This is a genomic window from Planococcus salinus, assembly GCF_003719725.1.
Taxonomy (GTDB): Bacteria; Bacillota; Bacilli; order Bacillales_A; family Planococcaceae; genus Planococcus; species Planococcus salinus.
In genome coordinates this window covers 346,029-438,867 of the sequence record NZ_RIAX01000002.1, presented here as the reverse complement: position 1 = coordinate 438,867, position 92,839 = coordinate 346,029, and the positions used below count along the sequence as shown (strand labels likewise).

The 92,839-nt window shown below is 45.9% G+C and carries 95 protein-coding genes and 1 other annotated feature (1 of these 96 running past the window's edge); of the genes, 73 read left to right on the top strand and 22 right to left on the bottom strand.

All coding sequences use genetic code 11. The features are described from left to right. Positions 1-101 precede the first annotated feature (101 nt). Genes EEX84_RS04815 through EEX84_RS04780 form a run of 8 tightly spaced genes read left to right on the top strand, consistent with a single transcriptional unit; the run spans position 102 to position 11,827 of the window. Positions 102-2,462: a hypothetical protein gene (locus EEX84_RS04815; protein ID WP_123164450.1), complete on the top strand. Its 2,361-nt coding sequence runs from the start codon at positions 102-104 to the stop codon at positions 2,460-2,462. After that, positions 2,455-3,390, top strand: a complete 936-nt coding sequence (locus EEX84_RS04810) for an ABC transporter ATP-binding protein (RefSeq protein WP_123164449.1) — start codon at positions 2,455-2,457, stop codon at positions 3,388-3,390. The genes EEX84_RS04815 and EEX84_RS04810 overlap by 8 nt, the downstream gene beginning before the upstream one ends. Then, complete coding sequence (locus tag EEX84_RS04805) at positions 3,387-4,229, top strand: ABC transporter permease (protein ID WP_123164448.1); 843 nt, start codon at positions 3,387-3,389, stop codon at positions 4,227-4,229. The genes EEX84_RS04810 and EEX84_RS04805 overlap by 4 nt, the downstream gene beginning before the upstream one ends. Positions 4,230-4,242: 13 nt before the next feature. Continuing rightward, the gene (locus tag EEX84_RS04800; RefSeq protein ID WP_123164447.1) at positions 4,243-5,658 is read left to right on the top strand and encodes a coiled-coil domain-containing protein; all 1,416 of its coding nucleotides are present in this window, start codon (positions 4,243-4,245) and stop codon (positions 5,656-5,658) included. 14 nt (positions 5,659-5,672) lie between these two features. Next, positions 5,673-6,665 carry an AAA family ATPase gene (locus tag EEX84_RS04795; protein WP_123164446.1) on the top strand — a complete coding sequence of 331 codons (993 nt, stop codon included), beginning with the start codon at positions 5,673-5,675 and terminating at the stop codon, positions 6,663-6,665. Next, entirely contained in the window at positions 6,662-7,522 is an 861-nt protein-coding gene (locus tag EEX84_RS04790) for a DUF58 domain-containing protein (protein WP_123164445.1), read from the top strand. Before EEX84_RS04795 ends, EEX84_RS04790 begins: the two co-directional genes overlap by 4 nt. A gap of 11 nt (positions 7,523-7,533) precedes the next feature. Then, complete coding sequence (locus EEX84_RS04785) at positions 7,534-9,267, top strand: vWA domain-containing protein (protein WP_123164444.1); 1,734 nt, start codon at positions 7,534-7,536, stop codon at positions 9,265-9,267. Further along, complete coding sequence (locus tag EEX84_RS04780) at positions 9,248-11,827, top strand: VWA domain-containing protein (protein WP_123164443.1); 2,580 nt, start codon at positions 9,248-9,250, stop codon at positions 11,825-11,827. Before EEX84_RS04785 ends, EEX84_RS04780 begins: the two co-directional genes overlap by 20 nt. Positions 11,828-11,853: 26 nt before the next feature. Here the strand turns inward: EEX84_RS04780 and EEX84_RS04775 are convergent, their stop codons facing one another. The 6 genes from EEX84_RS04775 to EEX84_RS04750 form a co-directional block, all read right to left on the bottom strand. Next, the gene (locus EEX84_RS04775) at positions 11,854-13,044 is read right to left on the bottom strand and encodes an MFS transporter (RefSeq protein ID WP_123164442.1); all 1,191 of its coding nucleotides are present in this window, start codon (positions 13,042-13,044) and stop codon (positions 11,854-11,856) included. 109 nt (positions 13,045-13,153) lie between these two features. After that, entirely contained in the window at positions 13,154-14,233 is a 1,080-nt protein-coding gene (locus tag EEX84_RS04770; RefSeq protein WP_123164441.1) for an ABC transporter substrate-binding protein, read from the bottom strand. Beyond that, the gene (locus EEX84_RS04765) at positions 14,230-15,036 is read right to left on the bottom strand and encodes an ABC transporter permease (protein WP_123164440.1); all 807 of its coding nucleotides are present in this window, start codon (positions 15,034-15,036) and stop codon (positions 14,230-14,232) included. The genes EEX84_RS04770 and EEX84_RS04765 overlap by 4 nt, the downstream gene beginning before the upstream one ends. Then, positions 15,020-15,844 (bottom strand): ABC transporter permease, encoded by an 825-nt coding sequence (locus tag EEX84_RS04760; protein ID WP_123164439.1) that lies wholly within the window; start codon positions 15,842-15,844, stop codon positions 15,020-15,022. Before EEX84_RS04760 ends, EEX84_RS04765 begins: the two co-directional genes overlap by 17 nt. Further along, positions 15,834-16,940, bottom strand: coding sequence for an ABC transporter ATP-binding protein (locus tag EEX84_RS04755; RefSeq protein WP_123164438.1), 1,107 nt, complete (start codon positions 16,938-16,940; stop codon positions 15,834-15,836). Before EEX84_RS04755 ends, EEX84_RS04760 begins: the two co-directional genes overlap by 11 nt. A gap of 17 nt (positions 16,941-16,957) precedes the next feature. Continuing rightward, complete coding sequence (locus tag EEX84_RS04750) at positions 16,958-17,500, bottom strand: helix-turn-helix domain-containing protein (protein ID WP_123164437.1); 543 nt, start codon at positions 17,498-17,500, stop codon at positions 16,958-16,960. Between the two features lie 286 nt (positions 17,501-17,786). On the opposite strand from EEX84_RS04750, the gene EEX84_RS04745 reads away from it, so the two are divergent. Both EEX84_RS04745 and EEX84_RS04740 read left to right on the top strand, forming a co-directional pair. Further along, positions 17,787-18,083: a hypothetical protein gene (locus EEX84_RS04745; protein ID WP_123164436.1), complete on the top strand. Its 297-nt coding sequence runs from the start codon at positions 17,787-17,789 to the stop codon at positions 18,081-18,083. 81 nt (positions 18,084-18,164) lie between these two features. Beyond that, positions 18,165-18,824 (top strand): potassium channel family protein, encoded by a 660-nt coding sequence (locus EEX84_RS04740; RefSeq protein ID WP_123164435.1) that lies wholly within the window; start codon positions 18,165-18,167, stop codon positions 18,822-18,824. 35 nt (positions 18,825-18,859) lie between these two features. On the opposite strand, the gene rnjA is transcribed toward EEX84_RS04740, so the two are convergent. Both rnjA and EEX84_RS04730 read right to left on the bottom strand, forming a co-directional pair. Beyond that, complete coding sequence (rnjA, locus tag EEX84_RS04735) at positions 18,860-20,527, bottom strand: ribonuclease J1 (RefSeq protein WP_123164434.1); 1,668 nt, start codon at positions 20,525-20,527, stop codon at positions 18,860-18,862. Further along, entirely contained in the window at positions 20,524-20,742 is a 219-nt protein-coding gene (locus EEX84_RS04730; protein WP_123164433.1) for a DNA-dependent RNA polymerase subunit epsilon, read from the bottom strand. Before EEX84_RS04730 ends, rnjA begins: the two co-directional genes overlap by 4 nt. Positions 20,743-21,294: 552 nt before the next feature. On the opposite strand from EEX84_RS04730, the gene EEX84_RS04725 reads away from it, so the two are divergent. Continuing rightward, the gene (locus tag EEX84_RS04725) at positions 21,295-22,065 is read left to right on the top strand and encodes a Cof-type HAD-IIB family hydrolase (protein WP_123164432.1); all 771 of its coding nucleotides are present in this window, start codon (positions 21,295-21,297) and stop codon (positions 22,063-22,065) included. 14 nt (positions 22,066-22,079) lie between these two features. On the opposite strand, the gene def is transcribed toward EEX84_RS04725, so the two are convergent. Continuing rightward, positions 22,080-22,646: a peptide deformylase gene (gene def, locus EEX84_RS04720; protein ID WP_123164431.1), complete on the bottom strand. Its 567-nt coding sequence runs from the start codon at positions 22,644-22,646 to the stop codon at positions 22,080-22,082. Positions 22,647-22,791: 145 nt separating this feature from the next. Between def and EEX84_RS04715 the strand changes: the two genes are divergently transcribed. From EEX84_RS04715 to EEX84_RS04690, 6 genes are all read left to right on the top strand, one after another. Beyond that, on the top strand, positions 22,792-23,433 hold the full coding sequence (locus EEX84_RS04715) for a YkyA family protein (protein WP_123164430.1): 642 nt from the start codon (positions 22,792-22,794) through the stop codon (positions 23,431-23,433). Positions 23,434-23,689: 256 nt separating this feature from the next. Further along, on the top strand, positions 23,690-24,802 hold the full coding sequence (gene pdhA, locus EEX84_RS04710; RefSeq protein ID WP_123164429.1) for a pyruvate dehydrogenase (acetyl-transferring) E1 component subunit alpha: 1,113 nt from the start codon (positions 23,690-23,692) through the stop codon (positions 24,800-24,802). 3 nt (positions 24,803-24,805) lie between these two features. Next, the gene (locus EEX84_RS04705; protein ID WP_123164428.1) at positions 24,806-25,783 is read left to right on the top strand and encodes an alpha-ketoacid dehydrogenase subunit beta; all 978 of its coding nucleotides are present in this window, start codon (positions 24,806-24,808) and stop codon (positions 25,781-25,783) included. 28 nt (positions 25,784-25,811) lie between these two features. Next, complete coding sequence (locus EEX84_RS04700; protein WP_123164427.1) at positions 25,812-27,227, top strand: dihydrolipoamide acetyltransferase family protein; 1,416 nt, start codon at positions 25,812-25,814, stop codon at positions 27,225-27,227. A gap of 5 nt (positions 27,228-27,232) precedes the next feature. After that, on the top strand, positions 27,233-28,642 hold the full coding sequence (lpdA, locus tag EEX84_RS04695; protein ID WP_123164426.1) for a dihydrolipoyl dehydrogenase: 1,410 nt from the start codon (positions 27,233-27,235) through the stop codon (positions 28,640-28,642). 101 nt (positions 28,643-28,743) lie between these two features. Then, the gene (locus EEX84_RS04690) at positions 28,744-29,607 is read left to right on the top strand and encodes a polysaccharide deacetylase family protein (protein ID WP_338048366.1); all 864 of its coding nucleotides are present in this window, start codon (positions 28,744-28,746) and stop codon (positions 29,605-29,607) included. A 47-nt stretch (positions 29,608-29,654) separates the two neighbouring features. Here the strand turns inward: EEX84_RS04690 and EEX84_RS04685 are convergent, their stop codons facing one another. After that, positions 29,655-31,124: an aminotransferase class I/II-fold pyridoxal phosphate-dependent enzyme gene (locus EEX84_RS04685; RefSeq protein ID WP_123164425.1), complete on the bottom strand. Its 1,470-nt coding sequence runs from the start codon at positions 31,122-31,124 to the stop codon at positions 29,655-29,657. A gap of 138 nt (positions 31,125-31,262) precedes the next feature. Between EEX84_RS04685 and EEX84_RS04680 the strand changes: the two genes are divergently transcribed. Then, complete coding sequence (locus EEX84_RS04680; RefSeq protein WP_123164424.1) at positions 31,263-32,225, top strand: NAD(P)H-dependent flavin oxidoreductase; 963 nt, start codon at positions 31,263-31,265, stop codon at positions 32,223-32,225. Positions 32,226-32,240: 15 nt separating this feature from the next. Then, entirely contained in the window at positions 32,241-32,519 is a 279-nt protein-coding gene (locus EEX84_RS04675; protein WP_123164423.1) for a UPF0223 family protein, read from the top strand. A 36-nt stretch (positions 32,520-32,555) separates the two neighbouring features. Here EEX84_RS04675 and EEX84_RS04670 read toward each other — a convergent pair whose 3' ends face one another. Then, positions 32,556-33,191 (bottom strand): YktB family protein, encoded by a 636-nt coding sequence (locus EEX84_RS04670; protein ID WP_123164422.1) that lies wholly within the window; start codon positions 33,189-33,191, stop codon positions 32,556-32,558. A gap of 160 nt (positions 33,192-33,351) precedes the next feature. On the opposite strand from EEX84_RS04670, the gene EEX84_RS04665 reads away from it, so the two are divergent. Both EEX84_RS04665 and EEX84_RS04660 read left to right on the top strand, forming a co-directional pair. Further along, on the top strand, positions 33,352-33,546 hold the full coding sequence (locus EEX84_RS04665) for a hypothetical protein (protein WP_123164421.1): 195 nt from the start codon (positions 33,352-33,354) through the stop codon (positions 33,544-33,546). Positions 33,547-33,634: 88 nt separating this feature from the next. Further along, positions 33,635-34,426, top strand: coding sequence for an inositol monophosphatase family protein (locus EEX84_RS04660; protein ID WP_123164420.1), 792 nt, complete (start codon positions 33,635-33,637; stop codon positions 34,424-34,426). 59 nt (positions 34,427-34,485) lie between these two features. On the opposite strand, the gene EEX84_RS04655 is transcribed toward EEX84_RS04660, so the two are convergent. Continuing rightward, entirely contained in the window at positions 34,486-34,671 is a 186-nt protein-coding gene (locus tag EEX84_RS04655) for a YlaF family protein (RefSeq protein ID WP_123164419.1), read from the bottom strand. A 110-nt stretch (positions 34,672-34,781) separates the two neighbouring features. Here EEX84_RS04655 and typA point away from each other — a divergent pair, with 110 nt between their 5' ends. Further along, on the top strand, positions 34,782-36,629 hold the full coding sequence (gene typA, locus EEX84_RS04650) for a translational GTPase TypA (protein WP_123164418.1): 1,848 nt from the start codon (positions 34,782-34,784) through the stop codon (positions 36,627-36,629). Between the two features lie 24 nt (positions 36,630-36,653). Continuing rightward, the gene (locus EEX84_RS04645; protein ID WP_123164417.1) at positions 36,654-36,983 is read left to right on the top strand and encodes a YlaH-like family protein; all 330 of its coding nucleotides are present in this window, start codon (positions 36,654-36,656) and stop codon (positions 36,981-36,983) included. Here EEX84_RS04645 and EEX84_RS04640 read toward each other — a convergent pair. The 3 genes from EEX84_RS04640 to EEX84_RS04630 are packed head-to-tail and all read right to left on the bottom strand — an operon-like array spanning position 36,977 to position 38,148. Further along, positions 36,977-37,426, bottom strand: coding sequence for a hypothetical protein (locus EEX84_RS04640; RefSeq protein WP_123164416.1), 450 nt, complete (start codon positions 37,424-37,426; stop codon positions 36,977-36,979). The two genes, EEX84_RS04645 and EEX84_RS04640, sit on opposite strands and share 7 nt — an antisense overlap. Next, a complete protein-coding gene (locus EEX84_RS04635) occupies positions 37,426-37,629 on the bottom strand; it encodes a YlaI family protein (RefSeq protein ID WP_123164415.1) in 204 nt (67 codons plus the stop codon). The genes EEX84_RS04640 and EEX84_RS04635 overlap by 1 nt, the downstream gene beginning before the upstream one ends. A gap of 12 nt (positions 37,630-37,641) precedes the next feature. After that, complete coding sequence (locus EEX84_RS04630; RefSeq protein ID WP_123164414.1) at positions 37,642-38,148, bottom strand: peptidyl-prolyl cis-trans isomerase; 507 nt, start codon at positions 38,146-38,148, stop codon at positions 37,642-37,644. A gap of 165 nt (positions 38,149-38,313) precedes the next feature. Between EEX84_RS04630 and EEX84_RS04625 the strand changes: the two genes are divergently transcribed. The 3 genes from EEX84_RS04625 (at position 38,314) to pyc (ending at position 43,284) form a co-directional block, all read left to right on the top strand. Continuing rightward, complete coding sequence (locus EEX84_RS04625; protein WP_123164413.1) at positions 38,314-38,595, top strand: Fpa/YlaN family protein; 282 nt, start codon at positions 38,314-38,316, stop codon at positions 38,593-38,595. A 66-nt stretch (positions 38,596-38,661) separates the two neighbouring features. Next, positions 38,662-39,828: an FtsW/RodA/SpoVE family cell cycle protein gene (locus EEX84_RS04620; RefSeq protein WP_123164412.1), complete on the top strand. Its 1,167-nt coding sequence runs from the start codon at positions 38,662-38,664 to the stop codon at positions 39,826-39,828. Positions 39,829-39,843: 15 nt separating this feature from the next. Then, positions 39,844-43,284: a pyruvate carboxylase gene (pyc, locus tag EEX84_RS04615; RefSeq protein ID WP_123164411.1), complete on the top strand. Its 3,441-nt coding sequence runs from the start codon at positions 39,844-39,846 to the stop codon at positions 43,282-43,284. 158 nt (positions 43,285-43,442) lie between these two features. Here the strand turns inward: pyc and EEX84_RS04610 are convergent, their stop codons facing one another. Then, positions 43,443-44,360 carry a COX15/CtaA family protein gene (locus tag EEX84_RS04610; RefSeq protein ID WP_123164410.1) on the bottom strand — a complete coding sequence of 306 codons (918 nt, stop codon included), beginning with the start codon at positions 44,358-44,360 and terminating at the stop codon, positions 43,443-43,445. 348 nt (positions 44,361-44,708) lie between these two features. On the opposite strand from EEX84_RS04610, the gene cyoE reads away from it, so the two are divergent. The 7 genes from cyoE to EEX84_RS04575 all read left to right on the top strand — a co-directional run bounded on the left by cyoE (position 44,709) and on the right by EEX84_RS04575 (position 51,230). Continuing rightward, the gene (cyoE, locus tag EEX84_RS04605) at positions 44,709-45,626 is read left to right on the top strand and encodes a heme o synthase (RefSeq protein WP_123164409.1); all 918 of its coding nucleotides are present in this window, start codon (positions 44,709-44,711) and stop codon (positions 45,624-45,626) included. A gap of 53 nt (positions 45,627-45,679) precedes the next feature. Beyond that, positions 45,680-46,777: a cytochrome c oxidase subunit II gene (coxB, locus tag EEX84_RS04600; protein WP_123164408.1), complete on the top strand. Its 1,098-nt coding sequence runs from the start codon at positions 45,680-45,682 to the stop codon at positions 46,775-46,777. A gap of 33 nt (positions 46,778-46,810) precedes the next feature. Beyond that, positions 46,811-48,697 (top strand): cytochrome c oxidase subunit I, encoded by a 1,887-nt coding sequence (ctaD, locus tag EEX84_RS04595; RefSeq protein WP_123164407.1) that lies wholly within the window; start codon positions 46,811-46,813, stop codon positions 48,695-48,697. Then, positions 48,684-49,310: a cytochrome (ubi)quinol oxidase subunit III gene (locus tag EEX84_RS04590; protein ID WP_123164406.1), complete on the top strand. Its 627-nt coding sequence runs from the start codon at positions 48,684-48,686 to the stop codon at positions 49,308-49,310. The genes ctaD and EEX84_RS04590 overlap by 14 nt, the downstream gene beginning before the upstream one ends. Position 49,311: 1 nt before the next feature. Then, positions 49,312-49,644, top strand: a complete 333-nt coding sequence (ctaF, locus tag EEX84_RS04585) for a cytochrome c oxidase subunit IVB (protein ID WP_123164405.1) — start codon at positions 49,312-49,314, stop codon at positions 49,642-49,644. Positions 49,645-49,820: 176 nt separating this feature from the next. Further along, complete coding sequence (ctaG, locus tag EEX84_RS04580) at positions 49,821-50,747, top strand: cytochrome c oxidase assembly factor CtaG (protein WP_123164404.1); 927 nt, start codon at positions 49,821-49,823, stop codon at positions 50,745-50,747. A gap of 21 nt (positions 50,748-50,768) precedes the next feature. Then, positions 50,769-51,230: a DUF420 domain-containing protein gene (locus tag EEX84_RS04575; protein WP_123164403.1), complete on the top strand. Its 462-nt coding sequence runs from the start codon at positions 50,769-50,771 to the stop codon at positions 51,228-51,230. A 47-nt stretch (positions 51,231-51,277) separates the two neighbouring features. Here EEX84_RS04575 and ytvI read toward each other — a convergent pair whose 3' ends face one another. After that, entirely contained in the window at positions 51,278-52,336 is a 1,059-nt protein-coding gene (ytvI, locus tag EEX84_RS04570) for a sporulation integral membrane protein YtvI (protein WP_123164402.1), read from the bottom strand. Between the two features lie 95 nt (positions 52,337-52,431). Then, a complete protein-coding gene (locus tag EEX84_RS04565; protein WP_123164401.1) occupies positions 52,432-52,797 on the bottom strand; it encodes a YugN family protein in 366 nt (121 codons plus the stop codon). Between the two features lie 142 nt (positions 52,798-52,939). On the opposite strand from EEX84_RS04565, the gene EEX84_RS04560 reads away from it, so the two are divergent. After that, positions 52,940-54,007: a CAP domain-containing protein gene (locus EEX84_RS04560; protein ID WP_123164400.1), complete on the top strand. Its 1,068-nt coding sequence runs from the start codon at positions 52,940-52,942 to the stop codon at positions 54,005-54,007. 2 nt (positions 54,008-54,009) lie between these two features. On the opposite strand, the gene EEX84_RS04555 is transcribed toward EEX84_RS04560, so the two are convergent. Then, positions 54,010-54,495, bottom strand: coding sequence for a PaaI family thioesterase (locus EEX84_RS04555; protein ID WP_240033912.1), 486 nt, complete (start codon positions 54,493-54,495; stop codon positions 54,010-54,012). Positions 54,496-54,569: 74 nt separating this feature from the next. Between EEX84_RS04555 and EEX84_RS04550 the strand changes: the two genes are divergently transcribed. Then, a complete protein-coding gene (locus EEX84_RS04550; RefSeq protein WP_123164398.1) occupies positions 54,570-55,016 on the top strand; it encodes a YlbF/YmcA family competence regulator in 447 nt (148 codons plus the stop codon). Between the two features lie 132 nt (positions 55,017-55,148). On the opposite strand, the gene EEX84_RS04545 is transcribed toward EEX84_RS04550, so the two are convergent. Further along, positions 55,149-56,060: a glycerophosphodiester phosphodiesterase family protein gene (locus EEX84_RS04545; protein WP_123164397.1), complete on the bottom strand. Its 912-nt coding sequence runs from the start codon at positions 56,058-56,060 to the stop codon at positions 55,149-55,151. 191 nt (positions 56,061-56,251) lie between these two features. Between EEX84_RS04545 and EEX84_RS04540 the strand changes: the two genes are divergently transcribed. Continuing rightward, positions 56,252-56,524: a YlbG family protein gene (locus EEX84_RS04540; protein ID WP_123164396.1), complete on the top strand. Its 273-nt coding sequence runs from the start codon at positions 56,252-56,254 to the stop codon at positions 56,522-56,524. On the opposite strand, the gene EEX84_RS04535 is transcribed toward EEX84_RS04540, so the two are convergent. Beyond that, positions 56,525-56,905 carry a DUF7147 family protein gene (locus EEX84_RS04535; RefSeq protein WP_123164395.1) on the bottom strand — a complete coding sequence of 127 codons (381 nt, stop codon included), beginning with the start codon at positions 56,903-56,905 and terminating at the stop codon, positions 56,525-56,527. A gap of 81 nt (positions 56,906-56,986) precedes the next feature. Here EEX84_RS04535 and rsmD point away from each other — a divergent pair, with 81 nt between their 5' ends. Genes rsmD through EEX84_RS04520 form a run of 3 tightly spaced genes read left to right on the top strand, consistent with a single transcriptional unit; the run spans position 56,987 to position 59,117 of the window. Then, positions 56,987-57,562: a 16S rRNA (guanine(966)-N(2))-methyltransferase RsmD gene (rsmD, locus tag EEX84_RS04530; RefSeq protein ID WP_123164394.1), complete on the top strand. Its 576-nt coding sequence runs from the start codon at positions 56,987-56,989 to the stop codon at positions 57,560-57,562. Then, complete coding sequence (gene coaD / locus EEX84_RS04525; protein ID WP_123164393.1) at positions 57,555-58,034, top strand: pantetheine-phosphate adenylyltransferase; 480 nt, start codon at positions 57,555-57,557, stop codon at positions 58,032-58,034. Before rsmD ends, coaD begins: the two co-directional genes overlap by 8 nt. 57 nt (positions 58,035-58,091) lie before the next feature. Further along, positions 58,092-59,117 (top strand): SepM family pheromone-processing serine protease, encoded by a 1,026-nt coding sequence (locus EEX84_RS04520; RefSeq protein WP_123164392.1) that lies wholly within the window; start codon positions 58,092-58,094, stop codon positions 59,115-59,117. Here the strand turns inward: EEX84_RS04520 and EEX84_RS04515 are convergent. Then, on the bottom strand, positions 59,090-60,292 hold the full coding sequence (locus EEX84_RS04515; protein WP_123164391.1) for a nucleotidyltransferase: 1,203 nt from the start codon (positions 60,290-60,292) through the stop codon (positions 59,090-59,092). The two genes, EEX84_RS04520 and EEX84_RS04515, sit on opposite strands and share 28 nt — an antisense overlap. Before the next feature lie 127 nt (positions 60,293-60,419). On the opposite strand from EEX84_RS04515, the gene EEX84_RS04510 reads away from it, so the two are divergent. The 34 genes from EEX84_RS04510 to carB all read left to right on the top strand — a co-directional run. Beyond that, positions 60,420-60,953 (top strand): YceD family protein, encoded by a 534-nt coding sequence (locus EEX84_RS04510; RefSeq protein ID WP_123164390.1) that lies wholly within the window; start codon positions 60,420-60,422, stop codon positions 60,951-60,953. A gap of 24 nt (positions 60,954-60,977) precedes the next feature. Then, positions 60,978-61,151 carry a 50S ribosomal protein L32 gene (rpmF, locus tag EEX84_RS04505; RefSeq protein WP_123164389.1) on the top strand — a complete coding sequence of 58 codons (174 nt, stop codon included), beginning with the start codon at positions 60,978-60,980 and terminating at the stop codon, positions 61,149-61,151. A 79-nt stretch (positions 61,152-61,230) separates the two neighbouring features. After that, on the top strand, positions 61,231-61,983 hold the full coding sequence (locus EEX84_RS04500) for an enoyl-CoA hydratase/isomerase family protein (RefSeq protein WP_123164388.1): 753 nt from the start codon (positions 61,231-61,233) through the stop codon (positions 61,981-61,983). Between the two features lie 153 nt (positions 61,984-62,136). Further along, positions 62,137-63,486 carry an acetyl-CoA carboxylase biotin carboxylase subunit gene (locus EEX84_RS04495; RefSeq protein WP_123164387.1) on the top strand — a complete coding sequence of 450 codons (1,350 nt, stop codon included), beginning with the start codon at positions 62,137-62,139 and terminating at the stop codon, positions 63,484-63,486. Then, on the top strand, positions 63,483-63,698 hold the full coding sequence (locus tag EEX84_RS04490; RefSeq protein ID WP_123164386.1) for a biotin/lipoyl-containing protein: 216 nt from the start codon (positions 63,483-63,485) through the stop codon (positions 63,696-63,698). Before EEX84_RS04495 ends, EEX84_RS04490 begins: the two co-directional genes overlap by 4 nt. Positions 63,699-63,728: 30 nt before the next feature. After that, positions 63,729-65,279 carry an acyl-CoA carboxylase subunit beta gene (locus EEX84_RS04485; RefSeq protein ID WP_123164385.1) on the top strand — a complete coding sequence of 517 codons (1,551 nt, stop codon included), beginning with the start codon at positions 63,729-63,731 and terminating at the stop codon, positions 65,277-65,279. An 87-nt stretch (positions 65,280-65,366) separates the two neighbouring features. Next, a complete protein-coding gene (locus EEX84_RS04480) occupies positions 65,367-66,224 on the top strand; it encodes a ketopantoate reductase family protein (RefSeq protein ID WP_123164384.1) in 858 nt (285 codons plus the stop codon). Between the two features lie 3 nt (positions 66,225-66,227). Then, the gene (locus EEX84_RS04475) at positions 66,228-66,608 is read left to right on the top strand and encodes a DUF3397 family protein (protein WP_123164383.1); all 381 of its coding nucleotides are present in this window, start codon (positions 66,228-66,230) and stop codon (positions 66,606-66,608) included. 248 nt (positions 66,609-66,856) lie between these two features. Continuing rightward, positions 66,857-68,476: a bacillithiol biosynthesis cysteine-adding enzyme BshC gene (gene bshC, locus EEX84_RS04470; protein ID WP_123164382.1), complete on the top strand. Its 1,620-nt coding sequence runs from the start codon at positions 66,857-66,859 to the stop codon at positions 68,474-68,476. Between the two features lie 148 nt (positions 68,477-68,624). After that, the gene (gene mraZ / locus EEX84_RS04465) at positions 68,625-69,056 is read left to right on the top strand and encodes a division/cell wall cluster transcriptional repressor MraZ (RefSeq protein ID WP_123164381.1); all 432 of its coding nucleotides are present in this window, start codon (positions 68,625-68,627) and stop codon (positions 69,054-69,056) included. Between the two features lie 21 nt (positions 69,057-69,077). Next, positions 69,078-70,016: a 16S rRNA (cytosine(1402)-N(4))-methyltransferase RsmH gene (rsmH, locus tag EEX84_RS04460; RefSeq protein ID WP_123164380.1), complete on the top strand. Its 939-nt coding sequence runs from the start codon at positions 69,078-69,080 to the stop codon at positions 70,014-70,016. Positions 70,017-70,028: 12 nt separating this feature from the next. Beyond that, positions 70,029-70,388: a cell division protein FtsL gene (gene ftsL / locus EEX84_RS04455; RefSeq protein WP_123164379.1), complete on the top strand. Its 360-nt coding sequence runs from the start codon at positions 70,029-70,031 to the stop codon at positions 70,386-70,388. After that, entirely contained in the window at positions 70,385-72,643 is a 2,259-nt protein-coding gene (locus tag EEX84_RS04450; RefSeq protein WP_192892915.1) for a penicillin-binding protein, read from the top strand. The genes ftsL and EEX84_RS04450 overlap by 4 nt, the downstream gene beginning before the upstream one ends. A gap of 44 nt (positions 72,644-72,687) precedes the next feature. Continuing rightward, positions 72,688-73,656 (top strand): phospho-N-acetylmuramoyl-pentapeptide-transferase, encoded by a 969-nt coding sequence (mraY, locus tag EEX84_RS04445; protein ID WP_123164378.1) that lies wholly within the window; start codon positions 72,688-72,690, stop codon positions 73,654-73,656. Further along, on the top strand, positions 73,657-75,021 hold the full coding sequence (murD, locus tag EEX84_RS04440; RefSeq protein WP_123164377.1) for a UDP-N-acetylmuramoyl-L-alanine--D-glutamate ligase: 1,365 nt from the start codon (positions 73,657-73,659) through the stop codon (positions 75,019-75,021). A gap of 19 nt (positions 75,022-75,040) precedes the next feature. Next, positions 75,041-75,826 carry a cell division protein FtsQ/DivIB gene (locus tag EEX84_RS04435; protein ID WP_123164376.1) on the top strand — a complete coding sequence of 262 codons (786 nt, stop codon included), beginning with the start codon at positions 75,041-75,043 and terminating at the stop codon, positions 75,824-75,826. After that, on the top strand, positions 75,807-76,529 hold the full coding sequence (locus tag EEX84_RS04430; RefSeq protein ID WP_123164375.1) for a DUF881 domain-containing protein: 723 nt from the start codon (positions 75,807-75,809) through the stop codon (positions 76,527-76,529). The genes EEX84_RS04435 and EEX84_RS04430 overlap by 20 nt, the downstream gene beginning before the upstream one ends. A gap of 16 nt (positions 76,530-76,545) precedes the next feature. Continuing rightward, positions 76,546-77,262 carry a DUF881 domain-containing protein gene (locus EEX84_RS04425; protein ID WP_123164374.1) on the top strand — a complete coding sequence of 239 codons (717 nt, stop codon included), beginning with the start codon at positions 76,546-76,548 and terminating at the stop codon, positions 77,260-77,262. A gap of 2 nt (positions 77,263-77,264) precedes the next feature. Further along, on the top strand, positions 77,265-77,630 hold the full coding sequence (locus tag EEX84_RS04420; RefSeq protein ID WP_123164373.1) for a small basic family protein: 366 nt from the start codon (positions 77,265-77,267) through the stop codon (positions 77,628-77,630). A 101-nt stretch (positions 77,631-77,731) separates the two neighbouring features. Next, positions 77,732-79,024 (top strand): cell division protein FtsA, encoded by a 1,293-nt coding sequence (gene ftsA / locus EEX84_RS04415; RefSeq protein ID WP_123164372.1) that lies wholly within the window; start codon positions 77,732-77,734, stop codon positions 79,022-79,024. Positions 79,025-79,078: 54 nt separating this feature from the next. After that, on the top strand, positions 79,079-80,257 hold the full coding sequence (ftsZ, locus tag EEX84_RS04410) for a cell division protein FtsZ (RefSeq protein WP_123164371.1): 1,179 nt from the start codon (positions 79,079-79,081) through the stop codon (positions 80,255-80,257). A gap of 183 nt (positions 80,258-80,440) precedes the next feature. Beyond that, complete coding sequence (locus EEX84_RS04405; RefSeq protein ID WP_123164370.1) at positions 80,441-81,112, top strand: YggS family pyridoxal phosphate-dependent enzyme; 672 nt, start codon at positions 80,441-80,443, stop codon at positions 81,110-81,112. Next, on the top strand, positions 81,109-81,585 hold the full coding sequence (locus EEX84_RS04400; protein WP_123164369.1) for a cell division protein SepF: 477 nt from the start codon (positions 81,109-81,111) through the stop codon (positions 81,583-81,585). The genes EEX84_RS04405 and EEX84_RS04400 overlap by 4 nt, the downstream gene beginning before the upstream one ends. A gap of 20 nt (positions 81,586-81,605) precedes the next feature. Continuing rightward, entirely contained in the window at positions 81,606-81,869 is a 264-nt protein-coding gene (locus EEX84_RS04395; RefSeq protein ID WP_123164368.1) for a YggT family protein, read from the top strand. 241 nt (positions 81,870-82,110) lie between these two features. Further along, positions 82,111-82,896: a YlmH family RNA-binding protein gene (locus tag EEX84_RS04390; RefSeq protein ID WP_123164367.1), complete on the top strand. Its 786-nt coding sequence runs from the start codon at positions 82,111-82,113 to the stop codon at positions 82,894-82,896. 94 nt (positions 82,897-82,990) lie between these two features. Beyond that, positions 82,991-83,512 (top strand): DivIVA domain-containing protein, encoded by a 522-nt coding sequence (locus EEX84_RS04385; RefSeq protein ID WP_123164366.1) that lies wholly within the window; start codon positions 82,991-82,993, stop codon positions 83,510-83,512. Between the two features lie 123 nt (positions 83,513-83,635). Then, positions 83,636-83,852 (top strand) — a binding site (T-box leader). 43 nt (positions 83,853-83,895) lie between these two features. Further along, the gene (gene ileS / locus EEX84_RS04380) at positions 83,896-86,658 is read left to right on the top strand and encodes an isoleucine--tRNA ligase (RefSeq protein WP_123164365.1); all 2,763 of its coding nucleotides are present in this window, start codon (positions 83,896-83,898) and stop codon (positions 86,656-86,658) included. 110 nt (positions 86,659-86,768) lie between these two features. After that, positions 86,769-87,245 carry a signal peptidase II gene (lspA, locus tag EEX84_RS04375; RefSeq protein WP_123164364.1) on the top strand — a complete coding sequence of 159 codons (477 nt, stop codon included), beginning with the start codon at positions 86,769-86,771 and terminating at the stop codon, positions 87,243-87,245. Further along, positions 87,245-88,156: an RluA family pseudouridine synthase gene (locus EEX84_RS04370; protein ID WP_123164363.1), complete on the top strand. Its 912-nt coding sequence runs from the start codon at positions 87,245-87,247 to the stop codon at positions 88,154-88,156. Before lspA ends, EEX84_RS04370 begins: the two co-directional genes overlap by 1 nt. Before the next feature lie 194 nt (positions 88,157-88,350). Next, entirely contained in the window at positions 88,351-88,887 is a 537-nt protein-coding gene (gene pyrR / locus EEX84_RS04365) for a bifunctional pyr operon transcriptional regulator/uracil phosphoribosyltransferase PyrR (protein ID WP_275669726.1), read from the top strand. 19 nt (positions 88,888-88,906) lie between these two features. Then, positions 88,907-90,193, top strand: coding sequence for a solute carrier family 23 protein (locus EEX84_RS04360; RefSeq protein WP_123164362.1), 1,287 nt, complete (start codon positions 88,907-88,909; stop codon positions 90,191-90,193). Between the two features lie 136 nt (positions 90,194-90,329). Continuing rightward, positions 90,330-91,202 (top strand): aspartate carbamoyltransferase catalytic subunit, encoded by an 873-nt coding sequence (locus EEX84_RS04355; RefSeq protein ID WP_123164474.1) that lies wholly within the window; start codon positions 90,330-90,332, stop codon positions 91,200-91,202. 494 nt (positions 91,203-91,696) lie between these two features. After that, positions 91,697-92,791 (top strand): carbamoyl phosphate synthase small subunit, encoded by a 1,095-nt coding sequence (locus EEX84_RS04345; protein ID WP_123164360.1) that lies wholly within the window; start codon positions 91,697-91,699, stop codon positions 92,789-92,791. Further along, positions 92,784-92,839 carry the 5' portion of a carbamoyl-phosphate synthase large subunit gene (gene carB, locus EEX84_RS04340; RefSeq protein WP_123164359.1) on the top strand. The gene runs 3,133 nt beyond the window's last position, so the window shows 56 of its 3,189 coding nt (coding positions 1-56); it begins with the start codon at positions 92,784-92,786; its stop codon lies beyond the right edge, outside the window. The genes EEX84_RS04345 and carB overlap by 8 nt, the downstream gene beginning before the upstream one ends.

The following is a 92,839-nucleotide window of genomic DNA, read 5'->3' as shown; positions in this document are numbered from 1 at the left end:
GGGCGAAAATAAGTTAGCTTATTTTCCCTCTACTCGATTAACTATGGAACTATTCAGCGGCAGCAGCGTACTAATCAGTAAAGGGAAAAAGGGGGCAGATTATGTGTAGACGCCTGATGGCTTTTGCAGTCAGCATACTAATGGCGGTTTTGTTTTTTGTTCCGCAGCAGGTTCTCGCTGCTCCAGACATTACAGTAGATGCCGAGGCGGGAATAGGCAATAAGGTGAAATCGGGAGAAGGGATGCCGGTTCAAATCACTTTTTCGAATGCCGGATCGGCGTTTTCGGGTGACGTGGTGCTGAGTTATGCGGAAAGTTACCGGCTGGGCACCGGTTTGGCCATCCCCGTGGAATTGGCTGCTGGAGAAAGCAAGACGATTCAATTCGCTTCGAATGGCATATCCGATAATTATTTTCCGGGTGGGCAGTCAAGGCAATCCATATTTTTATATGAAGGTGGATGGGAGAACGGCACATCCATTGATTTCAACGGTACTAAAAATTTCCGGCCTTCTTTTTTTGCACCGGATTCTGTGGTCATTGCTACTTTAACGGCAAACTCAGATCGCCTTCTGCAGCTTGAAGAAATGAATGTTGGCAACAGCGGAACTACGGAAATCTATCATCTCAATCAACAGGAGGAATTTCCGCTGCCTGCCGATCCGTTGGCCTGGGAGATGATTGATTATCTGGTAATTGATGAATATGCTTACAGCGATCTGCCGGATGCACTTCAGCAAACCATCTTGCAATGGGTGCAGCAAGGAGGCAAGGTTATGTTCGGAGCGACCGGCAATGTCGCTGCCGAAGCTGGGAATTTAAATGAGTTTCTCCCTCTGTCGTTAGGAGAATCTGTGGAAGCTGATTTGCCTTCATTGGAAAGTACGGTACCTGCCTATGAAGCGGCAGCAGTTGGAGAAAGTAACATACTTTTGGGGCAAGAAGAAGCCATTCTGGCAGCCAGTCAACCGGTCGGCGCAGGAGCCGTGATACAGACCAGTTTTTCCCTGGGGGATGAGATGGTCACGGCGCAACAAGGTTACACAGAAACAATGGAGAGTTTGTTTCATACTGATGCGGTTGTGCAGAACATGTACCAGGATTTGTCCAGCAAAGAAATGATTGCCGATGAAATGGCGGCTGTCAATGAATTGTTTGAGAGTTTTGCCGTATCTCAGACGCTGATCATCGCGATTATTTTTGTTTATATTTTGTTGGTGGTACCGGTTCTTTATACGGTGCTGAAGAGAAAAGACAAGCGTGAATATGCCTGGATCGCTATTCCGGCAATTGCTGTTTTGACCTCCATCGGCTTATTTGTGATTGGTGCCAAAGACCGCATTACCAATCCACAGATTCAGCAAACCGGTTTTTTTGAAGTAACTGCCGATCAGGGGCTGAACGGCTATTATATGAATTCCCTGTTGTCCAATCGTGGAGGCGATTATGAATTCACGGCTCCTTCCTCGACTACTATGACACATCGGTTTTCGACTGATTTTACGGAAGAATCGCCTCATCAATCAGCGATGTTGGAAAAACAGGCAACACAGACGAACTTGACCATCCGTGACATGAAATACTGGTCGGTATCTTCGGTTCTGGGAGAATCGTTGATTGACCAGGCTGGAAGTTTTGATATTCAACTGGAAGTTACAGACCAGACGCTAACAGGGACGATTCAAAACAACTTTCCTTTTGCGGTGGAAGGAATGGCGGTTTGGACCGGAACACGGCAGTTGGCACTCGGAAGTCTGAATCCAGGGGAGACCATAGAGGTCAGTGAAGCGATTCGCTCAGACGTCCTGGCGCCGCCAGCCTCTGTCGGTCAATCGTTCGGTTTTCAACCAATTGCTGATACCGAAGAATTGGAAGAGGCACGAAAGCAGATGGTACTGTCCGTTTCCTATGAACATTTGGCAGCTAATGGCGCTTCGCCTTACCTGATTGCTTATACAAGAGACGCCATTGTACCAGTTGCCTTGGAAGGCCAAAACGCATCGGTTTCTTCGTTGCATTTGATTACACAAAGTTTCGATCCACCTCTCACTGGCACCGGAGAAGTGACATTGCCAGTCGAGTCATTTGATATGGAATTGACGCCTGAGAACCTGGCCAGCCATTACCAGAATATTTCACAGGATCCATACTATTTTTACCTGGACAACGGAGGTTACCGCCTGACGTATACATTGCCGCAGGTTCTGCAGGAAAAAACTTCAAATTGGGAAGAGTTGACGGTCGCATTGGAACGTTCCAATGCATCGGTGTCCATTTTGAATACAGAAACGGGCGAATTTGAAGAACTATCCGGTACAGGAGCACTTTTTGAGAAACAGGCAGACCAATATGTCTCTTCTGAAGGCGGAATCGAACTTTCCTTGCAGATGAATGCCGGATCCGGTTCTCCGGAAATCGTGTTGCCAAAAGTCGAGCTGAAAGGAGTGATAAGCCATGATTGAAACGATTGGATTGACGAAGAAATACGGCTCTTTTTATGCCCTTCAGGATTTGAATCTGGTAGTGGAAGAAGGACATGTCTTCGGGTTTGTCGGAGCGAACGGTGCAGGGAAGTCGACGACGTTCTCAATTTTGGCTACTCTTCTTCAGCCGACTGCCGGCGATGCATTCATCAATGGAATGAGTGTGACGGAAAAGCCGCATGAAGTACGAGCACAGATCGGCTATATGCCCGATTTTTTCGGAGTCTACGATCAGCTGAAAACAGATGAGTACCTGGATTTCTACGGGGCCAGTTATGGATTAAAGCCGAAAGAGCGTGAACAGCTCATTCCGAAATTATTGGAACTTGTCAATTTGGAACACAAGCGATACGACTATGTCGACTTGCTGTCGCGCGGCATGAAGCAGCGTCTTTGTTTGGCTCGGGCATTGATCCATGATCCGAAAATCCTGATTTTGGATGAGCCTGCTTCAGGGTTGGATCCGCGGGCGCGCGTGGAAATGCGGGACATCTTAAAAGAATTGAAAGCGATGGGCAAGACGATTTTGATTTCTTCCCATATTCTTCCGGAACTTGCGGAAATGTGCGACAGTATCGGCGTCATCGATTCCGGCAAGTTGATCGCTCAAGGATCAGTGCATGAAATACAGGCCCGTTTGCAGCATGAAAAAATAATTAATGTCAAAGTGGCCGGTTCTTTGGAAGCAGCGGTGGCATTTTTTGAAAACGATCCGTTTGTTTCCCGGATTGTGGCAGTGCCGGACAAAGGAATGCTGCACTTTTCATACAAAGGGACAGACGTCCAGCAAATCGAATTGCTGCAAAAAGCAATGGCACAGCAATTGCCGATCCGGTCTTTTGCAGAAGAAGAAACCGATTTGGAAGATGTCTTCATGGCGATTACGAAAGGAGCGGATGTCCGATGAAAACGCTTCTGGCAAATCCGGTTCTGGTGAAAGAGTTGAAGCTGAGGTTCCGGAACATAAAAAGTTTCAGCGGCATATTGTTTTATTTGGTCGCCATGAGTGTGTTTGTTTTCGGCTTTATCTTTTTAACGACTTCACTGACAGGGAGCGGTTTTTTTCGACCGACAGAGAGCTTTCTGCTGTTCAGCATGATGTCATATATTCAACTTGGCCTGATCTTGTTCATCACACCTGGACTGACAGCTGGCACGATCAGTTCGGAGCGTGAAAAGCAGACATTGAATATTCTGCTGACTACTTCCCAGACGTCGTTTCAGATCATTTTCGGTAAAATGACTTCTTCAGTGGCATTTTTGTTATTGATGATTGTAGCAGGCCTGCCGATCTACAGTCTGGTGTTTTTATACGGCGGTGTTTCACCGGGACAGATTGCTGTTATTTTCATGTTTTACCTGCTGACTTTGTTGGCGATTGGAAGCATCGGAGTCCTTTTTTCCACACTGATCCGAAGAACTATCGTTTCGATGATCACTACTTACGGTACGATGATTTTCCTGACCGTGGTGACAGGGTTCTTTCTGCTGATTTCATTGCAGATCTCGCAGTATGGAAATGCCATGCCGAACTTTTCGCCGATGTCCTATTTTTGGGCAAGCATCAATCCTCCTGTCGTCTTGTTAACATTGCTGCAGCCGGCAGTTGCTGATCAAATCCTGAATCTGGCCACAGTGACGTTCCCGTTATGGGCTGGATATTTCATTTTTTACAGTGTGCTGACTGCTGCGGCAATTTTTTTATCGGTTAAAAGGCTGCGGGTCAATATGCATAAATACAAATAAGGAGGGGGAAGAAATGGACAACCGTGAGATCAAGCGCTATATCAGGAAAGCGAATCGTCTTTTGAAACTGGTTCATATAAGCCGTTCTTTGCAGCAAGCAATTTTTTTCGGATTGCTGGCTGCGGTTTCATTGCTCGTAGTGTCACGGTTGTTCGTCTTTCCTTATTATGAATTTTATGCATATATTGCAGGGGCTGCGATGCTGATTGTGTGGCTGTCAGTATCATTCAGGACATTGCCGCAAATCCGCGATGCAGTACAACGTCTTGACCACTTCACGCCCCATAATGAACTGCTGACAGTGTGGAAGATGAATGAAGAGAGTTTTTTGGCAAAGGAACTCACGAAAAAAACAGCGGCGCTCATTCCAATGAGTTATCAACTGTTCAAAAAAGAACCGAAATACTGGGTTCTCGGCAAGTGGCTGATAGGGAGCACGGTTCTATTACTAGCGTTGACCTGGCTCTTGATGTCTCCAAGTTCTCTGCAGCAGGAGGCCCGGCAAATCGAGCGGGACCGTGAGCTGATTGAAGATGTGGTGGAAAAGGCAAAAGAAATAGAAGAGCAGGCGAAGACAGAAAAAGTGAAAGAAGAGATGCAGCAGTTGAAGGAATCGGCAGAACAGGCGGAGACAGCTGAACAAGCTCTGAAAGAACTGGTGAAAAAACAAAAAGAGCTGAAGCTGCAGCAACAGGAGTTGGCGGCAGAAGGCCTGGGAGACGCTCCGGAAGCTACTGACGCAGCGGATGCGGCGGAAAAGCTGGCCGGACAGGCGGGAGAGACGCAGACCGCTCTCAGCAATTCAGGAAACCCGGTATCATTTCCTTTGCAGCAAACCATTGCCAACAGCCAGGAAAGCAGTACTGAAGACGGCTCGGAAATTGAATCCGCCGGCGAAGCAGACGGTTCCTCCGGTTCTCAGGACATAAATGAAGACGGGGAACCGGAAGCAGGCTCAAGTGATTCGAACGGACAGAGTGGAGAAACAAGTTCTGCAGAAGATGGTGCAGGAAGTGAAGACGGGCAAGGTGAAGGACAAGGTTCTGGTCAAGGAGCCGGCGAAGGGCAAGGGTCTGGAAGCGGTTCAGGGCAAGGGGAAGGAAGTGGCTCTGGATCTGAATCAGGTGACGGCCAAGGGCAAGGTGATGGGGCTGGAACAGGCCAGGGCAGCAGAGAGTTTGTGACATTACCTTCGAGACTTGGCGGGGAAGGTGAAGTGGAAGTTGATCGAGGCGAAGTGGGTGACGGTGAAGCGGCTGATGAACAGGAAGGAACCGTCCCTGCCGAACGCGGTACAGCGAGACCTTATGCCGATGTTGCAGGTGATTATTCTGAATCCTATTTCACCAGTGCTGAGCGCATCGGATTGCCTGCTGACTTGCAGAAAGTTGTGGAGCAGTATTTCACATCGATGGAATCCAATGAATAGAAAGCAGGGATACGATGACAAACGCAATTGAACAATTTACTGACATGAGCAAGAGGCTGCAGGATGTCCGTGAAGAAATCGGCCGGTTCATTGTCGGACAGGAAGAAGCGATTGAGTTCTCGCTCTACGCTATTTTGGCAGATGGGCACGCGTTGCTGGAGGGCTTGCCCGGCCTCGGGAAAACGATGCTTATCCGCACGATTTCTGAGGTGCTGGATCTGTCTTTTTCCAGAATCCAATTTACTCCTGACCTGATGCCTTCTGATATTACAGGAACCAGTCTGATTGAACGCGACGGGGACGGCAGGCAGCACTTTACGTTCCGTGAAGGACCGATTTTCCATCAGATGGTGCTGGCAGATGAAATTAACCGGGCAACTCCAAAAACACAGAGTGCCCTGCTTGAAGCAATGGGGGAAAAGACGGTGACCATATTGGGGGATACCAAGCCGATGAAACGGCCGTTTTTTGTGCTGGCGACACAGAATCCGATTGAAATGGAAGGAACCTACCCGTTACCGGAAGCTCAAATGGACCGCTTTCTTTGCAAAATTCTGGTGTCGTATCCGACGCGCTCTGAATTGGCGGAAATCAGCAGACGGACGACAGGATCAGACAACATCGAATTGACGAAAAAAATGGACACGGCTGCTTTACTGGAAGCACAGCGTATGACCAAAGAAGTGTTGATTGCTGATGATATCCTCATGGTGGCGGTAGACCTGATTCAAAACACACATCCCGATCAAACGGAATTTGAAGAAATCCGTCAGTATATTCAATATGGCAGCGGGCCGCGGGGCTTGCAGAGTCTTATTCGCCTGGCAAAAGCGCGCGCTTTGATCGAAGGGCGATACCATGTATCCATCGGCGATTTGAAGCATGTCGCAAAGCCGGTTTTACGGCATCGGCTGTTGCTCAATTATGAAGGGGAAGCGGATGGCAAAGAGGCGGATGAGCTGATTGACGTGGTGATCGGTACAGCCGGGAAGGGGAAAGCAAAATGACTTTTTTGCACCTGCCCGCTGACTGGGTTTCCCGCTTGAGTCGTTACTCCATTGCGACAAAAGCGAAAATCCGGGGTCATCACAAAGGATCCCATCGCTCGGCACGGTTCGGTTCCTCATTGGATTTTTCCGATTTCCGGGAATACCACCCTGGAGATGATGTCCGGCATATTGACTGGAATGTTTATGCCAGAACGGATCGTGTCTACATAAAACGTTTTTTGGATGAACAGGAAATGCGCGTCCACCTGATGATTGACAGCTCGAAGTCGATGGAGAGGAAATGGCTTTTTACGAAACAGCTGGCTTATACGCTCGGTATGATGGTATTGACAAAAGATGATCGCCTTACCGTTTCTGGAGGGCAGGAAAAAACGGTGCCTTTTCGGAAAAAAGGGAAATCCGCCAGGAAATTGTTCGAACATTATATGGCATCGCTTCCTGGTCCCACTCAAAATTCGTTCGCCGGAAATGCAGGTTTTTATGTAGCTAAAGATTCCACGGTACTGTTCATCTTATCGGACGGTTTGGAACCGATTGATGACTGGGTCTTGTTTTTCAAACAAACACCCAGGTTTTCACAGGATGTCCGATTTCTTCAGATCAGTACGGCGGAAGAAAGGAATCCTTCCTTCGACGGGGATATGCGTCTGATTGACAACGAAACTCAGGAGGATGTAAATGTATCGATGACGCAAGGGGCGTTAAAGGCTTATCAGGACAAACGCGAAGCGCATAATAAGGCGTTGGAAGCGGTTTGCAGAAAACAGGGCATCCAGTATATGCATGTGCATGCCGAAGATGGCATTCAGCAGATTGTTTTGCAGCAGCTGGCAAGAAGAAATTGGATTGAGTGAGGTGAAGCGGTATGGGAATTTCAGGATGGGGTTTGATCTGGACGGCAATCATGCCGCTCGCCGTCATTCTGTATTATTTTTTTCGGAAAAAATACAAAGACCAAACGGTTTCTTCCACTTTGCTTTGGCGGGAACTGATGAAAGAAATGCAGGCGTCCCCTTTTTTGAAAAAGCTGCAGCATCAGCTGTTGTTTTATTTGCAACTGGCAGCACTGATACTTTGTGTAGTGGCGCTTCTTGGCCCTTTTATCCATTCTGAAGAACTGGAAGGAAATGAATTCATCTTCATCGTTGATACATCTGCCACGATGCTCGCCGGTACACCGACACGCTTTGAACAGCAGCAGGCAACGATGACAGAACTGGCCGCTCAGACCGGCGGCAAGCCAGTGACCATCATAACGACCGGAGCCAGCCCGGAAGTTGTGCTGCGCCATGAAAGAGAGCCGGCAAAAGTGACAGAAGCCATCGACCGGTTGGCGGTCACTTATGAAAAAGCGGAAATCGAGCAGGCGCTGCTGTTTGCCGAAACACTTGTTGACAACGATTCGACCGTTATTCACGTGTTTACTGATGCACTGGATCGAAGCGTTTTTACCCACAAGGCCGGCTTTGCCTACGAAGTCCATGGGTTCGATAACAGTCTGCAAAACCTTTCGATCCGCCAATTCGGTTTGTCGGAAACAGACAACGGCATGCGGGCCTTTGTCCAGATCGTCAATAACAGTGCGGAAGCAATGGAAGGAATCGTGGAAATCCAGGGCGGTAATACCACTGAATCGGCTCAAGTATCTCTGGAGCCAGATGAAGAGGTGCTGGTGCCATTTGACAGTTTGCCGCAGGAAACGGTATGGCAGGCAACATTAGATGCAGCAGATGAGTATAGGGCGGACAATGATATGGTGTCCTACGCCCAAAATCCGGTCCAGGAAGTTTTTGTTGATTCCAGGTTGCATGAACTGCTGGCCACCGGTTTCGAATCGTTGAATTTGGATGTCAATCTCGTGGCGCCGGATCAATTGCAGAATCTCTCCGGAGCGCCGGTGGTCACCAATCAAACCGCTTTCCTTGAAAGTGAAGAGCCGGTTCTGCTGATTGGGAGAGATGATGAAAGTACCCACCAAGCGGCTGGGCAGGTGGAAGCGGCGAATCATCCTTTGTTTACATATGCGGATCTCGAGGATGTCTATGTTTCTGAGCTGTATCCGCCGTTTGAAGGATTCGAAACCATCGCCACGATCAACGGTGAGCCGTTTATCCAATTGTCACCGACAGGAGACATCATCGTTTTGACAGATGTCCAGCTTACCGACTGGCCACTGCATCCGTCGTTTCCTTTGTTTTTATGGAGTGCCTCGCAGGAATTGTCAGCCACTGAAAACTTCCTGGGATTTTTTCAGCCAAACGAACACCGTTCAGTGCCCCTGATGTCGAGCTCAGGGGAATGGGAGATTTTTAAAGACGGCAGTTATCTGTATTCCTATATGGAAGGACAGGGGCCTTTTATTGCGCCGGAACAGCCGGGGCGTTATGAAGTAAGAGGAGACAGCGGAAAACGGGAACTGGTGGTGCAATTGAGCAGCGAAGAAAAAGAACTGGCTTCAGGTTCCACCTATTCGATTGGGACTGCAGAATCGACAGAAGAAACGGTTCAATTTTCGCTTGTTCCTTGGCTGATCGCAGCTGTGCTGCTGCTTCTTTTTGTGGAATGGGAGGTGTACAGGCGTGGAACTTCGAATCGATGATCCCTGGTGGCTTCTACTGCTGGTGCCTACGGTGGTGTATTTTATCTATCTTGGTTACACCAGTCTGCAAGAAGCAACGAAGCTTTTTAAATTGGTATTCGGGTTGCGGTTGACGGCAGTCATGCTGTTGATCTTTGCTTTGGCTGCACCGTCTATTTACCGCCCGGTTACAGAAGAACAAGTCATTTTCCTGATGGATCGTTCGGCGTCGCTGGAGGGAATGCAAAGCACCATGGCCTCGTGGGTGGAAGGCGCTGTTGAAAATAAGGCGGACCATCAACTGGCAGGTGTTTATACATTTGCTGAAGACTTTCAGTCGCTGGTGCCGGTTTCAGAAGAGTGGGATTCAATGCCGACAGAAATGACAATCGGACAGAACAGCCATACCGATTTGGCGCAGGCGCTTCAGCTTGCCTTAAACAGTGGCGATACCAGTTTGGCGATGCGCCTTGTTTTGATGACCGATGGCAATGAAACCAGGTCTTCTGTCATCGACAGTCTTGACTGGCTGGAATCGGAGCGGCTTCAAGTTGATGTTCTGCCTGTCGAACAGCAAGCCGGAAAAGATGTGGCGATTACCGAATTCACCACACCTTCTTCTGCTTTTCCCGGTGAATCGCTGCCTTTTTCATTGGCGATCGAATCGGACAGGGAAGCTTCAGCAGAACTGATCATCTCGATGAACGATGAAGAAATCGACAGAACTGAAATTATGCTGTCACAAGGCCGTAATCTACTGGCCTACAATTATCCGGCGTCGAAGGAAGGCTTGCTGAAGTTCGAAGCACGACTGGAAATCGCTGATGACGCTTTCCTGGAAAATAATGCGATGTTCAGTATGACGGAAGTGGAAGGAAGTCCCGAAGTGCTGGTGGTCAGTGGCAATGAAACCAGCCCGATTTCCGATTTGCTTGACGGAGAAAAGATTGGAATCACCGAACTGACAGCCTCGCAATTGCCGGAAACTTTATCTTCGGTCCTGGCATATGACTCCATCATTTTTGACAATGTTTCGGGGACCACTGTCGGTGAGCAGCAAATGAACGTCATTGAACAGGCTGTGCAGCAGTTTGGTGTCGGATTTGTTATGGTCGGAGGCGATCAAAGTTTCGGCCTCGGCGGTTACTTCAAGACCCCGATTGAGAGAATCTTGCCGGTGGATATGGAAGTGAAAGGCAAGCATGAACTGCCGTCTCTCGGACTCATCATCGTGATGGACCGTTCCGGCAGCATGGCAGGCATGAAAATGGAGTTGGCCAAAGAAGCGGCGGCGCGCTCGGTGGAATTGCTGCGTGAAGACGATACAGTGGGTGTTATTGCATTCGATGATCGGCCGTGGGAAATTTTGCCGACTGAAAAGCTGGCTGATCCGGAAGATGCCATTGACAAAATATTGTCGATCGGACCCGGAGGCGGTACGGAAATCTTCAGCTCACTGGAAGAAGCGTACGGACAATTGGAGGAATTGGAATTACAGCGGAAACACATCATTTTGCTGACAGACGGCCAATCGGCGACTGCGGGCGATTATACTTCGCTGATTGAAGACGGCAAAGAACACAATGTCACACTGTCCACGGTTGCCATCGGCCAGGATGCTGATCAGATTTTGCTGGAAACATTGGCCGACGCGGGTGCCGGCCGTTTTTATGATGTCAGCGATGCCAGCACCATTCCAGCGATCCTGTCCCGGGAAACGATGATGATGTCCAGAACCTATATCGTCGATGATCCGTTTCAACCGATCGTATATGAAAGCGATTGGAGTTCTCTTTTCGTGGACGGAGTCCCGGAGATGAACGCCTACATTGCGACCACTCCAAAGCCGGCCGCTTCTGTTGCTGCTGAAAGTACGGAAGAAGATCCGGTGTTGGCTTCATGGAATTACGGATTGGGCAAAACCATTGCCTATACCTCGGACAGCGGCTCGTGGAGCGGTGGATTCCAAGCATGGCAAAACTGGCCGGCTTTCTGGAACCGGACGGTAGCAGAGTCCTTTCCGGCGTTCGAAGAGATTCCATTCACTGTGGCGAAAAAAGAGCAAGGCGTTTATACAGTGGAAGATCCGACGCAGTCATCAGCTATCTTGAATGTCACAGTGGTCGATGAACAAGGAAACGAATTGCCGTCAGAAACAGAACCCGTAGCTCCGGGGAAAGTGGAGGTTACACTGGATGCTGACCCGGGTCTGGTGTTCTTCAGCATCGCCAACGAAACCGGCGCCGCTTTCAAGACCGGATTGACGATTCCCTATGGAGATGAATACAGAATCAGTGAACCGAATATGTCTCTGCTTCGGGCAGTCGCAGAGCGGACGGGGGGAGAAGTAGTGGAATCACTGGACGAGTCGTTTCGGGACATTCCCTACAGCAGTGGAACGTTGCAGCCGATCCAACGAAGTTTGGTGCTGCTTGGGATGATGTTGTTTTTCCTTGATATCACGCTCAGGCGTTTTGGGTTGAAAATGCCATCGAAAGAAGCTTTCATCAAAACTGAAACAAAAACGGACGCACAATCCAACACCATCGAACAATTAATAAAAGCGAAAAAGAGAAATTAATCTCTTTTTCGCTTTTATTTTGTCTATTAACTTCTGCTGGTCGCGAGCAGTTGCTGTTTCTTCATGGACCAGATATTGGCGATGAAGAAGCAGGTGATCAAAATGGCTGTTCCTGCCATATAAGGATAACTCATATTGATATCGAACAGGATGCCGGCCATCGCTGGACCGATCATGTTGCCCAGGCTCATATAGGCATTGTTCATGCCTGCAGCGAATCCCTGCTGGTCTCCGGCTAGTTTCGAAATGAGCGTATTGATTGCCGGCCGCAGAAGGGAAGCGGCTGTGAAAAAGACGGCGGCAACCAGCAGGATGGTCCAAAACGTGCTGACAAGCAACACGCCGATCATTGCGGCAGCGGCGACCAATAAGTTGACCAGAATGACTTTCATTTCTCCGTAAAGCTTAAACAGGCGATTGATGACAAACGTCTGGACGATGACTCCCACGAAGCCGCCGGTAGTGATTAAAACAGCAATTTCCTTTGGAGTGAAATTGTATTTTTTGTCGACGTACAACGAGATGGTCGATTGGAAGTTGGCCAAACCGAAGGCGAAAATGAGCATAACCAGCAACAGGACGAAATATGGCGTATACACCGAGCGTTTCATCTGCTGCAGGATGTTTTCATTCTTGTTGGATGCGGCTTCAATCGTCGGGGCCACATTCGGCAAGGCCATAAAGGATAAAAACGCAGCTACGAGTGCGACCGATGCAGCGACATAAAAAGGGAATTGCAGACTGACTTCAGCTAAAAAACCACCAAAACCGGGCCCGATCATAAAACCAAGTGACATCGAAGCACCCAGCAGTCCCATTCCTCTGCCGCGTTCTTCGTAAGTTGTAATATCGGCCACAAACGCCATCATCGGCGGAATCAGGAACGCTGCTCCGAGACCGCTGAAAAACCGGGCGACATATAAAAGCCACAAGTTAGGCGCTAATCCGAATGCCAGCTGCGACAGACCGAAAACCACCAAACCGAAAATGATTAAATTTTTCCGGCCGTATTTATCCGATAATTGACCGGATAAAGGAGAAAACAGGAATTGGGCGAAAGCGAACGTGGCAATGAGTGTTCCAAGCGCTTGTCCTGCAACTCCAAATGTATCTAAATAAGCGGGCATGATCGGAATGATCAAACCGATGCCGCTCATGGCGATGAACATATTGAACATGAGGATATATAATGCGAAATTCGAGGTTTTTCCCGCCATGCTGGAACCTTCTTTCTTATTTGTTTCGTGACTCTAAATTTCAGTGTTGCAACATTAACTACTATACCCTATTTTCGCTCAAGAAAAAACAGGCAGAATTGTCTGCCTGTTAATTTTCCATATCCATTTTAAACTCCAGAAAGAATTCATTGTAGACGCCGAGCATTTCAAGGCCAAGGTTTTCATAAACTTCGAGCCGCCCCCTCAGTTCTTCGGGTGGATAAAATCGCTCATCTTCGATGACTTCAGGGTCCATCAACTCGGTTGCCGCTTCGTTCGGTGTGGAATAGCCGACATAATCAGCATTTTGCGCTGCCACTTCCGCATCAAGCATAAAATTGATAAACGCGTGGGCGCCTTCGACGTTCGTGGCAGTAGCTGGAATGATCATATTATCGAACCAGAGATTTGATCCTTCCTGAGGGACTGAAAAGTCAATGTCTTCATTGATCCACATCATGTCCGCTGCCTGGCCGGACCAGGTAAGAGCTACAGCCGCTTCTTCGCGGCGCATCATTTCAACGATTTCATCCCCAATGATGGCTTTCACATTGGGTCCGAGTGTCTTTAACTTTTCAGTGGCTTCACGGAGCTTGTCCATATCAGTCGAATTGAGAGAATAGCCGAGACTGTTCAAGCCCATGCCGATGACTTCCCGTGCGCTGTCGACCAGGACAACTTCCTGTGACAAGGCGGGATCCCATAAATCGTCCCAGCTTTCGAATGTCTGGCCGTCTTCGAGCAACGTCGGATTAAAAGCGATGCCGACAGTACCCCAGAAATAAGGAATGGAGTATTCGTTGCCCGGATCGAACGGCAAATCCAGGAAGTAGGGATCGATATTTTCAAGATTCGGGATCTTACTGTGATCAATTGGCAACAGCATGTCACTTTCTTTCATCTTTTCAATGGCATACTCGGAAGGCATGGCCACATCATACGAAGTGCCGCCTTGTTCGATCTTTGTCATCATGGCTTCGTTTGAAGCAAACGTTTCATAGACCACTTGGATATTCGTCTCTTCTTCAAACTGCTCGATCAATTCAGGATCAATGTATTCCCCCCAGTTAAAAACGGAGATGGTCCCGCTTCCGGTTGTGGCAGAGCTGCGTTCAAGCAGCGAGACAGCATACAGCAGCAAGCCGCTGACTGCCAGCAGCACGATGCTGATTCGGATGATGTCTTTCATGATTGTCCACCTCTCGTTTCGGCAATTTGACGCGAACGCTGATTAAAGACATAATAGCCGACGACCAGCGCCAGCGTAATGATGAAAATAAGCGCAGACAAGGCATTGATCGTCAAGGTGATCCCGGTACGTGCCATGGAATAGATTTCCACAGATAATGTTGCAAATCCGTTGCCTGTCACAAAAAACGTCACAGCAAAATCGTCGAGTGAATAGGTCAATGCCAGGAAAAAGCCGGCGAATATGCCGGGTTTGATGTAAGGGATGATGACGCGTGTCAGAATATCCCGTTTGGACGCCCCCAAGTCGCTGGCAGCATCGATCAGCGACGAACTCAGCTCCATCAATTTCGGCAATACCATAATGACGACAATGGGAATACTGAAAGCGATGTGGGAAATCAGAACAGAAGCAAATCCGAGTTTGACACCGACCAAGGTGAATAATATTAAAAATGATGCACCTATGATCACATCAGGGCTGACGATTAATATATTATTGAGCGACAACACCGCGCTCCGAGTTTTGCGGTTGCGTAAAAACACGATGCCAATAGCACCCAGAACACCGATGACAGTTGAAATAAAAGACGACAGCAACGCAATAATGACTGTATTCAGCAAAATGATGATCAGCCGTGTATCGTTAAACACTGCAGCATAATGCTCAAGTGTAAAATCTTCAAAACCGGACATCGTACCGCCGCTGTTGAATGAATAAAAGATCAAATAAAAAATAGGGGCATATAAAACGATAAAGACGAACGCCAAATAGATTTTAGAAGGATTATTTAGTTTTGACATTTGTCGTTCCTCCTTTGTCCCGCTGCCCGGTAAGCATCATAATGATAAACATGAACAAAATCAGAAATACGGCAATGGTCGATCCCATCCCCCAGTTCTGGGTCACCAGGAATTGCTGCTCGATGGCAGTCCCGAGCGTGATGACTTTGTTTCCCGCTATGAGACGTGTAATCATAAACAGCGACAAGGCGGGGATAAATACCGCTTGTACGCCGGATTTCACACCGCCAATGGCGAGAGGGAAAATGATTCTTCTGAATGTGGTCCAGGAAGAAGCCCCCAAATCCCGTGACGCATCGATCAACGCCGGGTTGAGTTTATCAAGCGAATTGAAAATCGGTAAAATCATGAACGGGATAAAAATATAAACCGATACAAAAACGAAACTGAAGTCCGTGAACAAAATCTGCTGCTGGCCGATTCCGAGAAACTCGAGAAACTGATTGGCGGGGCCATACAGACCGAAAATCCCAATAAACGCATAAGTCTTCAGCAAAAGATTAATCCATGAAGGAATGATGATCAACAACAGCCATAACTGCTTGTGCTTCGTTTTCGTCAGCAAATAAGCTGTCGGATACGCGATCAGAATGGAAAATAAAGTGATCAGAAAAGCGTACCAAAAAGAGCTGAGAGTCATCCGCAAATAAACGGAAGTGAAAAAGTTTCGGTAATTTTCCAGGGTCAGGTTGCCGGATAAGTCGAAAAAAGAGAAATAGGCAACGAGTGCAATCGGTGTGATGACAAACAAGGCGATCCATAAATAATAAGGGAGCAGGTAAATAGGGCGTTTTGAGCTATTTTCCATAAGACGTTTCTCCGTACGATTCCAACCTTGCGTCGAATGCTTCTTCTGATTCGTTCAAACGCATGACATGGATTGCTTCCGGGTCGAAATCCAGGCCGATTTTCGAACCGACTTCCGCTTTGCGGGTGGAATGGACGAGCCACTCATTTCCTGCTTCATCGATGGTCGAAATCTCAAAATGGACGCCGCGGAACAATTGCGTGTCAACGGTAACTGTCATTTTGCCTTGATCAGCCTGCGTAATTTCCAAGTCTTCCGGACGGATGACCACTTCCACTTTTTCGTCCGGATTCAATCCTCTGTCGACACACTCGAATTCCTTATTGGCAAAACGGACGCGATAATCAGAAGTCATGAAGCCCTCCACAATATTGGATTCGCCGATAAAGTCAGCGACAAACCGATTGATTGGTTCATCATAGATATCCATGGGTGTGCCACTTTGCTGGATTTCCCCAGCTTTCATGACAAAAATCTCGTCTGACATGGCCAGTGCTTCTTCCTGGTCATGGGTAACGAAAACAAAAGTTTTGCCGAGGCGCTGCTGCAGTTCTCTCAACTCGTATTGCATTTCCGTGCGAAGTTTGAGGTCGAGCGCCGACAACGGCTCATCCAGTAAAATCACTTCCGGGTCATTGACGATGGCACGGGCTATCGCAACACGCTGCCGCTGGCCACCGGACATTTCTGAAATCTCCCGGTTGTCATAGCCGACAAGGTTGACAAACTCCAGTGCTTCTTTCACGCGGCGCTTGACTTCGGATTTTTTCACTTTTTTAATGCGCAATCCAAATGCCACGTTCTCATAGACATTCAAATGGGGAAACAAAGCGTAATCCTGAAAGACAGTGTTGACTTTGCGTTCATTCGCCGGTACCTTGTTGACCAGGTTTTCTTCTATATAGACATTTCCATTGGTGGGAGCAATGAACCCGGCGATCAATCGCAGAATAGTGGTTTTGCCACAGCCGGAAGGACCGAGAAGTGTATAGAATTTTCCGCGCTCCAATTCGAAATTTACGTTATTTAACACGGCACCGGTTTCTTCGTACGTTTGAGTGACGTTTTCAAACCTGATAATCGGTTTTTCAGCCATTTAAATTTCCTCCTAATCTATAAATACGATTGTGTTGCTACAATGATCATCTCCGAAATCCCCTGATGGATGTTGGTGAGGCGATGATGATCTGAAGCTTCGTAGTAAAGCGAATCCCCTGTTTCTGCGATATATTCCTGTTGTCCTAGTGTAAGACGGATTTTTCCTTCGATCACGTAAATGAAAGTTTCGGCAAGGGAAGGTTCAAACCGTTTAAATTGCCCGTTTTCTTTCAGTGTTAAATACACCGGCTCCATTTCTTTTTCATTGGAAGAAGAGACCAGCCAGTCGATTTCATAGCCTGCGTCTTTGTCGACATGGATTGTATGGTCTTTTGGTGTATAGACAACTTTGAGGTTTTTTATATCGTCATCGAAGAATTCTTTTGGGCTGGTTCCAAGCACTTCCAACAAAGAAAACAGTGTTTCGATGGAAGGGGAGTTCATATCTCTTTCAAGTTGAGAAATATACCCTTTGCTTAAATCTGTCCGTGCGCCCAACTCTTCCTGGGTCAACCCGTTTTTCAAGCGAAGGCGTTTAATTTTGCTGCCGATTAACATCGGAATTCTCCTCGTTTCTTTTCATAAAAATAGGGATATGGAAAAGTTTACTTTTAGTATACTTTTAGTTTACAATCAGCATCTTTTATTGTACAAAATAAGGACAAGAAATCAAGGAAAAAAGATTTTTTCGTGAAATCGTTTCTTTTTATTGCTTTTTACACAACAGATTTACTATCATAAAGAATGTTAATTTGATTTGATGTTTGTTATGATGAAGATATGCGTTATGTAAATTTTGTTAAGTTTTTTAAGTAGCACAACCTACTTTCCGGGAGTGAAAAAAATGAATGGAAAAATGAATTTTTTCCTTGATCCGAAGAACCGCGTCGTCCACAAGCCTTCGATTATGAATTATAAGAGCGAGCAACAGGGACTTTATTTATTGGCCAACAAGCAGTTTATCAATTGGATGGATGTTCATACGTATTGCCATACCTGTTTGACGGCATTGACGTTTGATGATGAGTTTGATGCGAGTTATTGTGCAGATTGCAACGAGTGGCGTGAAGAGGCGTGCAGTGATATAGAATGTGAGTATTGCGAAAACCGGCCGAAAAGGCCATTGGATCCCCGCCGATGAGCGGGGTTTTTCATGCAGATTTTTTACTGGGATCTTTATGCATATGGTAAGCTAAGTACATAGCAGAAGTGAGGGATGGGGATGAAGAAGGAATTTGTAGTGATCGGGCTGGGCCGTTTTGGCGGCAGTATCGTCCGGGAGCTGATTGAGCAGGACGCGGATGTTATGGCGATCGATAAAGACACAGAGCGGGTCGATGAATTCGCTTCGATTGCCACCCAGGCAGTAGTGGCGGATACAACAGATGAAGCGGTATTAAAGTCGCTTGGTATCCGCAATTTTGAACATGTTATTGTGGCGATCGGTGAAAATATACAGGCCAGTATTTTGACGACATTGATGCTGAAAGAAATCGGTGTAAAGAAAATATCGGTCAAGGCCCAAAACGATTACCATGAGAAGGTTTTGCGGAAAATCGGCGCTGATCAAGTGGTGCATCCGGAGCGTGATATGGGAATACGGATTGCCCATAATATGTTATCCAATAACGTCCTGGACTATTTGGAACTGTCGGATGAACATTCCATCATGGAAATCCGGGCAAACGAAAAATTGGCTGGATTTACGCTCATCGGTTTGGACATCCGAGCCAAATATGGCATTAACATTGTAGCCATCAAAAGAGAAGAGGATATCATCGTTTCTCCTCAAGCGGATATGATGATCGAGATGGGAGACGTCTTAATCATCATCGGTTCTGATGCGGACATTAACCGTTTTGAAAAGAAAGTCATGAACTGAAAAAAGGAAGTCCCGGTTAAGGGACTTCCTTTTTTTTACACTTCCATGATGACTGGTAAAATCATCGGACGGCGTTTGGTTTTTTCATACAGATATGGTCCCAGAACATCCGAGATTTCACTTTTCAGCTCGGACCATTCGGTGTTTTTGCCGTGAATTTTTTTGTTCAGGTGACGATTCAGCATCTGCTGTGCTTCGTAAATCATCGTTCCGGATTCGCGCATGTATACAAAGCCACGGGAAATGATGTCCGGCCCTGATACCATTTTGTTTTTCTTCATATCTATGCTGGCCACCACAATGACCAATCCTTCTTCAGAAAGGACACGACGGTCGCGGAGAACGATATTTCCGATATCCCCGATGCCGCTGCCGTCAATGTACACATCTCCCGAAGGAATGCGTCCGGCTACAGAAGCTTCATCCTGTCCTAAGGCAAGAACATCGCCATTTTCCATGATGAATGTGTTTTCTCTTGGCACATCGCAATCCACCGCCAGTTCAGCGTGTTGGGCCTGCATGCGGTATTCACCATGGATCGGCATGAAGAATTTCGGATTGATCAAACGGAGCATCAATTTGTTTTCTTCCTGCGATCCGTGTCCGGAAGTATGGATGTTATTCAATGATCCATGAATTACATCTGCACCTGCACGGAACAACAGGTTGATGGTACGGTTAACGCTGCTTGTATTGCCGGGTATCGGTGAAGAAGAAAAGACAACTGTATCGTTCGGCTGAATCTGAATCTGACGATGCGTCCCGTTGGCGATTCTGGAAAGAGCCGCCATAGGCTCTCCTTGTGATCCCGTACATAAAATCAACACTTCATTGGCAGGCAGGCGATTCAACGTCTGCGTATCAATAAATGCATCTTCAGGAGCTGTGATGTATCCAAGCTCCCGGCCAATGGTGATGGCGTTATCCATACTGCGTCCAAAGACGGCTATTTTACGGCCTTGTGCCACTGCTTCATCCGTTACTTGCTGCAATCTGTAAATATTTGATGCAAAAGTCGCGAATATTAAACGGCCGTCAACTTTTCTCATGATGTCTTTGATCGTTTCGCCGACTTTTCGTTCAGACATGGTAAAGTTAGGGATTTCAGCATTGGTGCTGTCCGATAGAAGGCAAAGAACGCCTTCACTTCCGATTTGAGCCATTTTCAGCAAGTTGGCAGGCTCTCCCACCGGTGTGAAATCGAATTTGAAATCTCCGGTATGGACGATATTGCCTGGAGGCGTCTTCACGACGATTCCAAATGAATCAGGGATGCTGTGGGTGGTGCGGAAAAAGCTGACTGATGTTTTACGGAATTTGATGACATCATCTTCTTCAATTTCCACCATTTTTGTCTGACGCAGCAACCCGTGTTCTTCCAGTTTTTTGCGGAGCAGGCCAAGAGCCAGTTTGCCGCCATAAACAGGAATATTGATTTTTTTCAATAGGTAAGGAATACCGCCAATATGGTCTTCGTGACCGTGTGTGACAAACAGCCCTTTGATCTTATCGATGTTTTTTACAAGATAGGTATAATCCGGAATTACATAATCGATCCCGAGCAGATCGTCTTCCGGAAATTTGATGCCGGCGTCAATCAGGATGATTTCATCCTGGAACTGTACGCCATACGTGTTTTTGCCGATTTCGCCTAGTCCGCCAAGTGCGAAAACAGCCGTTTGGTCATTCTTTACAAACTTCATTGCCCGTTCAGTCTTTCTACTTCAAAATCCTGGCTGGCTTGTTCATATTCAAGATGCTTGTCTTCAAGAAGCTGAACAAATTCAATGTTGTAGTTGCGGTCTTTTAAATGATGTCGAACTTCCCGCTCGGAAGATGCTTCGACATAGAGGCTTTTTGTGTTTTCGCGGACGGGTACCTCAGACCGGTTTTCCTGGTAAAATACTTTAAAAATCATAGTTTGCTCTCCTTTTTACACGTTCAAAATAAATTCACTTTCTTTATATTATCACGACATTGCCTTAAAATAAAGAATAGCCCTTCTTATTTAGTAAGAAGGGCTGTCGAAGTTATGCAATTTTCTTTTTGTTCATAATACCGTTCAGCTGTTTGCGCAATTTTCTTCTTAAACGCTTCAGCATAACGAATCACTCCTTATGGATATTATATTGTATTTTCTGATAATTGTAAAGGTGGCTGGACGTGATAAGCTTTTCACAGCAACGGGTTTTTGGGGCTTCGGGTTGGGTGTTCTGAAAACCAGCCGGGCTTTCACTGGCGAAGGCAGAACTGTCTTGTCTTCTGTTGTGAGAAAGATCTTGGGTCTGTCTATACGAGGAGATAATTGATGGAGTCGAGACATGTTTGTGTTTTGAAGTTCATACAGCGAGGTAGAAATAGAGACAAGAACAAACCGTCCTTTCCGCTGGTTTGCTCGACATCCACAAAACAAGTACAATCAACAAATGTGTATAAATATCGTTAAAACGCAAAGAATGGAGAATGCCCGATGACAAAATTATTGCTGTTGGATATTGATGGGACTTTATTGAATTCCAAAAAGGAACTGCCTGCTTCAGCAAAAGACGCTGTGCAACAGGCAAGGCAAAATGGCCATCAATTGGCAATTGCCACCGGCAGAGCGCCGTTCATGATCAGGAACCTGCTGGAGGAATTGGATATTGATACATATATCACGTTTAATGGTCAATACATTGTACAGCGCAACGAAGCGATTCATAAGGAAGCGTTGGATGCTGAAACACTTTCCAAAATAGTGGAATATGCAGAACGCCGTGATCATCCTGTCGTTTTTATGAATGATCAACGAATGGTCTCTACCATCGATTATCATCCGGACATTGATGAAAGCATCAAAAGCTTGAAATTTCCTCATCCCAAGAAGGTGGAAAATTTTCATTTGGAAAATGATATTTACCAAGCGCTTGTTTTTTGTGAAAAAGAAGAAGAACAGCAATATCATGATGCTTTTCCAAGTATTCAGTTTGTACGATGGCATCGTGTGTCCTGTGATATTCTGCCGAAGGGAAGATCAAAATCGACCGGCATCGAGCAGCTCATCAAAAAAACCGGCCATTCGATCGAAGAGACCATCGCTTTTGGTGACGGGCTGAACGACCTTCAAATGATGGAGACCGCAGGCTTCAGTGTAGCAATGGACAACGGCCATCCAAAAACAAAGGAAAAAGCTTCCTATATCACCGATCATGTGGACGATGACGGCTTAGCAAAAGCTTTTCATCACCTTGGATTAATCTAAAAAAGACTTGGGCTTCATTCGCCCAAGTCTTGTTTTATAGGTGTTGCATTTTCAATTTCTGCAAAAGGGTTTTGTGAATTGATGTGGTCAAAAAACATAATGCCGTTCAGGTGATCCAGCTCATGCTGGAAAGCGATGGCCGGCAATCCTTTTAATCTCATTTTGAATTCCTCGCCCTCCAGGTTGAATGCTTTGACGGTGACCCGGGCATAACGTGGGACATAGCCGGGAATGGAGCGGTCAACCGACAGACACCCTTCACCGGAAGTCAAATAAGCTTTTTCCACTGAATGGCTGACGATTTTCGGATTGACGGCAATCATGCTTAGATTCTCTCCTGTGCTTTCGTCGAAATGCAAAGCAAATATTCTTTTGGGAACATTGATTTGAGGAGCGGCAATCCCGACTCCCGGGCGCAAATCATATTTCTGCGCCATTTCCTCGTCCTGGCTGTTGATGACGTATTCCAAAAGGTCTTCACCAAGTTTGCGATCTTCTTGTGAGAGCGGAAATTGCACTTCTTCGGATCGTTTTCTAAGCGTAGGATGACCTTCGCGGATTATATCTTTCATGCGTATCAAGTTTTTTCATCCTTTCCTAATTGTTGCACTGCCTTTTAGTATACCGAAATGAAAGCTTTCGGAAAAGGAAAAAGCCGCATTTGTAAGTTGTGTTTTATTTTTTGAGCGTCTATAGTTAATTGTATGTACACAAGGAGGGTTTTGCGTGAAGAAAGCAATAATGGCCACAGTTTTTTCGAGTGTGTTGCTTCTAAGTGCATGTTCAGGGTCCACGCCCGGTGAACAGCTGGATACTGTACTGAAGGATACATTTGAAGCGGAACAGGAATATCGGGATGTCCAAAGCGAGCTGGAAGAGTTGGAACAGACCGAACAGGCGACTTTTGAATCTATTATGGGATTGACACAAGAACAGCAGGAAGAAGTAGATGCGCAGGCTGAAGAAGCGATTGCATCTGTGGAAGAACGGCTGGCTTTATTGGAGACCGAAAAAGAATCGATGAGTTCGGCAAAAGAAGAATTTCAGGAAATTGATACCGTAATCGAAGAGGCGGAAGAGGAAGATGTAAAAGCGGACCTCGAAGCTCTAAAAGCAAAAATGCAGGAACGCTTTACCGCTCATTCAGATTTCGTGGTTGAATACGAAGAGCTGGCAAGGCTTCAAAAAGAATTGTATGAGATGTTGAAAGATGAAGAAACCAACCTGCAGACCCTGCAGGAAAAGACGGTGGAAGTGAACGAACAAAACACTGCCGTTCAAGATGCTGTGACAGTCTTCAATGAAAAGACTGAACAGTTTAATGAGATGAAGAACAACTTGATTGAAAAACTTCAGCAAGACGAGTAAAAAGCGGCCCCAAAGGCCGCTTTTTTCTGTGCTATAAAAGATGAAGAAAATCTATTCTGTTTTATAATACAGTGCCGTAAAAAAACTAATACAGTTAATAATAATAGAATTTTCTATAATTTTAGGCACCTCAAAAGATATAGATGGACATTGATTGACCGAGCTATTTATCTAAAGTATACTGAGAAAGAATATGGAGTTGTATCACTAAAAAGATCGATAAATTTTAATACAGATAAAAAGGAGAGTTGCTTTTATGGCTGCAAAAAAATCACAGCAGTTTGATCCAGTGGAAACGCTGAATGCAATCGAAGAAAAGTTTGAAATGTTCCAGATCCTGAACGAAGAAGGCGAAATCGTCAACAAAGAGGCAGATCCGAAGTTATCGGATGAAGATCTTCAGGAATTGATGCGTCGCATGGTGTACACGCGCATCCTGGATCAGCGGTCCATTTCGCTGAACCGTCAGGGCCGTTTAGGGTTTTACGCACCGACAGCAGGACAGGAAGCGTCCCAATTGGCATCGCATTTTGCGTTGGAGAAAGGCGATTTCATCCTGCCTGGTTATCGCGATGTTCCTCAATTGATCTGGCATGGCTGGCCGCTTCACCAGGCATTCCTTTTTTCCCGCGGACATTTTGCAGGCAACCAAATGCCGGAAGGTTTGAATATTTTGCCTCCTCAAATCATCATCGGTGCGCAATACATTCAGGCGGCCGGAGTGGCACTTGGGCTACAGAAGCGGAAAAAAGACTCTGTCGCAATCACTTACACTGGTGAAGGCGGATCTTCGCAAGGTGATTTCTACGAAGGCATCAACTTTGCAGGAGCTTTCCGTGCACCTGCCATTTTCATCGTGCAAAATAACCAGTATGCCATTTCCACACCGCGCGAAGTGCAGACAGCTGCAAAAACAGTTGCACAAAAAGCAGTGGCAGCCGGAATTCCAGGAATCTTTGTCGATGGCATGGATCCGTTGGCTGTATATGTTGCCACGCGTGACGCCCGTGAACGTGCCGTAAAAGGGGAAGGCCCATCACTTATTGAAACGTTCTGTTATCGATACGGCCCGCATACAATGGCAGGCGACGATCCGACACGTTACCGCACTTCCGATATCGACAGTGAATGGGAAAAGAAAGACCCACTCGTCCGTTTCCGTAAATACATGGAAGAAAAAGGATTATGGAACGAAGAGCAGGAAAACGAAGTAATTGAAAAAGCAAAAGAAGAAATCAAGGCTGCCATCAAGAAAGCGGACGGTACACCAAAACAGAAAGTAACTGATCTGTTGGGCATTATGTATGAGGAAGTTCCGTTCCATATACAGGAACAGCTGGATATTTATAAAGCAAAGGAGTCGAAGTAAGCCATGGCACAATTAACGATGATCCAAGCGATTACGGAAGCTCTGAAAACAGAGCTGAAAAATGATGAAAATGTTTTAGTTTTTGGAGAAGATGTCGGTAACAACGGCGGTGTTTTCCGTGCGACAGAAGGTTTGCAGAAAGAATTCGGTGAAGACCGTGTATTTGATACACCTTTGGCGGAATCCGGCATCGGCGGATTGGCCATCGGCTTGTCGCTGCAAGGTTACCGTCCGGTTCCTGAAATCCAATTTTTCGGCTTTGTCTTTGAAGTAATGGATTCCATCAGCGGGCAAATGGCCCGTATGCGTTACCGCAGCGGCGGCAGCCTGAATGCTCCTGTAACCATTCGTTCACCTTTTGGCGGCGGTGTTCATACACCCGAAATGCACGCTGATTCTCTTGAAGGGCTGATGGCTGCATCACCGGGACTGAAAGTGGTTATTCCATCAACGCCATATGATGCAAAGGGATTGCTGATTTCTGCCATCCGCGACAACGATCCGGTTATTTTTCTGGAACACATGAAGCTTTATCGTTCATTCCGCCAGGAAGTTCCTGAAGAGGAATACACAATTCCGTTGGGCAAGGCTGAAGTGAAGCGTGAAGGAAAAGATTTGACGATTGTTACTTATGGCGCAATGGTCCAAGAAAGCATCAAAGCGGCAGAGCAGCTGGAAAAAGAAGATTATTCAGTTGAAGTAATCGATTTGCGGACTATTCAGCCACTCGATATTGAAACGATTATTGCTTCTGTAGAAAAAACAGGGCGTGCAATGGTTGTGCAGGAAGCGCAAAAGCAAGCGGGAATCGCTGCCAATGTCGTAGCGGAAATCACCGACCGGGCGATTTTAAGCCTGGATGCACCAGTCTTGCGTGTGGCGGCACCGGATACGGTGTTCCCGTTCTCGCAAGCGGAGGAAGTTTGGCTTCCGAATGCTAAGGATATAGTAGAAACAGCGAAAAAAGTTCTAACGTTTTAAGTAGCACAGAGAAGGAAGGGTGAAGCAAATGGCTTTTGAATTTCGTATGCCGGATATCGGAGAAGGTATTCACGAAGGTGAAATCGTAAAATGGTTCGTCAAAGCGGGAGATACGGTCGAAGAAGACGATATCCTGATGGAAGTGCAGAACGACAAAGCGGTCGTTGAAATTCCATCACCGGTTTCAGGGACGATCGAAGAAGTTCTTGTGGAAGAAGGAACGGTTGCAGTAGTAGGAGATGTATTGATTCGCATTGATTCACCGGATGCTGAAGATTCTGAAGCGGAAGATGCAGATTTTAAAGGGGAACACAGCGGAGAAACCGGTTCAGATGAAAGTGAAGCTGGAGAAGAAGGTCAGAAGCGCACAGAAGAACTTGCTCAATCTGGAAGCTCTGAAAGTGGTAAGGATATCGATAAGGAACGGGATGAAGATTTGACTGAGCCGTCTGGTTCAGATGGCGAAACAGGTGCCGGCAAACAGCCGCAAGCAGCTGAATCGGATTCGGATGTACGTGTCATCGCCATGCCTTCTGTGCGCAAATTTGCCCGCGACCAGGACGTCGACATCAAGCAAGTGACGGGTTCTGGAAAGAATGGCCGCATTTTGAAAGAAGATGTGGAAGCCTACATGAACGGTGATCAAACTGAAGCCGCTTCTTCAGCTGAACCGGCAGCAGAAACTCAGGAAGCTGCGAAAACCGAAGCGGCACCAAAAGAAGCTCCTGTTTCTGAAGGTGAATTTCCGGAAACGCGGGAAAAAATGTCCGGAATGCGAAGAGCGATTGCCAAAGCGATGGTTAATTCAAAACACACCGCTCCGCATGTAACCTTGATGGATGAAGTGGATGTGACAGAACTGGTGGCTCATCGCAGAAAGTTCAAAGATATTGCGGCTGAAAAAGAGATCAAGCTCACTTATCTTCCTTACGTTGTAAAAGCACTGGTCAGCACATTGCGCGAGTTCCCGGCATTAAACACATCTTTTGATGATGACACCGAGGAAGTCATCCAGAAACATTATTACAATATCGGTATTGCAGCCGACACAGAAAAAGGCCTGCTCGTGCCAGTCATCAAGCATGCTGAACGCAAATCCGTGTTTGCAATTTCAGACGAGATCAATAACTTGGCAACCAAAGCCCGTGAAGGAAAACTATCCGCTGCTGAGATGAAAGGCGCTTCCTGCTCCATCACAAATATCGGTTCTGCCGGCGGCCAATGGTTCACTCCAGTGATCAATCATCCGGAAGTGGCGATTCTGGGAATCGGACGTATTGCCGAAAAACCGGTAATTAAAAATGGTGAAATTGTAGGAGCACCTGTGTTAGCATTATCTTTGAGCTTTGATCACCGGATGATCGATGGTGCAACTGCACAACACGCAATGAACCACATCAAACGTTTATTAAGCGAACCAGAATTATTATTAATGGAGGCGTAGAACTTATGGTAGTAGGAGATTTTCCAATTGAAACAGATACACTCGTCATCGGCTCAGGCCCCGGCGGTTATGTAGCGGCAATCCGCGCTGCTCAAACCGGCCAAAAAGTGACAATCGTGGAGAAGGAATACATTGGCGGTGTTTGCTTGAATGTCGGTTGTATTCCGTCAAAAGCCATGATTTCAGTAGGCCATCGTTTTGAAGAAGCCCAGCATTCAGACGAGATGGGGATTGTAGCCAAAGAAGTTTCCCTTAACTTTGAAAAAGCACAGGCATTCAAAGACGGCGTCGTGAAAAAATTGACCGGTGGCGTGGAATCGTTGCTGAAAGGCAATAAAGTGGAAATCTTGCGCGGCGAAGCTTATTTCGTCGACGAGAATACAGTCCGTGTCATTCAGGAAGATTCGGCGCAGACCTATAAATTCAAAAACGCCATTATTGCGACAGGCTCCCGTCCAGTGGAAATTCCAACATTTAAATTTTCGAAGCGTGTCATTAACTCGACAGGCGCTTTAGCACTTCAGGAAGTGCCGAAAAAACTGGTCGTAATTGGTGGAGGCTACATTGGTACTGAATTGGGTACCGCTTATGCAAATATGGGATCGGAAGTAACGATTCTTGAAGGTGCACCGGATATCTTGGCAGGTTTTGAAAAACAAATGACATCCATCGTTAAAAAAGGCCTGAAGAAAAAAGGTGTGGAAGTGATTACAAAAGCTTCTGCTAAAGGCGTGGAAGAAACTGATTCAGGCGTAACGGTATCTTACGAAGCAGGCGGGGAAGAAAAGACTGTGGAAGCGGATTATGTCCTTGTCACTGTTGGACGCCGTCCGAATACAGACGAAATGGGTCTGGAAGATATCGGCCTTAAAATGAGCGACCGCGGTTTAATCGAAGTCGACAAACAATGCCGCACTAACTTCTCAAACATTTATGCAATCGGTGATGTGGTAGCAGGACTTCAGTTGGCACATAAAGCTTCTTACGAAGGTAAAATCGCTGCAGAAGCAATTGCAGGAGAGAAATCCGAAGTGGATTACCTTGCAATTCCAGCTGTCTGCTTTACCGATCCGGAGCTTGCCAGCGTCGGTTTGACAGAAGACCAGGCAAAAGAAGAAGGCTTTGAAATCACAGCAGCCAAATTCCCATTCGGGGCAAATGGCCGTGCTCTTTCCTTGAATGCTTCTGACGGATTCGTCAAGCTGGTGTCACGCAAAGAAGACGGTTTGCTATTGGGAGCCCAGATTGTTGGTGCAGGCGCTTCAGATATGATCGCTGAACTTGGCCTTGCAATCGAAGCGGGTATGACTGTGGAAGATATTGCAATGACCATTCATGCGCATCCGACACTTTCAGAAATTTCCATGGAAGCTGCGGAAGTAGCTCTTGGAACACCAATTCATATCATTAAGTAACAGTAAGAAAAGCCGCATTTAAATGCGGCTTTTTTTGCGATTTGATTTTGAAATTTCTTACAGGTCTATGGTAAGATGTGGGCAATACAGGAACGGGAGTGATGATGGTGATACATATGAAATGGATCATTTTGGGGACTTCTTTGGCTTTGCTGACTGCGTGCGGCAATGACAATTCCCAAGCCGCTGAAGAACCGGAGGCAGCTCCGGAAACGCAGCAACTTGAGGAAAGCACTGCTTCAAATTCGGAAGAAGTGACGGAAGAATCGGTGGAAAAACCTGAAGAAACAGAAGAGATTGACACAGTGGAAGAGATTGAGCAGAAAGAACCGCAATATCGTGTGAATCCTGCCACGTGGGGGGTAGAACCGATTGCCGATGCGCCAGCAGAAGCAGTGTTGATCACAATCGACGACGCGCCTGACAAGCACGCGGTAAAAATGGCGGAGACTCTGCAACAATTGGATATTCCAGCCATTTTCTTTGTTAATGGGCATTTCCTGGATACCGATGAAGAAAAAGAGCAGCTGCGGAAAATTCATGACATGGGGTTTGCGATTGGCAACCATACCAATTCTCATCCCAATCTGAAGAATCTTACAGAAGAGCAACAGCGTGAGGAAATTATTACTTTATCGGAGACAGTGGAAAGCATAATTGGCGAAAAGCCGGCGTTTTTCAGAGCACCGCATGGTTCCAATACCGATTTCAGCAAAGCGTTGGTGGAACAGGAAGGCATGGTATTGATGAATTGGTCATACGGTTATGACTGGGAACAGCAGTATATGGATGCAGGTGCTCTGGCGGATATTATGGTCCACACCGAATTTTTACGAAATGGCGCGAACTTGCTGATGCACGACCGCGAATGGACGGCAGAAGCGCTTCCGGCAATTGCAGAAGGGCTCAAACAAAAAGGCTACACATTTGTCGATCCTGACGAAATCGAAGGCGTTAATCCATAAAAAAGCTTGGAAGCAGCAGCTTCCAAGCTTTTTCCTTTAGCTATTAATCACCGGATAGCCAGTTGTTCTTTGATGACGCGCAAGTTCTGCAAAGTGTCATCTTCCGGTCCCTGCACGGGCAGTCCGGCAGCGACGTTCATGTGGATATATTCGATGTTCTCCTGCGTGATGATTTCCCCCGGAATGAAAATCGGAATCCCCGGCGGGTACACCATGATGAATTCTGCAGAAATACGGCCGACTGCTTCTTCGATTGAAACCACTTCGGTCGTTGCATAAAAAGCATCGCGCGGACTCATCGCCAGTCGGGGAATATCGGGCAAAAGAACGACGGGTTCGACGACGGCAGCATCGCTTTCAAATGTACGGACCATTCGCTGCAGGGCATTGACCAGTAAATTCAATTCTTTCCTTGTGTCACCGATGGTCACCAGGCACAAAATATTGTACAAGTCCGACAGTTCCACTTCGAGATTGGCATTCTCTCTCAGCCACTCTTCAGCTTGGTGACCGGTGATCCCGAGGTTTTTTACGCTGATCAACAATTTGGTCGGGTCCATGTCAAACGTTGCCGACGAGTTCAATACCTCTGTCCCCACACAATAGAGATGGGGAATTTTGTTGATGCGCTTTCGCGTATCGCGTGACAATCGGATGGCCTGGTCGATCAAATCGTGGCCATGGACAGCCAACTGTCTCCGAGCTGTATCCAAAGAAGCCAGAATTGGATAAGATGTGGACGTAGTCGTCAGCATTGAAAGAGTGGCCTGCACCCGCTTGGCGGACACGAGTCCGTCCCGGACATTCAGTACAGAACTTTGTGTCATGGAACCTCCAAGTTTATGTACAGATGTCGCCGCCATATCTGCTCCTGCTGCCATCGCAGATACCGGCAAGGCCTCATGGAAGTGAATATGGACGCCATGCGCTTCATCCACCAATACCGGGATCTCCCGTTGATGGGAAATGTCAACAATGCGCTTTAAATCAGCGGCAATACCGAAGTAAGTGGGGTTGATTACCAAAACGGCTTTGGCGTCCGGGTATTCATTCAAGGCTTTTTCTACAGCTTCCGCTGAAATGCCGTGCGAGATGCCCAGGTCAGGGTCCACTTCAGGGTGGATGAAAATCGGAATGGCACCGGCAAAGACAATAGCGGACATGATGGATTTGTGAACGTTTCGGGGAACGAGAATTTTGTCGTTTGGCCCACAGACACTCAAAATCATGGTCATGATGGCGCCGCTGGTTCCCTGTACAGAGAAAAATGTATGATCAGCACCAAATGCCTGTGCTGCCAGTTCCTGTGCTTCTTTGATAGCTCCTTTTGGAGAATGGAGATCGTCCAAGGGAGCAATATTGATCAAATCGATGGAGAGAATGTTATCGCCGACAAATTCGCGGAAAGCCGGGTCGACGCCCTGTCCTTTTTTATGGCCGGGTATATGAAATTGAATTGGATGCCGATTCCGATGTTTCAGAAGAACATCAAATAACGGTGTTTCTAATTGAGACAATGGAAAACCACCTCGTTTCTAAAATGAAAAACAAAAAGAATTATAGCATGACGGAACAAACGTTACTACAGAAATAGAAGGATTTCGGCTTATTGCATCGAAATACATATAGGGAAAAGGGAAAGGGGAGAATACATAATGCAATTTAAAACTAGGGTAACAGAACTGCTGGGCACACGCTATCCGATCATACAAGGGGGCCTTGCGCATCTCGCTTATGCAGAATTGGCCGCAGCTGTTTCAAATGCCGGAGGGCTTGGCCAGATTACTGCTATGAGCTTGAACTCACCTGAGGAATTACGGAAAGAGATACAAAAAGTAAGGCAGTTGACGGATCAGCCATTTGGCGTCAATTTTGCCATCGGGGAACGCGGCCGTCCATTTTCTCATATGCTGGAAGTGGCAATAGAAGAAAAAGTGGATGTCGTATCGATGACAGGCGGCAACCCAACACCGATTTTCGATCAATTGGAAGGGACGCCGATTAAGAAACTGGTGCTTGTGGCTGCAAGAAGGCAGGCGGAAAAAGCAGAACAGTTGGGAGCAGACGCAGTCATGGTGGTCGGTCATGAAGGAGGCGGGCATCTGGGCAGAGATGACATCGGAACCATGGTTCTAATTCCGCAAGTGGTGGATGCTGTCTCAATCCCTGTCATCGCTTCCGGAGGCATAGGCGACGGCCGTGGCTGGATGGCTGCGCATGCGCTTGGAGCTGAAGGGATTGAAATGGGTACCCGTTTTATTGCTACAAAAGAATGTGTTCATGCATCAGAGGAATATAAAAATGCACTTATCCAAAGTGCAGAAAGCGATACGGTCATCATCAAGAAAACAATCGGAGCACCGGCACGGACTTTGCGGAATGACTGGACTGATACAATCCTGCAGATTGAAAAAGAGAATCCAAGTTACGAGGCGATCAAAGATTATATCAGCGGCACTGTCAACAAAAAATATATCGCTGGCAATCTTGATGAAGGGTTCGGCTGGGCAGGCCAAGTGACCGGGTTGATCAAAGATGTGCCGACTGTCCAGGAGTTGATGGACCGGATGGTTAAAGATGCCATCGATATCCGTCGCAGATGGGCTATTACAGAATGAAAGCAGGGGATAGACATGGAATATTCTTACCCGTTCTCAACAGAATGGACGACAGACGAAATTGTGGATGTAGTCCAGTTTTTTGAAGGAATCGAACAAGCCTATGAAAAAGGCATCAAACGACAGGAATTGCTGAGCAGGTACCGCCGGTTTAAGGAAGTCGTCCCTGCCATTTCGGAAGAAAAGACTTTGTTCAGGGAATTTGAAGAAGAAAGTGGCTACGCCAGTTTTCCAATCGTCAAAGAAATGAAAGCCGGGAGCGGCGATGAAATGATTAAAGGAAAAAGAATATAAAAAATTCCGCAGTTCCGTTTGAACTGCGGAATTTTTTTATTTATAAACCAGTGATTTGTTTACGAGAACATTGTAGACAGGCAGCAGTTCTTCAAAAGTCGTTTCAGCAAGTTGGTGGAAATCTTCCCGACTCATGGAAGTCGCAAGGTCCCGGGATATGTGGCGTCCAATGACAAACTCACCTTTTTTCACATCCCGCAAACGGATAAGAAGGGCGGTTAAATCCTCTTCATCCATTTCATCCAATGATGTAGCCTGCGGCTTCATATGATCCCCTGAGACCACAAAGCCATCCGGCAATGTGTTCAGTACTTCAGATTGCAGCAGCTGCTCTGCCATGGCGGATTTGCCGGGTGCTTCGTAAATGACTGCCAAAATGATAAAGATATGGCTTTCCCATAATCCGATCTGGAAATGGGGGATGGCCTTGTAGCCGCGCTTATACGGTGCAAAAGCCACCCAGCTGTCATTTGGTGGGTTCACTTTGCGGCGCATGTGTTTGGCAACATGCGGAAAAAACTCATTTCCGGTCTTAGCCGAGAAAAAAGAGGCATACTCTTTTCCCAACTCTTCAAATTTGGGGCGGACACGCGAAGCGAGCAAAGCCATGCGTTGTTCCAGTCCCGGTGTTTCGAAAACTTCAAAGTCCTGCTCATTCCAAAATGATGTCAATTTAATTTCCTCCTTAATTATTGAACATAGGTTTTATTTTAACGAAGATTGGGAACAAATAATATAAATTAAGTTTTCAAGTTTCCGGATCCGGGTAAAGGTAAGTAACAACATCTTAAATTCAGAATTATAGAAAAAAGAACGGAAAGGGGTGCTCGTGATGAAACAGATGATTCATATAATCCGTAAAGCTGATGTTGAGAAGGAATACATCCATGTGTTGAAGCTGGAATTAGATTATGAACTAGCTTCTTTGTTTGACGCCATGCAACAGCAAGACGACGGCGAGATGAAAAAGAGCAAGAAGCGGCTTCATGAGATTCATGTGGAACTGGAGGCACTTCATGCGTTCTAATAAAATGATCTTTATAAGTTAGGCGCCTGCTGACAGAAAGACGGTAGGCGCCTTTTTCGTTATACTGGAAACATAAGGGGGTTGAATAATGGAAATCGGTTCAATGGACAGGTACATAAAATCGCTTATTAAGGAAGCGGGGCATCGGATCCGCAATTCTTTTCTCACCGATATTGTGGTGCAGTCAAAGGCGGATGCCAATGACCTGGTGACGAATATTGACAAAGATATCGAACAGTTTTTCATTTCACGTATCCGAAAAGACTTTCCGGGCCATCGCGTCTTTGGAGAAGAAGGATTTGGAGATACCATCGAAGACCTGGAGGGCATCGTTTGGTTGCTGGACCCAATTGATGGAACCATGAATTTCGTCCATCAAAAACGCAATTTCGCCATTTCGCTCGGTGTTTATCAGGATGGAGTCGGTAAGCTGGGATACATATACGATGTCATGAATGATGATCTGTATCATGCTATCCACCAAGGCGGGGCCTACTACAATGATGAACAGCTGAACCCGCTGCCTGAAACGGATATTGCCACTTCGATTATCGCTATGAATGCGACATGGGCGGGTCCCAACAGGTATGTCGATCATGAAGGAACCATTCGATTGATCAGAGACGTCCGGGGGGTACGCTCCTATGGGTCTGCGGCATTGGAATTGGCTTATCTGGCAAGTGGCCGTGTGGATGCCTATATTTCAATGAGACTTTCTCCGTGGGATATCGCAGGGGGGATGGTCCTGGTCAAAGAAGTGGGCGGTTTGGCGACGAATTTCTCCGGCCAGGACGCCAACTTGCTGGAACAGGATACATTTGTTGCGGCAAACTCGTCCATCCACCAGAAGCTTCTTACGGATTACCTGCGTAAAAAATAACAAACAGGATAAAGTGAAATTAAAAAAAGGACGCGAATTTCGCGTCCTTTTTCAACTTGTTATAAGATGCCGGCTTCCCGCATCTCTTTTTTCTTTTTGAAACCCATACCCATGATTAAGCAGAGCAGCAAGACGGCGGAAAGTATGCCCAAGCCGCTGCGCAGTCCGACAGCCACTCCGATTCCAGCCATGGATAAAAGCGCCAAAATCGAATATAATACAAATATCCATTTTATGTTTTTCAATCGTTTTTCCTCCTGCTGTAAAAGACTGAATTAAAATCTTAGGGTTTTCATCCTATATGTGCTATACTATCACAGTTATGGACTTGAAAAAAGAATATTGGAGTGAAAGTATGACGAACTTACGTAACGATTTAAGAAATATTGCTATTATTGCCCACGTTGACCACGGTAAAACAACTTTAGTGGATCAACTTCTTCAGCAATCCGGGATTTTCCGTTCCAATGAACACGTAGATGAACGTGCCATGGACTCAAACGATATCGAAAGAGAACGCGGAATTACAATTCTTGCGAAAAACACTGCGATTCAGTATAAAGATGCTAAAATCAACATTTTGGATACGCCGGGACACGCCGATTTTGGTGGCGAAGTGGAACGTATCATGAAAATGGTTGATGGAGTTTTGCTGGTGGTGGATGCATATGAAGGTTGTATGCCACAAACCCGTTTTGTATTAAAAAAAGCTCTTGAACAAAACTTGAAGCCAATCGTTGTTGTGAACAAAATTGACCGCGATTTTGCACGTCCTGAAGAAGTGGTTGACGAAGTCATCGAACTGTTCATCGAACTTGAGGCGAATGACGACCAATTGGAATTTCCAGTTATCTTTGCATCCGGCATGAACGGAACAGCCAGCTTGTCTTCTGATCCTTCTGATCAAGAAGAAAATATGCAAGTTATTTATGACGCCATCATGGATCATGTGCCAGCGCCAGTCGATAACAGAGATGAGCCACTTCAATTCCAGGTAGCTCTTCTTGACTACAATGACTATGTCGGACGTATTGGGATCGGTCGTGTCTTCCGTGGAACGATTGAAGTGGGACAGTCTGTCTCTCTGATGAAACTCGATGGTTCCGTGAAGAATTTCCGAGTAACGAAAATTCATGGTTTCATGGGGCTTAAACGCGTCGAAATCCAAAAAGCTGAAGCCGGTGACTTGATTGCCATTTCAGGCATGGAAGATATCAACGTCGGGGAAACTGTCTGCCCTCACGACCATCAGGAAGCATTGCCGATTTTGCGCATTGATGAACCGACTCTTCAGATGACGTTCCTGGTCAATAACAGCCCGTTTGCAGGTAAAGAAGGGAAATTCATCACATCAAGAAAAATTCAGGAACGTCTGGATGCTCAACTGGAAACTGATGTTTCCTTGCGTGTAGATCCGACAGATTCACCTGATGCATGGGTTGTATCCGGACGCGGTGAATTGCATTTATCGATCCTGATCGAGAATATGCGCCGTGAAGGATTCGAGATTCAAGTATCGAAACCGGAAGTTATTGTCCGTATGATAGACGGCGTTCGCTGTGAACCTATCGAACGTGTTCAGGTGGACGTACCTGAAGAATATACTGGCTCAATCATCGAATCTCTTGGAGAACGCAAAGGTGAAATGCTGGATATGGTCAATAACGGGAACGGACAAGTCCGTTTGGTGTTTAATGTGCCAGCCCGTGGACTGATCGGCTACACTACTGAGTTCCTAACGCAAACGCGCGGATATGGCATCATCAACCACACATTCGACAGCTACCAGCCAGTCGCTTCAGGGCGTGTCGGTGGCCGCAGACAAGGTGTACTGGTATCCATGGAACGCGGAAAAGCTTCGACTTATGGCCTGATGGGCATTGAAGACAGAGGAACATCGTTTGTTGAAGTGGGAACTGAGATCTACGAAGGAATGATTGTCGGGGAACATAACCGCGACAATGATCTAACGGTCAACATTGTGAAGATCAAAGCCGCTACAAACATCCGTTCAGCAAACAAAGACCAAACAACGACGATGAAAAAACCACGTCTTATGAGTCTGGAAGAAGCACTTGAGTATTTGAATGACGATGAGTATTGCGAAATTACGCCAGAGTCAATTCGTCTGCGCAAGAAGATTCTTGACAAAAACGAACGTGAACGCATGGCGAAGAAAAAGAAAGTGGCCATCGAAGAATAAAGCATGGGAAGGATGTATAAATAAGTGGACGAACAAGCTTTTGTCTATGATAGTATGTATCCCGTAGCTCGAATCCTATATGAAAATCTGCCGAATTATACAATGGCGGGATATGCGCTTTTTGCGGTAATCTTTCTGTTGTCGGCCTTTGTTTACAAATTAGGGTTTGCCCGGAAGTTGCCAGTGGGCAAAAATATCGTAATCGCTGGCTTTCTTCTTGTCGGCGGGTTGGGCCTAACATTTTTGGCCTTTTTCCTGCCGGTGGTGGAAGGATTAGTCATCGCGGCATTAATTTTAATCCTGTATAAAATTCGCTTATGGCGCGAAAAACGAGAAAACGCTGCATCTCATTGAGATGCAGCGTTTTTGCGTTCAAAGGTTTTATAAAGAACCGGCAAGGCCAGCGCAAAGGTCAAATGAGCAAAAACCCAATACAGATATGCGCTGACATTCGTCATTTGCGGAATGTCATCCCGGATTGCCAGTGCTGACAATGGAAAATACAGCAGAAAAAGAGGGAAGCAAAACCCCAGGCTGAGCAGTACTAAATGGCCGAAAGCATAATTTCGCCTTTTGGCGATGTATACATAAGCGATTCCAATGGCCAAGGAAATAATCAGATGAAAAGCAAAAGCTACAGGTTCTGACCAATCGACGGCCCCGATGAAAGGGATGAAATCCACATTCAATAACAAAGTATACACCCGTTCGCCTGTCATGTATTCAATCCATTTAAGCAAAATCCCAAGAAGCATTCCGCTCCAGAAACCAATCCAAATCCCTTTGAGCAGCTTCATCAAAAATCATCCTCGATGGTACGTGAACTGCGATAAAAACGGAAAGAGCCTGTTGCCAGTCGTTGTTTTGTCCTTTCCGTAATCCGGTCATGGCAGGTTTTGCACATATGGGTATGGATTGGCCGGTTCCGCAGACGTTTGGCCTGCAGAGAATCGTCGACCAGTTCTTCAATAACATCGCACATTACACATTTTACGCGCATGACTCTTCACTCCTATTCGACTCGAATTGCGGTCACGTCCGTAATGGGATTGTCCCGGTTTGACCCGTCAGGCAAAAGAATATGGACAGGCCCGTCTTCTCTTAAGGGCTTTCCATTTTCGCTGAACTTAAAAATCAGTTCTTTCGATTTTTCAATCGGAAAAGCCTGTTCTCCATGTGCCGTTTCAAAAACAACCGTTGTGGCCTGCTCGGAAGGCTCGGCATTCTCGAGGAACGGCTTGAACTCCATGCCAAACGTTTTTGTCAGCATGTCCTGTTTTTCCTGTCGTTTGAATTTCTTTTCGGAATTCAGTGTAGGCGGCACTGTAGCCCCCTCCATGATTTCTCTGGACCAATGTTCGCCCATGCCACGCTTGTATTCTTCAAGCTCGTCTCGTTTGACGGCACCTTCGATGAAGAATGTGTCCAAATCGATTTTACGGTCATCAAAGATCCAGACAGTGGGATCCAATGTAAGTTTAAATTTTACTTCACCTTTAAACGGTATGATAAATTCCATTGCTTAACCCTCCAAAATAATCACTCTCTCATCAAGTATACCTTTTCTTGTCAAATTCCCAAAGGGATTAATTCTAATCCAGATAGAGGCTTGCAATTTCATTGGTTAAAAGATACACTTTAAAGGAGTTCACATGGTGAAATATCAATAAATGGGGGAGTCCTCATGGAACATACTCAGGAACAGACATATCAACTGAAAGCGTTAGAACTCCTCAAGGCAGATGCAGAAAAAATCGAACAATTGATCAAAGTCCAAATGGATCATTTGACTTTGCCTTCTTGTCCTTTATATGAAGAAGTACTTGACACTCAGATGTTTGGTCTGTCACGGGAAATCGACTTTGCAGTAAAGCTCGGGTTAATTGAACGTGAAGTCGGCAAAAATTTAATGGATACGCTTGAGAAGAAGCTTTCAATTCTGCATGAAGCGTATACAAATAAATGACTAAAAACTCAAACGAACTTTGTTTGAGTTTTTTTACTAAACAAATAATGCAAATGAGGTTGAACAATGAAACCATACATCAAGAGATACGCAAAAAATTTTGATTACCCGTTGTTTTTTACATACATCGCCTTGGTCCTGTTCGGTCTGGTGATGATTTACAGTGCCAGTATGGCCTGGTCTGTCAATAGATATGGTTACGAAGCTGACTATTTTTACGAAAACCAGAAATTGAACCTGCTTTTGGCAATACCGGCGTTTCTTGTCGCTTCCATATTCCCTTATAAGCATTTCAGTAAAAAACGAATGATGATGACAGTGCTGCTTGTCATGTTTACAGGCTTGGTGCTGGTCCACTTTCTTGGCTATGAAGGGGGAGGGGCGCAAAGCTGGATTAATTTGGGGTTTGCCAGCATACAGCCATCTGAAATCGCAAAAGTCGGCATCATTTTTTACCTGGCAGGTGTTTTTTCCAATAAGTATAAAAACGGCACACTCAATAAATTGAACGAATCCATCATTCCGCCGGTTACCATCTTGGCTCTGGTCCTTTTTTCCGTCTTCCGGGAACCGGATTTGGGATCTATGGCCATCATTGGAGCCGTTGGGCTATGTGTCATGGCGGCCAGTGGGATTTACATGAAGACGTTTTTCAAACTGTCCGGTCTTGTCATTGTGGCAGTTTCCGTTTTTATCGTCCCTTTCATCATCTTTGCCCAGGATTCCATTTTCACAGAAAAGCGGCTGGGCCGTCTGGAAGCCTTTTTCAATCCATTCAGTGATGAGCTTGGATTTGGTCTGCAGATCGTCAATGGGTATCTGGCCATCGGCTCTGGCGGCTTGAGCGGTCTCGGTCTCGGACAGTCTATCCAGAAACTGGGGTACGTACCGGAACCCCATACTGACTTCATCATGGCGATCATTGCAGAGGAGCTTGGGGTCCTTGGTGTGATTTTTGTCATTGGCGGTCTGGCCTTTATCGTGCTGCGTGCACTCGGCATTGCGATGACCACGAAAGAACCTTTGGCCAGGATGCTGGCGGCTGGCATAGCCAGCATGATCGGCATTCAATCTTTCGTAAACTTGGGCGGCTTGACGGGGCTTATTCCGTTAACAGGTGTCACGCTCCCTTTTATTAGCTATGGCGGAACTTCGGTTATTTTGTTATCGTTAGCTATGGGAGTGTTGATGAATGTTTCCATGTTCCATAAGCTGGAAAAAACAAAAAAATAAGGGGTGTGTTTCAGGTTGAAAACGATTAAGAAAATCTTAGTAGCCAACCGCGGAGAAATTGCCATACGGATTTTCCGCGCCTGTACTGAACTGAATCTTCGGACAGTTGCGATTTATTCGCAGGAAGACAGTGGATCTTTTCATCGTTACAAAGCAGACGAGGCATATTTGGTCGGCAAAGGAAAAAAGCCGATTGATGCTTATCTGGACATTGAAGACATTATCCGAATTGCGAAAGATTCAGATGTGGACGCCATTCATCCAGGATACGGATTTCTTTCTGAAAACGTGAATTTTGCCCGTCGCTGCGAAGAAGAAGGATTGATCTTCATCGGACCGACTTCTAAACACTTGGATATGTTCGGTGACAAAGTAAAAGCGAGGGAACAAGCGATTGCAGCTGGAATACCGGTCATTCCTGGTACGGACGGACCTGTGGATTCGCTTCAGGAAGTGGAAGAATTCAGTAAAACAGCCGGTTTCCCGTTGATGATCAAAGCTTCACTTGGCGGTGGCGGACGCGGAATGCGCATCGTCAAAACGGAGGAAGAACTCGCTTCTGCCTACGAACGCGCCAAATCGGAAGCAAAAGCGGCTTTCGGATCTGATGAAATGTATGTCGAGAAATTCGTCGATAAGCCGAAACACATCGAAGTACAAATTCTGGGTGACACGGACGGCAATATCATTCACTTATATGAAAGAGATTGTTCAATTCAACGCCGTCACCAGAAAGTAGTCGAAATAGCCCCGTCTAACTCAATCAGTCCACAACTGCGCAATGAAATCTGTAATGCCGCAGTCAAACTTATGAAAAATATCAAGTACATAAATGCCGGCACCGTTGAATTTCTGGTGGCGGGCGATGAGTTTTACTTCATCGAAGTCAACCCAAGAATCCAGGTAGAGCATACCATCACCGAGATGGTCACCGGAATCGACATTGTTCATGCCCAGATAAACATTGCACGCGGTCATCAGCTCCACAGCGAGCAAATCGGTATTCCGGCACAGCAAGACATTCCGCTTTTCGGTTTTGCCATTCAATCCCGTGTGACAACAGAAGATCCATTGAACGACTTTATGCCGGATGCAGGAAAGTTGATGGTATATCGTTCAGGCGGTGGTTTCGGAGTACGTCTAGATGCCGGAAACGGCTTCCAGGGAGCAGTCATTTCTCCGTATTATGACTCTTTGCTTGTTAAATTGTCGACATGGGCAGTGACTTTCAAGGAAGCGGCTGCAAAAATGGACCGCAATCTCCAGGAATTCCGGATCCGGGGTATAAAAACCAATATTCCGTTTCTTGAAAACGTTGTCAAACACCCCAATTTCTTAAAGGGGGATTTTGATACCAGCTTTATCGATTCAACTCCCCAGCTGTTTATTTTTCCTGTACGGAAAGACCGGGGAACCAAATTGCTCAGTTATATCGGCAATGTTACGGTCAATGGGTTTCCTGGCATTGAAAAGAAAAAGAAGCCGATCCATTCATTTCCGAGAAAGCCGTCAGTCGATTTTACACAAAGCATTCCTGCCGGCACCAAGCAGATATTGGATGAACAAGGCCCGGAAGGCTTGACGAAATGGATTCATGAACAAAAAGAGGTATTGCTGACGGATACCACGTTCCGTGATGCTCACCAATCACTGCTGGCTACTCGCCTGCGCTCTTATGACATGTTTGAAATCGCTAAAGAGACGGCCCATCTCCAGCACGACTTGTTTTCAATGGAAATGTGGGGAGGAGCGACGTTCGATGTATCGTACCGGTTCCTCAAAGAAGACCCATGGCAGCGCCTGATCAAGCTGCGTGAACAAGTACCCAATGTCCTGTTCCAGATGCTGTTCCGTGGTGCCAATGCAGTCGGTTATAAAAATTATCCTGACAATGTCATCCGGGAATTCGTACGCAAATCTGCCGAAGCCGGCATCGATGTGTTCCGAATATTCGATAGTTTGAATTGGATCAAAGGAATGGAAGTGGCGATTGATGAAGTCCGCCAGTCCGGAAAAGTAGCCGAAGCGGCAATTTGTTACGCAGGGGATCTGCTGGATCCAAGCCGGGACAAATACACGGTGGATTATTATAAGAAAATGGCGAAGGAATTAGAAGCGTCAGGCGCCCATATTTTAGCGATAAAGGACATGGCAGGCTTATTAAAGCCGGAAGCGGCGTATCGCCTGATTTCAGAATTGAAGGATACCGTGTCATTGCCGATTCATCTTCATACGCATGATACCAGCGGCAACGGGATTTACCTGTATTCCAAAGCGATTGAAGCAGGGGTCGATATTGTTGATACCGCTCTTGGAACGATGTCTGGATTGACCTCACAGCCAAGTGCCAATTCGCTTCATTATGCAATGAAAGGCGGCAGCAGGGAAGTCAGAGGCGACATCAAGTCATATGAAAAGTTGTCGCATTATTGGGAAGATGTGCGCAAATACTACGCCGATTTCGAAAGCGGCATGAACAGCCCGCATTCCGAAATCTACGAACACGAAATGCCGGGCGGCCAATACAGCAATCTCCAGCAGCAGGCAAAAGCCGTCGGGCTTGGCACGCGCTGGGAAGAAGTAAAATCAATGTACTCCCGTGTTAACTTATTATTCGGCGATGTGGTAAAAGTTACACCATCTTCGAAAGTCGTCGGTGACATGGCTTTGTTCATGGTCCAGAACGGCTTGGATGAAACGACGGTGTTGACAAAAGGCGAAAAAATCGATTTTCCGGAATCGGTCATCGAGTTTTTTGAAGGGTATATCGGACAACCATATGGCGGATTCCCGAAAGAACTGCAAAAAGTGATTTTAAAAGGAAGAGAGCCGATTACTGTGCGTCCGGGAGAATTGCTCGAGCCAGCCAATTTCGATGCCATTAAGACATCTCTCTACGATATGCTGGAACGTCCGATCACCAGCCATGAAGTACTGGCTTATGCCCTGTATCCAAAAGTCTTCGAAGAATACTCGAAAACGAATATGCAATTCGGTGATGTGTCTGTACTGGATACACTGACATTCCTTTACGGCATGAGGCTGGATGAAGAAATTGAAGTCGAAATCGAAAAAGGGAAAACGCTGATGGTCAAACTGGTTTCCATCGGAGAACCTCAAAAAGATGGCACCCGGATCATTTATTTTGAACTGAACGGTCAGCCGAGAGAAGTCCACATTCAGGATATGACAGTGGAAACAGACAGTGCCGTCAAACCAAAAGCGGACATGACCAACGAATCCCATATTGCGGCCACTATGCCGGGGACTGTGTTGAAAGTGCTGACGGAGAATGGCGCGAAAGTGCAGCGTGGTGATCATTTGCTCGTAACAGAAGCGATGAAGATGGAAACGACGGTGCAAGCTCCGTTCAACGGTGTTGTCAAAGCAATCCACGTAGGTGCCAATGAAGGCATTTCAACAGGGGATCTGTTGATTGAAATGGATAGAGAGTAAACGTACGTTTCAGTAACTCGATATTCCGCAGGACAGTCCCGTTGAGACCTTGTGCTTTTGTCTCTGCTGAAAGTGTCCGGCTGGAACGGGAAAAGCTGACAGGATTATGGTTATTGACAGCCAAAAAAACAGACGGTGCAGATTCTGCACCGTCTGTTTTAATTTTTCGCTTTTGAACGGCTTCTCGAAACGAGGAGCACCATGTAACATAGAAGACCGAACAATAAAGAAATCAGCAATGAATGAAGCAAGGCTACGGCCAGGTTCAATTTTGTCAAAACGACCAGCATCCCGGTGGTCGCTTGTAAAAGAACAATGATGAATGCAATAATCCATCCCCAATAGATTGCCCGCTGCTCTTTGTACTGTGTAAAGGCGTGCCAAGCGATATAACCGAGCCATATGACAATCAGTGCAGCGGCGAAACGATGTCCCATCTGTACCCATTCATACATATTGTTCGGCAAAGCGAAGCTGTCATTGCGGCACAAAGGCCAATCGGAACAAATCAAACTGGATTCTGTATGGCGCACGAGAGCACCGGTATAAACCACGATATACGAATACAAAGTGACGCCGATTGTGTGAAATTTCAACTTGGGACCGATTCGCAAATGGTCAGCGTCAAACTTCCGGTCAACTTCAAAGATCAACAACGTCAACAATAAAACGGAAGCAAACGATATAAGTGATATTCCAAAATGAAGAGCAAGGATGAAGTCTCCCTGGCCCCACAATACTTGTGCGGCACCGATCAATGCCTGTAAAATCAAAAAGAACACAGCCATTGCTGCTAAAAATTTCGTTTCTCGAATATGGCCGAATTTTTTCCAGGACCATACGGCTAAAATGACAATCAAAATTCCAACCGTTCCCGTCACAAGACGGTGAGAAAATTCAATCAGAACTTCCACGGTGATTTCATCCGGAATCAGTTGGCCATTACAGCCGGGCCAGTGTCGGCCACAGCCCATTCCGCTTTCGGTTTTTGTAACAAGTGCCCCACCAAGAAGGATTAAAAGCATTCCTATGGTAGCTGCTACGGCAAACCACTTGATATATTTATTTTGCTGCAAGTATGCCACCCACTTTTTTATCTTAAAACTATCTGTTTTCCTGTTGCCTGCATACTCGATAATATCGAAAGTTTTTGTAAAACACAACGGAAAACGAGGAATAGCGGAAACTTTCGATATTTGGACATAATCCGGCAGTGCTTCACAAACTGTTCAAAAACATTTGGTTTTCTATGTTAAAATAATTCACCTTCTCATGTATGATGAGAGGAGCATATTTCTGAGGCAAATTACATGAAAGTCATGGCTTTTATCGGGAAATTTCGGTTAGTTGTAGAAAAGGAACCGAAATTTAGATATAGTTATGATTAGCGGAATATGCTTACAACTTTGAAAGGAGGGGGTAGTATGTCAAACGGCCGCTCTTTGTCTGCGGAAGTCGCACAAACGCCGGAAACTTCCACATTCATAAAAGATTTTCTGGCACTGATCAAAATCGGTATTGTGAACTCGAACTTGATCACTGTGTTTACAGGATTGTGGTTGGCTTTTCAGTTTTCGGATCGCCATTTTCTGCAGGAATTGGATATCCTGGTTTATACGATTGTCGGTGCAGCGCTGATTATTGCGGGTTCTGCTGCAATGAACAACTACATTGACACTGATATTGATCCATTGATGTCCAGCAAAAAGTCGCGCCCGACAGTGACAGGGAGATTTAAGCCTTCTGCTGTATTGGCACTCGCTTTGTCTTTCATTGTTATAGGCGAAATATTTCTGTTTTCTGCATCTGTATCAGCCGGCATTTTAGGAATCGCAGGAATTTTAGCTTATGTCGTCCTCTATTCCATGTGGTCGAAAAGAAAGCATGTCAGCAATACAATAGTGGGGAGCATTTCCGGAGCAATACCGCCGCTTATTGGATGGGCTGCTGTAGAGCCAGCGCTTGGTACAGGGGCATGGGCTCTGTTTTTGATCATGTTCATCTGGCAGCCACCGCATTTCTATGCACTGGCTATGAAGCGTACTGAAGAATACCGCGCTGCAAACATCCCGATGCTTCCGGTGATCAAAGGATTTCACCGGACAAAAAAATCCATGCTTGCATGGGTAATTGCGCTGTTCCCTCTGCCATTTCTATTAATGGAGCTTGGAATCGGCTTCATCATCTTGGCGACACTATTGAATATTGGCTGGCTGGTGCTTGCACTGCGTGGATTCAAAGTGGAAGATGATTTGAAATGGGCGAAGACGATGTTTGTCTATTCATTGAACTATATGACGATCCTATTCGTTTCGATGATCATTTTTGCCGTCTTCGTTTAATTTTCATCATGACAGAACAAAAATATTTAAATGGAAGAGGGGTTTGAAAAACTATGGTAAATGGGCTTAAAAAGTGGCGCCTGTTCGCATTGTTGTCAGCATTGCTGGTCTTTCTGGCAGGATGCGGGCAGAAAGAAATCTCCACATTAATACCGGCCGGTGAAGTGGCTGCCGATCAGTTTAACCTACTGATTTTGTCATCTGCAGTCATGCTGTTTGTAATTGTAGTTGTAGTAATCATTTATGTTTTGGCACTTGTGAAATTCCGCCGTTCCAAATTGGGGGATGAGTTGATTCCTGAACAAGTTGAAGGAAGTTCCAGATTGGAATTTATCTGGACAGCTGTGCCGATCGTATTGCTTTTGATCTTAGCTGTTCCTACCGTGTATTCGACGTTTGACTTAGCGGACATTTCCACAATGGACGTTGAAGCGGAAGAAGGCGACGGCATGACAAACTTGACAGTCAACGTCACAGGCAAGCTGTATTGGTGGGAGTTCGAATATCCTGAATACGGGATTGTAACTGCACAGGAGTTGGTAGTACCAACAGATGAGCGTGTCTACTTTAACTTAATCGCAGCTGATGTAAAACACTCATTCTGGATTCCGTCTATTGGCGGTAAACTGGACGTTAACCCTGAAAACGTCAACACATTCTACCTGACATTTGATCAGGAATCATCTGAATTGGATGATGGTGTTTTCTACGGAAAATGTGCTGAGCTATGTGGTCCTTCCCACGCATTGATGGACTTTAAGGTGAAAACAATGAATGCCGAAGACTTCGACCAATGGGTTGCTGCTATGCAGGAAGAAGAACCAGCTCCTGTCGAAGGAGATCTTGCTCAGCAGGGTGAGGAACTCTTCGGAGCTGACGGTGCAGGCTGTATCGCATGCCACGCTACTTCAGGCACAGGCACGAGCGGCGCTGTTGGACCAAACTTAGCGACATTCGGTGATCGAAACCGTGTTGCAGGTTACCTTGAGCACGATGAAGAGAACCTGAAAAACTGGATTTCTGATCCACAAGAGTACAAACCCGGTAACTTGATGCCGGACGATGAAACCTTAAACGGTGGAGAACCTTTCTCTGATCAAGAACTGGATGCTCTTGCAGCTTATCTGATGGGCTTGACCGTTGAAGAATAAAAGAATCGAAGCTTAAAAAGGGAGGTATACATTGTGAGTTCTATTGCTCAAAAAAAGGGCTTCGGTGCTACGATATGGGACTACATGACAACAGTAGACCATAAAAAAATCGCCATCCTCTATCTGATCTCGGGCGGATTTTTCTTCCTGGTAGGTGGATTGGAAGCGATGTTAATCCGAATCCAATTAATGAAAGCAGGAAATGACTTCTTGAGTGCTGGTACATATAACGAAGTAATGACCATGCACGGAACCACCATGATTTTCCTGGCTGCCATGCCTTTGTTATTGGCATTTATGAACGCTGTCATGCCTTTGCAAATCGGTGCACGTGACGTAGCGTTTCCATTTTTGAATTCACTTGGTTTTTGGCTGTTCCTGTTTGGTGGTATTTTCTTGAACCTTTCCTGGTTCATGGGAGGCGCACCGGATGCAGGATGGACAAACTATGCGTCTTTGGCCATTGCATCTGAAGGTCATGGTATCGACTTCTATGCACTTGGTTTGACGATTTCAGGTTTTGGTACGTTGATTGCTGGTATCAACTTTGTAGTTACCATCATCAATATGCGTGCCCCTGGGATGACGTACATGAGAATGCCGCTCTTTACATGGACGACATTCGTAGCGTCTGTATTGATCATTTTTGCTTTCCCACCACTTACTGTCGGTATTTTCTTCATGGTATTTGACCGTATGTTCGGGGCGAACTTCTTTGATGTAACAATGGGCGGTAACACGATTATCTGGGAGCACTTATTCTGGATCTTTGGTCACCCTGAAGTATATATCCTGGTATTGCCTGCTTTCGGTATTTTCTCCGAAATCTTTGCGATTTTCTCACGCAAACGTCTTTTCGGATATACAGCTTTGGTGTTTGCGACAATCCTGATCGGTTTCTACGGTTTCATGGTTTGGGCTCACCACATGTTTACCGTTGGGCTGGGACCTACTGCAAACGCAGTCTTCGCTTTGGCGACGATGGCTATCGCTGTACCAACAGGTATTAAAATCTTTAACTGGCTTTTGACAATCTGGGGAGGAAGCATTACCTTCACAACGCCGATGATTTATGCCATCGCCTTTATCCCATCATTTGTTGCTGGTGGTGTAACAGGGGTTATGCAGGCAATCGCGCCGTTGGATTATCAATTGCACGATTCTTATTTCATCGTTGCTCACTTCCACTATGTAATCGTTGGTGGGGTAGTACTGGCAATTTTGGCAGGTACTCACTTATACTGGCCGAAAATGTTCGGTACGATGCTTAACGAAAAACTTGGGAAATGGACGTTCTGGTTCTTCTTTATCGGATTCCACCTGACGTTCTTTATCCAGCATTTCCTTGGTCTTATGGGAATGCCAAGACGTGTTTACACGTTCGTCGGCGACCAGGGCTGGGATTTGTATAACGCCATCAGTTCTGTCGGCGCATTGTTCATGGCGATCGGTGTCATCATCATGCTGGTCAACGTCATTATGACTACTGTTAAAAACGAACGCGTGGGCAATGACCCATGGGGCGACGGACGGACACTCGAATGGGCTATTCCATCGCCACCGCCATTCTATAACTTTGCACAGACTCCACTGGTTCGTGGATTGGACTCTTACTGGATCGAGAAAATGGAAGGGAACAAGAAAGGCATGACGTTCGCTGAGCCTCTTGGCGATATTCATATGCCGAATAACTCTTTTATTCCAGTCGTGATTTCACTCGGGTTGTTCATCGCATCATTCGGTGCTCTCTATCACCTTGATGGCGATAAGCCTTGGGCGCTTCCAGTACTGATTATTGGATTGGCCATCACATTCATTTCAATGCTTGTTCGTTCGTTGAAAGACGATCTAGGGTTCCATATTACAAAAGCAGAATTGCTTGAAGATCAAAAAAGGGGGGAAACCGATGGATCTAAATAAACAATACACCCCGCGTACGTGGCCGGATCATCCTGAGACGGCTACGATGGAAGGTAAAAATAAGTTTGTCGGTTTCTGGTTGTTACTTGCTGCCGAAACAGTTACGTTCGCGTCGCTTTTTGCCACTTATCTTGCATTAAAAGACAAAGGGCCGAGCGGCATGGAACTTTCTGCTTCCCAGCTTTTTGAACTGCCTTTGGTATTTGCGATGACAATGATTCTATTGACGTCGTCTTTAACAAGTGTTTATGCCATGTACCACATGAAAAACCATAATTTCAAAGCGATGCAGGCATGGCTTGGAATCACGGTTTTACTGGGTGCGACATTCCTTGGTCTGGAGATTTATGAATTTAACCACTATGTCCATCTTGGATTCGGCTATACGCACAGTGCTTTCAGTGCTGCCTTCTATACATTGGTCGGTACTCACGGAGCACACGTATTGTTCGGGCTTTGCTGGTTTATCGCATTGATGCTTCGTAATGCAAAACGGGGATTGAATACGTATAATGCACCAAAATTCTTCCTTGTTTCGCTGTACTGGCACTTTATCGATGTTGTGTGGGTATTCATCTTTACCGTAGTTTATTTGATGGGAGTGATCGGATAATATGGCACATGATGAGCAGACAACTGAAAGATCACAAACGGAATACGAGTTTCTACGCCGTAAAAGAGCAGAGGAAATGCGTGGACAGCTGACATCGTTTGCAATGATGATTTTCCTGACGTTGATTGCATTCACAGCAGTAGCAGCTGATTTCTCGCCATACCTGATCGTACCGATCATTCTTTTGCTGGCAGCAGTGCAAGTGGTATTGCAGCTTTATCACTTTATGCACTTGAAAGAAAAAGGGACAGGCATGATCGCATTCTTCATGTACAGCGGCATGTTCGTTGCCTTTATCACCATCCTGGCATTGGTAACAATCGTTTGGTGGTAAGAAGACAGCTGAATTTGAAAAACCCTCTTATCGATTTATCGATAAGAGGTTTTTTTTCTTTCATGTGTCTGCGCTTTTGCCTGCGTTTTTCTTTTTAATTGTCATAGTTCGTTCATTGATATACGGGAGATGCCACTATATAATGAGGGTACTTATGTTAAAGGAGGTATGTTGGCATGCCGATCAGTATTTTCGGGTTTCAGGCACTGTGGAGTCCGGTATACTTGGGAATCCTCGTTTTCATTACGATTCTATATTTCTTGGTTACTGTTAAATGGAGAGATAAATTCAAAAACAGTGAACCGTTAAAAAGCAAAGAAGCGATTTTCTTTGTGACGGCTATGGTTTTATTGTATGCAATTAAAGGGGCTCCTCTTGATCTGCTTGGACATATTCTGTTTTCAGTCCACATGCTGCAGATGGGACTGCTGCTGCTGTTGATTCCACCATTCTTCATCATGGGAATCCCGACTTGGTTGTGGAGAAAGATTATTGACCTTCCTATCGTCAAACCGTTGTTTACGTTTTTTACCAGACCATTGTTTATATTGATTTTGTTCAGCATCATTTTTTCGTTCTATCATATACCTATGGTATTCGATTTTGTGAAATCGAGCATGGTTCTTCATGCGTTGGTAAATATTATCCTGTTCGTTTCTGCCATATTGTATTGGTGGCCTGTCTCGAACAATTTGGAAGGGACTTTCAAGTTCCATGGGTTGAAGAAAATCGGTTACCTGTTCGGATTGAGTGTATTGATGACACCAGCTTGTGCGCTCATCATTTTCAGTGATACACCTTTCTACGAGACCTATACGAACGGAGAAGCCTGGTTGCAGGCAATGGCTTTGTGTGTGCCGATGGGAACGTTGTCTCAGTTAAATCTGACAGGCCCTGAATTGTTTACGAGCATGTCGACGATTGAAGACCAGCGAACCGGCGGTATTGTCATGAAAGTGCTTCAAGAAGCAATTTTTACCGGCTTTCTGTGGTTTTTCTTTTATGAATGGTTCAAGAATGAGCAAAATAACGCTGACGAGATTACAGCAAAAGCTATTTTGGATAGAAAAGAGATGGCTTATCACAGACATAACCCTCAGTGAACTAAAAGGAGATTAAAGTAGATGAATTTGCCGTTATTGCCGACGATCAGTACTTTCTTTATCGTTTTAAGCGCTATATTAGTAGCGATCGGCTGGAATCTGATACGCCGTCGGAAAATTGAAGCCCATAAAAAAGTGATGTGGGGTGCAGGAGCTGCAGCCTTAACTTTCTTCATCATATATCTATCACGTACCATATTTGTCGGTAATACGTCTTTCGGAGGACCGGATGAATATAAGATCTATTATACGATTTTCTTAATCTTCCATATCACCCTGGCAACCACTGGGGGAGTTATGGGGCTGATCACCATCTGGTGGGGCTGGAAAAACCGTTTGGATAAACACCGGAAAATCGGACCGGTTACAAGTGTTGTCTGGTTTTTCACAGCAATTACCGGAGTGATGGTCTATTTGCTGCTGTATGTTATTTATGAAGGCGGACATACCACTTCTGTATTCAAAGCGATACTGGGAGGATAAAAAAAGAACCTGAGGAGATGGAAATCCATCCTTCAGGTTCTTTTTGGTTAGATTTTAAAATCAAACTTAATCATTCCGGCTTCTTTGGCTGAAGTGAATAAGATGACCAGCAATGGGCCGATGAAAAAGCCCAGAAAGCCGATAAGCTTCAGGCCGATGAACATGGCGATCAAAGTTGCCAACGGAGACAACCCGATTTGGGATCCCATGACTTTCGGCTCGACGGTCCGTCGAATAATCAACAAAACCAATGCCAGAATGGCCAATTGAGTTCCTTGTACCACATCCCCAATGATGAACTGATATATAAACCAGGGAGTCAGGACGATGATGGAACCCAGGATCGGGATGAAATCCACCACCCAAATGACCAGGGACATAACCAAGGCGTATTCCGGGGTGATAAAGTACAGTGCCACCAATGACACAACAAAGATGATGCAGCTTACTAAAAATTGGGCTTTCAAAAATCCGAAGATGACTTTGTTCAGGCGAGCGGCCATAAACCGGACTTTTTCAGCGGTTGTGTCTTTAAAGCGCTTAAAGAGCAACTCTTTCAGGCGCAGTAAATCGAGCATGAACAGGAACAAGGCAATCAGAAAAACGATAAAACTCACAAGAAAAGGAGGAATGCCGGTTAACAGGTTAGTGACGGTATCGTAATTGATGATGGTTAGTATCCAGTCACGGATACCTTCCAGAAAGCCTGCAAATTCCGATTCAAATGACGTGACAACTTCTATGGGCATTTCTTTGGAGGAACGGAAAAAGAAATCTTCTACTTCGTTCCAAATATCGGTCATCCTATTTATATACTCGGGAGCATTTTTTGAAATCTGGATGATCTGTCCGATTACTTGTGTCACTAGCCAATAAAGGATGCCTGAAACAATTAACAAAAATAAAATGAAAACTGTAATGACCGCGGGTTTACGTTGCCATTTGAAGCGTCTTTGGACAAAACCTACAAAAGGTTCGAGAAAAATGGCTGTAATCAACGCAATGATTAAAGGGATGGATATTGGCAGTATGTATATTGCTAATAAGGCAACGATCACCAGTGCCAGCAGGATCGTAAAAACTTTTTTATTCAGCCACTTTGCCACAATTTACCTCCTAAGTTATTCTATCTCCAATAATATCAATACATAATGAAAAATTTTTTGAAAAAACCGCAGTTCAAGGGTGAACTGCGGAAGTTTTATGCTTTGATTTCAAAAGCGGCGATTTCTTTTTGAATGGAATTTAAGATTTCGGCGCAAGTTTTTATCAGGTGTTCCGGAAAATGTTCATCTTCTCCGTATTCAACGCCGAACGGATAGTAATACTTGCCGAGTACCGGTTTCATGACATGAACAACGGCATCGCCGGAATCGATATCACCAGCAACAGCATATGCAAATACCCGTAAGTAATATCTGCCTTCACGGACATCGAATTTCCGATCGAATGTTACTCGTTCGTAATCCCATTGCCCTTCTTTCGTTAATCCATGTTTGCCCATAATATGCTCGAGCAAAGTAAAATCTACGCGAATTTCTTCAAGTCCTGTATTTTCAAAATACATAGGATCTCCTCCTCTATCTCAAAACTGACTGAATGCTCCTTTAATAATAGATCAATTCAGCGGTTGTTGCAATGGCAAGATTGTGTCAGAATGCAGCCGGCTGTTATAATTGCATAAAGCCGACTGAATAGGAGCTGTTCGATTGAAAAACTTATTGCGAATCATGATCATTCTGTCGATCATCCTGGTTGTGTTCTTTTATGTGGATACGTCCATCAACGAGAACGATACATTGGAAGCTCCAAGAACCGTTGATCCACTGCCACTGCCGGAAATAAACGAATCCCCGTTGGATGTTGAAAGGCCAAGTGAGGGACTGTCCACATATATTGGAAAATCAACGGAAAAGTGGTTGGAGGATTACGGTATGCCTGAAAGAATCGAACCTTCCGCTTTTGGCTATGAGTGGTGGGTCTATAATCAGTCGTTCGCCAACTTCATCATGGTGGGCACCACTGAAGGAGAAGTGGTGCAGGTGTATACAGCGGGAACGGCCTCTAATACCGCACCTTACACCATTGGTCAGACACTTGATGAACTTTATCGTTTCACTATCATTGAGAACGAAGTGACGGTCAAATACGGTACCAATACGTACACATTCAATCTGGGTCCAGAAGATGTAAGCAGCCGGATTTTAGTCGGGTTTGAAGATGTCTTTGCGCAGCTGTATGTTGATGAAGAAGATAAGGTTTTGGAAGCTGTCCGATTTACCGATGCTGAAACCCTTATCAGGCACCAACCTTACGACATGATGTATTCGGGTGAATTACTGCCGAAAGTCACTCCATCTTCCAGTCTCCAACAGGCAATAGATGAAGCCAATGCCAGACAGATCATCGACCTGACCAATGTCTACCGTCTGCATCATCAGAGAAAGCCGTTGGCTGTCAACCAGGGAGCCAATGTGTTGGCAAAGGAACATAGTCAATTGATGGCAAGGCAAAATTTCTCTTCTGGTGAAGAGCTGGAAGTGAAAGCTCTGGACCAGCGTCTAACAGATGCTCAAATCAGTTTTGAAGCAGCGGCACAGAACACCGCCACTCAATACTATGATGCTGCAGAAGCGGTGCACGGCTGGATCAATTCTCCCGATCACCGGAAAACCCTGCTGAGCCGTGATTATAACCAAATCGGGGTAGGGGTCTTCGGGAAATATTATACGCAAAGTTTTCTGAAGCAAGAACCGACTGCTGCAGAGCAAAGGTAGAGTCAGCCGAACTTGGGAATGATGAAAAAAGAAGCCGTCGAACTGGCAAGTAATCTACCATCCGGCTCGAGGACATAACCTTCCACAACGATGGTATGTTTTCCTTTTCGCAGGATTTTCGATTCGGCACGCAAAGTTTGTTCTGTTGCCACACTCAAGTAATGGATATTCAAGTTTGTTGTTACAGCGGCGAATCCTTCATCGCATTTGCTGTTTGCCAATGTTCCCATGACCGTATCGAGGAGAGTGGCCAATATTCCGCCATGAGGATTCTTTCCGGTATTATGGATCAGGGGAGTGATTGGCATCTCGATCGTACACCTGTCGTGTTCCAGTTGCCTCTCCATATGCAGAGCGGCCGACAAATACGTCGAGAAGTCGCCTTGCTGCTTTTTCTCCATATTGGCAAGGAAATCCGTAATGACTTGTATATCTTCGTCACTGCCTTTTTGCAGGATGTTCTGCAATAAATTTGTTAAGTGTTCCATCATGCCATTCCTCTCAAAAAGTATTAAAATAAAGTAATATCTGCTATTATTGAACCGTAGAGGAGGAAATCTTTATGATCATGACCTACGAATGGGTTCAAATAACTGACTCTGCAGAAGAGTTAAGCGAAATGATTTTACAATCGGAGCAGGCCGAACAATACAGGGAAGCCTATCGCGCCGTCTATCATGATAAAAATCTTGCAGACGAAATTCAGGCTTTTGCAAGATTGAAAGATCAATACGAAGAAGTCCAAAGGTTCGGCAAATACCATCCGGATTATAAGCGGGTGATGAAGCAGATCCGTGTTGACAAACGCCGGTTGGATTTAAATGAAGCAGTGGCGGCGTTGCGGATTGCTGAAAATGAATTGCAGGATTTGATGGACCAGGTCAGCTTTATTCTTGGACGATCGGTATCTGAATCAGTCAAGATTCCATCGAGCAATCCATTCTTTTCTTCAGACTCGTCCTGCGGAGGAAGCTGTGGTACAGGCGGCAGCTGCTCTTGTTCTGCATAGGAAAAGCGCAGGCGCCTGTATAGCCCCGACAAGCGCTGGAGGACTTGTCAGTGATGGCGTCTTCTGCCATCGCAGACGGCCGTATAAGTCAAAACATAAGAAAATGTGCAAGGTTAATCCCTGCACATTTTTTTATTTGTCTTCAATTTCCGAAACAACTTCAACTGCTATATCCGGGCGATCCGTAATAATCCCTTTTGCGCCTGCAGCAAGCAAGGCACGCATAGCATCGGCTTCGTCAATGGTCCAGTAATGGACAGGAACATTCCGGCTTTCCAAAAACGCTATAAAACGCGGTGAATCGAGACGGAATACAGATGATTTTACCGGTATCTGAAATACGTCAGCCCGTGGCTGATACAGATGACCGAATTGACTCGTAAAGGCTGAGTAGGCTTTTCTCACTTCGTTTTCACCTGCTCCAAGAGCTATGCGATTCTGGGCATACAGGTTAAAACGGTCAATTTGTTCGTCATAGAAACTTGCCACGACGACACGGTCCTGAACTTCCATCGATTCGATCAGACGCCATAATTTTGAGGGAAGCAAACTTCCTTCATACGTTTCCGGAGAATCCTTCATCTCGATATTGACATGCATTTGGGGGAACTTTTCCAACAACTCACGCAATGTTACAATCCGCTCGCCTTTGCCCCGGTATGAATGCTGTCCGTTCAAATCGGTGAAATGATACCCCAGCTCGAAGGACCGCAGTTTCTCAAGTGTCATGTCGGACACTTTCCCCGCTCCATCTGTCGTTCTGTCGAGGTATTCATCATGGAAAACGATGATTTCCTCATCGTTCGTTAAACGAATATCGATTTCAAACCCGTGTACTCCAAGTTCAGCAGATGCAGTAAAGGCAGCCATTGAATTTTCAGGAGCAATGCCAGCGCCTCCCCGGTGTGCCAACACAACCGGCTGATTGTAATTCAGTACTTTTTTAGTCGGCCGGCTCTGCGGGTTCGCTATTGCTTTAGATCCTGCCCATGCAGCAGCTCCCACTGCTACGGCTGTAAGACCTATTTTCGTTTTCTTCCCCATACTGTAAATTGCCCCCTTAAAAAAATTTCTATCGCCATTATAGCGGATTCTGCAGTGGATTGTTAGTCTGCTTTTGAATGGCATTCGCCAGCCGGTTAGAAAAATGGATCTGACGAAACTTGCGCCTATCCCCCAGTTGCGGCTTTTTTCTTTCCTGTGGTATTCTATAAGCTAAGAAAAGAGGGATAATTATGCGTGACCGACAAGGCCTCATTGTTTATGTGCATCATTTAAAACAGGCGAAATCACTTCGCAAATACGGGCATGTTCACTTTATCTCCCGTAAACTGAAGTATGTAGTCCTTTATATGGACCAGGATATGATTGAAAACACAAAAGCAAAGCTCAATAAATTGCCGTATGTCAAGCAAGTGCTGGAATCATACCGTCCATTCATCAAAACCGAATACGAGAATGCCAAGCCGGATAAAGCAAAAGAATACGACTATAAAATCGGGCTGTGATTATTGCATGGGCGGAATATAGTGGTTAAGCCTCAAGATAGCGATTAAGTGATTAAAATATAGAGTTTTGTCTACATAGGCAGAGGAATGTTTGACCGCCATATGAATCGGCAAGTGATCAAGTTCCTTCACAGCCTGTTCAAAAACTTCCAGTCTTTTTGATCCTTCCGGTATGCCTTCACGACAAATATAGATTGGCATGAAATTGCCTTCTTCAGCAGGTTTTAAAGCAGCTGCCAGAGAAAGTACGGTCTTTCCGTCTGCATTTGAAGAAGCAAACACAAAACCGTGCAAAAAACGATGGGAGTTTGTTGAGATCAGTTCACGGAGTTCATAAATATCTCCGTAGCCTTCTCCTATTTCAATGAAACGTTGAATCATTACTTCACGTCCTTTCCACTACTCATTTTAACATCAAGCACTTCCAATGGCATAAGAATTTTAAAAGTAAGAGGCGATAGTATGCGAGTAGTAGCAGGGGCAGCAAAAGGGCTGCCTTTGAAAGCGGTACCGGGCACTACCACAAGGCCGACGACCGATAAAGTAAAAGAATCCATTTTCAATATGATCGGCCCTTTTTTCGATGGCGGCAAGGCCCTTGATTTATTCGCGGGAAGCGGTGGATTGGGGATTGAGGCATTGAGCAGGGGCATCGACACAGTCATCTTTACCGATAAAGACCGAAAAGCAATCGAGACAATCCGGCTTAATCTGGAAAAAACAAAGCTAACCGAGCATGCAGAGGTATACAAAGTAGATGCAGAGCGGGCGATCAGAACCATGAAGAAAAAAGGGATTCGAGCCCGTCTTCTGTTTCTCGATCCCCCTTACCATATGAAGCAGGCTTACGATTTAATGGACAAAGCTGCAGAAAGTGGGATTATGACAGAAGATTCGATTGTCGTGTGCGAGCACGATGCTGAAGTGAAACTTAACGACCGAAGCAGGTTCTACAGCCGTTACAAAAAAGAATCATATGGCAATACAATCATTTCAATTTACCGTTACCAAGGGGAAGAGGGAGAAACCATTGAGTAAAATTGCAGTTGTACCAGGAAGTTTTGACCCGATGACAATCGGACATTTGGATATTGTCAAAAGGGCTTCCAACGTCTTTGACGAAGTAAAAGTGGTAGTGGCGAATAATTCGTCGAAAAAACCGTTGTTTGATGTGCAGGAAAGGATGGCGCTGATCGCAGAGGTGACTCGTGAAATGCCGAACGTGACTGTGGATTCCTTTGGCGGCCTGCTGATTGATTATGCTGTGAAAGTAGAAGCGAATGCCATCATCCGCGGGCTTCGCGCAGTTTCTGACTTTGAATATGAAATGCAAATCACATCAATGAACCGTTTTTTAAATGAAAATATTGAAACCTTGTTCATGGTATCCAACAACCAATACTCGTTTTTAAGTTCCAGCATAGTGAAAGAAGTCGCAAAGTATGGCGGCAATATAAGCGGACTGGTGCCGGAAGCTGTCGAACAGGCGTTAAAGCAGAAATTTCAATAAGCCACGGCATCGTGGCTTTTTGCTTTTAAGCAGGAAAAGGAAAGTGGAGGTGAGGCTATGAAAAACAATAAAGTAATCGTTTTTGTTCTTGTGACCGCATTGGCCATATTTCTGTCGACGTATCAAATGGATGCTTATATATCAAGGCCGGGCGGGGCATATGAGTTGTCACCTTTCGTTGAAGTGCAGGGTGGGGACGAAGACGACGAAGGCACTCTCAGTTTAATGACGATTACCATGATGAATGCCACGCCCAGTCTGTATCTGTTCTCGATGTTCCAGGACGGCTACAAGATACTTCAGCCTGAACAAGTGCGCAGCCCTCACGAAAGTGAGGAAGAATACAATGTGCGTCAATTGAAATTGATGTCTGATTCGCAGGTAAATGCGTTAAAAGTCGCATTTGAGAAGGCCGAAATGCCATATGAACTGAACAATAACGGTGTCTTTGTGCTGAATGTGCTGGAAGGGGGAGCGGCTGAAGATGTGCTTCAGCCTGGAGACCGGGTCGTATCGATCGACCAGCAGGAGTTCAGTGATATGCAGGAATTTGTCAATTATCTTTCTGGCAAAGAAGCGGGCGAGCAAGTGGAAGTCGTGTTTGAACGGGAAGACAGGGAAATCACAGAAACCATCGAGCTTTCCCCACTGCCTTTGGAACCGGAACGAGCAGGTTTGGGCATTTCGTTCGTAGAAGATAAAAACATTACGACAGAACCCGATGTAACCATCAATTCGGAGCAAATTGGCGGTCCTTCTGCAGGCCTGATGTTTACATTGGAAATTCTTAATCAATTGCTGGAGGAAGATATAACAAAAGGATATGATATTGCCGGTACGGGCACCATGGAAAGCAACGGAGAAGTGGGACGCATCGGCGGCATCGACCAGAAAGTGATTGCCGCCGATACGGAAGACATCGAAATTTTCTTTGCCCCTGATGATCTGACAGAAGGGACCACTGAAAGCAATTATGAACTGGCCGTTGAAACCGCAGAGAACATTGATACAGAGATGGAAATTGTGCCTGTCAAAACAATAGATGACGCACTGGATTATTTGGAGTCCCTGTCACCAAAGTAAAAAGGCGGTGTGGTATATTCTTTTTTCAACTGCTCTGTTCCAAGGCCCAGTAAATACATCGTGCTTGCATGAACATCGAGCATTCCCATCGTGTCCGTCAAGTCGGCGGCACGGCTGATAACGGGAAGCCCGATGTTCTTTTTTTGAAGACGCAAATAGTTCCTGCCTGCTCCCGACATGCCGAGGAGCCGCAAATAGGCAGGTGCCTGGTAAGACCGAAGCTGTTCCCAAGTAAAGCCGGTATAGATATGCGTCAGCATCCGCTGCAGGCGTGTACGGGTGTACCGCTTGGATTTGATCAGCCCGATAAAATCGTCAAATGTGGGGGCTTTTTTAGCCGCTTCGTAAAGCAGGTTTTCAATTCCTTCCGTCACTTCTGCGAATTGGCGGATGTTTTCCGGCTGTTCTCTCAAGATAGCGTACCGCAGCAAAGGATAAAATTGTTGCCAGCTGCCGAAAGTACGGCATTGCTGCAGGGCTTTTAAAGATGACGGCGGCATATAAGGCGATAATCCGTCTACAGAGCCGCCTTCAAAAAGAACTTTGCGGATGCCGGTGGCGCTCGCTATCGACACCCCTTGTGTGACAGGATCATGATAATTGGCGCCGATGCGCTGGATGGTCAACGGTTTCATCGTGGAACCGCTTTTTTTAGCAGCCTCTATATAATGGAAGCCCAGGATATTATTTGGCTGCGTCAAATCAGCAAACTCTTCATTTTTCCCTCTCAGTGAAGCGTAGGCCCTATTCAGAGCCTGAGGGTAGCTGATACCGGTTTGAACAGCTTCACGGATCTTTTCCTCATACTCAACGGAATGTTCTTTCAACAACTGATAAGAGCGCAAAAACGGTTCAATCTCTCCTTGCTCACTGCCGAAACAAAAAGATTCACAGCCAATGGCATCGAGCAATGCCATTGCGCCTTTTGCAAAATCGGTGGCTTGGGCTGTAGCATAGACATACGGAAGTTCAATAACAAGGTCGATGCCACCAGCCAGCGCCATTTCCGTTCTCGCCCATTTATCCACAAACGCCGGCTCGCCGCGTTGAAGAAATTGGCCGCTCATGACAGCAATGACCACGTCCGCTCCGGATTTTCTTTTAGCCTCCCTCGCATGGTGAAGATGGCCGTTATGGAATGGATTGTATTCGACGACGATGCCTGTTGCTTTCAATCAGATCACCTCTCTGGTAGAATTAGTTTTCAGTATACAGATACTCGGAACAGTGTGACAAGATTTTATCTTGACATCTTTTTCCTCACATTATATAATCAACTTTGTTGTCTTGAGGTGATTACTTATGAAAATTGCAATCCAACAGCTTCAGAAACATCGCAAAGACGGAATGCCAATTGACGATACCGTGCAATTGGATGCAGTGAAACAACGGAATAGCGATATTCGGGATATTTCACCGATTCACGTCACAGGACATTGTACGATTGGTTCACAACAGTTAACGTGCCAGCTTAATCTCAAAGGCCATCTCATTTTGCCTTGTGCACGAACTTGGGAAGATGTTGAATTTCCGATAAACATCGATTCGGTTGAAATTTTCGACTGGTCTGAAACAGTCCAGGAAGGCATGCATGATAATATTCATCCGGTGACGACTGAAACAATTGATTTTCAGCCGGTTCTGGAAGAGTTGATCTTGCTTGAAATCCCGATGCAGGTATTTAAGGAAGACGCCGATCAAGCCGTTATCAAAGGCGGCAAAGACTGGTCATATTCAACAGATGAGCAAGTGGAAGCTGAGAAAGAAGAAGCACAACCAAAAACGGATCCAAGACTTGCTGATTTAGCCAAGTATTTTGATCAGTCAGATGAATAGAATCATTGTAAGGAGGTGTCACCAATGGCTGTACCGTTCAGAAGAACATCCAAAACCGCTAAAAGACAACGCCGTACTCATTTCAAGTTGTCCGTACCTGGTATGGTAACTTGCCCAAGCTGTGGCGAAATGAAATTGGCTCACCGCGTCTGTAAAGAATGCGGAACATACAAAGGGAAAGAAGTAGTAAGCAAGTAAAACAGTATTTGCTGCTGAAAGGCTATTGAGAGGCCATGGCTCTCGGTAGCCTTTTTCTCTATACATAAGGAGTGTTTTGATGTCCTATCACATTGAATCAGCCGATGGAGTGATGACATTCACCATCGATCGGCCCCATATCCGAAATGCTGTAAATGACGAAATTATCGATGGGATGGAAGAGTTGGTCCGCTCTGCCGGAAAATCTGAAGTCCGACTGGTCATCGTGACTGCTGCGGGAGATCAGGCCTTTTGTTCTGGAGGGGATTTATCTGTTTTTCATGCCTTACGGACGGAAGAAGAAGCGTACCCAATGCTCAAACGGATGAGTCAGGCCCTGTATGCATTGAAAACACTGCCTATTCCTGTTATTGCCCTGGTCAATGGCACTGCTGTCGGGGGAGGTTGTGAAATTGCAACAGCCTGCGATTACCGCCTGGTGAAAGCTCATGCCAAATGCGGTTTTGTCCAAGGCAATCTGGTTATAACGAGCGGTTGGGGTGGAGGCACCTACCTGTTCGAAGCTTTGCAGCATGACCATGCACTTCAAATGCTGGGAGAAGCAAGGCTCTACACAGCCGATGAGCTGGAAACGAATGGATGGGCCACCAAAGTGATCCGGTCGCCAAAAGACATCGACGTTTTTTTGTCTCAAATGAAAAAAGTGAGACCTGAAGTGCATCGCGCATACAAAGAGATGGCTATCCGCAAATGGAAAGAAACCAATTTGGAAGGCCGCGTGGAAGAGGAAGTGCGCCGTTGCGCTCAGTTGTGGGCAGAAGATGCCCACCATGAAGCGGTGGATAAATTTTTGAATAAAACGAACCAATGAGGTTTCCGATTACGGAAGCCTTTTTTCTTTTGTCCATGTGGATGAAAACGTTCCAAAAAAGAGTGGAAGAATTATTTTCATGAATAGTTGAAATCGCTTACAAAATTCGTATATGCTAGGAGAGGGAGAATAAACACAGGGGGTATTTCATACATGAAAAAAATCCTGATTGCGAACCGGGGCGAAATTGCACGTCGTATTATACGGACATGCAAGCGCCTCGGTATCGATACAGTTGCCATTCACTCCGAGGCTGATGGGGATCTGCCTTATGTCAGTGAAGCAACTGAAGCGGTACTGATCGGACCGGGTCCGGTCATGCAGTCTTATTTACAGATGGACAAGATTATCGAAGCAGCTAAAAATCGTCAGGTCGAAGCGATTCATCCGGGCTATGGACTGTTGTCCGAAAATGCCGAGTTCGCCCGGAAAGTTACTGAAGCGGGAATGATATTCATCGGCCCCCACAACAGCATCATTGAAAAGATGGGGGACAAAATCGCGTCGCGCAAAACGATGATCGAAGCAGGTGTGCCGGTCGTGCCGGGCACAGAAGAAGGAGTTGCCACGCTGGAACAGGCCTTATCTGCTGCAGGACAAATCGGCTATCCGGTTATGCTGAAAGCAAGTGCTGGTGGCGGAGGAATCGGGATGATCCGGTGCGAAGATGAACAAGCGCTCAATCAACAATTCGAGTCTGTAAAAAACAGAGCCAAGTCGTATTTCGGTGACGATGTCGTTTTTCTGGAAAAATTCATAGCAGATGCCCGTCATATTGAAGTTCAAATTTTCGGGGACCAGCATGGGAATATTGTCCATCTGTACGAACGAAATTGCTCTGTGCAGCGGCGCAACCAAAAAGTCATCGAAGAATCGCCGTCTCCAAATTTACCGGAACAAGCAAGAAAGCGTTTATGCGACGCAGCGGTAAAAGCAGCGGAAGCAGTGAAATACACAAACGCCGGAACTGTTGAATTCATCGTAGACCATAATCATGATTTTTATTTTTTGGAAATGAACACACGACTGCAAGTTGAACATCCCGTCAGTGAGGAAGTGACAGGGGTCGATTTAGTGGAGTGGCAATTGGCTGTCGCCAACGGCAAAGAGTTGCCGCCGCAGGAAGCGATCATTTCCAATGGCCATGCGATCGAATTCCGGATCTATGCGGAAGATCCGAAAACTTTCTTTCCTTCCCCCGGCACGCTTGAACAAATCAGGTGGGGCGAAGAAGCGCGCATTGAATCAGGATATGAGCAAGGCAATAAAATAACACCGTTCTATGATCCGTTGATTGCAAAAGTGATCATAAAAGGAAAAGATCGAAACGAGGCATTAAGCAAATCCATGGACTTTTTCGCTCATGCTGAAATAGCGGGAGTGAAAACGAATATTCCGATGTTCCGGGAATTTCTGGAGACTGAAGAGTTTGTAACGGGAGAATACGAGACAGCTGTGTTGTCGAATTGGTTAAACCATGACAAGGAGGAGAAAGCGAAATGAAAGAATTGAAAGCATCAATGGCAGGAACTGTTTTGAATATATTGGCAGCAGAAGGGGACGCAGTCAGTGCTGGACAGGCTGTCATCACCATCGAATCAATGAAAATGGAAATTCCGATCGAAGCGGAATTCGGCGGTACCGTGGACAAAGTCCATATTGAAGTTGGCGGTTTTGTGAACGAAGGGGACACACTGATTACACTTAGTGAGTGATTTCAGATTGAAGCAAAGGGGGTAGCTGAAATGACAAGAACGAGTGAAACGACAGGCTATAATGAACGGTTGGAACAAAAGCTCAAGGCGATTTTTGCAGGAGGGCAGCAGAAATACCATGAAAAGATGAAAGAAAGCAATAAATTGTTTGTCCGGGATCGCTTAAGACTGTTGTTTGATGACGGAACATACTCAGAAGATGGCCGGTTTGCCAATGTCGAAGCAGGAGATTTGCCTGCGGACGGCGTAGTCACAGCAATCGGCAAAATCAATGGGCAGACGGTTTGTGTCATGGCGAATGATTCAACAGTCAAAGCCGGCTCCTGGGGTTCACGGACGGTGGAGAAGATTATCCGTATCCAGGAGACGGCTGAGAAACTGCAGGTTCCCATGCTGTACTTAGTGGATTCTGCAGGAGCACGGATAACGGATCAGTTGGACATGTTCCCGAACAGAAGAGGGGCAGGCCGCATCTTCCATAACCAGGTGCGGATGTCCGGCATGGTTCCGCAAGTCTGTCTGCTGTTCGGTCCATCTGCTGCAGGAGGCGCATACATTCCGGCATTTTGTGATATCGTCATTATGGTTGAAGGTAACGCGTCGATGTATTTAGGTTCACCAAGGATGGCTGAAAAAGTGATTGGTGAAAAAGTGACATTGGAAGAAATGGGTGGGGCCCGAATGCATTGTTCAGTCAGCGGTGTGGGCGATGTACTTGTGTCATCAGAGCAGGAAGCGATAGCCGAAGCCCGGCGTTACTTGACGAATTTTCCGGCGAATTTCGCCATGAAACCGGAAAAACTGGAAGGCAAAGCGGCAAAAGCAGGCCGTGCGTTGGAAGAAATCATTCCTGAAAATCAGAATGCACCATTTGATATGTACGAATTGATCGACCAGCTGATCGATGAAGGCAGTTTTTTCGATATAAAGAAACTGTTTGCTCCTGAGCTGATTACCGGCCTGGCACGGATTGACGGCCAAGTCGTCGGAATTTTGGCCAACCAGCCGAAAGTGAAAGGCGGTGTCCTGTTCGGTGATTCTGCCGACAAAGGTGCCAAATTCATCAATCTGTGCAATGCATTCTCAATTCCGCTGCTGTTTCTCGCGGATGTTCCCGGTTTCATGATTGGAACAAAAGTGGAACGTGCCGGCATTATCCGTCACGGAGCCAAATTCATCGCTGCAATGAGTTCTGCGACCGTGCCAAAGATTTCTGTAATTGTGCGGAAAGCATATGGAGCAGGGTTGTATGCAATGGCCGGGCCGGCATTTGAACCCGACATCTGCATCGCACTGCCGACAGCGCAAATCGCAGTAATGGGTCCCGAAGCTGCGGTCAATGCCGTTTATTCGAATAAGATCGAAGCCATTGAAGATCCGAAAGAACGCCTTCAGTACGTGCAGCAGAAACATCAGGAATACAAAGAGGAAATCGACATCTACCGGTTGGCCTCGGAATTGATTGTTGATGAAATCGTGGCACCGCACGACTTAAGGGAAGTACTGATTCAACGCTTTTCTTTCTATGAGTCGAAAGATTTGCCATTACCATATCGAAAACACGGAGTTTTTCCCGTATAATGAATAATAGCCTTGAAGTCTGCTTTCCATGGCAGGCTTCTTTTTTGTGAACAGTGGATTCATGCAGTAGGAAAAGGAGGGGAGAGCGTGAAAGTTACAGTCGTCGGAGCAGGAGCTGTAGGCATGTTGACAGCCTGTTTGTTGGAACAGACCGGTGCTGAAACGCTGCTGGTGACAAGACGTGACGAGCAGGCTAAAACAATCAACGCACAAGGCATAAAAAAAGAAGATGTGGTTTGCAAAGTGAAGGCAACGGCAAATTGGAACGACATCGACCCTGATTCATTTATCCTGCTGGCAGTGAAGCATAGCCAATTGGATGAGGTGATGAGTTTGTTGGAAACAGGATTTTTATCAAATCCCATCGTATTTCTCCAAAACGGTATGCTGCATGTTGAGCCGGCAAAAAACTTGCCGCAGGAACACATAGCTGTCGGCAGTGTTGAGCACGGTGCCTTGAAGCTCAGTGACTGTGAGGTGCGGCACACTGGAAAAGGAACCATAAAATTCGCTTTGCTGAAAGGCGACGAAAACAGATTCTGTCCTCTTCTGGAGACGGAGGGGTTTCCTTGCAGCTGGCATGGGGAAGCAGACAGCCTGCTGTTCAGGAAAGTTTTACTGAACAGCCTGATCAACCCATTGACAGCACTCATGTCCATTAAAAATGGGGAGTTGCTGACGAATCCGTACGCATATGAGCTGTTGAAAAATCTGTATAAAGAATTAGGGGCCGCTTTTCCGGAAATGGAAGTTCTGCTGCCATTTGAAGAAGTTGCTGCGTTGTGTGCATCCACTGCTCAAAACACGTCTTCGATGCTGGCCGATAAGAAAGCCGGGCGAAGATTGGAGCTGGATACCATTGTTCTGTACACATTGCAGCGTTCACCGGTGGAATTGCCCTTATTGCAAGGACTGTATCATCTATTAAAATCAGCTGAGGTTTAAACTATGATTATTATACATTCTATTGGAACTATTTTTATCTTTTGGCCGTTCCTGGCGTTTTTGCTGGTCTGGCTTTCTTCCAGAAAAAGGATGGGGTGGAAAGCTGTTGGTATATCCGCTGATGTCACCACTTTTTTGCTGTTTTTTTCAGTTCCCATGTCGATACAAACGCTGTGGGGATATGCTGCTTCGGGCATAATTTATTTTATAGCCATTATAATCGGCATCGTCTATCTCATCATAGAATGGAAACGTTCGAAGGAAATTATTATTATGCAGTATTTACGGAAGTTATGGCGCACGTATTTTTTGATTTTGTCGCTGGCCTACGCTGCAGTTTGGCTGATCGGCATGGTGATGAAAGTGCAGGAGTATTTCCGGTAACTGGCCTTGATTGGGTTTGACTGCCACGGTTGACGGCTTTCAGATTTCCTGTTCTCCAGAATCTGATTCATCCCCTCGAACGCTTTACTTATGGATAATAGCAAAAGGAGCTGTTGCCCCAAGTTTTTCAGTGCTTATCGGGGCATTGACAGATAAACGCTGTTCTTTTTCCGAGCATATTTTTTTTCGTGATGTGCCGGGTCTGATATAGTAAGTGGGAATGTATAGGGAAAAGGGGACATTTTTTCATGAGGTTAGAGGAACGATACTTAGCACCTGCCAGTAACATAATGACTGATTACATAAATGGCGAAAAAACAATTCGTCATTATTTTTCGTATGAGCCGTCGGATAAAGAGTTCGCCAGGCGGTATGATATTTTGAAGCAACATGAAGTGGACAGAGAAAAAGTGAGCAGCATCATCCGCAACTACATGGGACAACGGGAAATCACAGAAGCAGCCGAAGCGAACCTGAAAGCATTTGAAAAAGGGGCACCGGTTGTGGTGACTGGACAGCAGGCAGGTCTGTTGACGGGACCTCTTTACACGGTTCATAAAGCGATTTCTGTTGTTGTCCTGGCCAAGCAGGCTTCTGAACAACTGAAAGCTGACGTCGTGCCGGTTTTTTGGATTGCCGGAGAAGACCATGACTTAGCTGAAATAAGCCACTTGTATCGTGAAGTTGATGGCCGGATAGACAAGATGAATGTCCCCCATAGAAAATACGGAAAGCATTCTGCTTCAACGGCAGTATTGGACAAAGAAGAGGTTGGTACATATTTGGAAGAGTATTTCCGCAGTTTGCCGGAAACTGACCATACAAAAAAATTACATGCCGTGGTTTTTGATTTTTTGGACAAGGCCAAAACTTTTACCGACTTCTTTGCCGAATTCCTGAATTTCTTCTTCAAAAAAGAAGGACTTCTTTATATCGATGCAGCAAATCCTCAACTTAGAAAGTATGAATCTCCTTATTTTGTGAAGATGATCAATCGGTCGAAAGAAATTGCGGAGACTGTCGTATCAACAGAACAGGCTTTGGTAAAGGATGGTTACAGTGCAGCGATGGAAGCAGATCGGAACGCTGCCAATTTGTTTGTCACTGTAAAAGGAGAACGTGTTTTGCTTCAGCGTGACGGCCAGAACTTTACCGGGAACCAGGGCGCTGTGAAGCTTACGAAAGAAGAATTGCTAGAAGTGGCCAAAACATCACCGGAATTATTGAGCAACAATGTGGTCACGAGGCCTGTCATGCAGGAAATGGTATTTCCTGTGCTGGCTTTTGTAGGTGGTCCGGGTGAGATTGCTTACTGGGCTGCATTAAAAAACACTTTTCAGCTGTTTGACATGGAGATGCCTGTAGTCATGCCTCGTCTTGGCATGACGATCGTCAACCGCCAAATACAGACGCTTCTGCAGAAATACCGTTTGACGTTCCCGGATATAGTGGAACAGAAAAAATTGGTTGACTTACGGAATGTTCTGTTCGAATCGATCCGGGAAAAGGAAGCGGAATCGCTGGTCGAAAACCTCGAGCAAATACTGGTCAGAGAATACGAAGAAATAAAACAGAAGTTCTCCTCTGTCAGTGGAGGATTGACTCCGTTGGTTGAGAAGAATCTGGAAATACATTTAAAGCAATTGAGATTTTTGAAGGACAAGCTGGAAGACGAAGTCATACTGCAAAACAGTGTCCAGTTTACCCACTTCAATATGATTGAAAACGAACTCTTCCCCAATGGAAGTTTGCAGGAACGCATCTACAGCCCGATTCCTTATATGAACCATTATGGATTGGACATGGTGCAGGACTTGCTGGAGTTGTCGTATCAATATGACAAAAATCACAAAATTATCTGGTTCTGAGTGAAAAAAGTCTGCCGCGGCAGGCTTTCTTTTTGTCTCAAGAAGTATCCGTGAGATTTTTTCTGTAACATGGGTGAAATATTTTAAAAACAAGTGGTGAGAAGTGGGGGATTGTGGTACATTAAGTACAATAAGTGGGGTGAAGGGAATGTTCATGGGCGAATATCAACATAGCGTTGATGCAAAGGGACGGCTAATCGTACCTGCAAAATTTCGTGAACATCTTGGGCAGAATTTTGTAATCACCCGAGGCCTGGATCAATGCTTATTTGGCTATACGCTGGACGAATGGGGAAAGATTGAAGAAAAGCTGAAAGAACTGCCAGTCACAAAGAAAGACGCACGGGCTTTTACGCGATTTTTCTTTTCCGGTGCCACCGAAGTGGAATTAGATAAACAGGGACGCATCAACATTCCATCCACATTGGTTTCTTACGCGAAATTAGAAAAAGAATGTGTCATTCTGGGCGTCTCCAACCGTTTTGAAATTTGGGCTAAAGACGCATGGGAACAATATTTTACTGATTCGGAAGAATCCTTCAACGATATAGCAGAGAATTTAGTTGATTTTGATTTTTAAAAATTGAATGGAGGGAATGGATTGTTCAATCACACTACGGTTTTATTGAAAGAAACTGTCGATGGGCTGAACATTCGTCCTGACGGTGTTTATGTCGATTGCACTCTTGGAGGCGCAGGGCATAGCGAGTATTTGGTTCAGCAACTTTCGGACCAGGGTCATCTGTATTGTTTTGACCAGGACGCAACGGCGATTGAGCATGCCAAGAAAAAGTTGCAGAACTACATACATAGAATTACTTTTATTCACTCAAACTTTAAATTCCTCAAAGAAGAATTGGAAAGTCGCGGTTTGCAGAAAGTTGATGGCATCTTTTATGATCTGGGTGTTTCATCTCCCCAACTTGATACCCCCGAAAGAGGGTTTAGCTACCATAACGATGCACCTCTGGATATGAGGATGGATCAATCACAGAGCTTGAGTGCGTACCAAGTCGTCAATGAATGGGCTTTTGAAGATTTGGTCAGGATTTTTTATCGGTATGGAGAAGAGAAATTTTCCAAGCAGATTGCACGCAAAATTGAAGCGGCAAGAGAAAAGCAACCGATTGAAACAACTGGACAATTAGTGGAGTGCATTAAAGAAGGAATTCCGGCTTTCGCCAGAAGAAAAGGCGGCCATCCGGCCAAACGTATATTTCAGGCTATTCGAATTGCCGTAAATGACGAGCTGGGAGCTGCGGAGACATCACTGCAGGACGCAATCGGTTTATTGGCTGTCGGTGGAAGAATCAGCGTCATCACTTTTCATTCCCTGGAAGACCGCCTGTGCAAAACGATTTTCAAAGAAGCTTCATCGCTTCCCGAACTTCCGCCTAATCTGCCCGTCATTCCCTCAGGAATGGAACCGGTGCTGAAATTGATTACAAGAAAGCCTATTCTTCCATCAGAAGAAGAGCTGGAGCATAATAACCGCTCGCGATCGGCAAAGTTGCGTATTGCAGAAAAAATAAGAGAGTAAGGACGTGTTCAAATGGCGTTGCATGCGAGAAGAGAAACCTACATCCAACAGCCGGCCGTTCCTCAAAACCCGAGCAGGCAGCCGGTAAGAAAAAGAAGATTAATCACTAAAGGCGAAAAAGTATTGTATCTGTCTTTCTTGGCAGTATTTGTGATGTGCGCTTTACTGGTATTGCAAAACCAATCGACGATACAAGCGACTACTCAAGAAATACAAACAATTGAACAATCAATCGATGAAAAAGCGAAACAAAATACTGATTTGTCTGTGCAAGTGAGTGAACTGTCTACATATGAGCGCATTTGGTCAAAAGCGAAAGAGCTTGGTCTAAAATTAAATGAGCAAAATGTAAAGGTAGTGCCTGGACAATGAAAAAAAAGTTTCGATTTCAATGGGGAGCCTTTCTGCTGTTTTTAACTTTTGCAGGGCTCTTTTTCATTTTGTTGGCGAGAATAGTGACAATTCAGGCAACTGGACAGGTAGAAGGTCAGGAGCTGGCTGCAAAAGCAGCAGCCAAATACAGCCAGGAAGAAGTGTTGACGGCTGAACGAGGCCGTATTATCGATCGGAATGGCGATGTGATTGCAGAAGACACTCTTACGTATAAAATTGTGGCTGTAGTGGACGAATCGGCAACACAAGACCCCGATGAGCCAAGGCATGTCATAGACGTAGAAAAAACAGCTGAAATGCTGGCAGAGCATTTGGAGACATCGGAAGAAAAAGCTCTATCGATTCTGAAACAAGGAATCGAAAAAGATCGTTATCAAGTGGAGTTTGGAGCTGCCGGAAGAGAAATCAGCCACACTAAGATGCTGGAAATGGAAGAAGAAGACATGCCGGGGATATTATTCGTCCGCGATTTAAAGCGGCTTTATCCCAATGGCGTCTTTGCTTCCCATCTTATCGGATTTGCTTTAAAGGAAGAAGATGACAACGGTCGATTGAAGACAAAAGGGAAAATGGGGCTTGAAGCCATTCATGATGATGTACTGACCGGGGAAAATGGGAAAATGGAATTTGACACTGATAATTGGGGTTTTCTGCTTCCAAACAGCAAATCAGCAGTGACACCTGCCATAGACGGCTCGGACCTTCAGTTGACATTGGACAGAACCTTGCAGAATTTCCTTGAGGATGCGATGTCAAATGTTCAGGAACAATATACGCCCGCGCGTATGATCGGAGTGGTAGCCAATCCGAAAACCGGGGAAGTGCTGGCCATGTCCCAACGTCCGACATTTAACCCTAACACACGTGAAGGGTTGTCGGAAAATTGGTTGAATGAAAGTATTGAATTGACCATTGAACCCGGCTCTCCAATGAAAATCTTTACATTGGCGGCTGCCATCCAGGAGGGCAAGTGGGATCCGGATGCTTTTTATGAATCAGGTTCCTATACTCTTGGCAGTGATACAATCGGCGATCATAACAGCAGAAGAGGTTGGGGAACCATTACATTCCTTGAAGGTTTTCAGCGCTCTTCCAATGTGTCGATGGCCTACCTGCTTGAACGTCTCGGAGGCGAAAACTTCTTGAAGTACATCGATGCCTTCGGTTTCGGGCAAAAGACGGGAATCGACCTGCCGAACGAAGCGTCTGGAAAAATCCTCGACCAGTACCGAAGTAATATTTTGACTTTGACATATGGACAGGGTTCCACGGTTACACCGATTCAAATGATCCAAGCTGCATCGGCGATAGCAAACGATGGTGTTATGATGAAGCCGTATGTTATTGATCAAATAAGAAACAAAGATACAGGAGAAGTCACTGTGGACAGCGAACCGCAAGAAGCCGGCCAACCTATTTCCGCTGAAACGGCAAAGCAGGTGCGAGAAGTAATGGCATCCACAGTCACTTCGGAACATGGCTCGGGAAAAGGGTTCGCATTGCAGGATTACACGGTGGCAGGAAAAACCGGGACAGCACAAGTGCCGGGACCGGATGGCCGTTACATGACAGGGACCAATAACCATCTCTACTCTTTCCTGGGAATGGCACCGGCCGAAGATCCCGAATTGCTCATCTATATCGGTGTACAGCAACCGAATTTGCCTGCTGGAGAATACGGTTCCATCCCTGTTTCGAAAATTTTTACTTCAGTTATGGAAAATGGCTTGAAATACTTGAATATTGAACCGGAAAACACACAAACGGCCCGCACTGTGGAACTGGAAGATTATACAGAACAGTCTTCAGAACACATTGCACCCCAATTGGCGGAAAAAGGGTTGAACGTGGTCAAAACCGGTGAGTCTTCTCAAATTACGGCTCAATACCCTGCTGCGGGAGAAGTGATTCTCGAAGGGGGCACAGTCATACTGAAGACGGAAGGTTCTTCTGTTTTGCCTGATTTTAAAGGCTGGTCCAAGCGAGAATTGCTTGCCTATCAGTCATTGAGTGGATTGTCGATGGAAATCGCCGGACAAGGATACGCAGTGAGCCAGAATTTATCGCCGGGCTCAGCAGTTGGTGCCGGTGACCCTATTGTCATTCAGCTGCAGATACCGGAAAATTCACCTCAAGTCTATTCGGATCATACGACCGAAGACGTTCAGGGCGATCATTCGGAAGTGACGGAAGAAACACAGGGGACACAAGAAGAAACAGAAGAAATGGAATAAACCAGAGAATTAAAGTTGAATTTGATGTTTAAAGGAGCTCTATTATGGATGTTTATTTGCTGCTGGGGTTTGGCATAGCTTTACTAGTGACCGCATTATTGATACCGGTTTTCATACCTTTACTGAAAAGGATGAAGTTCGGGCAAAGTATCCGCCAGGAAGGTCCTGAATCCCATATGAAAAAGACGGGGACACCGACTATGGGAGGGCTTGTATTTCTAATCTCCATCATAGCCACTTCTATACTGGTGGCCTCGCTTGCAGGTGTATTGAATACGGAAATTCTGATTTTGTTGTTGGTATTGTTCGGCTATGGCCTGATTGGATTCCTGGATGACTTTATCAAAGTTGTGCTGAAACGGAATTTGGGGCTGACTTCTCTTCAGAAGTTGGTCGCACAAATCGTAATAGCCGTAATCTCGTTTTTCCTTCTGAATGAAGTGGATTTCGATACCGGCCTGATGGTTCCATTCACCGGGATTTCCATCGACCTGGCAGGTATTTACGTGTTGTTCTTGATTTTTTGGCTCGTCGGGTTTTCAAATGCAGTCAATTTAACAGATGGTTTGGACGGATTAGTGGCAGGGACTGCATCAATCGCATTTGCAGCTTTCGGGGTATTGGCAATTGACCAGCAAGAAACAAGCATTGCTCTTTTCGCTTTTACAGTAGCAGGGGCGTTGATCGGTTTTCTGCTGTTCAATAAATATCCGGCGAAAGTTTTTATGGGAGATACAGGGTCGTTGGCACTTGGTGGTGTACTGGCAATGATATCAATTCTATTGAAACAGGAATTGCTGCTGTTGTTGATCGGTATCGTCTTTGTGCTCGAAACCCTGTCAGTTATTTTACAAGTGGGAAGTTTTAAGTTGCGGAAAAAGCGGATTTTTAAAATGAGTCCGATTCATCATCATTTTGAATTGAGTGGCTGGTCTGAGTGGAAAGTTGTGACGGTCTTCTGGTTGGTAGGTCTCGCTGCTGCTGCGATTGCCCTTGCCTTGGAGGTATTGTAAATGAAACAATTAAAGCAAGTTTATCAAAAGAAAATATTGGTTCTGGGGTTGGCCAAAAGCGGTTTCACTGCTGCCCGAATCCTTCACAAGCTCGGTGCATTTGTAACGGTCAACGATTCCAAGCCTTTTGAAGAAAGTCCGGAAGCCCAGGAGTTGCTGAATCTTGGGGTGACCGTAATTTGCGGGAGACATCCACAGGGACTCTTGGAAGAGGGATTCGAACTTGTTGTGAAAAATCCCGGCATCCCTTATTCAAACATATTGATCCAGGCGGCACTGGAAAAAGAAATTCCGGTATGGACGGAAATTGAGCTTGCTTATTTGATAAGCGAAGCTCCGTTTATCGGCATTACCGGTTCCAACGGAAAAACAACAACAACGACACTGTTGTTTCATATGCTCAACCAGGACGAAAAAAAACCGCTCATTGCCGGAAATATCGGCACAGTGGCCAGCGGTGTTGCAGAAAAAGCAAAAACCGACAATGTTATTGTGACGGAACTTTCTTCCTTCCAGTTAAAAGGGACCTACCAATTTCGGCCGCATATTGCGATACTGACGAATCTTTATGAAGCCCATTTGGATTACCACGGGACAGTGGAAGATTATACAGCATCGAAATTTAACATTAGCCGCAACCAAACAGAAACTGATTATTTCATTTATAATGCCGATCAGCCGGTAGTGGCTGATCACGCTGCAACCTGCAAAGCGCAACTTGTACCGTTTACACTGAAAGGGAAAACGGACACCAGCATCAGCGCGGACGACAAATGGATTTATTGCCAGGGTGAGCCATTGATTGAACGGTCGAAGATTTTGCTGGCCGGCCTCCACAATTTGGAGAATATTATGGCGGCAACTGCTGCAGCTCTGCTTTGGGGCGGTACGAAAGAAACCATCATCCGTGTTCTGACGTCCTTTACAGGAGTGAAGCACCGCTCTCAATTCATCGTGAACTGGAAGGGACGGAAATTCTACAACGATTCAAAGGCGACCAACGCGTTAGCGACCAAAAGTGCGCTTGAAGCTTTTCCATCTAATATTGTGCTGCTTGCAGGCGGATTGGAACGCAACCATTCGCTGGAGGAATTGCGTCCATACATGAATCGTGTCAAAACACTCATCACTTTTGGAGAGACGGCCGATCGATTCAGTGAATTCGCCAGAAACTGCGGTGTTGAATCGATTGCAAAAGTTTCAACTATGGACGAAGCTGTAGAGAATGCCATAAACCACTCAGCCAGCGGGGATACTATTTTGTTATCGCCTGCATGTGCAAGCTGGGATCAATATGAAAGTTTTGAAATCAGAGGCGATGCGTTCATCAATGCGGTTCAGAAAATGACAGAAGCGAACGAATAACAGAAAGGAATCGGCAATTATGAACAAAGTGATTGATATTGAAGAACGGATCCCGACGCTTCGTGAGCGCCGGAGAAAAAGAACCAATCGCAAGTTCGCTGCTTTGCTGCTCATTTTTCTAATTTTGCTCGCTGTTTTATTGTACAGTCAATCCAAGTACAGCAAGATCCAAAATATAAGTATTAATGGTGCAGCCCTCTTTGAACCTGAGTATTACCAAAAAGCCAGTGGTTTGGAAACGGAGGATTCCATGTGGTCCTTCACTGAAAAAAGCATTGAACAACAACTGGCCAGCCTGGAATGGGTAAAAGAGGTTTCAGTGACAAAGGAGTGGCTGACTGACGTTGAGTTGGTGATTGAAGAACACGAGCCGATTGGCTATTTGGATCTGGGAAACACATATCAGTTAGTGCTTGAAAACGGATTCGCTATGGAAAAGGCAGTCTCGGTCATCGATGGCCCGATTTTTTCGAATTTCGAAAATGAGAAAATGAGGGAACAACTGGTACTGCAATTGGCTGACACCAGTCCGGAAGTTTACAACCTGATATCTCAAGTTATTCTGGAGCAGGGAGACAGAGAAACCGCTTTTGTCACAGTTTATATGAATGACGGAAATGAAGTGAAGGCCATTTTGAGTACATTGGCTGAAAAACTGGCGTATTATCCTTCAGTAATCGCTCAATTGCCGAAAGGCCAAAAAGGAGTGGTCGATATGGAAGTCGGGATTTTTTTCCGCTCCTATGAGGATATGTACGGCCCTCCAAGGGAAGTGAATGTAGAAGATGAGTCTGCGGCCGAATAAGAGCGGGAAAATCAGCAAGTCCATCATCTTTTCACTCGTCTTTCTTGTGCTGGGCTATATTCTTGCTTATTCGTATAACTTGTCCAAAAGCCAAAGCGAACTGGAATCTTTTACAGGAAGCACTCTTTTCGAGGAAGAGGAACGGCTGCGCCAGGAACTTATTGAACAGCAGGAAAGAAATAAATCGCTGCGGGAAGAACTTATGGAAAAACAGGCATCTGTACAGCAGTTTGAGCAGTCTTTTTCAGAAGGCGAAAACCATTCAGCTGAACTTGCGGAAAAAACCGAGGCGCTGAGGAGATATCTTGGAGCGGTGCCTGTTGAAGGGGAAGGTTTGGAAGTCACATTGCGTGATGGTGAATACAAGCCGGACAGTGAAAACCCAAATGATTACATTGTTCATGAAAGCCATGTTTTTCAAGTGATCAACGAATTGTATATTTCCGGGGCTCAGGCAATTTCCATCAATGGACAGCGAATCCACAAAAACTCCCACATTGTCTGTACCGGCCCTGTTATTACGGTGGATGGAGTCCAATATTCAGCACCTTTCATCATTGTAGCCATCGGACGACCGGATGTATTAAAGTCATCCATGGAATTGACCGGTGGCGTATTGGATCAATTGGTGAATGACAATATTATCGTCACAATGAATGAAGAACAGGCGGTTTCGATGCCGGCTCTGCTGTCGGAATCATGATAGGAAGGGACATTATATGCAGAAAAAGGTTTTTTCCCGCTTTACGATTATCTTATTTATTATTGGGTTAATGACAGCGATCCAATATAATACAGTCAATGAGCCAAATTCCCGGGATACACGGGACGTTTGGGAAATCCGCCAGGAGCTTTCGAGGGAAAAGCAGCTTCACTCTGAACTGTTATCGGAAATCGGTGTTCTCGATGAAACTCTTTTAAAGTATGAGGCCGCTTCAGTAGACAGCCCTGAGCAAGTCTTGCAAAGCACAGTGAAAGAACTGAAAGAACAGGCAGGCTTGACACAAATCAGTGGCCCGGGGATTGAAGTCCAAATCGCACCGTCACTGGAAGCGGTAGCAGTGGGGCAAAACATTGAAGAAATTCCTCCCAACCTGCTGATTCGCTTTGTCAATGAAGTCAATCGATTCAAAGGGTTGTCTCTGTCCATTGCTGGCAACAGAATAGTCAATACAACGGCAATAAGAGATATAAACGGTGAAACGACAGTGAACACAGAGCCGGTTGGTCGTCCTCCGTTTTCCATCAAAATAATAGCAGGCACGCTGGAGGAAATCGAAAGAGTCTATAACTTTCTGCTCGCTTCTCCTTTGCTCGATGATTTTTATGTCGAGAATTTATCCGTGAAGGTGACAGAACCGGAAAGGGATCTTGAAGTGGAAGCTTACGAAGAACAACTCAATTTTGAATATTTGGAAGCAGCAGAGGGGGAATAACAATGTGGCTGTCGATATTGGGATTGATACTTGGAATTTCCCTTGGCCTCTTGACAGATGTCCAGATCCCATCCGAATATGCAAATTATTTGTCCATAGCCGTGCTGGCTTCCCTGGATACACTGTTCGGAGGTATCCGGGCCCATCTGCAGCAGATGTATGACGATAAGGTGTTTGTCTCCGGCTTTTTCTTTAATATAGCTCTGGCGGCAGGCCTCGCATTTCTCGGTGTACATTTGGGAGTCGATTTGTACCTGGCCGCCATTTTTGCGTTTGGCGTCCGGTTGTTTCAAAATATAGCTGTAATCCGGCGAATATTACTGGCCAAATGGTCAAATAAAAAGGATATAGAAGAGGCGGCTCGATAAGTTGTAGGAAAATTTACAAAGATGTGCGATTTTACTTAGACATAGGGTCTATTTTACAATAGAATGTAAGTAACGGAAGTTTAATAAGGAGGTGCCACGAATTGAGTCAATCAGAATTATACGTGAGTTTAGATATCGGTTCTTCATCGGTCAAAGTACTAATCGGTGAAATGGCCAATAAGTCGTTGCACGTCATCGGCGTAGGAAACGTAAAATCCAATGGAATCAAAAAAGGTGCGATTGTTGACATAGATGCGACAGTTCAATCGATTAAAAAGGCAGTGGAACAGGCAGAGCGGATGATCGGCAGATCGATACACGAAGTTGTGCTGGGAATACCGGCAAATCAGGCACGTCTTCAACCCGTCAAAGGAGTAGTGGCAGTCAACAGCGAAAACCGGGAAATCACAGATGAAGACCTGGATCGCGTTCTTGAAGCTGCAGAAGTGATTTCGATTCCTCCGGAAAGAGAATTGGTGAATATTATTCCAGAGCAGTATATTGTGGATCATCTCGATGAAATCAAAGATCCACGGGGAATGATTGGGATTCGGCTTGAAATGGATGGTACAATGGTTACGACGTCCAAAACGATACTCCATAACGTGTTGAGATGTGTGGAAAGAGCCGGTCTCCAGATCAGAGAGATTTATGTACAGCCTTTGGTGGCTGGCCATTATGCTTTGACTGAAGATGAGAAAAATCATGGCACCGCCTGCATCGACATTGGCGGAGGATCCACTTCCATCGCTATTTTCCAAAACGGCCACTTGACAGCTTCATCGGTTATACCGGTTGGAGGCGACCATGTGACGAAAGATTTGTCCATCGTCTTAAAAACTCCCACTGAACAAGCCGAAAAGATTAAAGTCGATCATGGCCATGCGTTTTTTGACGATGCTTCTGAAGACGAGCTGTTTGAAGTGCCAGTGATCGGTTCTGATGCAAAAGAGCAATACAGCCAAAAATACATATCTGAAATAATCGGAGTTCGCCTGGAGGAACTTTTCGAACTGATTTTGGATGAATTGTATCGCCTCGGTGTCCAAGATTTGCCAGGAGGTGTCGTTTTAACCGGCGGTATGGCTAAGTTGGAAGGATTGCCTGAATTGGCCAGACACATTTTCCAAACCCGTGTCCGGCTGTTTATACCGGAATTCATCGGTGTACGGGAGCCACAGTATACAACTGCTGTAGGGCTGATTCAATATGCATACATGGAAGACCTGTTCTACGGACGGATCGGAAGCGGTGCGGCATTGGCTGATGTAAGCCATGTACAACCTCAGCAGGAACCGCAGCAGAAAAAGCAGAAGCCACCAAAGCAGCCGAAACAGAACAGCGAAGGTGTCGTGACGAAAGCTAAAAAGATGTTTGATAGATTTTTCGAATAAAAAGTACATTGCATCATGCTTTGAAAAAGCAGAGCAATCATAGGAGGAAAAAGGATGTTGGAATTTGATACAACAATTGATTCGCTAGCAGTGATTAAAGTAATCGGTGTTGGCGGTGGCGGTAACAATGCAGTGAACCGGATGATTGAACACGGTGTACAGGGTGTGGAATTTATCGCAGTCAATACAGATGCACAGGCTTTAAACTTATCAAAAGCTGAAGTCCGTCTCCAAATCGGAGGTAAGTTGACTCGCGGTCTTGGTGCAGGTGCTAATCCCGAAGTTGGTAAAAAAGCAGCTGAAGAAAGCAAAGAACAGCTGGAAGAGGCATTGCGCGGAGCAGATATGGTATTTGTTACTGCCGGCATGGGCGGCGGTACCGGAACTGGAGCAGCTCCGGTAATCGCTGGAATTGCGAAAGAACTTGGTGCTTTGACAGTCGGCGTTGTTACACGTCCATTTACTTTTGAAGGCCGCAAACGTTCAACACAGGCAATCGGCGGTATTTCGACCATGAAAGAATCAGTTGATACATTGATCGTTATCCCGAATGACCGTTTGCTTGAAATGGTAGACAAAAGCACGCCAATGCTTGAAGCGTTCCGTGAAGCGGATAATGTATTGCGCCAAGGGGTGCAGGGTATCTCCGACTTGATCGCAACTCCAGGATTGATCAACCTTGACTTTGCCGACGTGAAGACCATCATGTCCAACAAAGGCTCAGCCCTTATGGGAATCGGGGTTTCTTCAGGTGAAAACCGGGCCTCTGAAGCTGCCAAAAAGGCGGTCTCCAGTCCGTTGCTTGAAGTTTCTGTTGACGGAGCAAAAGGTGTGCTGATGAACATTACAGGCGGTTCCAACTTAAGTTTGTATGAAGTTCAGGAAGCTGCAGATATTGTGGCTTCAGCTTCAGATGAAGAAGTAAACATGATTTTCGGTTCCGTCATTAACGAAAATCTGAAAGATGAAATCGTCGTAACCGTCATCGCAACAGGTTTCACGGACGTTCAAATGCAGCCGAAGTCTCCACGTGGTTCGGGGCTCAGCTCCAACCGTGTCCAGTCAATTCAGCAGCAGACGCCACCACCATCGATCCGGGAAACACGCCGGGAAGAATATCGCCGCGAAGAGCAGGCTCCTTCTTATCAGCGGGAACCTCAAAACCAGGACAAGCAACCTGACGACGGCTTGGACATCCCTACTTTCCTGCGCAACCGACAAAAAAGACGATAATATGAACAGCTGCCACGCCGGCAGCTGTTTTTTCATGCTGATTGAATTGAAAAATAAATCTTTACTTGGTACAATAAGGTGAAACTTACTCAGTATGATTTTCTTCATTTTTTGCTGAGTACTGATGGAACCCTTGTCTGCCTGAAAGGGTAAATTGAACATCTAAAGAAAAGTTGTGAATGCATGGAAGCTATAAAGCCGATTTATGAAGAAATTGAAAATGAAATAAATAGCCTGCAGCACGGCGTAAAAATCATTGCAGTGACAAAACAGGTGGGAATCGCCAGAACCCAGGAAGCAATCGAAGCAGGGATACGGCATCTTGGAGAAAACCGTCCTGAAGGCCTGCTCAACAAACTGTCTGCGATTGATGCAAATGTCGAATGGCATTACATCGGAAACCTGCAGTCGCGAAAAGTGAAAGACGTTATCAACAAAATTGATTACTTGCATTCCTTGGATCGGATGAGCCTGGCAAAAGAGATCCAGAAACGTGCTGAGCAGCCGGTCAAGTGTTTTGTACAGGTAAATGTTTCCCGGGAAGAGACCAAAAGTGGATTTGCTCCTGAAGAGACGCTGGACTTCATCAAGTCGCTTGAAGCTTTTGACAAGATCCAAGTTGTTGGTCTGATGACAATGGCACCCAATACGGATAACGACTCTGTCATCCGCGATGTTTTTAAAACATTGAAATCTCTTCAACTCCGGATTGCAGCTGAGCAATTGCCGCATGCCCCATGCAACGAGTGTTCAATGGGAATGTCGAATGATTATAGAATCGCAGTGCAAGAAGGAGCAACTTTTGTACGGATAGGAACAGCATTAGTAGGAGCGGAAAGCGAGGCATCAGAATGAGTATTAAGAACAAGTTCAAAGATTTCTTCTATTTGGATGAGTATGAAGAAGAACAACAGACAAAACAACCGAGGCAGCAGCCTGCTCCCCGTTATGAAAAGGTGGAGGCGATGCCGCATGAAGTAAGGAAAGCGCCGAAAGAACGCCGGCAAAAACCAGCAGATCCAACGGTTCCCAACCTGGTAAGCCTGCAAAGCGCTTCCAAGTCTTCAAAAGTCAGTTTGGTGGAACCGCGTGTGTACTCGGAAGCACAGGACATTTCGGAACACCTCAAAAACAAGCGGGCAGTTGTGGTCAATCTGCAGCGTATTGAAAAAGACCAGGGCATACGCATCATTGATTTCTTAAGCGGTACAGTATATGCGCTTGGCGGTGATATTCAACGCATTGGAACCGACATCTTCCTTTGTGTGCCGGATACCGTTGAAGTGGACGGAGCTATTTCGGATTATTATTATGATGATCAACAATAAAAGAGGTGTATGAAGACCCAATGATTTTTCTTGTGAGTTTGCTGTTAACCGCTATTAACTTATATACGTTTCTTTTATTTGCCAGCATTTTGATGAGCTGGATCCCGAATTTAAAAGAGTCAGGGTTTGGGCAGATGATTTCCCGGGTCACTGATCCCTATCTGGATATATTCAGAAGATTTATCCCGCCATTCGGCATGATTGATTTTTCCCCCATCATTGCGATTTTGGCTTTGCGCTTCGCGGCTGATGGCATCAGAGTACTTTTCGGCTACTTCTATTAAATGACCTCACGCTTAGTGAGGTTTTTTATTTGTTGAGGATTTTGCTGTATTAGTTGAACTATATTTGTTGAACTAAAGAAATTAGCTTTTATACACCGCTTCGGTCGCTTTGGGCAGAGACAGGAGCACAGGGTTTTAGCGGAGCTGTTTTGCGGAATATCAACCATAGCATTTCATATATTTCATAAATAATTCAGTTCAACTTATATAGGGAGTAAAAAGTGCAAAAGGAGGCATTGAGATGGATTCTATATTTCAACATTTCCGTAAAGATGAACAGCAGTTCATCGAGCAGGTATCAGGATGGATGATTGAAGTGGAAGATCGCTATTCACCCAAATTGACCGACTTTTTGGACCCTCGGCAGCGCTTTATCGTCCAGTCCGTTTTGGGCTCAAGCGACGTACACATGATAGCGTCTGGTGGGTTTGACGAAGCAGAACGGCAGCGAGTCCTGCTGTATCCGTCTTATTACGAACCCCAGCAGGAAGATTTTCAACTGACATTATTCGAATTGAATTATCCATCAAAATTTGTCACTTTGCAGCATCCGGATATTCTGGGCTCGCTTATGTCTCTTGGGCTCGACCGCAGCAAATTCGGTGATATCCGAATGGAGGGCTCACGAATTCAATTTGCTGCAGCTGATGAAGTGGCGGTTTACCTGCAGACAAATTTCCTGACAGCCGGAAAAGTGAAAGTCCAGTTGGAAAGAGTCGAAGATTTCACGGAAGCCATCGCCACTGTCGAGCAATGGTCAGAAGAATCTCATACGGTCAGTTCCATGCGTTTGGATACAGTGATGAGTTCTGTTTACAAGATTTCAAGGCAGAAAGCGGCGGCTTTGATCCATGGCGGCAAAGTGAAGGTGAACTGGACGGTGCAGGAGCAGCCTTCGTTTGAACTGCATGAGTCTGATTTGTTGTCATCCCGGGGATTTGGACGCGTGAAAGTGATGATGGTGGAAGGGCGGACAAAAAAAGACAAGATCCGTCTGCAAATCGGCCGTCTGGAACCCAAGAGTTGAATCCGTTCGGTAAAATGTAAAATAATACTGATATTTCGTTTCATGGAATGTATAATGAGAAGTAACGAAGACTTGTTAAGGAGAGGTGCCCGAAATGCCATTATCCCCATTGGATATACATAATAAAGAATTCAGCCGAGGATTCCGCGGTTATCAGGAAGATGAAGTAAACGAGTTTTTGCAGCAGATTATCAAAGATTATGAAATCTTGCTTCAGGAAAAGAAAGAGTTGGAAGAACGCGTGAAACAAACCGATGAGCGCGTGGGACATTTTACAACAATTGAATCCACTTTGCAGAAATCGATTGTGGTGGCCCAGGAAGCGGCGGAAGAAGTGCGTCGCAATTCCCAGAAGGAAGCGAAACTCATCACCCGCGAAGCAGAAAAGAACGCAGACCGCATTGTCAACGAGTCGTTGATGAAGGCCCGCCGCATTGCTATGGAAATCGAAGAGTTGAAAAAACAGTCGAAAGTCTTCCGTAATCGTTTCAGAATGCTGGTGGAAGCCCAGTTGGATTTGGTCAATACGGACGACTGGGATACGTTGATGGAATATGACCTGGACACGACCAATCTGGATAAGCTGGAACAGGACAAAGACGATTATAACTCTTGACTCTGAGACTTCCTGCTTCTATAATAGCTTCATACTTACAATACGAAAGTGTCTTTACAGAGGCGACTGGTTTATTTATTGTCCAAAAGCAGCAGGTAAATCAGAAAATATCAACAAATAGCACTTAATGCGTTGACAGAGACAGTACTCAATTTTGAATCGACAAAGCGAACCGGGGACAGTGGAAGCCTGGTGTCGATTGTTTTGAGGAAAATCACTCTTGAGCAGGATCGGGGAAATAACAGTACCTGATTTCGTCATTGCCACGTTACGGCAATCGAGTGGCAGTTTCGACTGCAACAAGGGTGGTACCGCGAGAGTTCAGCTCCTCGTCCCTTTCCAGGGATGGGGGGCTTTTTATTATGTTTACAGGAGGAATTAGGATGAATTATAAAGATACGTTATTGATGCCGAAAACGGATTTTCCGATGCGCGGAAACTTGCCCAACCGGGAGCCTGAAATGCAGAAAAAATGGGAGGACATGAATATTTACCAAAAATCGTTGGAGCGGACAAAAGGACGGCCGTTTTTCGTTCTTCATGATGGCCCTCCGTATGCCAACGGAGATCTTCACATGGGGCATGCGCTGAACAAAGTGCTGAAAGACATGATTGTCCGTTCACGTTCCATGATGGGATTCCATGCACCTTACGTACCGGGCTGGGATACACATGGGTTGCCGATCGAGCAGGCTTTGACCAACAAAGGCGTCAATCGCAAAGAGATGTCATTGGCTGAATTCCGCAAGCTGTGCGAAGAATACGCTTATGAACAAATCGACAGCCAGCGCACACAGTTCAAGCGCATCGGTGTCAGAGGAGACTGGGAAAATCCTTATGTAACATTGAAGCCTGCTTATGAAGCCCGCCAAATTGAAGTGTTTGGTGCCATGGCGAACAAAGACTATATTTACAAAGGGTTAAAACCTGTTTATTGGTCGCCATCCAGTGAATCTTCTCTTGCGGAAGCTGAAATTGAATATGCTGACAAAAAATCTCCGTCCATCTATGTTTCTTTTCCTGTGACAGACGGCAAAGGAGTTTTGGCTGAAGGCACAAAATTGGTGATTTGGACAACGACACCTTGGACAATCCCGGCCAATCTGGGAATCAGTGTCCATGCAGAGTTCGATTATGTTGAAGTATCAGTCAACGGTTCGCTATACGTCATTGCCAAAGACCTGCTGGAAGAAGTATCAAATGAAATCGGCTGGGAAAATCCGGAAGTGACACGTGAGTTGAAAGGTGCGGAACTGGAGCATATTTTAGCGAAACATCCACTTTATGACCGTACATCTCTTGTAATGCTGGGTGATCACGTAACAACGGATTCAGGGACTGGCTGCGTTCATACAGCACCGGGACACGGGGAAGATGACTTTTTGGTCGGTAAGAGATACGGTCTGGATGTCCTTTGTCCTGTGGATGAAAAAGGCGTGATGACAGAAGAGGCTCCAGGATTTGCCGGTCAATTCTACGACAAAGCGAACAAAGCGATCACAGAAGCATTGGATGAAGCGGGTGCGTTGGAAAGCCTTTCTTTCATTAAGCACTCTTATCCACATGACTGGCGGACGAAAAAGCCTGTAATTTATCGTGCTACTGCGCAATGGTTCGTTTCCATCGAAGCATTTCGTGACCAAATCCTGAAAGCGATCAATGAAACAACGTTTACTCCTTCGTGGGGAGAAACACGATTGTTCAACATGCTGCGTGACCGCGGCGATTGGAATATCTCCCGCCAGCGGGTTTGGGGAGTGCCGATTCCGGTATTTTATGCGGAAAATGGCGATCCGGTCATCACCGAAGAAACGATTGCCCATATTGCCGGCCTTTTCCGTGAGCATGGTTCGAATGTTTGGTTTGAGCGTTCGGCAGCAGAACTATTGCCTCCAGGGTTTACGCATCCAAGCAGCCCGAACGGCATTTTCACAAAAGAAACGGACATTATGGACGTTTGGTTCGATTCCGGTTCGTCCCACCAGGGTGTACTTGATGAGCGGGAAGATCTTCAGTATCCGGCAGACCTGTATCTGGAAGGTTCCGACCAATACCGCGGCTGGTTCAATTCTTCTTTGACCACAAGTGTGGCGATCAACGGAATTGCCCCATATAAAGGTATTCTGAGCCATGGCTTTACACTTGATGGCAACGGCCGCAAAATGAGTAAATCATTAGGGAATGTCATCGTTCCGGCAAAAGTGATGAACCAGATGGGTGCTGATATTCTGCGTTTATGGGTATCATCCGTGGATTACACAGCTGATGTACGGGTATCTGACGAAAACTTCAAGCAAGTCTCCGAAGTTTACCGAAAAATCCGCAACACGCTGAAATTCCTTCATGGCAATCTGGCGGATTTCAATGAAAGCGAGCATCGGGTTGCTTTTGAAGATATGCGTGAAATGGATCAGTACATGGCTGCAAAATTGGAAAAAATGATTGAAACTGTACGACAAGCTTATGAAAATTACGAGTTTTCGTCAGTTTATCATGCATTAAACAGCTATTGCGCAAACGACTTAAGCTCGTTCTATCTGGATGTGGCAAAAGATGTCGTCTATATCGAAGCTGCTGACCATCCGCATCGCCGTGCTATGCAGACAGTGATGTTTGATTCGTTGATGGCCATTTTGAAACTGGCAGCACCGATCATTCCTCACACAACGGATGAGATGTGGTCTTACTTGAACTTCGTGGATGAGGAAAGTGTGCAATTGACGGACTTCCCGGAGGCGCGGGTTGATGCTTCTTTTGATGGTTTAAATGAAAAATGGAGCCGTTTCATGACGGTCCGTGACGATGTTCTGAAGGCATTGGAAGAAGCCCGTGCGGCGAAGACCATTGGGAAATCACTGGAAGCGAAAGTGGTTGTTTATGGCAGCGAAGAAGTGAAGAACCTATTGGCTTCAGTCGATGAAAACCCGGCTCAACTATTGATCGTATCTCAATACGAGTTTGGCGGGACGCCGGAAGAAGCGCCGGAAGATGCATTGGTGCTGAACCAGGTAACTGTGGCTGTTGAAAAAGCAAATGGAGAAAAATGTGAACGCTGCTGGTCCATTTCAGAGCATGTGGGTGAAGACAAAGCACATCCGACTTTATGTCCTCGATGCGCAGGAGTAGTGGAAGCACAATACGTGTAAACAGTTGGATGAGGTCTGGAGAGCCGAAAGCAATCGGTTCTTCAGACCTTTCACTTTTTTTTATGGTATGTGGTAAAATAGAATGACTGCTGAATTGACGGAGGAACCAAATGTTTATTTATTATGGAATTGCTTTGCTGATCATTGCATTGGATCAGTGGACAAAATGGTTGGTTGTAAAGAACATGGAATTGAATGAGCGGATTTCGGTTGTCGATCCCTACCTGGGTTGGCTCTCACACCGCAATCGTGGCGCTGCGTGGGGAATGCTGGAAGGGCAAATGTGGTTGTTTGGCATCGTAACGATTGCTGTAACAATCGGACTCCTGTATTATTTCCATAAACACGCACGAAAGCAGCCGTTGCTGCAAATTACGATAATGGTGCTGCTCGGGGGGACAATCGGTAACTTCATCGACCGCATGGCCCGCGGGGAAGTTGTCGACTTTGTCGATGTACTGATTCCGTTGGTGAATTATGATTTCCCGATTTTTAATATAGCCGATGCCGCATTGACAATCGGTGTGGTCCTGATGATCGTTTTTATTATTTATGATGAAAAACAACAAAAGAAAAAGGTGTCCTAATGGAAGATTTAACGATACAGATAACAGAGGAAATGACAGGAGAACGGGTGGACAAAGCGGTTTCTTCGATTGATGAAGACTGGTCCCGTTCACAGATTCAAAGCTGGGTGAAAGACGGATTTGTCAAAGTCAACGGTCTGACAGTCAAGCCGAACTACAAAGTGCGGCTGGAAGATTTGATCATTGTGACGCCTCCGGCTCCGGAAGAGTTGGATATAGTGGCAGAAGATCTTGACTTGGAAATCGTTTATGAAGACGAGGATGTATTGGTCGTCAACAAGCCGAAAGGGATGGTGGTTCACCCGGCTCCCGGTCATACAAAAGGGACACTGGTCAATGGATTGATGTATCACTGTCAGGATCTTTCGGGCATAAACGGGATAATCCGTCCAGGTATTGTGCACCGGATCGACAAAGATACTTCCGGCTTATTGATGGTGGCCAAAAACGATGCGGCTCATACGTCTTTGGTGGATCAATTGGTGAAAAAATCCGTGACCAGAAAGTATATAGCGTTGGTGCACGGCCATATTCCCCATGATAAAGGGACAATTGATGCGCCAATCGCACGTGATCCAAAAGAACGCCAGAATATGTCGGTGGTCGATAAAGGAAAACACGCCATCACGCATTTTCAAGTGTTGGAGCGTTTTGGCGATTTCACACTCGTCGAATGCCGTCTGGAAACCGGTCGTACCCACCAAATTCGTGTTCATATGAAATACATTGGATTCCCACTTGTCGGCGATCCGAAATATGGACCCAGAAAAACCATGGATCTCGGCGGACAGGCGCTGCATGCTGAAGTGATCGGCTTTGTTCATCCGAAAACAGGAGAATACTTGGAGTTTTCGGCACAGCCACCGGCTTATTTCAACGAACTTCTTGAATCTCTGCGTAACAAAGGTTGACAACAGCCAAGGTCATTCTTTATACTGAGAACAACCAATCGAATACGAATCACCTTTAATAACAGTCCAGAGAGGCTGAGAAGGTATATATGCTGGCTGGAAGTCTGTCTTCCATGCTGAATTTTTCTGCGCATCTATCCTCTTGCCTCTCCGGCAAGAGGTTTTTTTATTTTGGAAAAGGAGTGGCTGACATGGTGGAAAAAGCGGACATTTTGGATGAACAGGCAATTGCGCGGGCGATTACGCGGATTGCTCACGAAATTATCGAGCGCAATAAAGGAATCGATGACTGCGTTCTCGTCGGTATCAAGACAAGAGGCGCTTTCATCGCAAAACGCCTTGCTGAAAAAATCGAGAAAATCGAAGGGAAACCGATTCTGACAGGAGAGCTGGACATCACGCTTTACCGGGACGATTTAAGCGTCAAAAACAAAAATAAGGAACCGCTTGTTCAGCAGGTGGATATTACTCATGATTTATCAAACAAAAAAGTAGTATTGGTCGATGATGTACTGTACACCGGCAGAACTGTCAGAGCTGCGATGGATGCGGTGATGGACTTGGGACGTCCCGCCCACATCCAGCTGGCCGTACTGATTGACAGAGGACACCGGGAATTGCCGATACGGGCGGACTTTGTCGGAAAAAACATTCCGACATCGAGTGAAGAGCGGATTGTCGTTCAGATGAAAGAAAGTGACGGCAGCGACCGCGTTGCTATCCACGAATGAGAAACGGAGAGAACAGCCAGTGAGTGAAGCAATTTTAGATGTACAAGAAAAACCGAAAACCGGACAATGGATTTCCTTGAGCCTGCAGCATATGTTTGCCATGTTCGGAGCAACAATATTGGTTCCACAGCTGGTGGGGTTGAGTCCGGCGATTGCTTTATTGACGAGCGGAATCGCCACCATTATTTTTGTTCTGATTACGCAATTCAAGGTACCTGCCTATTTAGGATCGTCATTCGCTTTTATTGTACCGATACAGATAGCGACTGAAACAGGAGGCATCGGGTCAGCGATGATCGGGGCCATGTTCGTATCGCTGGTTTATGCCATCGTCTCTCTGATTATCTGGAAGACCGGTTATCAGTGGCTGATGAAGCTGCTGCCGCCCATTGTCGTCGGACCGGTCATCATCGTTATCGGTCTGGCTTTATCCGGAACAGCGGTGGATATGGCGATGACCATTCCGGCCGGAGAGGGCTCTGCTTACAGCTTACTGCATTTCTCAGCCGCGATCGTTACGTTGCTGACAGCAATCATCTGCAACATCTACTTTAAAAACATAATTTCCTTGATGCCGATTTTGATCGGCATCATCATCGGATATCTGTACTCGGCAATGATCGGCATTATCGATTACACGGTAATCCAAGAAGCGAATTGGTTCGCGATACCGGAATTCCTGATTCCCGGAGTGGATTACTCGTTTCAAGTCACACCGACTTTGCTGTTTGTCATGGTGCCGATTGCCATCGTCACCATTTCAGAACACATCGGCCATCAACTTGTGTTAGGGAAAATTGTTGACCGGAACTACATAAAAGATCCGGGCCTTCATCGATCCATAGTCGGCGATGGGCTTGGGACCTTTATTTCCTCCTTAGTGGGAGGGCCGCCAAAAACGACATACGGTGAAAACATCGGTGTCCTGGCTATAACTCGGGTTTTCAGTGTCTATGTAATACTGGGAGCAGCCCTATTCGCCATTTTGTTTTCCTTCCTTGGAAAGCTGATGGCACTCATTGAAACCATTCCGACTGCAGTGCTCGGCGGAATATCTATTCTGCTGTTTGGCATCATCGCGTCTTCGGGTCTGCGGATGCTGGTTGACAACGGCATTGATTTTGGCGATAAGCGGAACTTGGTGATATCTTCGGTCATACTGGTGATTGGAATCGGCGGTGCCCGAATCGAATTCAGCGAATCCTTCGCCATTGAAGGGATGGCGCTCGCTGCAATCATCGGAGTCATTTTGAACCTGGTATTGCCAGGTCTGAAAAAGTCGGAATTGGACGATGGAACTGAATAACTACCTTTTAATGAATGTCCAGAGAGGCATGGAAAGGGTCGAGCACAGGTACAGAGTTCGTCTGTCCTTGTTTCTTCACACCTTCCTGCCTCGGGAAGGTGTTTTTTTATGGAAAACAGGAAGGGAAGGGATCAAATTGCCGAACATGCTATCGATGAATGAAATGGAGAACGACACCATCATGAAGCTGCTGAAGCGGGCGCAAAAGTTCCAAAGTGGAGAATCACTTCCACTCAAAGGAACGGTCGTCAACCTTTTTTATGAGCCAAGCACACGGACAAAAATGAGTTTTGAAATGGCGGAACATCGGATGGGTCTTACTGTACTGCCTTTTGAAACAGCATTCTCCAGTGCCCTGAAAGGGGAAACGCTGTACGATACCGTCAAAACGATGGAATCGATCGGCGTCGACGCAGTTGTCATCCGCCATGGAGAAGAAGAGTATTATCGGCAATTAACCGGGTGCAAAACAGCTGTCATAAACGGCGGTGATGGGTCAGGGCAGCATCCGACGCAATCTCTGCTCGACTTGTTTACAATCTATCAGGAATTCGGAAAAATTGAAGGGCTTCATGTAACGATTGTAGGAGATATCGCTCACAGCCGTGTAGCAAAGTCGAATGCATCAGCGTTAAAGCAATTAGGGGCACACGTTACTCTCATATGCCCATCGGAATGGAGCGGCGGGTATGAATCATCCGACCGGTTGGACGATTTCATAACGCATACGGATGTGGTCATGCTGCTGCGTGTTCAACACGAAAGGCACATTGGAAAGCAAACTTTTTCAAAAGAGGATTATCACAAACTATTCGGCTTGACGGTCGAAAGGGAACGGAAGATGAAGGATTCCGCCATCGTCATGCACCCTGCACCGATCAATCGGGGCGTAGAAATAGCGGATTGTTTAGTGGAATGCAGCCGCTCACGAATTTTTCAACAGATGGCGAACGGCGTCTTTATCCGGATGGCTGTACTGGAATATGCTTTGACAGGAGAAGCTATATAAATTGAACTTAATAATCTCAGCTTGTCGATATTCCGCAAAACAGCTCCGCTAAAATCCTGTGCTCCTGCATCGCTGCGCTGCTTCGTCGCAAATACAGGGCCGAAGGAAGTTCGGCCCATGTATTTCCTGCGGGCTTGCGCTGAACTAACTCGGGCTAGGCGCCCGAGTGGATTTCAGCACTTCGCTATCCCGCTGGAGTCTCCGCTGTTTTGCTCCATATCTTCTAGTTTAACAGCGGAAAAACAGAAGCTTATCTTTTATTTAATAATTTTCTTAGCGCCGGCGCGTCCAAGGGCTGGGCGGAGCTATGAGACGAGTGCTCTTCTCGGCTCATGGCGGGAGCCATGCCCAAAGCGTCCGAAGCGGTGTATAAAAATTAATTTCTTTAGTTCAACGTATATAATAATGAACTCATTTAATATTCGGAATGACAGAGGCTGGCAAATCATGACAACGTGCGGTAGACAAACAGTATGGCAAAGGGAGGCAAAAGTATGGAACGTTATTTGATTTTAGAAGATGGAACGGTATTTGAAGGTACGGCTTTCGGCAGCAGGAAAGCATCAGTCGGTGAAGTGGTGTTCAATACGAGTATGACGGGGTACCAGGAAATTTTATCGGATCCATCCTACTGCGGGCAGATCGTCACGATGACGTATCCATTGATCGGAAACTATGGCATCAACAGCGATGATTTTGAATCGATCATACCCGCTGCCAAAGGACTGGTCGTGCGGGAAGCGGCTGATTTCCCCTCAAACTTCCGCTGCAATTCCACACTTGATGAACTGCTCGAAACAAAAGGAATCCCGGGTATAGCCGAAATTGATACGCGCAAACTGACGCGGTTGATCCGTTCAAAAGGTTCAATCAAAGGAGTCTTAACGGCAGCAGGTGAAGAAGTCGATGTAAGCGAAGTGGTCAGAACTCTTCAGCAGACCGTTTTACCGACAGACCAAGTGGCCCAGGTTTCGACAACTCATCCTTATCCAAGTCCGGGACGCGGCAAACGGGTGGTGCTGATCGATTACGGAATGAAGCATGGCATTTTGCGTGAACTCAATAAACGTGCCTGTGACGTCATCGTTGTGCCTCATCATACAAGCGCCAACGAAATAATGGCGTGGGGACCGGACGGCGTTATGCTGTCGAACGGACCGGGAGACCCGAAAGATGTGCCGCAATGTGTGGAGACCATAAAGCAGTTGCTTGGCGAAGTCCCGTTGTTCGGCATCTGCCTGGGACATCAATTGTTCGCAAGAGCATGCGGTGCGGAAACATTCAAGCTGAAGTTTGGACACCGCGGTGGCAACCACCCCGTAATGGACTTGACCACAGGGCGGGTTGAGATCACTTCACAAAATCATGGATATTCCGTAGACGAAGAAGCGCTTCAAGGGACGCGCTTGAAAGTGACGCATACCGCATTGAATGATGGCACGGTGGAAGGACTGAAACACCTGGATTATCCAGCTTTTACTGTCCAATACCATCCGGAATCATCACCGGGACCGGAAGATTCCAATTACTTGTTTGACCGTTTCATCGAATTGATGACCGCAAATCGAAAGGAGCAACAATATGCCTAAAAGACAGGATATACAAACAGTACTCGTAATCGGTTCAGGACCGATTGT

Bases quoted from the DNA above. Each gene is read 5' to 3' on its own strand.
- EEX84_RS04815 (WP_123164450.1), top strand. From the start codon at position 102: ATGTGTAGACGCCTGATGGCTTTTGCAGTCAGCATACTAATGGCGGTT.
- EEX84_RS04810 (WP_123164449.1), top strand. From the start codon at position 2,455: ATGATTGAAACGATTGGATTGACGAAGAAATACGGCTCTTTTTATGCC.
- EEX84_RS04805 (WP_123164448.1), top strand. From the start codon at position 3,387: ATGAAAACGCTTCTGGCAAATCCGGTTCTGGTGAAAGAGTTGAAGCTG.
- EEX84_RS04800 (WP_123164447.1), top strand. From the start codon at position 4,243: ATGGACAACCGTGAGATCAAGCGCTATATCAGGAAAGCGAATCGTCTT.
- EEX84_RS04795 (WP_123164446.1), top strand. From the start codon at position 5,673: ATGACAAACGCAATTGAACAATTTACTGACATGAGCAAGAGGCTGCAG.
- EEX84_RS04790 (WP_123164445.1), top strand. From the start codon at position 6,662: ATGACTTTTTTGCACCTGCCCGCTGACTGGGTTTCCCGCTTGAGTCGT.
- EEX84_RS04785 (WP_123164444.1), top strand. From the start codon at position 7,534: ATGGGAATTTCAGGATGGGGTTTGATCTGGACGGCAATCATGCCGCTC.
- EEX84_RS04775 (WP_123164442.1), bottom strand. From the start codon at position 13,044: ATGGCGGGAAAAACCTCGAATTTCGCATTATATATCCTCATGTTCAAT.
- EEX84_RS04770 (WP_123164441.1), bottom strand. From the start codon at position 14,233: ATGAAAGACATCATCCGAATCAGCATCGTGCTGCTGGCAGTCAGCGGC.
- EEX84_RS04765 (WP_123164440.1), bottom strand. From the start codon at position 15,036: ATGTCAAAACTAAATAATCCTTCTAAAATCTATTTGGCGTTCGTCTTT.
- EEX84_RS04760 (WP_123164439.1), bottom strand. From the start codon at position 15,844: ATGGAAAATAGCTCAAAACGCCCTATTTACCTGCTCCCTTATTATTTA.
- EEX84_RS04755 (WP_123164438.1), bottom strand. From the start codon at position 16,940: ATGGCTGAAAAACCGATTATCAGGTTTGAAAACGTCACTCAAACGTAC.
- EEX84_RS04750 (WP_123164437.1), bottom strand. From the start codon at position 17,500: ATGTTAATCGGCAGCAAAATTAAACGCCTTCGCTTGAAAAACGGGTTG.
- EEX84_RS04745 (WP_123164436.1), top strand. From the start codon at position 17,787: ATGAATGGAAAAATGAATTTTTTCCTTGATCCGAAGAACCGCGTCGTC.
- EEX84_RS04740 (WP_123164435.1), top strand. From the start codon at position 18,165: ATGAAGAAGGAATTTGTAGTGATCGGGCTGGGCCGTTTTGGCGGCAGT.
- rnjA (WP_123164434.1), bottom strand. From the start codon at position 20,527: ATGAAGTTTGTAAAGAATGACCAAACGGCTGTTTTCGCACTTGGCGGA.
- EEX84_RS04730 (WP_123164433.1), bottom strand. From the start codon at position 20,742: ATGATTTTTAAAGTATTTTACCAGGAAAACCGGTCTGAGGTACCCGTC.
- EEX84_RS04725 (WP_123164432.1), top strand. From the start codon at position 21,295: ATGACAAAATTATTGCTGTTGGATATTGATGGGACTTTATTGAATTCC.
- pdhA (WP_123164429.1), top strand. From the start codon at position 23,690: ATGGCTGCAAAAAAATCACAGCAGTTTGATCCAGTGGAAACGCTGAAT.
- EEX84_RS04705 (WP_123164428.1), top strand. From the start codon at position 24,806: ATGGCACAATTAACGATGATCCAAGCGATTACGGAAGCTCTGAAAACA.
- EEX84_RS04700 (WP_123164427.1), top strand. From the start codon at position 25,812: ATGGCTTTTGAATTTCGTATGCCGGATATCGGAGAAGGTATTCACGAA.
- lpdA (WP_123164426.1), top strand. From the start codon at position 27,233: ATGGTAGTAGGAGATTTTCCAATTGAAACAGATACACTCGTCATCGGC.
- EEX84_RS04690 (WP_338048366.1), top strand. From the start codon at position 28,744: ATGATGGTGATACATATGAAATGGATCATTTTGGGGACTTCTTTGGCT.
- EEX84_RS04680 (WP_123164424.1), top strand. From the start codon at position 31,263: ATGCAATTTAAAACTAGGGTAACAGAACTGCTGGGCACACGCTATCCG.
- EEX84_RS04675 (WP_123164423.1), top strand. From the start codon at position 32,241: ATGGAATATTCTTACCCGTTCTCAACAGAATGGACGACAGACGAAATT.
- EEX84_RS04665 (WP_123164421.1), top strand. From the start codon at position 33,352: ATGAAACAGATGATTCATATAATCCGTAAAGCTGATGTTGAGAAGGAA.
- EEX84_RS04660 (WP_123164420.1), top strand. From the start codon at position 33,635: ATGGAAATCGGTTCAATGGACAGGTACATAAAATCGCTTATTAAGGAA.
- typA (WP_123164418.1), top strand. From the start codon at position 34,782: ATGACGAACTTACGTAACGATTTAAGAAATATTGCTATTATTGCCCAC.
- EEX84_RS04640 (WP_123164416.1), bottom strand. From the start codon at position 37,426: ATGAAGCTGCTCAAAGGGATTTGGATTGGTTTCTGGAGCGGAATGCTT.
- EEX84_RS04635 (WP_123164415.1), bottom strand. From the start codon at position 37,629: ATGCGCGTAAAATGTGTAATGTGCGATGTTATTGAAGAACTGGTCGAC.
- EEX84_RS04630 (WP_123164414.1), bottom strand. From the start codon at position 38,148: ATGGAATTTATCATACCGTTTAAAGGTGAAGTAAAATTTAAACTTACA.
- EEX84_RS04625 (WP_123164413.1), top strand. From the start codon at position 38,314: ATGGAACATACTCAGGAACAGACATATCAACTGAAAGCGTTAGAACTC.
- EEX84_RS04620 (WP_123164412.1), top strand. From the start codon at position 38,662: ATGAAACCATACATCAAGAGATACGCAAAAAATTTTGATTACCCGTTG.
- cyoE (WP_123164409.1), top strand. From the start codon at position 44,709: ATGTCAAACGGCCGCTCTTTGTCTGCGGAAGTCGCACAAACGCCGGAA.
- coxB (WP_123164408.1), top strand. From the start codon at position 45,680: ATGGTAAATGGGCTTAAAAAGTGGCGCCTGTTCGCATTGTTGTCAGCA.
- EEX84_RS04590 (WP_123164406.1), top strand. From the start codon at position 48,684: ATGGATCTAAATAAACAATACACCCCGCGTACGTGGCCGGATCATCCT.
- ctaF (WP_123164405.1), top strand. From the start codon at position 49,312: ATGGCACATGATGAGCAGACAACTGAAAGATCACAAACGGAATACGAG.
- ctaG (WP_123164404.1), top strand. From the start codon at position 49,821: ATGCCGATCAGTATTTTCGGGTTTCAGGCACTGTGGAGTCCGGTATAC.
- EEX84_RS04575 (WP_123164403.1), top strand. From the start codon at position 50,769: ATGAATTTGCCGTTATTGCCGACGATCAGTACTTTCTTTATCGTTTTA.
- EEX84_RS04565 (WP_123164401.1), bottom strand. From the start codon at position 52,797: ATGTATTTTGAAAATACAGGACTTGAAGAAATTCGCGTAGATTTTACT.
- EEX84_RS04555 (WP_240033912.1), bottom strand. From the start codon at position 54,495: ATGGAACACTTAACAAATTTATTGCAGAACATCCTGCAAAAAGGCAGT.
- EEX84_RS04550 (WP_123164398.1), top strand. From the start codon at position 54,570: ATGATCATGACCTACGAATGGGTTCAAATAACTGACTCTGCAGAAGAG.
- EEX84_RS04545 (WP_123164397.1), bottom strand. From the start codon at position 56,060: ATGGGGAAGAAAACGAAAATAGGTCTTACAGCCGTAGCAGTGGGAGCT.
- EEX84_RS04540 (WP_123164396.1), top strand. From the start codon at position 56,252: ATGCGTGACCGACAAGGCCTCATTGTTTATGTGCATCATTTAAAACAG.
- EEX84_RS04535 (WP_123164395.1), bottom strand. From the start codon at position 56,905: ATGATTCAACGTTTCATTGAAATAGGAGAAGGCTACGGAGATATTTAT.
- rsmD (WP_123164394.1), top strand. From the start codon at position 56,987: ATGCGAGTAGTAGCAGGGGCAGCAAAAGGGCTGCCTTTGAAAGCGGTA.
- EEX84_RS04520 (WP_123164392.1), top strand. From the start codon at position 58,092: ATGAAAAACAATAAAGTAATCGTTTTTGTTCTTGTGACCGCATTGGCC.
- EEX84_RS04510 (WP_123164390.1), top strand. From the start codon at position 60,420: ATGAAAATTGCAATCCAACAGCTTCAGAAACATCGCAAAGACGGAATG.
- rpmF (WP_123164389.1), top strand. From the start codon at position 60,978: ATGGCTGTACCGTTCAGAAGAACATCCAAAACCGCTAAAAGACAACGC.
- EEX84_RS04500 (WP_123164388.1), top strand. From the start codon at position 61,231: ATGTCCTATCACATTGAATCAGCCGATGGAGTGATGACATTCACCATC.
- EEX84_RS04495 (WP_123164387.1), top strand. From the start codon at position 62,137: ATGAAAAAAATCCTGATTGCGAACCGGGGCGAAATTGCACGTCGTATT.
- EEX84_RS04490 (WP_123164386.1), top strand. From the start codon at position 63,483: ATGAAAGAATTGAAAGCATCAATGGCAGGAACTGTTTTGAATATATTG.
- EEX84_RS04485 (WP_123164385.1), top strand. From the start codon at position 63,729: ATGACAAGAACGAGTGAAACGACAGGCTATAATGAACGGTTGGAACAA.
- EEX84_RS04475 (WP_123164383.1), top strand. From the start codon at position 66,228: ATGATTATTATACATTCTATTGGAACTATTTTTATCTTTTGGCCGTTC.
- bshC (WP_123164382.1), top strand. From the start codon at position 66,857: ATGAGGTTAGAGGAACGATACTTAGCACCTGCCAGTAACATAATGACT.
- mraZ (WP_123164381.1), top strand. From the start codon at position 68,625: ATGTTCATGGGCGAATATCAACATAGCGTTGATGCAAAGGGACGGCTA.
- ftsL (WP_123164379.1), top strand. From the start codon at position 70,029: ATGGCGTTGCATGCGAGAAGAGAAACCTACATCCAACAGCCGGCCGTT.
- EEX84_RS04450 (WP_192892915.1), top strand. From the start codon at position 70,385: ATGAAAAAAAAGTTTCGATTTCAATGGGGAGCCTTTCTGCTGTTTTTA.
- mraY (WP_123164378.1), top strand. From the start codon at position 72,688: ATGGATGTTTATTTGCTGCTGGGGTTTGGCATAGCTTTACTAGTGACC.
- murD (WP_123164377.1), top strand. From the start codon at position 73,657: ATGAAACAATTAAAGCAAGTTTATCAAAAGAAAATATTGGTTCTGGGG.
- EEX84_RS04435 (WP_123164376.1), top strand. From the start codon at position 75,041: ATGAACAAAGTGATTGATATTGAAGAACGGATCCCGACGCTTCGTGAG.
- EEX84_RS04430 (WP_123164375.1), top strand. From the start codon at position 75,807: ATGAGTCTGCGGCCGAATAAGAGCGGGAAAATCAGCAAGTCCATCATC.
- EEX84_RS04425 (WP_123164374.1), top strand. From the start codon at position 76,546: ATGCAGAAAAAGGTTTTTTCCCGCTTTACGATTATCTTATTTATTATT.
- EEX84_RS04420 (WP_123164373.1), top strand. From the start codon at position 77,265: ATGTGGCTGTCGATATTGGGATTGATACTTGGAATTTCCCTTGGCCTC.
- ftsZ (WP_123164371.1), top strand. From the start codon at position 79,079: ATGTTGGAATTTGATACAACAATTGATTCGCTAGCAGTGATTAAAGTA.
- EEX84_RS04405 (WP_123164370.1), top strand. From the start codon at position 80,441: ATGGAAGCTATAAAGCCGATTTATGAAGAAATTGAAAATGAAATAAAT.
- EEX84_RS04400 (WP_123164369.1), top strand. From the start codon at position 81,109: ATGAGTATTAAGAACAAGTTCAAAGATTTCTTCTATTTGGATGAGTAT.
- EEX84_RS04395 (WP_123164368.1), top strand. From the start codon at position 81,606: ATGATTTTTCTTGTGAGTTTGCTGTTAACCGCTATTAACTTATATACG.
- EEX84_RS04390 (WP_123164367.1), top strand. From the start codon at position 82,111: ATGGATTCTATATTTCAACATTTCCGTAAAGATGAACAGCAGTTCATC.
- EEX84_RS04385 (WP_123164366.1), top strand. From the start codon at position 82,991: ATGCCATTATCCCCATTGGATATACATAATAAAGAATTCAGCCGAGGA.
- ileS (WP_123164365.1), top strand. From the start codon at position 83,896: ATGAATTATAAAGATACGTTATTGATGCCGAAAACGGATTTTCCGATG.
- lspA (WP_123164364.1), top strand. From the start codon at position 86,769: ATGTTTATTTATTATGGAATTGCTTTGCTGATCATTGCATTGGATCAG.
- EEX84_RS04370 (WP_123164363.1), top strand. From the start codon at position 87,245: ATGGAAGATTTAACGATACAGATAACAGAGGAAATGACAGGAGAACGG.
- EEX84_RS04345 (WP_123164360.1), top strand. From the start codon at position 91,697: ATGGAACGTTATTTGATTTTAGAAGATGGAACGGTATTTGAAGGTACG.